Source organism: Amycolatopsis bullii (assembly GCF_014654205.1).
GTDB lineage: Bacteria > Actinomycetota > Actinomycetes > Mycobacteriales > Pseudonocardiaceae > Amycolatopsis > Amycolatopsis plumensis.
Genome location: NZ_BNAW01000003.1, coordinates 279639 through 383931 on the forward strand (window position 1 = coordinate 279639; position 104293 = coordinate 383931).

The window sequence follows — 104293 nt, forward strand, 5'->3', positions numbered from 1 at the left end:
GTGGCCAGCCCGGCCATCGCCCCGTCGCCGTGGCTGGCGCCGGCCATCACCTTGCCGCGGATCGCGGCGAGCCGGAGCACCTGCGCCTCGTCCATCGCCCCGCCCCAGTGCAGCGCGCTCAGCTCGCCGAGGCTGTGCCCGGCCGCGATGGCCGCCTCGATACCGAGCTCGCCGAGCACCCGCAACGCCGCGAGCGAGCCGGTGACGATGCGGGGCTGGGCCACCTCGGTCGCCACCTGGTCGCCGCCCTCGGGCAGGTTCGCGATCCGGAAGATGTCGTCGGCCGAGAGGAACCGGCGCCGCAGCGCGCCGGCGGCACCCCGGCCAGAGCCCTGCCCGGGGAACAGGTACGCGATGCGCGGGGCACTCGTCCTGGCCGCGGCGAAGACGCCCTCACCGGCGGCGAAAACACTGGTCGCCCCTCCTTCGAGCGTGCTGAGCAAGCGGGTCAGCTTGCGCTCGGCCTCGTCCGGCGTGCTCGCCACGACCGCGGCCCGCGCGGCCCCGCCGGTCAGCGTGCCCGCCAGCGCCCCGGCCAGGTCGGTCAGCTCGGCCATCGCCAGCTTGCCGACGAACCCCGCCACCTTTTCGATCCGCTCGCGCAGCTCGGCGAGGTCGCCCGCGTCGAGCAGGAGCAGCTCCGCGTCCTGCCTTCCAGTGACCAGGTTCCTCGTGGTGTCGTCCAGTTCCACGCGCCGCGGCACGCCGGGGGCCTGCTCGACGGCGATATGCGAGTTGATCCCGCCGAAGCCCATCGCGGAGACCCCGGCCCGGACCGGCCGCTCGGCGGGCCACAGCCCCGCCTCGCGCGGCACGTACATCGCCGCCGACTCCGCCAGCAGCTGCGGGTGCGGGTCGACGTGGCCGGTGGCCGGTGGGATCACCTGGTGGTATACGGCGAGGGCCGCCTTGATCAACCCGGCGACCCCCGCAGCTGCCTTGGTGTGCCCGAGGTTTCCCTTGATGGTGCTGAGCGCGGCCGGTTCGGCGCTCGCGTCCGCGTCCCGGCGGGCCGACGAGAGCGCCTCGATCTCGGTGGCGTCGCCGACCGCGGTCCCGGTGCCGTGTCCCTCGAAATAGGACACCGTTTCCACGCCGTAGCCCGCGCGGCCGTAGGCGCGCGCCAGCGCGAGCCGGTGGCCGCCGACCTCCGGCCGTGTGATGCCGCCCTTGCCGTCCGAGGAGATTCCCCAGCCGGTGATCGAGGCGTAGATCCGCGCGCCCCTGGCGAGCGCGTCGCTCTCCCGCATCAGCACCAGCATCCCGGAACCCTCGCCAGGCCAGAAGCCGTTCGAGCCCCGGTCGTAGACCTTCATCTCGCCGGTGGCCAGCGCGCCGGTCTTGGCGAAGCCGATCACCTCGAACGGGTCGATCGAAAGGTCGACGCCACCGGCGAGCGCTACGTCCAGCTCACCGTCGGCCAGCGCGTTCGCCGCCGTCGCGACGGACAGCAGCGACGACGAGCACGCGCCGTCGACGGTGAACCCGCCGCCCTTGAAGTCGAAGTGGTTGCAGATCCGGCCCGCGATCGTGTTGGCGAGCCCACCGGCGAGCGTGTCCTCGTCGATCCCGGGGAACGGCGCCTTGTACCGCTGCTCCAGCTCGCCGAGGAACGTCGCCGTCTCGTCCTCACCCCAGCCCTTCTCGACCAGCGCGGCGGCCACGGTCCGCCGGACGTAGGGCCAGCGCAGCCGCATGAGGTTGGCCCTGGAGAACTCGCCGGTAAGGCTGTTGCCCAGCACGACACCGGTCGACTCCCTCGGCAGTCCTTCGCCGCCGGGCAGTCCGGCGTCGGCCAGCGCCCTCGACGCCACCTCGAGCGCCAGCCAGTGGGTCAGGTCGGTGGAGCGGTACGTGCTTCCCGCGACCTTGTACCGCAGCCGGTCGAACTCGAAGTCGCGCAGCACGGCTGCCTGCTGCGAGTAGAATCGGTCCGGGGCTTCGGGATCGGGTGAATAGTAGTCCTGGCTGTTCATCCGTTCGTCCGGCAACCGCCGGAAAGCCCGGCGCCCCGCCAGCACGTTCTCCCACAGCTCACCCGGCGAGTCGGCGTCCGGATAGCACAGACCGACACCGACGATCGCGACCCGCTCGACACCCATCAGGACCACCACATTCCCGCCGTTCGCGCATCACGTCCGCCACGACACACGGCCACCGTCCTGGCGTTCGCAAGAATGCGCGAAACGTCAAAGCTGCTCATGGACTACCTTCCATATCGTTCGAAACGCACGGCCTGTTGGCGACGCACGATTCGTGGCAGCTGGAACCTCGAGCGCGACGCTTTGCGATGACTCGCTGTTGACAGCATGCCCAGTAAGCGTAAGAAACGTCTTCTTTGATAGTGCCCCGGCCGTGGCCGCGCAGAATCGTGCGAGAATCGCTGTTGTCGCGGGCAGCAATCGAGAAGACGCGGTCGCCGAGGCGTTCGGGAACGCTCACCGCGATGGACCGCTGGTCGGCGACCAGGTCGGATGCTCTCGACGACTCGTCGCCGGTCAGTGGCCCATTCATGTGGTCAAGCGTCACAGCACGGTTCTCACCAGGGCGTCTCCGACCGTGCGCTTCTCGTGCCGATCGCCCTGCCGGAAGCAGCCAGGGAGACGCACCGGTTCCGTGGGTGCTGCGAACGTGGTGCCACATGGGCCATTCATCGACGAGGGGACGCGGGGCATGACAGACCTGGTGTCCGTTCTGGTGAGGGAGCTCGCCCGGGACGGCGTCCGGCAGGCGTCCGGCGTCGTCGGTGCGGGCAATTTCCTCGCCGTCGCCGGCCTGATCCGGCACGGCGTCGACTACGTGGCCGCCCGGCACGAAGGCGGGGCGATGGCGATGGCCGACGCCTACTACCGGGCCACCGGCGAGACCGCGGTCTGCGCCACCACGCATGGAGCCGGTCTTTCCAACAGCGCCACGGCGTTGAGCGAGGCGGTGAAACATCGCAGCTCCGTGGCCGTCATCTGCGGCGACGCGCCGACCGGCGGCCCACGTCCTTTCGACATGAACACGGCCGGATTCGCCGACGCGATCGGTGCCCGCGCGGTCCGCGTGACGGCAGGCGAGCCGGTGCGGCGGACGGCGCCACGGGCGCTGGCGCTCGCCCGCGACGGGGACGGCCCGGTGATGGTGTGCCTGGCCTCCGCCGCATGTTCCGGCGAAGGGGAACCGGCGGTGGTGAGCGAGCCGGTCCGCCGGCCCGCATGCCAGCCGGCGGAAGTGGACGCCGTCCTGCACCGGCTCGCCACGGCGCGCAGGCCGCTGGTGCTCGCCGGGCTCGGTGCGTGGCGGTCGGGTGCGGCCAAGGTGCTGCAGGACCTCGCGGCGCGGGTCGGCGGGCTGCTGACGACGACGGCGATGGCGACCGGCCTGTTCGGCGACTCCCGGTGGTCCATCGGCGTGTGCGGCGGTTTCGCGTCCCCGGTGGCCGCGGACCTGATCGGGCAGGCCGACCTGGAGATCGAGGCCGACGCCACAGACGCCGCGATCGCGCTGCTCGACGCCATCGACGCGGCCGAACTGGTGCGCACCGACTGGCGCGACGTGGCGGAGCCGATGCTGGCCGGAGTGGGGTGGGCACAGGAGCCGTACACGGACGTGAGCACGACCGAACGGATCGACCCGCGCACGCTGAGCTTGGAGCTCGCTGGAATCCTTCCCGCGGAACGGACGGTCGTGCTCGACGGAGGCCACTTCATCGCATGGCCCTTCATGTACTGGTCGATGCCGGATCCCGCGGCGACGATCTTCATCGGTTCGGCCTTCCAGACGATCGGTCTCGGGTTCGCCGGGGCGGTCGGGGCGGCCGCCGGCAGGGCCGACCGGCTGACCGTGGTCGCCCTTGGCGACGGCGGCGCGTTGATGGGGCTTGCCGACCCTGGAGACGCTGATCCGTTCCCGTCGTTCGGTCCTTGCCGTTGTCTACGACGATGCCGCCTACGGATTCGAGGTGCACCGTTACGGCCGCGCCGGGGCCGATCCCCGGACGATCGAGTTCCCCGACACGGATTTCGCCGGGGTGGCCGCCGCGTTCGGGGCCCAGGTCGCCACGGTACGCACCGTCGGCGACCTTTCGGTGCTGCGCGAATGGTGCGCGGCAGGCATGCCGGGCACGCTGGTACTCGACTGCAAGATCGTTCGCGAGGTGGTCGCGCCATTCCTGGCGGAGCCTGCGGGCGGACGCGGATCGGCAAGCGAGGAGACGGCCGGGCCCGTGACCGGCAACCATAATCGACAGGCCATTACTGGAAGTGCCTGTCCTGATTTCGAGAGGACGTTCAATGACCGCGATTCATGAGGCCGAGGCGACCAGCGACGCCCTGGACGCTTACTACGGCGAGTTCACCGGCGAGAAGCAGAAGGAAGCCCTTGGCGTGCCGCTGCGGCTGGTCGAGGCGTGGTCGCGCAACGACGCGACCGACGTCGCGAAGGTGTTCACCGAAGAGGGTGTGATGCTGCTTCCCGGCGATGTCTACAAGCGCGGCCGCGAAGAGATCCAGGCTTTCATGGCGGCCGCTTATTCCGGTCCGTTCAAGGGGACGGGCGTAACGGGACGACCGGTCGACTTTCGGTTCGTCACCGACGACGTCGCCGTGTTCCGGACGCACGGCGGAATTCTCGCGCCCGGGGAGACCGAGATCGCGCCGGAACTGGCGGTGCTGTCGAGCTGGGTCGTCGTGAAGCGGGACGGCCAGTGGCAGCTCGCCGCCTACCAGAACAGCCCGCGTGGGGGCGGCGCGACCCTGCGCTGGTAATCCGCCGCGATCAGCAAACACCTGACAAGACTCGCTTGGAGGACGAACCAATGAGCAGCAACGCCGAAGCCCTCGTCGAGGGTGCGAAGAAGTGGGCGTCACACTACGGCCCCTACCCCAACGGGGTCGAGGGTGCCGTGGTGACCGCGCAGCTGCGCGTACGGGCGGGGTGGGACGCGAACGACGCCGACGCCATCGCCGACCTGTTCGTCGACAACGGCAGCATGCTCGTGGGCGATGCCCAGCTGAGCAGCCGTGAGGAGATCCGCGCGTACCTGGCCGATGCCTTCGCCGGTGGTTTCCAGGGAACCCGGCTGACCGACGAGCCGAAGGAGGTCCGCCTGCTGACCGACTCGGTAGCGATCGCGGTCACCGAGGGAGGTGTCGTCAAGAAGGGCCAAGACGGCATCGAACCGGAAGAGCTGGCCCGCTCGCTGTGGGTGCTCGTCAAGAAGGACGGCGACTGGCGGGTCGTGTCGAGGCAGACGAGCCCGGTCAACAGTTAGGAGCGGGTGTCTCCTCGACCTCGATCGAGATTGAGGAGACATTCCCACGAAAGTGGCGGTCGGTGGCGTCACGTGGCGTCACCGCGAGCAAAGCGGCCCAGCCGTGGTGTCGGCCAGGACCGCGCCGCCATGTCTGGCCGGAACCGAGACCGCACGTCAGAACCAATCAGGCACAGGAGATGCGATGTCAGCCGATTCCATTCGGGACCTGTTCTCCGCTCAGGTCGAGCGGACGTTCGCCGGGTCGGACGAGCGGATGTACCGCACGGGCGACTTGGCTCGGGTCGGCAGGGACGGCGGCGAGTCCCTCCATGCGGCGCGACTCTCCACGGTCGCCGGTCCCGCGGCACTTGTCGACGCCACGCAGAGCACCGCGGCCTGAGAGACAAAGAGAACGCGATGACCGAACAGACCCGGCCGCTGACCGGCGCCGAATATCTTGAAAGTCTCCGCGACGGCCGCGAGATCTACCTCTATGGCGACCGAGTCAAGGACGTCACCGAACATCCGGCGTTCCGCAACCCGGCGCGCATGACGGCCCGGCTCTACGACGCACTGCACGACCCGGAGCATCGGGACGTGCTGACCACCGAAACCGACGCCGGCGGCCCCGGCGGCTACACGCACCGGTTTTTCACCACGCCGCACAGCGCGGCCGATCTGATCGCTGACCAACAGGCCATCGCCGCGTGGTCACGGCTGAGCTACGGCTGGATGGGCCGTGGTCCGGACTACAAGGCGTCGTTCCTCGGCACGCTCGGCGCGAACGCCGAGTTCTACAACCCGTTCGCCGACAATGCGAAGCGCTGGTACCGGGAGTCACAGGAGAAGGTCCTGTACTGGAACCACGCCTTCGTACATCCGCCGGTGGACCGGCACCGGCCGCCGGACGAGGTCGCCGATGTGTTCGTGCACGTCGAGCGGGAGACCGACAGCGGTCTGGTGGTGAGCGGAGCGAAGGTCGTCGCGACGAACTCCGCGCTCACGCATTACAACTTCATCGCCCACACCGGGTTGCCCATCAAAGACCGCAAGTTCGCCATTGTCGCCACCGTGCCGATGAACGCCCCTGGCCAAAAACTGATCTGCCGCCAGTCGTACGCCGCCTCGGCCGCGCTGACCGGCAGCCCGTTCGACTACCCGCTGTCCTCGCGGCTGGACGAGAACGACAGCGTGCTGGTGCTGGACAAGGTGCTGATCCCGTGGGAAAACGTGTTCATCTATGGCGATACTGCCAAGGTCGGCATGTTTACCGGGTATTCCGGGTTCAACGAGCGCGCCATGTTTCACGGTTGTACGCGGCTCGCGGTGAAACTGGAGTTCATCGCCGGTCTGCTGGCCAAGGCGCTGGACATCACCGGGGTCTCCGATTTCCGCGGGGTACAGACGCGACTAGGGGAAGTGCTCGCTTGGCGCAATCTGTTCTGGGGGCTGTCCGACGCCGCAGCGCGGAACCCGGTGCCGTGGCGGGGTGGCGCTGTCCTGCCCAACCCGGACTACGTCATGGCTTACCGCTGGTTCTCCCAGATCGGCTACGCGAGGATCAGGGAGATCGTGTTGCAAGATGTCGCGAGCGGACTGATCTACCTCAACTCCAGCGCGCAGGACTTCCACAACGATGACATCCGGCCGTACCTTGACAAGTACCTGCGCGGATCGAACGGGGTCGACGCCGTCGAGCGGGTAAAGGTGATGAAACTGCTCTGGGACACGGTCGGCACCGAATTCGGCGGCAGGCACGAACTCTACGAACGCAACTATTCCGGCAACCACGAAAACACCAGGACCGAATTACTTCGTGGGCAACTCGGCGATGGCAAGCTCGACGGCTATCGTGCGTTCGTCGACCGCTGTCTTGCCGAATATGACCTGAACGGCTGGCAGGTGCCGGACCTCGCATCGTTCCCCGACATCGGCGCGGCAGCCCGCGCCCTCCTTGGCTGACGTGATCATGTTTCGATGAAAGGACGGTCAGCACATGACTGCCGCCATGGATACCTCGGCGAACGACTATCCGCTTCCACCAGAGCCGGGCCTGACCGAGCAAGAAGTCTTGGCCCGCGCCGAACGGATCGCCAAGACGCTCGTCGACCGCCAGCAAGAGACGGAGGCCCGCGGGTTCTATGCGCTCGACACGCATGAACTGCTGCTCAAATCCGGCTTCTACCGGCTATTGGTGCCACGGCGATACGGCGGTTACGAATTCGGTATCGACACTCACATGCAGGTGGTTGCAAGGCTCGCGCGGGGGTGCGCGTCGACGGCGTGGATGTACACCTTTGGGGCGTCCCACGCCCATCTGATTGCTACCGTTTATGGCGAACAAGCGCAGGATGAGCTATTCGCGGGCGGTGACTTCATCTGCCCGGGAGTCATCGCGCCGGCCGGGTTCGCCGAGCCTGCCGAAGACGGCGGCTGGATCGTGGACGGCGTGTTCCGCTATGCCTCCGGCTCGCCCTACGCCACTCATTTCGTCGGCCAGACCTTCGTCGCGGGAGCGGAAGGAGAACCGCCCGAGCAGCTGATGTTCATCGTGCCGAGGGACCAGTGGCGGCGGCTGGACGACTGGGGTTCCCAGCTTGGCCTGAAAGGCAGTGGCTCGTACAGCGTCAAAGTCGAGAAGGCGCATATCCCGGCGCACTACGCGCTGCCTGGTACGCATATGGGAATGATCTCCGTCGTTGGGGGAACGCCGGGGCTTCGGTTGCATCGCACCACCTTGTACGGCGGAAGCGTGGTGGCCCCGTTTACCTTCCAGCTCGGCGCGCTGGCCGTGGGCATGGCCACCGCGGCGCTGGATGTCTACGCCGAGCTGACGCGGGAACGTCCGGTCACGTATCCGCCGTTCGGACCGCGTGCTGAGGACCCGGATTTTCAGCTCCGTTACGGCGAAGCGGCTGGACGCATCGCGACGGCACGGGCGGCGATGACGGACATGCTAAGGCAATGGCATGAGACGGCCGAGCAGGGGAATGTCACACGTGAGGTGGAGCTCCGGATGTCGATCATCAGCCGCGAGGTCGTACGGCAAGCGTGGAACGCGGTATCCGACATTCTGTTTCCCACCGCCGGGACCAGCGCCGTACGTGCGGGCGAACGGCTCGAGCGGATCTGGCGGGATATGTCGACCCTGCATACGCATGCCGGAGTGCACATCTATCTGGCCACCATCGCCCCCCGCGAACTCGCTCAATTGGAACTGGGCATCGCGAGCTGAATTCACCACACGTTATCGCCGAGATCAGGAGGAACCGGGTGCTCCGCAATTTGGTGCTGGACCACCGAATCCAGAAGTATGTGCGGGATGTTTCCCTTCGCGAAGACGACATCGCGCGTGAGCTGCGGGCGGCCACCGTGCGGCTCTCGTTCGAGCACGGCATGTTGACTCCACCAGAGGAGGCGCAGTTGCTTGGCTTCCTCGTCCGGCTGACGGGGGCCACCACCGTCGTCGAGGTCGGGACGTTCACCGGGTATGGCACGCTGGCCATGGCCCGCGCCGTCCCCGCACATGGGCGCGTCATCACGTGCGACGTCAACGCGCAGTGGCCCGAGATCGGCCGCCCTTTCTGGGAACGGGCCGGGGTCGCCGACCGTATCCAGGTGGAAATCCGTCCCGCCGTCGAGACCTTGGACGCACTGCTTGCCGACGGTGCCGCCGGCACTGTGGACTTCGCGTTCATCGACTGTAATAAGGAAAGCTATTCCGACTACTTCGAACGATGCCTTGAATTACTCCGGCCGGGCGGATTGCTTGTGCTGGACAACGTGCTCTGGTCAGGCAAGGTGGCGCGCCCCGACATCAGTGATGAAGAGACAGACTCACTCCGCGCGCTGAACGCCGCACTATGCGATGACGACCGGGTTGACCTGAGCATGCTGCCGGTCTTCGATGGTGTGACCCTAGCGTATAAGCGAGCCAACTATTCGCGCGCCGCAGCGTAGTCCACAGTAGTAGTCAAATTTGGTCAGGCACACCCCACGGCCCGCGCCGGATTTGTCGCCGACGGAACCCGGCCCGGACTGACTCGGGAGGAGGCGGCGAGCTGCGCGAAGTCAAGAAGCGTAACCGGTTGCTGGAGCAGGAGAAGGTGATCCTGCAGCGCGCGGCGGCGTATCTGGCGCAGGGTAACCTGCCGGGAAAATGGTCTTCCCGCTCGTCCGTGAGCTGGTGACGTGCGGGGTCCTTTGTTTCTGTGAGGGTCCCCCCGGACAGTGGACAGGTGATCAAGCAGCTTTCGCTGCGCCTGTCAGGGACTGCTCGGAGCAAACAGGGCTGAGCATCCCGATAGCGGAGTGACGCCGATTATTGTTGTATCGATCGATCCAATTGTCAACCGCGGCAACGAGTTCCGCCTTGGTGATGCGCCCCGGGTTCTGTGCAGGCTCTGATCTCAGGGAGGATGCAGAGCATGCCGGAACCGAAGAAGTTCAGCGACGAGCTGCGTGAGCGGGCGACCCGGATGGCGTTGGACGCGATCGCGGCCGAGGGTCAGCGGATGGCGGCGATCCGCCGGGTCGCGGGCCAGCTGGACGTGCACCCGGAGGCGCTGCGGACGTGGGTCGAGCGGGCCGAGATCGACGCCGGCACGGCACCCGGCCGCACCAGCGATGATGCGGCACGGATCGCCGAGCTGGAACGCGAGGTGCGTGAGTTGCGGCGGCCAAATGAGGTCCTGAAGACGGCCTCGGCGTTTTTCGCCGCCGCGGAGCTCGACCGCAGGATCAAGTAGCGTCTGACGATTCCACGCCTAGGCGGGTTGTCGAGGGGAAGAAGGTCGGGGTCGAGTCGATCTGCGCAGTCTTGAACGATGCGGATGTGCGGATCGCCCCGAGAACCTTCTGGGCGGCCAAGAAGCGCACGCCGTCGAAACGTGCCGTGCGGGACGCCGAACTGCTCGCTGAGATCGAGCGTGTGTTCCGCGAGAAATACGGTGTTTACGCAGCGCGGAAAGTGCATGCGCAACTCAACCGTGAGGGAATCCGCGTGGCTGGCTGCACGGTCGAGCGGCTGATGCGCCAGAAGGGCCTCCAGGGACTACGGCGAGGCAGGCGGCCCAGGACCACCATCGCTGCCGCCTCGCCTTCGCCGGCGGACCTGGTCGACCGCCGCTTCACTGCCGACCAGCCGAACCAGCTCTGGGTAGCGGACATGGGCCCGGCAACGAGCCGGACAAGACGTGACCGGACTTGTCCATCATTCCGACCGCGGAGTTCAATATCGAGCCATTCGTTATACCGAGCGTTTGGTGGAAGCGGCAGTGGTCGCCTCGGTCGGTTCGCGCGGAGATTCCTGCGATAACGCGATGGCTGAGGAATTCAATTCGCTGTTCACGCACTCCAGCCCAGGTCGAAGCCGGCCACCAAGCGTCACGTTACGATCAACCCTTCGAGCCTGCCTTGGCTCGGTGACAGACAACGAGACCTGCACCAGACCCGGGGCGCATCTGTCCGGTTCCCAGGCGAGCTCGTGGGTGAGAGTCTCCTCGTGGACGGCACCCTGCTCGTCGGCCCAGCGGCGGCAGGCCATGATCCCCCTCGGTGTTACTTACCAGACGGTAACTTATCTTCGGTGTATCCAAAAGCGCATACGTGCCGGCAACGCCGTCTTCCCTTGACTGGTCGGCATGAGCGAACCAGCACTCGGGATGACGATCTATGGGTGTGCACCCGATGAGGCCCTGCTGTTCCGGGAGATGGCGCCGCGCTTCGGGGTGACGCCGACCATTACGGACGCCGCCCTGTGCGAGGCCAACGTCGGGCTCGCCGCCGGCTGCCGATGTGTCAGCGTCGGCCACAAGACTCCGGTCGACGACCGGACTCTTCTGGCGCTCAGCCGGATCGGCGTCCGCTACCTCTCCACGAGGAGCGTCGGCTACGACCACGTCGATGTCGGCTACGCGCGCAGCGTCGGCATTTCCGTGGGGAACGTCGCCTATTCCCCGGACAGCGTGGCCGACTACACGCTCATGCTCATGTTGATGCTGTCGCGGGACGCCCAGTCCGTCATCCGGCGGGCCGACGAGCACGACTACCGGTTGAACGACATGCGGGGAAAAGAACTGCGCGATCTGACCGTCGGCGTGATCGGTACCGGACGGATCGGCTCCGCCGTCGTCCGGCGGCTGCGCGGGTTCGGGTCCCGGGTGGTGGCGTACGACAGCCGGCCGCACGCGGACGTCGACTACCTGCCGCTCGAAGAACTGCTGCGGTCGAGCGACATCGTCACCCTCCACACGCCACTCGACGCCGGAACGCGTCACCTCCTGGACCGGGAGCGGCTCGAGCTGATGAAGCCCAGTGCGTTCGTCGTCAACACCGGGCGAGGGCCGCTTCTCGATACCGGAGCCCTGGTCGAGGCGCTGGAAACCGGTCGGCTGGGCGGGGCCGCACTCGATGTCCTCGAAGGAGAAGAAGGCGTCTTCTACGCCGACTGGCGGGGGCGGCCCGTCGAAAGCGAACTGCTGGTGCGGCTGCAGAAACTGCCGAACGTGCTCGTCAGTCCGCACACCGCCTACTACACGGACCGCGCGCTGCGCGACACCGTCGAAAACTCCATCGTCAACTGCCTGAAATTCGAAAGCGGGGAACGGCATGGCCAAGGTTAGGCTCGGGATCATCTTCGGGGGCGGTTCCGAAGAACACCCCGTCTCGGTCAAGTCCGCGCAAGAGGTCGCGAAACACCTCGACACCGGGAAGTACGCACCGATCTGGGTCGGGATCACGAAGACCGGGGCCTGGAAGCTCTGTGACGGACCGGAAACGGGCTGGGAAGACGGGCGGACCGTCGTTCTGTCGCCGGACCGGAGCGTTCCCGGGCTGCTCGTCCTGGACGACGGGAAGTACGACACCATCGGCCTCGACCTGGTGCTGCCCGTGCTGCACGGCAAGCTCGGCGAGGACGGGGCGATTCAGGGCCTGCTCGAACTTTCCGGGATTCCCTACGCCGGCTGTGACGTCCAGAGTTCCGCCCTGTGCATGGACAAATCGCTCGCTTACGTCGTCGCCGCGAGCGCGGGGATCGCCACGCCGAAGTTCCGGACCGTCCGGCCCGGCGAGGACGTCGACGGGCTCGGCTACCCCGTCTTCGTAAAACCGGCCCGTTCCGGTTCGTCGTTCGGCGTCAGCAAGGTGACCGAGGAAGAAGAGCTGGCCGCGGCCATCGCGACCGCGGCGCAGTACGACTCGAAGGTGCTGATCGAGGAGGCCGTGGCCGGCAGCGAAGTCGGCTGCGCGATCCTGGGCAGCGGAGCAGACCTGTTCGCCGGTGAGGTGGACCGGGTCGCCCTCTCGCACGGCTTCTTCCGGATCCACCAGGAAGAATCGCCCGAAAGCGGCTCCGAGAACTCGACGTTCATCGTGCCCGCCGACATCCCAGTCGAAACCCGCGCACGCGTGCAGGAGACGGCGAAGACCATCTACCGCGCGCTGGGGTGCGGGGGACTGGCCCGGGTGGACATGTTCCTCACCGACGACGGCACGGTGGTCCTCAACGAGGTCAACACCCTGCCCGGCCTGACGTCGTACAGCCGCTACCCGCGGATGATGGCGGCCGCCGGCGTGCCGCTCTCGGAGCTGATCGACCGGATCGTCGCCGGGACGGCCCGGTGAACGACGACTTCGCCTTCGTGGACGAGCTGGTGCCCGGCATCCGCTGGGACGCCAAGTACGCCACCTGGGACAACTTCACCGGCAAGCCCGTGGACGGGTACCTCGCCAATCGCATCGTCGGCACGAAGACCTTGTGCGCCGCACTGGCGGAGGCGCAGGAGAAGGCCGCGTCCCTCGGCTTCGGCCTGCTGCTGTGGGACGGCTACCGGCCGCAACGCGCCGTGGACTGCTTCCTGCGCTGGGTGGACCAGCCGGAGGATGGCCGGACGAAGCTGTGGCACTACCCGAACATGGACCGGGCCGCGATGTTCGCCAAGGGGTACGTCGCGGCCAAGTCCGGGCACACCCGGGGAAGCACCGTCGATCTCACCCTCTACCACCTGGTCACCGGCGAACTGGCGGCCATGGGCGGTGGCCATGACCTGATGGATCCGATCTCGCACCACGACGCACGGGGGATTTCGCCTCTCGAAGCCGGGAACCGCCGCTGCCTCCGGTCCATCATGGAGGACTGCGGGTTCGCCGCGTACGAGCGCGAATGGTGGCACTACGGCTTGAAGGACGAGCCCTACCCGGACACGTACTTCGACTTCCCCATCGCGTGACCGGGCAGGCGGACGGTCACGCGGAGGCCGCCCGCCTGCCGCGGGGCGAGGGTGAGCGTCCCGTCGTGGGCGTGGGTGATGCTCTTGACGATGGCCAGGCCGAGACCGACCCCGGCCTGGTCGCTGCGGAGGCGCTCGGTGCCGCGCTGGAACGGCTCGGCGAGGGTGGCGACCAAGGACGGCGCGAGCTGTTCGCCGGTGTTCTCGACGGTGAGCACCACGGCTCCCGGCTCGACACCGGTCGTCACCCGGACCGCGCCTCCCTCGGGCAGGTTGTGGACGATCGCGTTGTGCACCAGATTCGTCGTCAGCTGCAGCAGGAGCGCCGGTGAGCCGAGGGCGATCGCGGCCTCGCCGGACGTCTCGACGGTGACTCCCCGCTTCTCGGCGAGAAGCAGGAGCGTTTCGGCGGCTTCCTCCGCGACCAGGGACAGGTCGACGCGGTCGCGGCTGAAGGCCCGCTGCTCGGCGCGGCTGAGCAGCAGCAGGGCTTCGGTGAGCTCGATCGCGCGGGTGTTGACGACGCGGAGGCGTTCGTCTAGCTCGTCGGTGGTGCGCTCGGGATCGTTGCGGGCGACGTCGAGGAGGCTCTGCGTGATCGCGAGCGGGGTGCGCAGCTCGTGCGACGCGTTGGCGGCGAACCTCCGCTGCTCGGTGACGTGCGCTTCGAGCCGCGCGAGCATGGTGTCGAAGGCGTCGGCGAGTTCGCGGAACTCGTCGGTGCGGCCCGGCAGGCGGATGCGGTGGGAGAGCGAGCCGGTCGCGGCCACGCGCGTGGCGTCGGTGATGCGCGTCAGCGGGGCGAGCATCCGGCCGGCCAGGACCCAGCCGCCCAGCAGGCCGAACACCAGCAGGAAGACGATCACGACAACCATGAACGGGACGAACGCGCGCACCAGGCGCGAGCGGTTGATCCAGAAGTTGCCTTCGGTGATGATCCAGCCGTCGGGCAGGAAGTACAGGTAGAACGCCAGCACGGCGCCCATCAGCAGCAGGCCCGCGAGCATGACGAACCCGGCGTAGCTGAGGGTCAGCTTGAGCCGGGCGCTCAGCCCGGGTTCCCTATCCACGGCCGGCTTCCCCGGTGTCGATGCGGTAGCCGACACCGGGCACGGTCTCGATGATCCCGGGTTCGCCGAGCCGCTTGCGCAGCACCGAAACCGTGATGCGCACGGCGTTGGTGAACGGGTCCGCGTTCTCGTCCCAGGCCCGTTCCAGCAGCTCCTCGGCGCTGATCACGCCGCCGCCTGCCGCGACGAGGACTTCGAGCACGGCGAACTGCTTCCGGGTCAGGGCCACGTACCGGCCGTCGCGGTAGACCTCGCGGCGGAACGGGTCCAGGCGCAGGCCGGCGATTTCGTGCACCGGCGGCCGGTTGTACGCGCGCCGCCGGTCGAGGGCCCGGAGCCGGAGCACGAGTTCCCGGAGTTCGAACGGCTTCGTGAGGTAGTCGTCCGCGCCGAGCCCGAAGCCGGTGGCCTTGTCGTCGAGCCGGTCGGCGGCGGTGAGCATGAGGATCGGCATCCCGCTGCCGGAGGCGACGATGTGCCGGGCGATCTCGTCCCCGGACGGGCCGGGGATGTCGCGGTCGAGGACGGCGATGTCGTAGGTGTTGACGCTCAGCAGTTCCAGCGCGGTGTCGCCGTCGCCGGCGGTGTCCGCGGCGATGGCCTCCAGCCGGAGGCCGTCGCGGATGGCGTCGGCCAGGTAGGGCTCGTCCTCGACGATCAAGACACGCACTCCGCCGATGCTACGAGCGGGCGCCTATCGGCCGCATATCGGAAAGCGCGTACGCGACGGCAACACCGCGCCGCCTTGACTCGGGCGGCATGACCTCCAGTCAACGCACGCCCCTCGGCCGGGGACACGGCGCCGTGCCGGACGGCCTGCCGGTCTTCGACGACGAGTCCCCCGCCGTGGCCAACCTCGATCCCGACCTGCTCGACGCCCTGCGCCGGGCCGCGGCGGACGCCGCGGCCGACGGGGTGGCGTTCGTCGTCAACGGGGGCTGGCGCTCGTGGGCCTACCAGGAACAGTTGCGGCGTCAGGGGATCGCGAAGCACGGCTCGGAAGCGGCCGCGGCCCGCTGGGTGACGACGGCGGACAAGTCCGCCCACGTGCGCGGCCAGGCCGTCGACATCGGGCCGCCCGCGGCCCGGAAGTGGCTCGCCGAACACGGGGCCCGATACGGGCTGTGCCAGATCTACCGCAACGAACCGTGGCACTACGAACTGCGCTCGGAGGCCGTCGAGTGCGGGTGCCCGCCGATGTACGCCGATCCGTCGCAGGACCCGAGGATGCGGTGATCACGCGAAGTCCGCCGCGTGATCACGCGCCCATTGCGCGAGGGTGCGGGCGGGCCGGCCGGTCACCTCCTGCACCGTCGGGCGCACCACGTCGGGCGCTTCCACCGTGTCCGACCAATAGTCCAGGAGCATCGCGACGATGTCGTCGCCGACGCCGTAGGAGCGCATTTCGGCGCGGAACTCGTCGGGCGTGGTCTCGGTGAAGCGCAGCTCGCGGCCGATGGCCGCGCCGATCGCGTCGAGCTGCTCGACGCGGGTCAGCGCCTGCGGGCCGGTCAGGGCGTACACCTTGCCCGCGTGGCCGGGTTCGGTCAGCGCCACGGCGGCGACGGCGGCGATGTCGGCCTCGTGGATCGGGGCCTGCGCGGACGTCGGGTACGGCCCGCGGACGCCGCCGGTGTAGCGGATCGGCTGGGCCCAGGACAGCAGGTTGCCGGCGAAGGTGCCGGGTCGCAGGATCGTCCAGCTCGCGCCGCTGTCGCGGACGGCGTCTTCGATCGCGGAGTGGTGCACCTGGCTGGCCGACCCGCGGTCACGCTCGTGTTCGAGGGCGGCGGCGAGCGAGGAGAGCAGCACCAGGTGCGCGTCGGCTGCCTTGACGAAGCTAGCCACGTCCGCGGCCGGGAAGACGAACGCGCTGTCGACGCCGTCGAACAGGCCCTCCGGCGGCGGCGCGGCCAGGTCGCCGGCGACCAGCTCCACCTCCGCGGGCAGGTTGGCCGTTTCCGGCGAGCGGGTCAGCGCCCGGACCCGGTGCCCGCCGGCGAGCAGCTCGCGGACGAGGTGGCGGCCGACGGTGCCGGTGGCGCCGGTGACGAGGACGGTCTTGGGTGTGGTCATGCCGTCGAGGATGGCGGGTATTGCGGCAAGATCCTTGCCGCGATTCCGGGCAGGATGGCCCATGCCGAATCCGTCGTCCCGCCTGCTGGCGCTGTTGGCCCTGATGCAGACCCGCCCGTCGTGGACCGGCGCGGACCTGGCCGAGCGGCTCGGGGTCAGCCCGCGGACCGTGCGCTACGACATCGGGAAGCTGCGTGAGCTCGGCTATCCCGTCGAAGCGATCCCCGGGGTGGCCGGCGGGTACCGGCTGCGGGCCGGGACGTCCCTGCCGCCGCTGCAGCTCGACGACGACGAGGCCGTGGCCGTCCTCATCGCGTTGCGGACGGCCACCGAGCTCGGTGAAGCCGCCGGGACCGCCCTGGTGAAGCTCGAGCAGGTGCTGCCGCGGCGGCTGCGGGGGCGGGCCGCGGCGATGCGCCGGTACACCGACGCCGTGCCGAAGCCCGGCGGTGTCGACCCCGACCTGCTGGTCTTTCTCGTCGGTGCGTGCCGGGACCACCGCCGCGTCCGGTTCGATTACCAGAGCGCTCGCCGCGAGGTGGAGCCGCACCGCGTCGTCCAGGTGGGGCGGCGGTGGTACCTCGTCGCCTTCGACCCCGCTCGCGACGGCTGGCGGCACTTCCGGCTCGACCGGATGACGGTGAAACGGCCGGAAGGCGCGAGGTTCGTCCCGCGGGAGGCGCCTTCCGCGGCCGACGTGGTCCACGGCATCGACGCCGTCTTCGCCCGCCACCGCGCCGTCGTCCTGGTCGACGCACCGGCCGCGGAGATCATCGCCAGGGTGCCCTCGGCCGTGCCCGTCGAATGGGTGGACGAGGAACGCTGCCGGGTGCACGCGACCGGGGAGTCGCCCGGGGCGCTGGCGCTCAACCTGCTGATGCTGGACGCGGACTTCGTGCTCGAGGAGTCGTCGGCCGAGCTCGATGCCGCACTCGCCACCCTGCGGCGGCGACTCGGCTGAGCCGTGGTTTGTACGTCCTCTGTACGCCTTCGCCGGATCATCCGCCGCATGTTGAGAACGGGTCTCTTCACCCTGATCGCCGCCCTGTGCGCAGTGCTGCTCCCGGCGACGGCGGACGCGGCACCCGCGCCGGGAGTGCGCGCGAGCTACGCGAACCCCGTGCGGACCGACGGCCACGTCGACGCCGCCGCCACGATCGACCGGCTGCGGGCGATGAACGCCGACACCTACGCCTTCCTCGTCCAGAACGAGACCGACTGGCACGAGCTCGAGGCGTTCCTCCCCGAGGCGCAGACGGCCGGGCTGACCGTGTGGACCTACCTCGTGCCGCCGACCGAGTGCCCCGGCGGGACGAGCTGCGCGGAGTACCTGCCCTACAAAAAGGACTACACCGGCTGGGCCAAGGCCATCGGTGCGCTGTCCCAGCGCTATCCGGTGCTCAAGGCGTGGGCCATCGACGACTTCAACCACAACCTGCCGTTCTTCACGGCGGCCTACACCAAGCAGATCCGCGACGCCGGCCGCGCCGTGCAGCCGGGCCTGGAGTTCTACCCGGTGGTCTATTCGGACGCCGTCACAACATCCTTTGTGGACAGTTACGGCGGAACCATCGACAGCCTGATCGTGCCGTTCCGGGACGACCCGCACCGCAACACGCTGTGGACCGGCAGCCTGAACGCTCAGCTGGACGTCCTCACCACCCGGCTGGCCGCGAAGAACCGCAAGCTGATCCTGATGGTGTACGCATCGACCCTGTCGGCCACCACGGTCGCTCCGGACGTCGCTTACGTGCGGGCGGTGACCGCCGTCGGAATGCAGTACACCGCCGCGGGCAAGATCGCCGGGGTCATCCAGTACGCACTGCCGCTCACGCCCGGCCGCCCGCAGAAGTCGGACGAGTCGTTCGCGCACACCGGCAACGGCGGTCTCGTCTTCACGGTGCACCCGGACACGGCCACGAAGGCGGGCGACTTCGCCGCGGCGAGCACGACCGTCCGGCTGGACGAAGGCTCGGCTTCCTGCCGGATGGTGCTGTGGCACAGCGACGACCGGGCCGGCAGCAGCCCGGCCGGGTACCACTTCAAGCAGGCCCAGGTCGGCGGAACGCAGGTCTGGCAGCGCGATGTCGCCACCGAGGGCACGGACTGGTACACCTCGGCTCCGATCGATCTGACCCCCCGGCTGACCGGCGGATCGGCGACCTTGACGTTGCGGCTGTACGAGGCGAAGGCCGTGGCCGACTACGAGGTCGTGGCGCGCTTCGACGACGTTTCGCTGACCGGTTGCCACGTGGCCAATCCCGATTTCGAAGCCACGGGCGGGTGGACGTTCAGCCGCGGCAACGGTGCGGTGAACGCCGGGCAGCACGTCTACGACCCGGTGTATTCGACGTCCGTGCTGGCCGCGGTCGGGGCGCTGTACGCGGCCTGACCACCGATCAGCGGGGCACCACCGTCATCGGCAGGCTCTCCGGGTACGCGGCGGAGGTGAACTTGACGCGGACCGGCTTGCCCGGCACCGGGACCAGCCGCCAGCGCGCGGCCACCGTGGCCAGCGTGATGACGATTTCGTTCTGGGCGAAGCGGTTGCCGATGCACTGGCGGGTGCCCGCGCCGAACGGCACGAACGCGCCCTTCGGGATCGCGGCCGCCCGTTCCGGGGCCCAGCGGTCCGGGTCGAAGCGGTCCGGGTCGGCGAACGACGTGGGGTCGTGGTGGAGCGCGTGCGGGCTGACGATCACCTCCGCGCCCTCGGGAAGGCGGACGCCGCCGAGGTCGACTTCGGTGAGCGTGCGGCGCATCAGCATCCACAGCGGGTACTGCCGCAGCACCTCGTCGACGACCTGCCGGACGTAGGTCAGCCGGGGCAGGGTGTCCACCGTGACCGGGGCGCCGCCCAGCACCTCGTCGAGTTCGGCGTGCACCCGTGCCTCGACGTCCGGGTGCCTGCCGAGCTCGTGGAACGTCCAGGCCAGCGCCAGCGCCGTCGTCTCGATGCCGGCGGTGAGCAGGGTGAGCACCTCGTCGCGCGCCTGCTCGTCGGTCATGCCGGCCAGCAGCAACGTCGAAAGCAGGTCGCCGCGGTCGGTGCCGTCGCGCCGCCAGTCGCGGATCACCTCGATGACGATTCCCTGCATCCGGGCGATCGCCTGGTCGAACCGCCGGTTGCCGGGCACCGGGAGCTTTTCGACGAACTTGGGCGACAACGCGCGAATCATCCCCTGCTGGATGATCACGTAAATCGACCGGCGGGCCTCGGCGATCGCCGCTTTTCCCAGCTCGGTGGAAAACAGCGCTTCGCCGACGATCGTCACCGCGAGGCTTTGCATGTCGTCGTCGATCGGGCGCACCTCGCCGGCCCGCCACGAGCCGCTCAGGTCCGCCGCCGCGCGCCGCATGATCTCCGCGTACGCGGCCAGGCGGTCGCGGTGGAACGCCGGTTGCATCAGCCGGCGCTGCCGCAGGTGAAAGTCGCCGTTCGAAAGCACCAAGCCATTTCCGACGAACGGCCGAAACTTGTCGAACATCGCACCCTTGCGGAACTTCGGTCCCTCGTTGACCAGCACTTCGTGTGCCAATCGCGGACTTGCGACGAAGTAGACGGGCGCCGGGCCGAGATGGAGTTTGACGATCTCGCCGTGCGCGGGCAATGTGTCGGTGAATGCGAAGCGTTGCCGCAGGAGTGCCGGAGTGTGCCCGAGAAATGGCCACCGGCCCGGGGCGACCGGGACGCTCATGCGTACTCCTCGTTGCGCCGTCGTGGTTACGCTATTCTGCGGATTTCGCAAGGAGACGGCTCACGGTAAGCCTGCCCGGATGAACCGGACAGTGCCCGATCGGGTGGTGTGGGCTCACGCGGATGGCCCAGTAGCCGAACCGCGGGGAATCGCTAAGCTCTTTCCGGTCCGATCAGACTGAGAAGGTGTTCTCCGTGACACGATCACCGGAATGGTATCCACCGGGTGTCGATATCTCCCTGCCGGGCAACGTACGGGCGCACGGCTTCTGCGTCGCGGTTTCCGCGCTTTCCGCCGGAATCGGCCGCGAGATCTGATGCGGACGTCTCCCATGCCGATGATCGAACCCCAGCCGGACCAGCCCGCCGCACCCGGCGCCGACCGCGGGCGGACCCGGCTCGCCCGGAAATGGGCGTACCTGCTCAGCGGCGTCACCGTCGTGTCGCTGAGCCGGGAGGAGCTCGACGTCGAGCTCCTCGGCCTGCTGGGCACGCTCTGCGACGCCCTGCGCAGCGCCTCCCCGGACCCGGCGCCTGCCGAGCGGATCGGGGCGCGGCTGGTCGCGCTCGGCTACGTCGGCGAGCCCGGGCTGCGGTGCACGCTCGACGTGCTCGGGAAGGGCCTGCCCGCGCTGCCCGAGCTCCAGGCGGTGGACGGCGCCGCCGACCGGGTCGTGGCGGCGCTGGGCGCGCTGTCGTGCGGCTTCCTGCTCGCGCACGAGCGCAGCGTCCTCGATCAGCAGGAGATCATGCACCTGTCACTGCTCAAAGCGGTGCGGGACGCCCAGTGGAACCTCCGGCAGAGCGAAGCCCGCTTCGAAGAGGTGGTGACGTCGTCGGCGAGCGGCATCGCCGTCGTCGCGCTCGACGGCCGGATCGTGCGGGCGAACGCCGCGCTGGCCGAGATGCTGGGGCACCCGGCGGGCGAGCTGGCCGGCTCGGTGCTGTACGACGTCGTCCACCCCGAGTCCGTCGAGGTCCTCCGCGACGCGATGACGGGCCTGCTGGACGGCGGCAAGGAGCGGATCCGGCAGTCGGAGCGGCTGCTGCGCCGGGACGGCGACGTCGTCCGCATCTCGCTCACCGCCTCGCTGCTGCGCGACGCCGAAGACCGGCCCTCCCACTTCGTCGTCGTGATCGAGGACGGCACCGAGCTGATGCTGCTGCAGGGCGAGCTGAGCCGCCAGGCGCTGCACGACGTCCTCACCGGGCTGCCGAACCGCCAGTACTTCGGCACCCACCTGGAGACGGCGCTGCGGCGCGCGGATCCGGCGTACGGCGTCACCCTGTTCCACGTCGACCTCGACGCCTTCGGGATGGTCTGCAACAGCCTCGGCCGCCGGGTCGGCGAGCAGCTGCTGGTGCACTTCGCGCAGCGGCTCAAGGCGGTGATGGCCCGCGAGAACGCCATGATCGCGCGGTTCCACAGCGACGAGTTCGGCATCCTGGTCGAGAACACGGAATCGACGCCCGACATCGACACCATCGTGCGCGCGATCAACGACGAGCTCGCCGAGCCGTTCTTCGTCGACGGCCACGGGCTCGCGCTGTCGGCCAGTGCCGGGGTCGTGCACCGGCCGGCGAAGGGCATCGATCCGCTGGAGCTGCTGCGCCAGGCGGACCAGACGCTGCGGCGCGCCAAGGAGCGGCGGCGCGGCCAGTGGAAGATGTTCGACCGCGAGGCCGACGCCCACGACCGGCGGACGCAGGCGGTGGCCGTCGGCATGGCCGGCGCCTGGGAACACGGCGAGATCGGCGTGCGGTACCGGCCGATGGCGCGGCTGGCGGACGGCGAAGCCGCCGGCGTCGAAGCCCGCCTGCACTGGAACCGGCCGGACGACACGGCCCTTTCGCACGAGTGCTGCGTGGAGCTCGCCGAGTCGACCGGGCTCATCCTGCCGCTCGGCGACTGGCTGGTGCGCGCGGCCGGCCGCCAGGGCGAGTGGTGGCGGCAGCGCGCGGGCTTCGGCCTCCCGATGCTCGCCGGGCTGACCGGGCACCAGGTGTCGGACGACGCGCTCGGCACCCGCGTGACGCGGCTGCTGCGGGACACCGGCCTGCCGCCCGCGCAGCTGATGCTCGGCGTTCCGGCCGGGGCGCTCCCGGTGGCCGGCGTCATCGAGAACGTCACCGCGCTGGCCGACCTCGGCGTGCGCGTCATGCTCGACGAGTTCGGGCTGGGGCCTGACGACCTGCGGGCGATCGAGGACCTGCCGGTGGACATCGTGCGCGTCGACCGGCGGCTCGCGGAGTGGCAGGCCTGGTCGGATTCGACGTTCCTCAGCGCCCTGGTGCCGCTGGTCCGGCAGGTCGGCGCGACGCTCGTCGTCGACGGGGTCCACACCGAGGACCAGGCGAAGTGGTGGCGCGCGGCCGGTGCGGAGCTGGCGACCGGCGACTACTTCGGCGTGGCCAGGCCGCCGGCCGAGCTGGCCGGGCAGTTCGCCGGCACCTGAGGCTGCCACCGGGTCAGGCCGACGGCGACCAGCACGACCGCCATGCCGCCGACCACCCGCGGGGTCAGCGGTTCGCCGAGGAACAGCGCCCCGAGCGCGACCGACACCACGGGCAGCAGGTAGCCGACCGTCGCCGCGGCGGTCGGGCCTTCGTCCGCGATGAGCCGGTAGTTGAGGTAGAAGGTGATCCCGGTCCCGAAGACGCCCAGGATCGTCACGGCGACGACGGCGGTGAGCGTCAGGTGCGGTGCCGCGGACGAGACCGGCAGCGCGAGCGCGGTCAGCGCGGTGGCGGTCATCAGCTGCGCGGCCGAGAGGGCGAGGGGAGCGCCGTCCGGCGGTAGTTTCCGGGCCATGTAAGCGAACGCGATCGCGTAGCTGAGGCCGGCGCCGAGCAGGGCCAGCGCGCCGGTGCTCAGCAGCCCCGACTGGTGCCACGGCGCGAAGATCACCACGATGCCGGCGAATCCGAGGCCCAGCCCGAGCAGCCGCGCGGGGTTGAGCCGCCGTTCCGTCCCGAGCGCGACGCCGATCAGCAGCGACCACAGCGGGGTGGTGGCGTTCATGACACCGGCGACGCCGGAATCGACGGTCCGTTCCCCGATGCCGAACAGCGCGAAGGGCAAGGCGTTGCAGAAGAACGCGGCGACGATCAGGCGCGCCCAGGTCCGGCCGTCCCGCGGCAGCCGCTGCCGGGCCGCGAACGCCATGGCCAGCAGCGTCAGCGCGCCGAGGGCACAGCGGACGAGGGTGAGGTGGACGGGGCTCAACCCGGTCAGCGCCAGCTTGATCCAGAGGAAGCCCGAGCCCCACAGCAGGGCCAAGACCGCTATGCGCACCGAGGCGCCCCGTCCACCGTTCATGAGAGCAACGGTGCCGAAGAAGATTCGTCAGGACAAGTGAAGAGTTCTGGACGAACCTTTAAGGCTTTCTACAGCTTGACCGCGCCACAGCCGGTCGCCGAACAAGGCGAGCGCGGCGGGCAGGAGCACGCCCCGGACGATCGTCGCGTCGAGGAGGACGGCGAACGCCATGCCGAGGCCGAGCATCTTGTACTCGATCGCGGCCAGGCTCAGGAAGACGCTGAACACCCCGGTCATGATCAGCGCGGCGCTCGTCACCACCCCGGAACTGGTCGCCGTGCCCTCGACGATCGCCTGCCGCGCCGGGGCGCCGGAGAGCCGTCGCTCGCGGATCCGGCTGAGGATGAACACGTGGTAGTCGGTGCTCAGCCCGAACAGCAGCACGAAGAGGAACATCGGCAGCCAGCCGAGCACACCGCCGTAGGGCGTGAAACCCAGGAGTGGCGCGAGAAAGCCGCCTTGGAACACGAGGGTGAGCACGCCGTAGGCCCCGCCGGCCGACAGCAGGTTGAGCACGATCGACACGACCGGCACCGCCACCGACCGGAAGACCACGAGCAGCAGCACGAACGCGAGCAGCAGGATGAACCCGAAGACGTACGGTGCCCGGTCGAGCACCTGCGTGGTGAAGTCGTGCGCTTCGGCGGTCCGGCCCGCGACCGCGTAGCCGATCCCGTCGATCCGCCCGACCGTTTGCGGCAGCAGGGTTTCCCGCAACGTCGTGAGCGTGCGGCTCGCCGCTTCGTCGTTGCCGGTGCCACCCAGCGGGATCCGGACGACGAGCGCCTGGTCCACCGGGACGACCACGGCCGGTCGCGGCACTTCCGCGGTCAGCTCGTCGATCGCCCGGCGCAGCGCGGGCGTGTCGACCGGGCCGCCGCGGGTGTTCCAGAGGACGACGTGCGCCGGCATCGTGACGCCGGGAAACGCTTCCTGGACGCGCACGGCCGCGTCGATCACCGGGATGCTGCGCGGCAGGCTCTCGGTCGGCGCCGGGTCCTGCAGCCGCATGCCCAGCGCGGGCAAGGTGAGCAGCACGAGCATTGCGGTCGCGACGCCGCTCCAGACCGCGGGCCGCCGGGTGACGACGTCGGCCATGGCGGCCCAGAACCGGGAGCGCGCCGGACGGTGGCCCAGCCACGGGATGCGGCCGCGGTCGATGCGGGCACCGAGCAGGGAAACCGTTGCGGGCAGCACGGTCACGGCGGCCAGCACGGCCAGACCGACGACGAGGATCGTGCCGACGGTCAGGCCCTGGAGGTTGTCGAGGCCGGTGAACAGCAGACCGGTCACGCACAGCACGACGGTCAGCCCCGACACGACGATCACGTGCCCCGACGTCCGCGCCGCGATGCGGATCGACTCGTCGACGCCGTGTTCGCGTTCCTCCCGGACCCGGCGCAGGAAGAACAGCGAGTAGTCGACGCCGACGGCCATCCCGATCAGCAAGATGATCGCCGAAGTCGCGCTGTTGACCGGGATCCAGTTGTCCACAGCGGACAGAAAGCCGAACGCCGCGAGCACCGTGGTCCCCGCCAGCAGGGCCGGGATCGCGGCCGCGACCAGCGAGCCGAACACGACGAGCAGGATCAGCACGGTGATCGGGAGCGAGCGGGCCTCCGACCGCCCGATGTCCTCCTTGATGCTCTTGTCGACCGCGCCGGACACGCTGAGGTCGCCGGCCTGGGCCAGCCGGACGTCCGTGTGCCGGGCGGCGACGCTGTCCACGACCGCGGTCGCCGTCGCCAGGTGGGCCCGGATTTCGGTGCCACTGCCGGTGATCCGGAAGGTGACCAGTTCCGACCGGCCGTCGGCGGAGACCTCGGAGCGGATGTCGGCGGCCGCGCCCGACGTCGTCAACGCGGTCACGAGGTCGGCCTCGGCCGCGGGGGACCGGGGCTGGACGAGGACGTTCTCCCAGAAGGGTTCGCGGATGGGCTGGCGGTCGAGGACGGCTTGGCCGGTGCCGGCGTCGCCGGCCGGGCTCGACCGCGCGTCGGTGCCGGGGACGAACGTGCCGACGGCCCAGGCCAGCGCGACGAGCGCCAGCCAGCCCAGGATCGCGGCGGCGCGGTGCCGCAGCGACCAGTTCGTGACGGTTTCGACCACCGGTCTCCGCCGGTGAGCCGGGGTGCCTGCAGGCAGCATGAACTAAGGTCCTTGTCTTGAAGGAGTGATCCGATGAGAGCTCGCCCTCGGGCGAGTGGGTGCTTCTTCCTCCTGGGTCGCCGAGTTGCCGCTCGGCGGCCCAGGGCCTCAGGTCAATCGGCTCAGTCGACCTCCTTGAGCACGCGTTCGATGGACCGCAGCCGGTCCTGGACGTCCCGCAGCTGCCGCTCGGTCTCTTCCTGCGTCCGGACGGCTTTCTCGGCCAGCGAGCGGTATTCCTGCTCGCGCGCCAGCTTCGCCTTGGCGCGCCAGGTCGAGGCCAGCTGCACGATCGCGATCGAGAGCAGGGCGAAGACCCCGGTCACGCCGATGATTTCCTGCCACTGGTGCCAGTTCATGTCCGTCCCTCCTCGCCGTCCCCCTGGACGGACTCCGGTGTGGTGAGCGTCGGCACGGCGGCCGCGATCGCCGCGGGCGTCAGCACGGCGGAGAACGGCGTGACCTGGTATACCCGCAGCGTCTTGCCGTCTTCGCCGACCTCGGAGCTGGCGGTGACCAGGCCCGCGGCTTCGAGCTTGCGCAGGTGGACCTGCAGCAGCGCGCGGCTGATCCGCAGGTCGCGGGCCAGCTTGCTGACGTAGGTGCGTTCGGCGTGCAGGGCCGCGACGATCCGCAGCCGGTGTGGGTTGCCGAGGGCGCCCAGCTGCCGCAGGAGCTCGTCGCCGGTCGTCCACATGCAAACAAAAGTTAGCAGGTGATGCCGCGCGACGCCATGGGGGTGATCCCGGAGGTCATCTCGGGGGTCCGGCCGACGAACAGCCCGGGGACAGCGGCAGCCGGGCGGCTCAGCGCAGGGCTTTGCGGCGCCGCGTCAGGGTGGCCGGGTCGAGGTTGGCCTTGGTGCCGGCGTCGTGGCCGTCGAGGTAGCCGCTGCCGGACAGCCGCCGGGGCGAGGCGGCGCGCAGGTCGCCGTACTCGGTGTCGAACGCGTGCTGGACCATCTGCGCGCGGTCGCGGACCACCAGTTCCGCCGACCGCTCACCCGGCACCGCCGTGCGGACGGCTTCCTGCTCGGCGCGGGAAAGCCGTTCGTGGACCGCGCGGGCGAAGCCGTGCAGCCAGGTGCGCCGGTACGCGGCCAGGGATTCGCCGGGGAAGAACCCGCCCGGCCGGACCCGGTTCAGCTGCGTGCTCGCCTGCAGCAGCAGGCTGGTGAACAGCAGTTCCACCCGGCCGAGGTCGGAACGGAACCCGAACACCGTGACGCTCTCGACCTTCTGGCCGAGGCGGTGCAGCAGCGTCCGGCACCGCAGCGGGTACGCGACCGACGTCAGCAGGCTCGCCTTGTCGCGGCTGTACGGGTCGTCCATCGGGATCTTCAAGGTGCCGATCTCGTCGGTGCCCGCCCCGGACGCGGCGAGCATCGCCTGGTCGATGCCGTACCGCGCGACGAGTTCGGCGGCCTTCTGGTTGTACGCCTCGGCTTCCGCCTCGGTGACCGCCGGGTCTTCGGCCTTGGCCAGCAGCTTGCGGATGCGCTCGAGCTGCGGGTCTGACTCGGTCATGCGCAGAGGGTATTCGATCAGGTGTTCGGGCGCGTGGACCGGGTCGGCGTGTCGAGGTACGCGTCGAGCGTGACGGCCAGCGCCGCTTCGGGTGACGGCGCGAAACTCGCCCCGGCCAGGCCGCCCCACAGCCACAGCTGGGCGAGGCCGTGCAGGGCGGCCCACAGCGACGCGGCGACCAGCCGCAGGTCGGCGCCGGACCGCGCGACCCGCGTCGGCACCGCCGCCACCAGCACGGCGAAGGTGTCGAACACCGCGCTCGCCGCGGCCGTGAGGGCCGGGTCGTCCGGGTCGACCAGATCGCGGCGGAACATCAGCTCGAACATCGCCGGGTTGGTCAGCGCGAAGTCGAGGTAGCTGTGGCAGGCCGCGGTGAGCCGCTCCCGCGGGGAGGTTTCCGGCAGCGTCTCCCGGCGGGCGAGCAGGTCTTCGTACCCGCGGGTCGCGACGGCGGACAGCAGCGCGGCGCGGCCCGAGAAGTGCCGCAAGGGCGCGCCGTGCGAAACCCCGGCCGCCTTGGCGATCCCGCGCAGGGTGACCGCGCCGACACCTTCGTCCGCGAGCAGCTCCGACGCCGTCGCGATCAGGCGTTGCCGGGTGCCCATGCCTCGTCCAGGGGCATCGGGAGCAGGTCCGGGCGCTTCGGGAAGAAGCCGTCACCGGGCTGACGTCCGATCAGGCGGTTGCGCGTGCGCGTCACGGCGACCGGCAGGACCTCCCGCAGCAGCCACTGCAGGTCGGCACGCCGGCTGCCGGGGGCCGCGGTGCCGGGCAGCGGCGCGAGCCAGGCCGGGTCGTGGCCGAGTCCGAGCCGCGCGAGGACGTAGGCGGCGAGCCGGCGGTGGCCGTGGGCGGACAGGTGCAGCCGGTCGGCGCCGAAGTAGCGCGAATCGGTGACGGCCTGGTCCGGCCACAGGTCGATCAGCCGGGCCCCGTAGCTGACGGCGGCTTCGCGGATGGCCTCGTTCAACGCGATGATCCGCGGCCGCATCCGGCTGCCCAGCGGCATCCGGCGGGAGACGTCGCTGAGCGTGAAAGTGACGACGACGGGCGAGATTTCGGTGCAGGCGCGGATGGCGGCGTCGACGCGGCGGGCGACCGTGCGCGCGTCCCAGCCGCGGCTCATGACGTCGTTGCCGCCGCCGAAGAGCGCGATCAGGTCGGGTTCGAGGCGGGCCGCGGCCGGGACCTGCTCGGGCACGATCTGGTCGAGCCGGCGCCCGCGGACGGCGAGGTTGGCGTACCGGAAGCCGGGCTCGTCCTCCGCCAGGCGCGCGGCGACGAAGTCGGCCCAGCCGCGGTAGCAGCGCTGATCGGGGTACGGGTCGTCGAGGCCTTCGGCGCAGCTGTCGCCGACGACGACGAAACGGTGGTAGCTCATCCCGATCTCCGTAACCCGTGGTTCACCTGGTGGACACTGTCTATCAAACTTGTGTAGACGGTGTCTACATCGGGTCGGCGTGGCGAAAATCGAGTGTGGAGCGCGCGGCCGCGGGCGTAGCGTCGGCGACCGTGATCGGTTCGGCGAACGCGGAAGACGACCCGGCGGACGGCTGGTTCCCCGAGAGCGTGGCCGCGGGCTACGACGCCCCGGGTGGTGAGAACGCGCCCGAGGTCGTGACACGCGCGGTGGACGTCCTCGAAGACCTGGCCGACGGGCCGGTGCTCGAGTTCGCGGTCGGGACGGGGCGGATCGCCGCGCCGCTGGCCGCGCGCGGGGTGCCGGTGCACGGCATCGAGCTGAGCCGGGCGATGGCGGCGCGGATCGCGGGCAAGCCGGGCGGCGACGCGGTCGAAGTGGTGATCGGCGACATGGCGACGACCCGGGTGGCCGGCCGGTTTTCCCTGGTGTACCTGGTGTTCAACACGATCAGCAACGTCACCACGCAGGACGGGCAGGTCGACGTCTTCCGCAACGCGGCCGCGCACCTGCGCCCGGGCGGGTTGTTCCTCGTCGAGGTGGGCGTGCCGGACCTGCGCCGTCTCCCGCCCGGGCAGGACACCGTCCCGTTCACGGTGGCACCCGGAGCCGACGGCGGCGGCTACGTCGGGTTCGACCGGTACGACGTGGTCACCCAGCGGTTCACCTCGAACCACGTCACCGTGTCACCGGACGGACAGGGGCGGTTCCGCGGGATTCCCTTCCGGTACGCCTGGCCGGCCGAGCTGGACCTCATGGCGCGCATCGCCGGGATGAGGCTGAAACACCGCTGGGCCGACTGGGATCGCTCGGAGTTCACCGCCGGAAGCACCAAGCACGTGTCGGTCTGGGAGACCGCCCCGAGCGCCTGATCGGGCCAGGGTTCACCCGAGCCAGGGACCGAGCTTGTCGGGGTTCCGGACGGCCCAGACGTGCGTGATCCGGTCGTCCGCGAAAGCGAACGCGTACACGGCGGCGAGCTCGTCGCCGCGGCGGAGCACCAGCCCCGGGAGGCCGTTGACCGCGCGTTCCTCGATGGTCAGCTCGCCGAGGGCAGCGAGTTCGGCGAGGTACCGGGCGACGAGCTCGCCGCCTTCGATCGGGGCGATCGCGGCGCGGACCCGGCCGCCGCCGTCCGCGGTCAAGGTCGCCGCCGGATCCAGCAGTCCGATCAGCGCGCCGATGTCCCCGGCGGCCCAGGCCTCCTTGAAGTCCCGCACCAGCCCGGCCTGCCGGGCCGCCGGGGCGGCTGGCCGCGCGGCCCGGATCCGGCGGCGGGCCGCGGAGGCCAGCTCCCGGCACGCGGCCGGCGTCCGGCCGGTGATTTCGGCGACTTCGGCGAAGGCGTACCCGAAGACGTCGTGCAGGACGAGGGCCACGCGCTGCGCCGGGGTCATCGCCTCGAGCGCGACGAGGAAGGCCATGCTCACCGACTCGTCCAGGGTGATGCGGTCGGCCGGGTCGGGCTGGTCGGGCAGCGGCTCGGGCAGCCACTCGCCCACGTACCGCTCGCGCCGCACCCGCGCCGAGCCGAGGACGTCCAGGCAGAGGCGGCCGGCCACCGTCGTCAGCCAGGCGCCGGGCGAGGAGATCGCGGCCCGCTGCGCCGGTGTCAGCGCGTACCAGCGGGCGTAGGTCTCCTGGACGGCGTCCTCGGCTTCGGTCAGCGAGCCGAGCAGCCGGTAGGCGAGGTTGACCAGGTGCCGCCGTTCGGCGACGACCGGGTCCGATGGCGTGGTCATGACTCCTCCGACGACACAGCCTGCCGGAACGTCAGGGCCTGACGTTCCCGCGGGCTGCGTCGTCGTACCGGTCGGACCACCGACCGAACAGGGGAGAACGATGATCAAGATCGGGATCGTGCTGGGCAGCACCCGTCCGGGCCGCCTGGGGGACCAGGTCGCCCGCTGGGTGCACGAGCGCGCCGCGCGCCGGAGTGACGCGGAGTTCGCCGTGCTCGACCTGCGGGACCACCCGCTGCCCCACCTCGAGGAGCCGCCGGGGTTTTCGGGGCAGTACCGGGACGACCGCACCCGGGCCTTCGCCGCCGCCGTGGCGTCGTGCGACGGGTTCGTCTTCGTCACGCCGGAGTACAACCACTCCGTGCCCGGCGTGCTCAAGAACGCCCTGGACCACGTCTCCGTGGAGTGGAACAGCAAGGCGGCCGGGTTCGTCTCGTACGGCGGTGTCGGCGGCGCCCGGTCGGTCGAGCAGCTGCGGCTGGTCTGCGGGGCGTTGCAGCTGGCCGACGTGGCCCCGCAGGTCACCCTGCCGCTGGCGACGGAGTTCGCGGACCACGCCGTCTTCGCGCCGGGTGACCACCAGCTGACCGCGCTCGACACCCTGCTCGACCACGTCGTCGCCTGGAGCACCGCACTGGCACCGCTGCGGGGCGGGGACGCGGAAGCCGCGATCAGGCGACGGCTCGACGAGGTCATCGAAGCGTTGCGCGCCAAGGATCTCGACGCGCTGCGCCGGGTCTACGCACCGGACGTCGTGTCTTTCGACGTCGAGCCGCCGCTGCAGCACGCCGGGGTCGACGCGAAGCTGAAGAACTGGGCGAAGGTGTTCACCGCCTTCGAAAAGGTGGACTACGAGCTGCGCGACCTGGAGATCACCGTGGGCGCCGGCCTGGCCGTCGGGCACGGCTTCGGCCGGGTCAGCGGGACGCTGGAGAACGGGGTGGTGACGGACGGCATGTGGGTCCGGGCCACGTTCGTCTTCCGGAGGACCGGCGACGACTGGGTGATCGTCCACGACCAGGCGTCCGTGCCGCTCGACCTGGCGACCGGGCAGGGCTGCACCGGCCTCGAACCGGAAAAGTAAACGAACGATCGTGCTACCTTCGGCCCATGAACATCGACGGCGTGTTTGTGGGGGAACCGAGCGTCCTGGGTCACCGGCGGGACCGGCCGGTGCTGAGCGCGATCACGAAGGCGCGGGTCACGGCGCCGGAGCTGAACCTGACCGAGCTGAACCTCGACGGCGACCGCCAAGCCGACCTCACCGTGCACGGCGGGGTCGACAAAGCGGTCTACGTCTACCCGGCCGAGCACTACCCGGCCTGGGCGGCCGACGGCCTCGACGCCGAGCCGGGCGGCTTCGGCGAGAACGTTTCGCTGACCGGCGCCACCGAGGACGACGTCCGGATCGGGGACGTCTGGGCCTGGGGTGACGCGCTGGTCCAGGTCTCCCAGCCGCGGCAGCCGTGCTTCAAGCTGGCCATGAAGACCGGGCGCAAGGACGTCACGCCGCTGATGATCGACAGCGGGCGCTGCGGCTGGTACCTGCGCGTTCTGCGGCCCGGCACGGTGCCGACGTCCGGCGGGATCGAGCTCGCCGAGCGCGCGGACGGGCCGACGATCACCGAGGTGTACCTGGTCTCCTTCGCCAATTACGGGCAGCTGCCGAAGGACAAGGTCGAAGCGGCGCTGGACCTCGCCGACCGCGTGCTGGCCACGCCCGCGCTCTCGGCGTCCTACCGCGGCGGCGTCCAGTCCACTGTGGACCGGTGGCGGGCGCGGCGTGCCGGGTGACGGCCGGATCGCCCGCGGGGACGCGACCCGGCGCCTGGTGCTGCGCCGGGCCGTCGACGTCGCGTCGGTCGACGGCCTCGAGGGGCTGTCCCTCGGCCGGCTGGCCACCGAACTGGAGCTGAGCAAGAGCGGGGTGTTCGCGCTGTTCGGCTCCAAGGAAGAGCTCCAACTCGCCACGATCGACGCCGCGCTGGAGATCTTCCGCGCGCACGTCGTGACCCCGGCGCGGGCGGTGGCGCCCGGGCTGCCGCGGCTGCGTGCGGTCTGCGAGAAGTGGCTGGACTACTCGCAGCAGCGGATCTTCCCGGGCGGCTGCTTCTTCTTCAACGTCGGCGCGGAGTTCGACGCGCGCCCGGGCCGGGTGCACGACGCGGTGGCGGCGGCGAGCGGTGCGTTCGCCGCCTTCCTCCGGGAAACGGCGGACGAGGCGGTCGCGCTCGGGCACGTCGGCGCGGACGCCGAGGCGCTGGCGTTCGAACTCCACGCGCTGGGCCGCGCGGCCAACGCGGACGCCGTCTTGAACGGCGGAACCCGGGCCTACGAACTGGCCCGGCGGGCGATCCGGGCACGGCTGTCGTGAGTGGTAAGTCGGGTTGGAACCCGCCTTACCACTCACGAGCCGGTGCTCACTTCCAGTCGACCTGCGGGGAGCGGTAGAAGTCGATGCCCTGCGCCACCCAGCGCGGCGCCTGCTTCGCCAGCCGGAGCCGGTAAGCGTCCCAGTTGTGGGTGCTCCGCGGGGACCAGCCGATCTCCGCGATCCCCGGCAGCCGCGGGAACGCCATGTACTCGATGTCGTCGCTGGTGCGGATCGTCTCGGTCCACAGCGGCGCTTCGACCCCCGCCACCTGGTTCTCGCCGACGCCGTCGACCAGGGACGCCGGATCCCAGTCGTAGCCGTCCTTCACCTCGATCAGCGCGGCCCAGTCCTGGCCGAGCGGGGTTTGCGGGTTGTACTTCATGTCGAGGTAGGCGTGGTTCGCCGGCGACATGAGGATCTTGTTGCCGCGCGCCGCGGCCGCCGCGACGTCGGGGTTCGCGCCGCCGAAGTCCCAGTACTGCGGGACCGCCGACACCGGCGGGACGGACTTGGCGATCTCGTGCCAGCCGGTGACCTTCTTGCCGTACTCGGCGACGATCGGCTGCACCTTCCGCTCGAACGCCAGGTAGTCCGCGGGCGGCGTCGAGTGGGCCTCGTCGCCGCCGATGTGCAGGTACTCCCCGGGCGTGAGGGCCGCCAGCTCGCGCACGACGTCCTCGACGAACCGGTAGGTGATCGGCGAGGAGATGCACAGCGAGCTGTAGCCGACGTCGGTGTCCGTGCGCGGCGGGACGGCCTTCCCGTCGCAGTTCAGCTCCGCGTACGTCGACTGCGCCGCGTTCGTGTGGCCGGGCATGTCGATCTCCGGGATGACCGTGATGTGCCGCGAAGCCGCGTACGCGACGATGTCCCGGTACTGCGCCTGCGTGTAGTAGCCGCCCGGGTCGCCGTCGACGGCAGTCTTGCCGCCGACCGTCGCCAGCTTCGGCCAGCTCTTGATCTCGATCCGCCAGCCCTGGTCGTCGGCCAGGTGCAGGTGCAGCGTGTTGACCTTGTACTGGGCGATCTGGTCGATGTACCGCTTCACCTGGTCCGGCTTGAAGAAGTGCCGGGCGACGTCGAGCATCGCGCCGCGCTCGGCGAAGCGCGGGTAGTCGAGGATCGTGCCGCCGGCGACGGTCCACGTCCGGTGCTGCACGCGCTGGGCGTCGATCGCCGACGGCAGCAGCTGCCGCAGCGACTGCACGCCTTCGAAGAGCCCGTCCGCGGTGTTGGCCTTCAGCGTGACGCCGTCGCGGGCGACCTTCAGCTCGTAACCCTCGGTGCCGATCCGCGGGTCGTGGCCCAGCTTCAGCGCGATCGCGGGCAGCCCGGCGGTGTGCGGCACGACCGGCAGCGGGTAGCCGGTGGCCGGGCGGAGCAGGCCACGCAGGTAGTCCGCGACCTGGCCGGCGCCGCGGTCGGCGCTGATGACGGTGAGCGGCGTGAGGCGGAATCCGCCGTGGGGGTCGGCCTTCGCCGAGACGGGCGCCGGGACGACGTCGGTAACGCTGCGTTCGGGGGCGGCCGGGGCGGCCGTGGCGGAAGCGGGGAGGCCGACGGCCGTGAGACTCACGACGGCCGCGGTCAGGACGGCTCTGGACAAGCGCATCGAAGCACCTCCGGTCGGGGGACTCCCTGCAAAGGTACAGACCAACCGGAGTATTTGGAACAGTTCTTAACGAAGGGCGGCCCGGATGGCCTCCAGGACGCTCGGGTCCTCGATCGTGGAGGGCACCGCCTCGTCGCGGCCGTCGGCGATCGCGCGCATCGTCTTGCGGAGGATCTTCCCCGACCGCGTCTTCGGCAGCGCGTCCACAATGGACACGTCACGGAACGCGGCGACCGGGCCGATGTCCCGGCGCACCATCGCCACCAGTTCGTCGCGCAGCTGGTCCGCGGGGACGTCGGAGCCCGCCTTCAGCACCACGAACCCGCGTGGCAGCTGGCCCTTGAGCTGGTCGGCGACGCCGATCACGGCGCACTCGGCGACCGCCGGGTGCGAGGCCAGCACGGCCTCCATCGACCCGGTGGACAGCCGGTGGCCGGCGACGTTGATGACGTCGTCGGTGCGGCCCATGACGAACAGGTAGCCGTCCTCGTCGAAGTAGCCGGAGTCGCCGGTCAGGTAGTGGCCTTCGTAGCGCGAGAGGTAGGCCTCGCGGTACCGCTCGTCGTCGCCCCACAGCGTCGGCAGCGAGCCCGGCGGGAGGGGCAGCTTGACGGTGATGGCGCCTTCGCGACCGGCCGGCAGTTCCTCGCCGGCCTGGTCGAGGATGCGGACGTCCCAGCCGGGGACCGGCTTGGTCGCGGACCCGGCCTTGACTTCCAGGGGCTCCAGGCCGCGCGGGTTGGCCGCGATCGGCCAGCCGGTCTCGGTCTGCCACCAGTGGTCGACGACCGGGACGCCGAGCTTCTCGTGCGCCCAGTGGTAGGTCTCCGGGTCGAGCCGTTCGCCGGCCAGGAACAGCGTCCGGAACTGCTTCAGCTCGTACTTCTCCAGCTCACGGGCATCCGGATCGACCTTCTTGACGGCCCGCAGCGCGGTCGGCGCGGTGAACAGCGCCTGGACGCCGTGCTCGGCGATGACCCGCCAGAACGCGCCCGCGTCGGGCGTGCCCACCGGCTTGCCCTCGTACATGACCGTGGTGGCTCCGACGAGGAGCGGCGCGTACACGATGTAGGAGTGCCCGACGACCCAGCCGACGTCGGACGCGGTCCACCAGACGTCGCCGGCGTGGACGTCGTAGACGGCGTCCATCGAATAGGCGAGCGCGACGGCGTGGCCGCCGGTGTCGCGCACGACGCCCTTCGGCTTCCCGGTCGTCCCGGACGTGTAGAGGATGTACAGCGGATCGGTGGCCGCGACCGGCACCGGGTCGGCCGGGTCGGCGCCCGCCGCCAGCTCGCGCCAGTCGAAGTGGCGGCCCGCCGTGGCCGGTGCCTGCTCGCGCTGCAGCATGACGATGTGGTCGGGCTGGTGTTCGGTCATGCCCAGCGCGGCTTCGATGATCGGCTGGTACTCGACCACCCGCGTCGGCTCGATGCCGCAGGACGCGGCCAGGACGACCTTCGGTTTCGCGTCCTCGATCCGCGCGGCCAGCTCCTTCGGCGCGAACCCGCCGAAGACCACCGAGTGCACCGCCCCGATCCGCGCGCAGGCCAGCATGGCGATCGCGGCCTCCGGGACCATCGGCAGGTAGACGATCACCCGGTCACCCTTCGTGACCCCCAGCGAGCTGAGCGCCCCGGCGAAGCGCGCGACTGTGTCCCGCAGCTCCTCGTACGTGTAAGTCCGTTGCCGTCCGGTCACGGGAGAGTCCCAGATCAGCGCCGCCTGGCCGCCGCGGCCGGCCTCGACGTGCCGGTCCAAAGCGTTGTACGAGGTGTTCAGCTCGGCGTCGGGGAACCACCGGTAGAAGGGCGGGCGGGTGTCGTCCAGGGCCCGCTCCGGCGCTCTGGTCCAGCTGATCGACTGAGCCGCCGCCAGCCAGAACGCGTCCCGCTCGGCCAGGCTGCGCCGGTAGGCTTCGGAGTACGCGCCCATGCTCCGCTCCTTCGCGTCGGACGTTCCGCCGTCCCCATCATGGCGCGGGAGGGCCGGCCGTGCCGGATTCGTCCCGTGGAAAGACCCGGCAACCTCGGGGAGCCCGGGAGCGTCCTAAGCTGGACCGCGGGAAAACGCCGCGTGACGGCCACGAAGTGAACACGGACAGTGAGGGGAGCCCGGCGGTGAACGGACTCGCGAGCGCGTTGCTCTCGCTAGCCCATTCCTTGTTCGGCCCGGGCTTCTGCCCCGGCGACTGGGTCTGGGCCACGAGTGCGGCCGGCGCGCTCGTCGCGCTGATCCCCCCGGCCGGCGCGGTCGCCGTGTCGATCATCCGGAAGGGCACCGGCAACCGCTACGACGCCACGACGCTGGGTGTCTTCGGAGCGATCGGCGTGGTCAGCGCCCTGGTGCTGCCGTGGCTGCTGGCCATCGGCGTTTCGGGCGTCTTCCAGGCGGCGTACGGCAACAAGACGACCGGGTTGTCCACCACCGAGCTCAGCTCGCTGAACAACGCCGGTGGCTGCTGGGTGGCCAACCAGAAGGAGTACCTGGGCGGCGGCCAGACCGTCTTCGACGTGCTGTCTTCGCAGAACGGCAAGGACATGCCGTTCATCGTCTACCTGATCGCCTTCGCGGTGCTCGGGGCCGGCTCGCTGTTCTTCGTGATGCTGCAGGGCCGCACGGCCTTCCGCCGGGGCCCGAAGTGGCCGTCGCGGTTCTTCTGGATCCCGTTCGCCGCGATGCTCGTGTTCAGCGTCGGCATGGAGGCGAACACCGCGCTGCACTTCTGGCTCGGGTTCCTGCCGCTCAGCGTGCTGGGCCTGATCCCGGTCGCGATGGTCGGCCCGCCGCCGTGGTCGGTGATCAACCGGTCGGACCGGTCGGACGAGCCACCGCCGCGCCGCCCGGAGCCCCAGGGGCCGCCGCCGTCGCAGATCCAGCCGCGCCCGACCCCGCCGCCTCCGCCGCCGCCCCCGGTCAACCGCCCGTACCCGAAGACGGCGCTGGCGTCGGCGCCCGAGCCGCCGTCCCCGCCGGGAGGCATGCTGGCCGCGGCGCCGGGCCCGATCCCGCCGCCGCCCGGCTCCCGCAACGCCGGCGGCAGCCGCTACCGCCGCGTCAAGCAGCTCGGCGCGGGTGGCTTCGGCACGGTCTGGCAGGCCGTCGACACCCAGCTGAACCGCACGGTCGCGCTGAAGATCGCGCACGCGCCGGACCGCGACACCGCCGAGCGCATGCAGCGCGAGGCCCGCGCGCTCGCCGTGGTCAGCCACCCGAACTGCGTCAAGGTGTACGACCTGGCCGAGGAACCGGACGGCCTGGCGCTGGTGATGGAGTACCTCGAAGGCCGTCCGCTGGCCGAGCTGGTCGACGGCCAGGGCCCGCTCGACGACGTCGCCGCGGGCCGCCTGTGGGCGACGATGGCGGGCGCGCTGGCGGCGGCGCACGAGAAGGGCGTGCTGCACCGCGACATCAAGCCGTCGAACATCGTCCTGGACCCGAGCGGCCTGGCCCACCTGATCGACTTCGGCATCGCCCGCAGCCAGGGCGACTCGAAGATGACGGCCACCGGGATGATGATCGGCACGCCGGACTTCGTCGCCCCGGAACAGGCGATGGGCTCCCCGGCCTCCCCGGCGTCGGACGCGTGGCAGCTGGCCGCGACGATCAGCTACGCGCTGTCCGGCCAGCCCCCGCGCGGCACCCGGGAGACGCCGATGGCGGCGTTGATGGCCGCGGCCCGGGCGGAGCCGGTGTCGCGGCTGCCTCAGCGCAGCGCCCACGCGCGGCTGCTGGCGGCTTCGCTGGACCCGGAGCCGCGTCGCCGTCCGACGTTGAACGCGGTGCGCCGCGAGGTCGAGGGCTGGCTGTCGCGGGCGGGCAAGTCGCCCGACGGCCCGGTGACGCGGGTGGTGCCCCGCCAGCCGGGCGGCCAGCTGCCCCGCCGCTGACCCCTCGTGAGTGGTAAGGCGGGTTCTAACCCGCCTTACCACTCACGAGCTTGGTTGCCGAGAAGATCACCAGCTGCTTCGGCTCCACCTGCACGTCGACCTGCTCGAATCCGGCCTTCTCGAGTCGCGCCGGGAAGGTCGCCGGGTCGATGACGTTCATCGTGTCGCCGATGTGCAGCAGGCGGAACCTGAGGTTGAGCTGCCCGTCGCTGCCGCAGAACTTCCCGCCCGGCCGCAGCACCCGCGCCGCCTCGGCGAAGATCGCGTCCTGCAACGCCGTCGTCGGGACGTGGTGCAGCATGGTGAAGCACACCACGGCCGAGAAGCGGCCGCTCTCGAACGGCATCTCCGCGCCGCTGCCCTCGACCACGTCCGCGCGAGTGCCGAACTTCTCCCGCAGGAGCGCCGTCGAAGCCGGGTCGATCTCCAGGACCGTCAGCTTCGGGACCGCCTTGAGCAGGACCTTCGTGGTGGCGCCGAATCCGGGCCCGATCTCGAGCACGTCATCGCCGAGGTCGTGGCGGGCCAGCCAGGGTGTCAGGCGCTCTTCGACCGTCGCGGCCCACTTCTCCGAGCTGCAGATCCTGCGGTGGATGAGGTTCATCGGCATGCCGTCGACGCTAGGGACGCGCGCGAGTGACCGGTAGCCGATACGCTGCCAACCGATGTCGCCAACCGGCCAAGCCATGGTCCTCGGTGCGTTCGACCTGCCCGCGGGCACCTGGTTTCCCACGCACGAGCACCCGGCGCACCAGCTCGTGTGGTCGGCCCGTGGCGTGGTCGCGGTCAAGGCGGGCGACGCGGGCTGGGTCCTCCCGCCGACACGGGCCCTCTGGATGCCCGCCGGCGTCCGGCACCGGACCGGCGCGCTCGGGCGGGCCGCGCTGCGGGGCATCTACGCCGACCCCGCGCGCTCGCCGGTCTCCTGGCCGGAGCCGCGGATGGTCGTCGTGCGGCCGCTGCTGCGGGAACTGCTCGAGTACCTGACCGGCGACGGCGTCGCGCCCGGCGCCCGGCTGCGCGCCGAAGCCGTGGCCTTCGACCTGCTGGAACCCCTGGACGTGGTGCCGATCGTCGTGCCGTCACCCGAGGACCCGCGGGCCCGTGACGTCGAGCGGGCGGTGCTGGCGAACCCGGCGGACTCCCGCACCCTCGCCGAGTTCGGCCGGGACGTCGGCGCCGCGGAACGCACCCTGGCCCGGATCTTCGTCCGCGAGTGCCGGATGCCGTTCGGGACCTGGCGTACGCAGGCGCGGCTGCGTGCGGCGCTGCCGTTGCTGGCGCAGGGGACACCGCTGGAGACGGTGGCGTTCCGCGTCGGGTACAGCTCGGCGAGCGCGTTCGTGGCGGCGTTCCGGCGGGCCGTCGGCGTCACACCGGGGGCCTACTTCGCGGGCTGACCTACCGCCAGGAAGGCAGCCAGCGCTCGGCTTCCCACTGGCCGTTCGTGATCGCGATGCCGTTGAGGATCGGCCACAGCCAGGCGAAGTTCGCCACCACCAGCCCGACGTACAGCGACACGACGAGCAGGCCGGTCCCGCGTCTCTCGAAGCCCCGCCGCGCGCTGCCCAGGATCTGGCCCAGGCACAGCGTCAGCCCGAGCACCAGGAACGCCGCCAGCGGGGTCGCGTAGAAGAAGTACATCTGGCGGTCGATGTTGGTGAACCAGAAGACGTACCCGCCCAGGTACCCGACCAGCACGGCCGCGTAGCGCCAGTCCGCGCGGAAGATCGAGCGCCACGCCGCCCAGCCGAGCACCGGGATCGCCAGCCACCACATCGCCGGCGTGCCGATCAGCATCGTCGCGCTGATGCAGCGGGCCTCGCCGCAGCCGGTGACCTCGCCGTTGTAGCTGTAGAGCATCGGGCGCAGGCCCATCGGCCACGTCCACGGCTTCGACTCCCACGGGTGCGGGTTGTCCTTGGGCGTGACCAGCGTTTCGTGGAAGTGCAGGACGTTCGCCGTGTAGTCGCCGAGCGAGCGCAGGGCCGGCGGCACCCACGACCAGAAGCCCGGCGCGATGTCCTTGATCTCGGTGTAGTGCCGGTCGGTGGCCGTTTCGCTGGCGAACCAGGCCCAGTACGCGGCGAAGTACATCAGGAACGGGATGACCAGGATGGCCCACAGCGCGGGCAGCACGTCCCGGCGGATCGTGCCCAGCCAGGGCCGTTCGACGCCGGCCGCGCGCCGGGCCGCGACGTCGAACCCGACGCAGAGCAGCCCGAACGCGACGATGTAGTACAGCGCCGACCACTTGACGCCGAAGGTGAGCCCGATCATCAGCCCGGTCGCGAACCGCCACCAGCGGAACCCGAGCTTGGGGCCCCAGACGGACTCGTTGACCCAGCCTTCGCGGACCGCCGTCGCGAGCCGCTCGCGCACCTGGTCGCGGTCGACGAGCAGGCAGGCGAACGCCGCGAAGACGAACAGCGCGATGAAGATGTCGAGCATGCCCATCCGCGACTGCAGGTGCAGGACGCCGTCGCTGATCACCAGGATGCCGGCGATGCCGCCGAGCAGCGTGGAGCGCGTCAGGCGGCGGGCGACGCGGATGACCAGCAGCACCAGCAGGGTGCCTGCCAGCGCCGGCATGATCCGCCAGCCCCACCCGTTGTAGCCGAACAGCCATTCGCCGATCGCGATCAGCTGCTTCGCCAGCGGCGGGTGGACGACCAGCTCGTAGCCGTAGTTGTCCTCGTAGCCGCCGTTGCGCAGCATCTGCCACGCCTGGGGCACGTAGTGCTTCTCGTCGAAGACCGGACTGCCCTTGTCGGTGGGCTCCCCGAGGTTCTGCAGGCGGACGATGCCGCCGATCAGCGTCAGCACCAGGGTGACGACCCAGCCGCGCAGCCGGTCGGTGGGCATGCCCCGGCCGAGCAGGGTCAGCTCGCGGTCGGTGGGCGGCCGGAGCGCCTCGACCGGGTCCGGCCGGACGCTTTCGTCGTCGGGACGGGTCAGCACGGCGGTCACGGGGCGATCCTACGGGCGAGGCAGGGCGTCCGTCGTCCGGATCCGCTGATCAGCCTAGGCTGGCGTGGTGAACTCCCCGGTTCCTCCTGGCCGTCTGATCCTCGCCGCCACCCCGCTCGGCGACGTCCGCGACGCTTCCCCGCGCCTGGCATCGGCGCTGGCGGAAGCCGACGTCATCGCGGCCGAGGACACCCGGCGGCTGCGATCGCTGGCTTCCGCGCTGGAGGTGACCCCGCGCGGCCGGGTGGTGAGCTTCTACGAAGACGTCGAGGCGGCGCGCCTGCCCAAGCTGCTGGAAGCGCTGCACGCGGGCGAGTCGGTGGTCCTGGTGACGGACGCCGGCATGCCGAGCGTGTCCGACCCGGGCTTCCGCCTGGTCGCGGCGTGCGTGGCGGACGATCTGCCGGTGACGTGCCTGCCCGGCCCGTCCGCGGTGACGACGGCGCTCGCGTTGTCCGGTTTGCCGTGTGACCGGTTCTGCTTCGAGGGGTTCGCCCCGCGCAAGCCGGGCGAGCGGACGAAGTGGCTGACGGCGTTGCGCGACGAGCCCCGCACGGCGGTGTTCTTCGAGTCCCCGCACCGGCTGGCGTCCCTGCTGTCCGACGCGGTGGCGGTCCTGGGCCCCGGCCGGCAGGCCGCGGTGTGCCGCGAGCTGACCAAGACGTACGAAGAGGTGAAGCGGGGAACGCTCGCGGAGCTGGCCGCGTGGGCCTCGGAGGGTGTGCGCGGCGAGATCACGGTGGTGCTGTCCGGCGCCGCGCCGAAGGCGGTCTCGGTGGCGGACCTGGTGGACGAGGTCTCGGCCCGGGTGGCGGCCGGGGAGCGCCTGAAGTCGGCGGCGGCGGAGGTCGCCGAGGCGGCCGGGGTGTCCAAAAAGGAGCTGTACGACGCCGTGCTGGCCGCGCGGGTCAGGTGAGCAACGCGGTCACCGCCGCGTGCGCCTTCCCGGCGTCGGGCGCGTCCCCGGTGATCACGTCCGTGTACACGAACGACTCGCCGATCCGCACCAGCAGGTAGGCCAGGTCCGGCACCGGCACCGGCGGCACCAGCCGCCCGGCCGCCACCTCGTCCTTCAGCAGGGCGGCCAGCTTCTCCATGGTCCGCTGCTGGCAAACGCTGGCGCGGGTCGTCAGCAGCCGCAGCGCGCGCTCCGGCTCGCGGCGCAGGAAGTCGCGGAACGGCGGTGAGTCGTTCGCGAACCGGACATATCCGCTCACGAAGTCCGCCACCCCGGCCGCGCCGCGGCCGACGCACGACGGCCACAGCCGGGCGATCGTGACCTCCGAAAGCGACCACAGGATCTCGCCGAGGAGCCGGTCGCGGCTGCCGATGCGGCGGTGCAGCGTCGCCCGGCTGATCGCCAGCTCCTGCGCCAGTTCGCCCATGTCCAGCCGGCGGCCGGACAGGAACCACTCACGGGCCACCTCGAACTCCTGAGACATATGCCAGAATGTCTCACAACCATGACGGAGAGGGAACGCGACATGCGCGCAGTGCAGGTGACCGAGTTCGGCGGCCCCGAGGTGCTCACCCCCGTCGAGCTGCCCGACCCGGTGGCCGGCCCCGGCGAGGTGCTCGTCGACGTCGAGCGCATCGGCGTCAACTACGCCGACACCCACCAGGCCGAGAACTCCTACCTGGCGCCGAGCAAGCTGCCGCTCGTGCCCGGTGGTGAGGTGGTCGGCCGCGCGAACGGCAAGCGGGTCGTCGCCCTGCTCAACGGCGGTGGCGGATACGCCGAGAAGGCCGTCGCGCCCCAGGCCACGACCTTCCCCGTCCCGGACGGCATCGACGACCTCACCGCGCTGTCCATGCTGGTCCAGGGCACCACCGCGTGGATCCTGCTCCGCAAGAACGCCCACCTCGAGCCGGGTGAATCGGTCGTCGTGCACGCCGCCGCCGGCGGGGTGGGGACGGTCGCCGTGCAGCTCGCCAAGGCGTGGGGCGCCGGCCGGGTCATCGCCACCGCCAGCAGCGACGAGAAGCGCGCGCTCGCCCTCGAGCTCGGTGCGGACGTCGCCATCGACTCCCGCGCCGGGGACATGACCGCCGCGCTGATCGAGGCGAACAACGGCCGCCGCGTCGACGTCGTGCTCGACATGGTCGGCGGGACGACAACCGACCAGAGCATCGCCGCGCTCGCGCCGTTCGGGCGGCTGGCCTTCTACGGCATGGCGGGCCGCGAGAACCCGAAGCCGGTCGAACTGCGCAATCTCCTCGGCCACAGCACCACGATCAGCGGCATGTGGCTGCCGCACGTCTTCCGGCTGCCGGGCAACGTCTTCGGCACCGCGCTCACCGAGCTGTTCAAGCTCGTCGAAGACGGCCGGCTCAAGGCGGTCCCGGGCGGCGAGTATGCGCTGTCGGACGCCCGCGGCGCGCACGAGGCCCTGCGTTCCCGCAAGACCGTCGGCAAGCTATTGCTCGACCCCAGCAAGTAGGAGGTGCTCCAGGGGTGCCGCCTTGTGGAGGCACTCCTGCCACTCCGCCTCCGGGTCCGAATCCGCGGTGATGCCGCCGCCGACGCCCAGGGAGATCGTGCCGGAAGCGATCTCGAACGTCCGGATCGCCACGTTCAGCTCCAGCCCCGCCACCGGGGACACCAGGCCCATCGCGCCCGTGTACACCCCGCGGGCGCACGGTTCCAGTGACGCGATCAGGTCCAGCGCGCGGATCTTCGGCGCGCCCGTCACCGAACCCGGCGGGAACGTCGCCGCCAGCAGCGAAGCGTCGGACACCGAGGGGCGCAGCACCCCGGTCACCGTCGAATCGAGGTGCCACACCCCGGGTGCCGGGCGGACCTCCAGCAGCGACGGCACCGTCACCGAGCCCACCTCGCAGACCCGGCCGAGGTCGTTGCGCACCAGGTCGGTGATCATCACGTTCTCCGCGACGTCCTTTTCGGACTGCCGCAGCAACGCGGCGTTCCCGTCGTCGGCCGGCCCGCGCCGGGGGAGCGTCCCCTTGATCGGCGTCGACCGCACCGAACGTCCGTGGCGCGCGAGGAACAGCTCCGGCGAGAAGGACACCACCGACCCCCACGGGCCGGACAGGAAGGCCGCACGGCGGGGGGACAGCGCGCGGACGCCGGCCGCGAACAACGCGGTCGGCGAGCCGGTGAACGGGCCCGTGAACCGCGAGCAGATGTTGGCCTGGAACAGTTCGCCCGCTTCGATCGCGTGCACGCACGCCTTCACCGCGTCCCGGTGCTCCGACGGCAGCGGCCGCCGCAGCGGCCCCGCCGTCCACGAACCGGCCGGAACCTCGGCGGCCAGCAGTGACTCCATTGTGGACACCGACGGGCCGCCGCCGTCCAAGGACTCCAGGTAACAGGTTCCCGAAGCGGACCAGCGCAGCACGTGGTCCGCCCAGCCCCACGCGGACGCGGGCAGCGCGCCGGTCCGGCCCGACGGGTCCGCCGAGTCGTAGGCCAGGTAGCCGAACCAGCCCCCGCCGATCACGCCGGGCCCGGCGTCGGCCTCCGGCGGGAAGGGAGGCAGCGCGGACGGGGACACGGCCAGGGACGGCGCGATCACCGCCCGTGCGGAAAACCAGTCACCTGAAAGCATCGCCGGCGGCGGCAGGCCGCGCGCAGCGTTGTGGTGGGCCAGCGCCGAAAACGCGCGCGACGGCGTCAAGTCCGTCCGGAGTGGCTTGCTCGTCACGCGCATGGCGACATACCACCACACGTCAGAGCAGCAAATCACCCAATGTGAACGGGTACACGACGGCGTTCTGCTCCACCGGTGCCGCGATGCCGGGCACGTCCGGGGCGTACGCGTGCTGGTGCACCCCGAGCCGTGAGTGGAACCAGCCCGCCCGCCCGGGGATGCCGTTGTGCCGGACCAGCCACAGCACGACCTCACTGTCGGCCCAGCGGTCCGGGTGCAGGCGGTGCTGCCAGCAGTCGTAGTCGGCGTAGACCAGCACCCGCTCGATGCGCGCCGCGTGCCGGACGTGCTTGATCCACGCCTTGACGAACCGGTCGTCGACGCTCGGCGCCGCGACCTCCAGCGCCGGGGCGAGCGACCCGGTGGCGAACGCGCCGAGCCGGCTCGCCGTCCGCACGAAGAACTCCGCCTGGTCGTGCACCGCGCCGGGCCGGGCGTAGTGGCGGCCGCCGGCGTGCAGCCCGGCTTCCTGGGCGCCGGCCAGGTTGCGCTCCGCGGCGGGGTTGCTCCAGTTGACGTTCTCGCTGATCGTCACCGACACGAACCGGGTCTGCGCGCTGCGCACGGCCTGCCAGTCGGACACGCGCTCGCGGTGCGACAGCGAGATGCCGAGCTCACTCTCCGGCTCTGTCACGGTCCGCCCCCGGCACGTCGGTGGAGAGCACACCATACGTCGCCGGAGGCGGCCCCGCAGCGGCACGCGCCCGTGTTGATCAGGCCTTTTGGTCAGGCACTGTCCTTCTGGAAGGTCCGGGTGCCCCACCAGAGGGACAACGCCGCCGTCACCAGCACCACGACACTGCCCGTGAACAGGGCGTCCATCGTGAAGTCCCCGCTGAAGCCCGACCGCTCGACGTCGACGACGTGCCGGAACGGGTTGAGCCGCGAGACCGTGTAGAGCCAGTCCGGCGCCCGCCCCGCGGTGATCGGCAGCAGGATCCCGGAGAGCAGCAGCAGCGGGATGAGCACCGCGTTGAGCAAGGCGGGGAAGGTCTCTTCGCTCTTCAGCGTCAACGCCAGCGCGTAGGAGCACGACGCCAGCGACACCGCCAGCAGGAACACGATCACCAGGCTCAGCAGCACGCCGCCCACCGGGGCGTCGAGCGGGAACGCCAGCGCGGCCAGCACGATGATCAGCACGGCCTGCACCACCGCCTGCAGTGGGCTGGCCAGCACCTTGCCCAGCAGCAGCGCGACCCGGCTGACCGGCGTCACCCGGTTACGCACCGCCGTCAGCATCTCGTGGCGGAACATCAGCCAGGTGTCACGCAGCATGGCCGGCCTCCTCCGCTTTCCGCAGCGATCGCCCGGTCAGGGTCAGGAAAACGTCGTCGAGCGTCGGCCGGTGCACCTGGACCGACCGCATCGCGATGCCGTCGGCGTCCAGGGCGCGCAGCAGTTCCGGCAGCGCGACGTCGCCGCGCGGCACCCGGAACCGGACCTGCCCGCCCTCCACGGACAGCTCCCGGGCCCCCGGCAGCCGTTCGGCGATCCCGGCGGCGTCCGTGGCCTGCCCGGGATCGACACCGACTTCGACGCGGTCGCCGTTGACCCGCGCCTTCAGCGCGTCCGGCGTCCCCTCGGCGACGATCCTGCCGCCGTCGATGACGATCAGCCGGTCCGACAGCGCGTCGGCCTCGTCGAGGTAGTGGGTCGTGAGGAAGACGGTGATCCCCTGGCCGGCGCGCAGCCGGCGGATGTGGTCCCACAGGTTGGCGCGGCTCTGCGGGTCGAGACCGGTCGACGGCTCGTCGAGGAACACCAGGCCGGGTGAGTGGATCAGCCCGAGCGCGATGTCGAGCCGCCGCCGCTGGCCGCCCGACAACGTCTTGACCGGCCGTTGCTCCAGCCCGGCCAGGTCGAGCTGCCCGGCGAGCTCGACGCCGCGCGCGACCGCGTCGGCCCGGCTCATCCGGTAGAGCTGCCCCTGCAGCACGAGTTCGTCGGCGACCTTGCGCTCCGGCGCGGTGCCGCCGCCCTGGGCGACGTACCCGATGCGCCGGCGCACGCCCAGCGGGTCGGAAAGCAGGTCGCAGCCGCCGACGGTCGCGGTGCCCGCGGTCGGCTTCAGCAGCGTGGTCAGCATGCGCAGGGTGGTCGTCTTCCCGGCACCGTTGGGCCCCAGGAAGCCGACCAGCTCGCCCGCTGCGACGTCGAGGTCGACGCCCCTTACCGCGTGGACTTCGCCCCCAGTGCGGCCCTTGCGGCGGAACCGCCGCTCGAGACCGCGTGCCGTGATCATGAGATCCCCTCTCGCAGTAGTCAATTTTGACTAGTTGAGTCGCACACTGTGCCTCAGAAGAGCGCTGTCAAATTTGATTACCGGCGGCGGTGAACCTTTCCGCCCGGAACCCCGACTGTCTTGGCGACGCGCACGACGTGAGGCAGGGAGACGCGGTGAGCGAGGAACGGCGCAACGAGTTGCTGGTGGTGCGCTGCCAGCTCGGGGAGCGGGCGGCGTTCCACGACCTGGTGCGGCGCTGGCACGGCCCGCTGTGGCGCTACGTGCGGGGCATGGTGGGCTCGCCGCACGTCGCGGACGACCTCGCCCAGGAGGCGTGGGTCGCCGTGGTGCGCGGGCTGCCGCGCCTGCACGAGCCGGCCCGGTTCGCCCCGTGGCTGTTCACCATCGCCCGGCGCACGGTGACCGACCACCTGCGCCGGGCGTACGGGGCACCGCGGACCGCCGAGGCCGAGACGGACGAGGTCACCGCCGACGACGGCCTCGGTGACGTCCTGACCGCGCTGGAGGTCGAAGCGGGCCTGAGCGGGCTGCCACCGCTGGAACGCGAGGTGCTGATCCTGTTCCACCTGGAGGATCTGCCGCTGGTCGGCTGCGCCGAGGTGCTCGGCGTACCGCCGGGCACGGTCAAGAGCAGGCTGCACCGCGCGCGTCGCATGTTGCGGGACGTCCTGGTGGAGAAGGGGTACGAGGCATGAGTGAGCACGACGACGCGGTGGCCCGGGCCGTCCCGGAGGAACTGGAGCGCGCGCTGGCGGCGGAGGTTTCGCTGCGCTCCCGGATGCGGCACGTGGCCGTGGGGCTCGCGGGCGGGTGCGGTGCGGCGCTGCTCACCGTGCTGTGGGTGACCGAGCCGCACCCGCTGCCCGCTCGCACCCAGGCCGCCTTCGCCGGGCTGATCGCGGTCGGCCTGGCCTGGGCGGCCTTCGCCGGGTGGGTGCTGAGCCGCCGTCGGCCGCTGTTCGCCCGGGACCGGGTGCTGGGTGCCCGGCTCGCGCTCGCGGCCAGCGCGGTCACCGGCGCCGCCGGCACGGCCGTGGCCGCGGCCCGCGGCACCACGGCCGAGCTGCTGGCCACCGCCCTGACCGGCGGCGTCCTCGTCGCGGCGGCCGGACTGCTGCTGGCACGGGCACACGCTCGACGCCGCGCCCTGCTGCGCCTGCGGGACACCCTCGGCTGATCACCGGGGCGGCGGTTCGCCGGCCCTCACGTAGTGGGCGCCCGGGGCGCGGCACGACGGCGAAGCTCCCGGCCGCGCCTGCCCTGGCCGATCAGCGGGGCGGTTCGCCGAACGGCTTGCCGGCCACGCCGTCCATCACGTATTCGCCCGCTTCGAGCCGGGCGATCAGGCCCTTGAGCCAGCCGAGGCTCGCGTTCGTGATCCCGCCCCACAGCCGGTACAGCTCGCCCACGTGCTCCGGCGTGCCCAGCCCCATGTTGACCTTCAGCTCTTCGAGCATCAGCCCGGCCTGCTGCTCCTCGGTCTCCAGGTGAACCAGCCGGTGCCGCAGCAGGTTGATCACCCGGGCCCGGGGCAGGTGGTCATCAGCGAGATCGCGGCCGACAGGTCCGGGTGGTGAGCTGGGGATCGGACAGCGCCTTCGAGAGCAGCACCTGGTACTCCTGCGCACCCTCGCCGGTCAGCCGGTAGGCGGTGCGGTCCGGGCCGCCCTCGCCCGGCTCGACGTCGACCTGCTCGAGCAGGTCCTCGGCGGTGATCTTCTTGAGCGCGTGGTAGATCGACCCCGGCTGGACGTTGGCCCACTCGTCGGCCGACCAGGTCAGCAGCTCGCGCCGCACCTGGTAGCCGTGCGCGCGGCCGTACATCCGCACCACCCCGAGCACGAGCAGCCGTGTCGCCGACAACCGGGGCCTCCCTCCCGAAAACGTGCGTGACGCCCTCCGTAGGCTAATAAGGTATGAGCACCCCTGTGTTGACCGCGGTGGCCTGGCCCTACGCCAACGGCCCCCGCCACATCGGCCACGTGTCCGGATTCGGCGTCCCGTCCGACGTCTTCTCCCGCTACCAGCGAATGGCCGGCAACCGGGTGCTCATGGTGTCCGGCACCGACGAACACGGCACCCCGATCACCGTCCAGGCGGACAACGAGAACTCGACGCCGCAGGAGACCGCGGACAAGTACACCCGCCAGATCGGCAACGACCTGCAGGGCCTCGGCCTGTCCTACGACCTGTTCACGCGGACCTCCACCGGCAACCACGCCGAGGTGACGCAGCAGATCTTCCTGGCGCTGCACCGCAACGGCTACGTCGTGCCCAAGACGACCCGGGGCGCGATCAGCCCGTCCACCGGCCGCACGCTGCCCGACCGCTACGTCGAGGGCACCTGCCCGATCTGCGGCTTCGACGGCGCGCGCGGCGACCAGTGCGACAACTGCGGCAACCAGCTCGACGCCGCGGAGCTGATCAACCCGAAGTCGCGGATCAACGGCGAGACGCCGAAGTTCGTCGAGACCGAGCACTACTTCCTCGACCTGCCGGCGTTCACCAAGACCCTCGGCGACTGGCTGAGCACCAAGACCGACTGGCGCCCGAACGTCCTCAACTTCACCAAGAACCTGATCGACGACATGCGGCCGCGGCCGATCACCCGCGACCTCGACTGGGGCGTCAAGATCCCCCTGGAAGGCTGGCGCGACCAGCCGCTGAAGCGGTTCTACGTCTGGTTCGACGCGGTGATCGGGTACTTCTCGGCCAGCGTCGAGTGGGCGCGGCGCTCCGGCAACCCGGACGCGTGGCAGGAGTGGTGGAACAACGCCGACGCGCGCTCCTACTACTTCATGGGCAAGGACAACATCACCTTCCACGCCCAGATCTGGCCGGCGCTTCTGTTCGGGCACAACGGCGAGGGTGACAAGGGCGGCGAGCCGGGCAAGTACGGCCGCCTGCACCTGCCCGACGAAATCGTCTCCAGCGAGTTCCTCACCATGAGCGGCTCGAAGTTCTCGACCTCGCGCGGGCGCGTGATCTACGTCGAGGACTTCCTGCGCGACTTCGGCCCGGACACGCTGCGGTACTTCATCTCGGTCGCCGGCCCGGAGACCCAGGACACCGACTTCACCTGGGACGAGTTCGTCCGCCGGACGAACTTCGAGCTGGCCAACGAGTGGGGCAACCTGGTCAACCGGTCCATCTCGATGGCGCACAAGAACGTCGGCGCCATCCCGCGGCCGGAGGCCCCGACGGCGGCCGACGAAGAGCTGAAGGCGTTGTCGCGCAAGGCGTTCGACACCGCGGGCGCACACCTGGCCCGGTCCCGGTTCAAGCTGGCCGCGGCCGAGGCGATGAAGGTCGTCACCGCGGCGAACAAGTACATCTCCGACCAGGAGCCGTGGAAGCTCAAGGACGACCCCACGCGGCGCGACACCGTGCTGCACACCGCGTTGCAGGTCGTCTCGGACGCCAACACGCTGCTGACGCCGTTCCTGCCGCACTCGGCCCAGAAGGTGCACGAGGCCCTCGGCGGCACCGGCGTCTGGGCCGCCCAGCCGGAGCTCAAGGAGGTCGACGACCTCGACATCGACGGCCGGGTCAACCCGATCCTCACCGGCGACTACGCGGCCGAGCAGGCCAAGTGGGCGTCGACGCCGATCGAGGTCGGCAAGCCGCTGCAGAAGCCGTCGCCGCTGTTCACCAAGCTCGACCCGGCGCTCGGCGAGACCGGTCCGGAGTGGGCGCCGATCATCAAGGAGTAAGAAGTACGCATGGGTGATCAGAAGCGCGAGCTGCCGCCGGTCCCGGACCGGCTCCCGGTGTCGGTGGTGGACGCGCACACCCATCTCGACGCGTGCGGCGCGGTCACCGCGGCCGATGTCACGGCCATGGTCGACCGCGCCGAGCGCGCCGGCGTCGCCCGCGTCGTCACGGTCGCGGACGACCTCGCCTCGGCCCGCTGGGCCGCGGAGGCCGCGACCTGGGACCGCCGGGTCTGGGCGGCGGTGGCCGTCCACCCGACCCGGACCAAGGAGTTCGGCGAGGCCGAGCGGGCCGAGGTGGAGCGCCTGGCGGCGCACGACCGCGTGGTCGCCGTTGGCGAGACCGGTCTCGACTACTACTGGGACTACTCGCCGCACGACGCCCAGCAGGAGGCGTTCCGCTGGCACATCGACCTCGCGAAGCGGCTCGGCAAGCCGCTGATGATCCACGACCGCGAGGCCCACGACGACGTGCTGCGCATCCTGGCCGAAGAGGGTGCGCCGAATGCCGTAATTTTCCATTGTTTCTCCGGGGACGCGGAAATGGCCCGCAAGTGCGTCGACGCGGGCTTTGTCCTTTCCTTCGCGGGCACGGTGACGTTCAAGAACGCGAAGGAGCTCCACGAGGCGGCCCGGCTGTGCCCGGCGGGGCAGTACCTCGTCGAGACCGACGCGCCGTTTCTGACCCCCCACCCGTTCCGTGGGCGGCCGAACGAGCCGTTCGGCGCCGCTTACACCGTCCGTCACCTCGCGGCGCTCAGAGGCGAAGCTGTCCACGAAGTCGCCGAAGCGGTCCGGACCACCGCCGAGCGGGTCTACCGACTCCCCAGCGTCACATCGGGTTGAACGCATTGCGACAACAGGGTTTCCGGCTCGCCCACCTGATGGAGTGACCCAGATCACGACACTCCGGGCGGTGTTTGCGCAACCCGCCCGGACCCGTTACTGTCCCGTGATCGTGCCGGTCGGACCTGCGCTCAGCAGTTGCCGATCGTCACGCCCAGTCGTAGAGACGGCGCCCCCGACCGTCGTCTCGTGAAAGGGAACGATCCCCGGTGACAGGTAGCAGACAGGCTGGAGCGCGCTCCGCCGTCCTCGAACGCAGTCATTTCGAGGACACGGCTTACGGCCAGCTCGACTTCTCCGACGACCCGAACATCACGCAGCAGGACATCCTCGCCGCGCTCGGCCCCGATGCCGACGCGATGATGGCCGAGATCGACGTCGACGTCGACGAACTGATCCGCCTCATCAACGCCGAGACGACGTACCTGCCGCCGATCGTCATCCCGGACGGCCTCGAGGAGGACCGCACCGCTTCCCCCGAAGCGCGTCGTGCGGCTCTGGACGAAGGCCTCCGCCAGACCACCAAGGTCTGGAAGCGCCGGTTCCTCAAGGGAGCCGTGCTCAGCGTCATGATCAGCGTCGCCGGCGGCGGCGCGGCCGCGCTGGCGATGAACAAGAGCATCACCGTCGACGTCGACGGCCACCAGCAGACCGTGCACTCCTTCGGCGACACCGTCGGCGAGGTGCTCGAGGACGCGGGCCTGTCCGTCGGTGCACACGACTCGCTCTCCCCGTCCCCGCAGGCGGAGGTCGGCGACGGCGGCGTCATCAAGCTCGAGCGCGGCCGCCAGCTGAAGATGATCGTCGACGGCGCGGAGCACACCTCCTGGGTCCGCGCGACCCACCTCGGCGACGCGCTGGGCCAGCTCGGCATGACCGAGCTCGACAAGCCCGGCACGTGGATGTCGATGCCGAAGAGCGGCGAGCTGCCCCTGGAGGGCGCCACCGTCGAGATCAAGACCCTGAAGAACATCACCCTGTACGACGGCGGCAACGCGCCGAAGCAGGTGAAGACGACCGCGGTCACGACGAAGGAGTTCCTGGGCGAGTACAAGCTCACCCTGGGCCCGGAGGACCAGGCCGAGGGCGGCCTGGACGTCAAGCTGACCGACGGCGCCGAGGTGCACATCAGCCGCACCGGCGTCTCGACGGTCGTCCAGAAGGAGAGCATCGACCCGCCCGAGCAGCGCGTCGACGACCCGGACCTGGCCAAGGGCAAGACGCAGGTCGAGGACCCCGGCACGCCCGGTGAGAAGGAAGTGACCTACAAGGTCACGCAGAAGAACGGCAAAGAGGTCGGCCGGGAGAGCATCTCCGAGAAGGTCCTCACCCAGCCGAAGCCGAAGATCGTCCACGTCGGTACCAAGCAGGCTCCCAACCCGGAAATCGGCGACGGCTCCGCGTGGGACCGCATCGCGCAGTGCGAGTCGGGTGGCAACTGGGCCATCAACACCGGCAACGGCTACTACGGCGGCCTCCAGTTCGACAAGCGCACGTGGGACGCCTACGGCGGCGACGAGTACGCCGCGCTGCCGAACCAGGCCACCCGCGAGCAGCAGATCGCGGTCGCGGAGAAGGTCAAGGCCGGCCGCGGCGGCAGCTACAGCGCCTGGCCGGTCTGCGGCAAGAAGGCCTGACAGCGCTTTCGAACGGCCCCCGTCCCTCGTGGATGGGGGCCGTTTCGCATTCCCGGCATCCGACCCTCCGGGTACGCGAACCGACCGTCCAGGTACGCGAACCGACCCCCTGGGTAAGCTCCTCCGGTGGTTGAACTGCTGGGACCTGCCGAAATCCGCGCCCTGGCGGCCGAACTCGACGTGCGGCCGACCAAGAAGCTCGGGCAGAACTTCGTGCACGATCCCAACACCGTCCGCCGGATCGTCGAACTCGCCGGGATCACCCCGGACGACGTCGTCCTCGAGGTCGGGCCCGGGCTCGGGTCGCTGACGCTCGGGCTGCTCGCCACCGGGGCGCGGGTCGTCGCCGTCGAGATCGATCCCAAGCTCGCCGGGCGGCTGCCCCGGACCGTCGCCGAACGGGGCCCCGAAGCTGCGGGAAACCTCACCGTCGTCGGGGCCGACGCCCTGCGCGTCACCCGGGACGAACTAGGCGAGCCGACCGCTCTGGTCGCCAACCTGCCCTACAACGTCGCCGTGCCGGTCGTGCTGCACCTGCTGGCCGAGGTGCCCTCGCTGAAGACCGGGCTCGTCATGGTGCAGACCGAGGTCGCCGACCGGATGGCCGCCGCCCCCGGCAGCCGGATCTACGGCGTGCCGAGCGTCAAGCTCGCCTGGTACGGCCCCGCACGCAAGGTCGCCGCCGTGCCACGCTCGGTGTTCTGGCCGGTGCCGAACGTCGATTCCGCGCTCGTCGCCTTCGAACGTGCCGGCTCGACGGCGTCCGAAGACCGGGACGTCCTCTTCGGCCTGGTGGACGCCGCCTTCTCACAACGCAGGAAGACGCTCCGGGCCGCGCTCGCGGGCTGGGCGGGCTCGGCCGAGCGCGCCGGCGAGCTCCTGACGGCCGCCGGGATCGACCCCCGGACCCGCGGCGAGCAGCTGGACGTGCACGACTTCGCCCGGATCGCCGCCGCGCGTCAGCAATCCACTGTGGAAGCGTGAAAATACGCCCTTGCCGCCCATGATCCCGTCATCCGGACACCGCCACTCGTGTGATCTGGGCCAACGGGCTTGCGTTCGCTCCTCGGGATCGGTTTTACTCAGTACGTCCATCCCGAGCGACTGAGAGACCTGGCTCGCCGAAGTCGCAGCAACCACCCTCCGCAGGGCAGGTGCTACCGCCAGGACCGATGGAGGCCGTTTTCGATGAAGAGGGTAGCCCGCCCCCTGCTCCTGACCAGGCGTCGCGTTGTCGACGAAGGCCGCCGCTCCGTGACCGCATGTCGACGCTCCCACTGAGCTTGTCGTAGCCGGTCCACCTCTTCTTCATGCACCGTCCTAACCGGACGGATTTCGCTTGCGGCCGGGCGCCCCCGCGCGGGTGCGCCCCGTTTTCTGGAGCCTTCGTGATCACCGTCGAAAACCTGTCCAAAACCTTTGCCACCAACGGAAATTCGGTCGTCGCCCTGCGGGACGTGAGCGTCGACGTCCAGGCCGGCTCGCTGTTCGGCGTGGTCGGTCCCGCCGGGTCCGGCAAGTCCGTCCTCGCCCGGTGCATCGCGTTGCAGGAGCGCCCCGACCGCGGTGTCGTCCGCCTCGACGGCCTCAACACCGGCACCCTCGACGGCCGCCGCCTCCGCGAAATCCGCCGTCAGCTCGGCGTCGTTTCGACGAAGCCGGAGCTGATCGCCGAGCGCACCATCGCCGGCAACATCGCTTCCCCGCTCGAGCAGCTCGGCGTCGACGGCCCGCAGCGCCGCAGCCGGGTCGGCTCGCTGCTCGACCTCGTCGGCCTGACCCCGCGCGCCGCGCAGCGTCCCGGCGAGCTCTCCGCCGGTCAGCTCCGCCGTGTCGCGGTCGCGAAGGCCCTGGCGGCGGCCCCGGCCGTGCTGCTCGCCGACGACCCGACCGCCGGCGTCGACCCGGAGGAGGCCGGCGCGGTGCTCGCCGTCCTCGACCGGGCGCGCTCCGAGCTGGGCACCACGGTCGTCGTCACGACGCCGGACGCGGGCGTGGTCCGCCGGGTCTGCGACGACGTCGCGGTGCTGGAGGACGGCACGGTCGTCGAGCGCGGCACGGTGCTCGACCTGATCTCGAACCCGGCCAGCCGCACCGCGCAGGCGCTGCTGCCGGCCATCGAGACCACTCGCGCCCAGGTGGCGCGCTACGACCGCTCGGCCGACGTCGTGCTGGTCGGCTTCGCGTCGGTGGGCGCGCTGCTCCCGGAGGCCGCGGGCCGCTTCGACGTCGAGTTCGCCACCATCGGCGGCGGCCTGACCCGCATCGGCGACACCCCGGTGGGCCGGTTCCGCCTCGGTGTCCGCGGCGAGCGGGCGGACGCGGCGCTGGCGTGGGTCGCCGAGCGCGGCGGGCACGTCACGCACACCGCGCGCGGCCCGCAGGGTGTCGCCGCTGCTTGATCCGACTCGAGAAACGCCCCGATGCGCAGGTCGCATCGGGGCGTTTCCGCGGGCACGTAGGCTGGTCGGGTGCTCGCCGTAGTTCCGCCCCCAGTCACCGTCCGGGTCCCGGCCAAGGTCAACCTGCACCTTTCGGTCGACGACCTGCGCGAAGACGGTTACCACGAGCTGGTCACCGTGTTCCAGGCGCTGTCGCTGACCGACGAGGTGACCGTCGCGGTCACCGAAGAGCCCGGCATCGAGGTCTACGGCGAGGGCGAGGGCTCGGTCCCGACCGGCCCCGAAAACCTGGCCTGGCGGGCCGTCGAAGCGCTGGCCGCGCACGTCGGGCGCACCGGCGAGCCGAAGGTCCGGGTGGTGCTGCGCAAGGGCATTCCGGTCGCCGGCGGCATGGCGGGCGGCAGCGCCGACGCGGCGGCGACGCTGGTCGGGCTGGCGAGCCTGTGGAACCTCGACGTCACCCGCGACGAGCTGGCCGAAGTCGCCGCCGGTCTGGGCAGCGACGTCCCGTTCGCGATCTACGGCGGCACCGCGCTGGGCACCGGCCGCGGTGAGCAGCTGGTTCCGGTCCTCTCCCGGCACACGTTCCACTGGGTGCTGGCCTTCGCCGCCGAGGGGCTGTCGACGCCGAAGGTGTTCGGCGAGCTGGACCGCCTGCGCGCGGCGGGCAACCCGCCCCGGATCGGCTCGCACACGCCGGTGGTCGAGGCGCTGGCCTCCGGCGACCCGCGTCAGCTGGCCCTCCTGCTGGGCAACGACCTGCAGGCGGCGGCGGTCTCGCTGCGGCCCGACCTGCGCCGCACGCTCCGGGCGGGCGTCAACGCGGGCGCGCTCGCGGGCACGGTGTCCGGCTCCGGGCCGACGTGCGCGTTCCTCTGCGAAAACGCGCAGTCGGCGGTGGAGGTCGCGGCCGAGCTGTCCGGCGCCGGCGTGTGCCGGACGGTCCGCGTGGCCCACGGCCCGGTCCCCGGCGCCCGCGTGGTCGGCGGCGACGACGCGAACCGGCCGACGCCGCCGCGGGTGCACGCATGAGGCACGCGGAGTTCGCGTTCCCGGGCCCGTTGCGGGACAAGCTGGTCGCGGCGATCCTGCGCGGGGAGAAGACCTCGACCACCGGCCTGGTCGCCGAATACGAGAAGTATGGCGAAGAGCTGCCCGTCGTCGGCGAGCGCGAGCTGATGATCGACTCAGCGGGTGAAGGGGTCGCCGTCCTCGAAACCACCGAGGTGCGGGTCATCCCGCTGTCCGAAGTGGACTTGCAACACGCGCTCGACGAAGGCGAAGGATTCACCAGCGTCGCCGAATGGCGCGCCGACCACACGGACTACTGGCAGAGCGCGGAGATGCGCGCGGCCATGGAAGATCCGGAATTCACCGTGGACGACACGACGCTGGTCGTGGCGACCCGGTTCAAGATCGTGGAAAGGATCGGCTGAGCGGATGGCCAACCTGGTCAACCTGGAGGCGGTGAGCAAGTCCTACGGGGTGAAGCCGCTGCTGGACGGCGTTTCCCTCGGCATCGCGGCCGGGCAGCGCATCGGCGTCGTCGGCCTCAACGGGGGCGGCAAGACCACGCTGCTGGAAGTCCTTTCCGGACTGTCCGAACCGGACTCCGGGCGGGTGAGCCACGTTCGCGACCTGCGGATGGCCGTGGTCACCCAGCGCACGGAGCTCCCGGACGGCAGCACGGTCGGCGACGTCGTGCTCGAACGCTACGGCGCCGAGCACGAGTGGGCCGCCGACGCCCGCGTCCGATCCATTGTGGACGGACTGGGCATCACGGCGATCGGCCTGGACACGCCGACGGCGAACCTGTCCGGTGGCGAGCGGCGCCGGGTCTCCCTCGCCGCCGCGCTGACCGGCGAACTCGACCTGATCGTGCTCGACGAGCCGACCAACCACCTGGACGTCGAAGGTGTCCGCTGGCTGGCCGACCACCTGCTGGCCCGGAAGGTCGCCGTCGTGGTCGTCACGCACGACCGGTGGTTCCTCGACACGGTCGCGACGCTGACGTGGGAAGTCGCGAACGGCCGCGTCGAGCAGTACGAAGGTGGTTACGCCGACTGGATCTTCGCGCGTGCCGAGCGCGCGCGACTGGCCGCGACGGCCGAAGAGAAGCGGCAGAACCTGGCCCGCAAGGAGCTGGCGTGGCTGCGCCGCGGCCCGCAGGCCCGCTCGTCGAAGCCGCGTTACCGCGTGGAAGCGGCCGAAGCGCTGATTGCCGACGTGCCGCCGCCGCGGGATTCCGTCGAGCTGCAGGCGTTCGCGAAGCGGCGGCTCGGCAAGACCGTGCTGGAGCTGGAAGACACGACCTACCAGGTGGGCGAGCGGACGCTGCTCGACCACGTCACCTGGCGGATCGGCCCGGGCGACCGGATCGGTCTCGTCGGCGTCAACGGCTCGGGCAAGACGTCGCTGCTGAAGCTGCTCGGCGGCGACGTCGAAGGCTCGACCGGCCGCCGGATCGAGGGCAAGACGGTGGCGCTCGCGCACCTGCGCCAGGAACTCGACGACCTGCCCGGCGACCTGCGCGTGCTGCAGGCGATCGAGCAGGTGGCCGGGCGCGTGGTGTTCGGCAAGCAGGAGATGACGGCGTCGCAGCTGGGCGAGAAGCTCGGCTTCCCGGCGGCCCGCCAGTGGACCCCGGTCGGGGACCTCTCCGGCGGCGAGCGGCGGCGTCTGCAGCTGTGCCGGCTGCTGATGGCCGAGCCGAACGTCCTGCTCCTCGACGAGCCGACGAACGACCTGGACATCGACACGCTGCAGCAGCTGGAGGACCTCCTCGACGGCTGGCCGGGCACGATGGTCGTGGTGTCCCACGACCGCTACCTGGTGGAGCGGGTCTGCGACACGATCGTCGCGCTGTTCGGCGACGGCCGCATCACCCACCTGCCGGGCGGCATCGAGGAGTACCTGAACCGCCGCGCTCTCGCCAAGGAACCGGCGGCCGCGACCGCTCCGACGGCGGCCAAGGCCGAGGCGAAGAAGTCGGCGGCGGACCTGCGCGCGGCGCAGAAGGAACTGGGCCGGCTGGAGCGCAAGCTCGACCAGCTGCACGCGAAGGAGGAGAAGCTGCACGCCTCCCTGCTGGCGGCGGCGACGGACCCGGCGAAGCTGATGGAGCTCAACGCCGAGCTGAAGGGCGTCCAGGGCGAGATCGAGGACGTCGAAGGCCGCTGGCTGGAGACCTCCGAGCTGCTGGAGTGACGCCGGTTTTCCGTTTGGTCGGCGGATGTTGACGTCGAGACAGTAATGTTCCGGCTATGAGCAGGTTCGTGGACACGCTCGTCGCCACCGCGACGAAGCGGGGGCAGCAGCGCGGCATGGTCACCGGCGAGCCGAAGGAACCGGTCCGGCGGACCTGGGCCGAGGTGCACGCCGAGGCCCGGCGGATCGCCGGGGGACTGGTGGCCGGGGGGTTCGAGCGCGGGGGTGCCGTGGCCGTGCTGGCCGCCGCGCCGGTGCTGATCGCGCCGACCGTGCAGGCCGTGTGGCTGGCCGGTGGCAGCGTCACCATGCTGCACCAGCCGACCCCGCGCACCGATCTCGCCGAATGGGCCGAGGACACCGTGCGGGTGCTCGGGATGATCGGCTCCGACCTCGTGTTGCTGGGCGAGCCGTTCGACCAGCTCGCGCCGGTGCTCGAGCAGAAGGGCATCGGGTTCAAGCTCATCACCGAGCTCGCCGGCGCCGAGCCGCTCGCCGACGTCGTGACCACCGGCGAGGGCGACACCGCGCTCCTGCAGCTCACCAGCGGCTCCACCGCCGACCCGAAGGCCGTGCGGATCACCTACGGCAACCTGTACTCCAACGTCAAGGCCATGGTCGACCGCGCGGAGTTCGACTTCGACGTCGACGTGATGGTCTCCTGGCTGCCGACCTTCCACGACATGGGGATGGTCGGCTTCCTGACCGTGCCGATGACCTTCGGCGTCGAGCTGATCAAGATCACGCCGGTCGAGTTCCTCTCCGGGCCGTTGATCTGGCCGGAGCTCATCACCAAGTACCACGGCACCACCACCGCGGCGCCGAACTTCGCGTACGCCATCGTCGGGCGCCGGATGGCCCGCGTCGACGAAGACGACGCGTACGACCTGTCGACGCTGCGCATCGCGCTGAACGGCGCCGAGCCCATCGACGAGACCGCCGTCCAGACCTTCGTGGACGCCGGCGCGCGGTTCAAGATGCCCGCCGAGTGCGTCTTCCCGGCCTACGGCATGGCCGAAGCGACCCTCGCCGTCTCGTTCGCGCCGCTGTTCACCGGCCTCACCCTCGACGTCGTCGAAGCGGACGCGCTGGAGGCGGAGAACCGCGCGGTGCCGGTGCCCGAGGGCGACCCGCGGCGCGGCACCGACAGCGTCCGGTCGTTCGCGCTGCTCGGCCGTCCCCTCGACGGGCTGGAAGCGGAGATCGTCGACGAGGCGGGTTCGCCGGTGGGCGAGCGCCAGGTCGGCGAGATCCGGCTGCGCGGCGAGGCCGTGACGCCCGGCTACCTGACCATGGACGGCCCGCTCGCGACGCAGGACGAGGACGGCTGGCTCAACACCGGCGACCTCGGGTACCTGGTGGACGGCCAGATCGTCATCTGCGGCCGCCGCAAGGACGTCATCATCATGGGCGGCCGCAACCTGTACCCGACGGACATCGAGCGCGCGGCGACGTCGGTCGAGGGCGTGCGCGCGGGCAACGCGGTGGCGGTCCGGCTGGACGCGGGCAGCCGCCGCGAGCGGTTCGCGGTGGTCGTGGAGTCGAAGCTGGCGGGTGACGCCGAGGCCGAGAAGAACCTGATGAAGCAGGTCTCGGCGCGGGTCCGCGACGCGGTCGACATGCGGCCGTACGCGGTGGTGGTGCTCCCGGCGGGGAGCCTGCCGAAGACGCCGTCCGGCAAGGTCAAGCGCGCGGCCACGGCCCAGCAGTTCGCGGACAGGATCAAAAAGAACGCGGACGCCTGAGCGGTGCAGTGAATGACTCATTCATGACGTCGGAAGCCATGAATGAGTCATTCACTGCGGGCGGGGTCAGCGCTGCTGGACGCGGACCGCCCGGATCGTCGGCGGGGCGGCTCGCTCGGTGGTGGCTTCCGGTGCCGTGCGGGCGCCCGGGAGGTCCGGGGCCTGGCCGGTGCGGGCGGCGAGCTGGTCCTCCACCGCGTCGAGGAACTCGTCGACTTCGCGCTCGTCGTAGCCGCGCTTGCCGATCAGCGGCTTCGCGAACATCACGTGGTGCACTTCGGCGGCGGTCAGGTCGTCCTCGTCGGCGAGCGTCTTGGCGATCCGCCGGACGAACGCGTCGACCTCGTCCTTCGCGTAACCACGGCGGCCGATCGGGGCGTTACCGAAGGTGACCTCGGCGAGGTCTTCGGCGGTGAACGACATGGAACTCTCCGATTCCGGGGTTGGGCGCGGGCGAAACTCCCGTACACCGTCCTAACCCGTGAACAGGCGCCCCGAAAGGGGCGAACCCGAACCTCACCCCCACGGGCGGCTGCGCGCCGCCTTCGGGTGAGTTCGCGCTACTCAGCGCTGTGTGTCGGGGTTCACAGCGTGGTCAACCGCGCCCGAACCACTTCCGGGTCCCCTGCGGCCGCTGCGGCTCCTCGACGACCTCCGGCCGCGGGTTGCGCAGCTCCACCAGCGCCGCCTCGGCCTCGTCGAGGAACAGGTCGACCTGGGCCTGGTCGTAGCTGCGCATGCCGACCGGCATGATCGTGAACTCGACGTAGTGGATGTCGTCCGGGGTCAGGATGTTCCGCCCGGCCAGCGCCTCGGCGATGAGGTCGAGGAACGCGTCGACTTCGTCCTCGTTGTAGCCGCGACGGCCGAACCGGGGTTTGCCGAAAGCGATCGCCCGGACTTCGTCGGGGGTCATGGCTTCACCTTGCCACCCATGTCAGCCCGCGTGGAAGGAGTTCTGCGCGGCCGCGAGGCCGGTCCCGATCAACGCTTCGGTCGCGTCCGCGCACCGGTCCACCTCCAGCGGGAGTTCCTTGCGCTCGACCGTCGAAAAGTCCTTGAGCACGAAGTCCGCGGGGTCCTGACGGCCGGGCGGGCGGCCGATGCCGAACCGCACCCGGTAGTAGTCGCGGGTGCCCAGCGACTTCGTGATCGAGCGGAGTCCGTTGTGGCCGTTGTCGCCGCCGCCGAACTTGAGCTTCAGCGCACCGAAGTCGACGTCGAGCTCGTCGTGCACCACGACCACGCCGGACGGCGGCACCTTGTAGAACTTCGCCGCGCCGACCACCGGGCCACCGGAGAGGTTCATGTACGAGCGCGGCTTCACCAGCACCACGCGGCGGCCGGCCAGCCGGCCTTCGAGGACTTCGCCGCCGGTCTTGTGGGCCTTGAACTTGCCGCCGACGCGGGCGGCGAGCTCGTCCAGCACCATGAACCCGACGTTGTGCCGGTTTCCGGCGTACTGAGGTCCCGGATTGCCGAGGCCGGCGAGCAGAATAAGCTCGCCGGCCCCGGGCAGGTCTTCGGTCATGCAGAGAAAATAACAGCGGAGCGAAGCTCCTCCGTTGAGGGTGGTGGCGGGGAGGAAGGCGGAGGCTATTCGGCGGCTTCGGCCGACTCTTCGCCAGCTTCGGCCTCGTCGTCGGCCTCTTCACGCTGCGGCTCGTTGACCGCCACGACCAGCGACTCCGGGTCGGTGACCAGGGTCGCGCCCTGGGGCAGCTGGACCTGGCCGGCCAGGATCTGGGTGCCGACCTCGAGGCCCTCGATCGAGACCTCGACCTGCTCGGGGATGTGCAGCGCCTCGACCTCGACCTGCAGGGTGTCGACGTCCTGGTTGACCAGGCCGCCCGGGCCGGGGGTGCCGGTCACGACGACGGGGACGTCGACGGTGACCTTCTCGCCGCGCTTGACGACCAGCAGGTCGACGTGCTCGATGTAGTTCTTCAGCGGGTGCACCACGATGGTCTTGGTCAGGGCCAGCTCGCTGGAGCCCTCCAGGTCCAGGGTGATGACGGCGTTCGAGCCGTTCTCGCGCACGACGCGGGCGAACTCGATCGCCGGCAGCGCGAAGTGCCGCGGGTCCGACCCGTGGCCGTAGAGGACGGCGGGGATCTTGCCGGCGCGACGCGTGCGGCGCGCGGCGCCCTTGCCGAACTCGGTGCGCGGCTCGACGGACAGACGTACCTCGGACACGGTGTTGCACTCCTTCAAATCAAGACAGCATGCTGCGGCGGGGAGAAGCCGATATGTTCTGTTCAAGGAAGTTTCGGCGGCGAGTTTCCGGGCGTGCACGACGACGGGGGCTACTCGAGCCGCCGCGTCGATCACGCCGGGCTCCCCAGAAGGGCCCCGCCTCGCCGAGACAACCTCAAGAGTGTAAACCAACCTCATCACGGTGGGTTGCGGCGGGTGCCCGGCCCAGGCTAGAACCCTCCTGGAACCCCGGTACGTGACGACACAAATCCGGTGGCGGGACAACGCCGGCCGAGGTGTGCTCGGTAGCGGGAGAGCAGGGGGCGAAATGCGGGCTCGGTGGAGCAGGGTGGCGGCGGTGCTGCTGCTGGGCGGGGTGCTGGCCGGCTGCCAGGTGGCGGTCGCCGGGACCGCCGGGGTCTCCGCGGCCGACCAGGCGACGGCGGACCGGCGCGCCGAGCAGCGCGCGGCGGTCGACGCGGCCCTCACGGCGCTGGGCCAGGCACCCGCGGTCGCGCTGAAATCCACGGTGCAGGGCAGCGAGCAGCAGTTCCGGATCACCCGCGGCGGCTACGCCTTCGGCGCGCTGCCGCTGGACGGCCGCTTCGTCCGGGTGACGGCCGCCGCGAGCCAGTTCTACCTGCAGGCCGACGCCGACTACTGGAAGGCGCACGCGATCGACGAGGGCACGCAGTTCGGCACGAGCTGGGTGCGCTCGCTCGGCTCCGAGCTGCCCTTCGACCCGGCGGCCCGGTTCGCGCCGCCGGCGCTCGCCGAAGGCCTGCGCAAGGCGCTGGCCGGGCTCGACCGGGTGGGCGAGCCGGTCAAGGCCAAGCTGCCGGACGGCACCGAGGTCTACCAGCTCGGCGCCGCGCCGAGCGTCCTGCGTGTCACGGCGGCCAAGCCGAACCGCGTCGTCAGCTTCGCCCCGGTCCTGCTCGACCCGCAGAACGGCCCGAAGTACGGCGCCGAATTCGGGGTCACCCCGCTCACCGGGGACGCGGTCAAGACGTTCCACACCGACCTCGACGCCGCCGTCGCCGGCCTGGGGCAGCCGTTCGAGGGCTTGGTCCAGGCGAGCGCGGTCGTCACCAACGACAAGCTCGACTGCAAGGACTTCGTCGGCTCCTGCACGACGACGATCGACGTCTCCAACAGCGTCGTCGGCACGCCGGCGTCGGGGGAGAAGAGCGTCGTCCACATCACCCTCTCGGTCGAAGTCAGCGCCGAGTCGCTCGGCGCGCAGACGTGCACGGCGGCCGGGGACGCGGAGCCGTACAAGACGATCTCGCTGTCCTGTGACGTGAAGTTCAAGCTGCCCAACCGCACGGCCAGCTACCAGGTGCTCTCGAAGCCGACCGCGACGGCGGAGGTGCGCGCGGGGCTGGACGTCGACGCCGTCAAGGGCAAGATCGCCGCGGAGTTCGCCGGTCTGGGCGGCTGACCTGGACACCTACCCCCGGGTGTGTTGCTTCCGTTGAAGTAGGTGATCTTCCGTTCTTAGCATCGGCTGCGGACAGCCGAAACGAACGGAGAAACAGCCATGGCCAAGCTGGTCATTTTCGGGGGAACCGGGTACGCCGGGGGCAGGATCGGCGCGGAGGCGCTGCGGCGCGGGCACGAGGTCGTCGGGGTCGCGCGGCACGCGGGCTCGGCGCCCGAGGGTGTCGACGAGCGGCAGGGTTCGCTGCACGACGAGGAGTTCGTGGCGGGCTTGGCGAAGGACGCGGACGTCTTCGTGGTCGCCACCCCGGCGCGGGAGATCGACGGCAAGAAGCTGATCGACGCGGTCCCGGCCCTGGCCCGGATCGCGAGCGAGAACGGCGTCCGGCTGTCGTTCGTCGGCGGCGCGGCGAGCCTGCACGTGGCCGAGGGCGGCCCGCGGCTGTTCGACACCCCGGAGTTCCCGGCCGAGTACAAGGAGGAGGCGGGCAACCACGCCGAGGTCCTCGGCCTGCTGCGCGAGCAGCCGGAGAGCCTCGACTGGTTCTACGTCAGCCCCGCCGCCGAGTTCGGCGCGTGGACGCCGGGCGAGCGCACGGGCGAGTTCCGCATCGGCGGCGACGTCCTGCTGACCGACGAGAACGGCAAGTCCCACATCGGCGGCGACGACTTCGCGATCGCCTACGTCGACGAGATCGAGCAGCCGAAGCACCGCCGCGCCCGCTTCACCGTCGCTTACTGACGTTCCCGTGCAGTGAAAAGCCCGCCCTCCGTTCGCGGAGGGCGGGCTTTCGTGAACCTCAGGCGTTGCCGTCGAAGAGGGACGTCACCGAGCCGTCTTCGAAGACCTGCTGGATGGCCTCCGCCAGCATCGGGGCGATCGACAGGACCGTCAGCCCCGGGAACCGCTTCTCCTCCGGGATCGGCAGCGAGTTCGTGACGATGACCTCGCGCGCCTTGCACGACGAGAGCCGCTGGGTGGCCGGGTCGGACAGGATGCCGTGCGTCGTCGCGATGACGACGTCGGCGGCGCCCTCGTCGATCAGGGCCTCCGTCGCCTTCACGATCGTGCCGCCCGTGTCGATCATGTCGTCGATCAGGACGCAGAGCTTGCCCTCGACCTTGCCGACCACGCGGTTGGCGACCGCCTGGTTGGGCTTGTCCGGGTCGCGCGTCTTGTGGATGAACGCGATCGGCCGGTCACCGAGCTGGGCGGCCCACTTCTCGGCCAGCCGCACGCGGCCGGAGTCCGGGGACACGACCGTGATGTCCGCGTTGCCGTAGGTGGCCTTGATGTGGTCGGCCAGCACGGTCTGCGCCATCAGGTGGTCGACCGGGCCGTCGAAGAAGCCCTGGATCTGCGCGGTGTGCAGGTCGACGGTCATGATCCGGTCGGCGCCCGCGGTCTTGAACAGGTCCGCGATCAGCCGGGCCGAGATCGGCTCGCGGCCCTTGTGCTTCTTGTCCTGGCGCGCGTACGGGTAGAACGGCATCACCACGGTGATCCGCTTCGCGCTCGCCCGCTTGAGCGCGTCCACCATGATCAGCTGCTCCATCACGTACTCGTTGATGGGCGTGGTGTGCGCCTGGATGACGAAGGCGTCGGTGCCGCGCACGGACTCCTCGAACCGGACGAACAGCTCGCCGTTGGCGAACGTGTGCGCCGTCTGCGGGGTGATCGTCACGTTGAGGTGCTGGGCGACCTCTTCGGCGAGTTCCCGGTGGGCCCCACCGGAGAAGAGCATCAAGTTCTTCTTCGGCGTGCCTTGCTTCGGACTCATGCTGGCGACTCCCCGTCGGTTCCTGCTGCTGACTCGGCGTCGAGGGCGGCCTGGGCCGCCTCCGCCGCGGGTGTTCCCGGCCGGCGCCGGATCGCCCAGCCTTCGATGTTGCGCTGCGGCGGCGCCGACACCGCGAGTGTGCCCGGCGGGACGTCTTCGCGGATTACGGCACCTGCCCCACTGTAAGCGCCGTCACCGATGTTCACCGGGGCGACGAAGGTGTTGTCCGCTCCCAACCGGACATACGACCCGATAACGGTCCGGTGCTTGTGCACGCCGTCGTAGTTCACGAACACGCTGGAGCATCCGATGTTGCTGTGCTCACCGATCGTGGCGTCGCCCACGTAGGTCAGGTGGGGCACCTTCGTGCCGGCGCCGATGTCCGCGGCCTTCGTTTCGACGAACGCGCCCAGCTTCGCCTTGACGCCCAGCTTCGTGCCCGGCCGCAGGTAGGTGAACGGGCCGACGGTGACGCCGTCGCCGAGCTCCGAGTCCGAGCCGTGGACCCGCACGACGCTCGCGCCGGCGCCGATCGTGACGTTGGTCAGCGTGCTGTCCGGCCCGACCGTGCTGCCCTCGCCGACCGAGGTCGTGCCCTTGAGCTGCACGCCGGGCTCGATGACGACGTCACGGGAGAGGGTGACGCCGGCGTCGATCCAGGTCGTGGCCGGGTCGGTGATCGTGACGCCCTCGCGCTGCCAGCGCTGCACGATCCGGCGGTTGAGCTCGGCGCCGAGCGCCGACAGTTGCACGCGGTCGTTGACGCCTTCGGTAAGCCACGGGTCGTCGACGACCAGGGCGCCGACTCCCACGCCGTCACCGTTCGCGATGCCCAGGACGTCGGTGAGGTAGAGCTCGCCCTGGGCGTTGTCGGTCGAGAGGCGCGAAAGGCCGTCGCGCAGCACCGCCGCGTCGAAGGCGTAGACGCCCGAGTTGATCTCGGTGATCTCCGCCTGCGCCGGGGTGGCGTCCTTGTGCTCGACGATCCCGGTGACCTTGCCCGCGCTGTCGCGCACGATCCGCCCGTAGCCGGCCGGGTCGGCGACCACCGAGGTGAGCACGGTGACCGCGTTCTTCGCCTCGGTGTGCTCGTCGAGCAGCGCGCCCAGGGTGGCGGTGTCGAGCAGCGGGACGTCGCCGTAGCTGACGAGCACGGTGCCGGTGAGGTCGGCGGGCAGCGTCGAGAGCGCGCAGGACACGGCGTGGCCGGTGCCGTTCTGCTGGTCCTGCACCGCGGTGCCGACCGGGCGGCCGAGTGCGGCGCCGACCTGCTCGAGGTGCGCGCCGACCTGCTCGCGGCCGTGCCCGACGACCACGACGAGGTGTTCGGGGTTCAGCCCGGCGGCGGCCCGGACGGCGTGCTCGACGAGGGGCCGCCCGGCGATCGGGTGCAGCACCTTCGGCGTCGAGGAACGCATGCGGGTGCCCTCACCCGCGGCGAGGATCAACGTGCTCAGCGGGCCGGTCAACGGCGCTCCCAACGGTTACCAAAAGTTGGCTTCTGTCGGGCACCGATCCTAACTGTGGTCGTCGGCGTCCCACGCGGGGTCGGTGGGAGGGGCCTCGCTCGCCCACGCCGCGGCCGGGTCCGCGGCCATCGAGTTCGCCGAGGCCACCTGGTTGCCGCCGCCGCGTTTCGCCTGGTACATCGCCGCGTCCGCGCGGGCGAGGACCTGCTCGCCGCGTTCCTGCGGCCGCAGCGACACGAGCCCGATCGACAGCGTCACGCCGTGCGAAAGGTGGTGCGGCAGGTTGGAGACGGACTTCACGGCGCGCCCGAGCGCCATCTTCGCCGCGGAGGCCGGCGTGCCCGGGAGCAGCACGATGAACTCGTCGCCGCCGTAGCGCGCCACCAGGTCGTCGCCGCGCAGGGCGTCACGAAGGGTGCTGGCCACGACACGCAGCACGTTGTCGCCTTCGGCGTGCGACTGCTTGTCGTTGACGCCCTTGAAGCCGTCGAGGTCGACCAGCGCGACCGCCAGCGGTTGCGCGTCCGCCGACGAGGCGAGCTGGCGCAGCTTCTCGTCGAGCGCGCGCCGGTTCGGGAGGCCGGTGAGCGGGTCCTGCAGGGCCTGCTGGGTGATCGCGCCGTGCTCGGCGGAGAGGCGTTCGTGCTCGCGGCGGGCGTTGAGCGTGGCGATCTGCGACTCGCGCAGGCTCCACATCTCCGACTCCAGGCGCCGCGCGTAGTCGATCAACGATTCGCTGGCGCCGGAGGCGTAGTCCGGACTCGTGTCGAGCCGGGCCAGCTCGCGGGCGATGTTCAGCCGCATCGACGGCTGCGAGGTGTCGTCCGAGATGGACTGGCGGGTCTCGCGCAGGACCGTGAGGGCCTCTTCGCGACGGCCCTCCTTGTCCAGGCAGCGGGCCAGCGCGATCGCGACGATCTCCCGGTCGTGCCCGAACGCGCGCTCGACGTAGAGCTTCTCCAGCCGGTCGATGTGCTCGGCGCCCGGCTGGTTCAGCGCCGGCGCCGCGGCCAGGACGCCGACCTGGTCGATCGCCGCGACGTTCGCCTTGCGCGGGAACAGCGACTCGGCGAACGGGCCTTCGGCGGCCGCCCCCATCGACGCCGCGGTGCGGAACTTCTCGGCGCTCTCGTCGTACTCGTCGATGCGCTCCAGCCGCAGGCCCCAGCCGAGCAGCATCTTGATGCGGTTGATCAGCTGGAGGGCGATGTCGTGCGGGCTCGCGCTCTCGCGGATCGCCGAAGCCGCGCGGCCGATGACCTCCTCGGCGGCCTCGTAGACGCCGAGCTGGTTGAGCACCAGCCAGCAGTCGATCAGCGTCGAGGAGAGCAGCCGGTTCCAGTTGCGCAGCCCGACCTGCCGGTCCGGGATGGTCGAGTCGTCGAGGATGGCCAGCGCCCGGGCGATCTCGGTGAGCGCGGCGTCCTCCTGCGCGGCGATCACGAGCCGGCGCCCGCGCAGCGCGTGCGCGTCGGCGCGCAGCAGGGCGATGCCGTGGCGCCGGGTGTGCGCGAGCATCTCGTCGAGCCGGGGTTCGGCCTCCGCGGCCAGGCCCTTCGTGGCCAGCCGGGCCAGCGCCGACGAGCGCAGCAGCTGGGCCACGAGCAGCGGCTCGCCGCGCCGCTGGGTCTCGTCGAGCAGCTCGTCCATCATCGCGACGATCTCGAGCTGCTGGGTGTAGTCGTGCCGCTGGACCGCGGCGTTCAGCTCGCGCGCGCGCCCGACGATCCAGGCGTCGGACATCTCGGCCAGCGCGGGCCGCCTGGCCGTCACCGGGTCGGTCGCCTCCTCGGTCAGCGCCAACCTCCCGGTGTCGTGGGGTCCCGATCCTTCTGCTGCTCCGCCGCCAGGATTCGAACCTGAACTGTCAGAACCAAAATCTGAAGTGCTGCCGATTACACTACGGCGGATCGATCCTGGTCAGGATAGCGACGATCGGGTGTCGTCCGCGCGGGGGATGCGTTTGACACCCGCGAGCCGGGTACCCACTCCCCGGGACGGGTGTGAGTTCGGGCTCTCCCCAGCCGCCCGAACCTCCTGTACCGTAACTTACGGCATCGTAGGTTAGGGCGCCCTTGGTAGAAGTGTGCCCGTGTAGGAAGAAGTGAAGCGTATGACGGCCACGCTCGACCGTTCCCAGCCCGCCGGGGAGCCGCAGGCCCCCAAGGGGCCCAAACCTGTCATCGAAGGCACGCGCGGCATCGGCGTGCAACTCTCGGTCTACTTCGGTGTGATCGCCCCGCTCGTGGCCCTCCTGGTCGCGGTGCCGTTCGCGTGGGGCTGGGGACTGAGCTGGGTCGACGTCGGCATCTTCGTGCTGTTCTACGCGATCAGCGGGCTCGGCATCACGGTGTCGTACCACCGCTACTTCACGCACGGTTCGTTCAAGGCCAAGCAGTGGCTGCGCGTGTTCATGGCCATCGCGGGCAGCATCGCCCTGCAGGGCCCGGTGATCACCTGGGTCGCCGACCACCGCCGCCACCACGCGTTTTCCGACCGCGACGGCGACCCGCACTCGCCGTGGGCGTTCGGCACCTCGCCGTGGGCCATCGCCAAGGGCTTCTGGCACGCGCACATGGGCTGGCTGTTCGAGCGCGACCAGACCAACGCCGAGCGCTTCGCGCCGGACCTGGTGAAGGACCCGGCCATCAAGAAGGTCGACGACCTGTTCTGGCTGTGGGCGCTGGTCAGCCTGGTGCTGCCCGCGATCCTCGGCGGGCTCATCTCGTGGTCGCTCTGGGGCGCGGTGACGGCGTTCTTCTGGGCCGGGCTGGTCCGCATCTGCGTGCTGCACCACGTGACCTGGTCGGTCAACTCGATCTGCCACATGATCGGCGAGCGCCCGTTCGCCGCCCGCGACAAGTCCGCGAACTTCTGGCCGCTGGCGATCTTCTCCTTCGGCGAGTCGTGGCACAACCTGCACCACGCCGACCCGACGTCGGCCCGCCACGGCGTCAAGCGCGGCCAGATCGACATCTCCGCGCGGCTGATCTGGATCTTCGAGAAGTTCGGCTGGGTGCACGACGTGCGCTGGCCGACGCCGCAGCGGCTGGCCCGCATCGCGACGGAAAAGGGCTAGTCAGGCCTTCACTGTAGGCTGCCCCGATGGCGGGGAGACGACGTTCGAAGCGTGAGCAGCAGGTCACCGGGGCCCGTCCGGCCGCCCCGGTGACCCGCGTCCGGATGACCGGCACCGAGCGGCGGCAGCAGCTGCTGAACGTGGCGCGGGCGCTGTTCGCCGAGAAGGGCTTCGACGGTACGTCGATCGAGGAGATCGCGCACCGCGCCAACGTGTCGAAACCGGTGGTGTACGAGCACTTCGGCGGCAAAGAAGGCATCTACGCGGTGGTCGTCGACCGCGAAACGCAGCTGCTGCTCGACCGGATGATCTCCACGCTCCACGGCGGCCACCCGCGGGCGATGCTGGAGCAGGCGGCGACGGCGCTCCTGTCCTACGTCGAGGACTCCCACGACGGCTTCCGCATCCTGGTCCGCGATTCCCCGGTGGCGAGCTCCACGGGCACGTTTTCCACCGTGCTGAACGACATCGCGAGCCAGGTCGAGCACATCCTGGCCCAGCAGTTCGCGGCCCGCGGCTACGACGAGAAGCTGGCCGCGCTGTACGCGCAGGCCCTGGTGGGCATGGTGGCGTTGACCGGCCAGTGGTGGCTGGACGCGCGCAAACCGAAGCGCGACGAGGTGGCGGCGCACCTGGTCAACCTGGCGTGGAACGGCTTGTCGCACCTGGAGCACAAGCCGAAGCTGCGGCTGGGTTAGCCATGGCGTTGTCCGTCGAAGACCTGAAGCTCATGCAGGGCCTCGCGCAGCGGATCACCGCCACCCACCCGCGGCTGGTCAACAGCGACGCGTCGTACGGCGAACTGGCCTGGAACTGGGGCCGCACCGGCGGCGAGGGCGAGCACCGGCTGTGGTTCTCCGGCGGCGAGCTCGTCGCGTGGGGCCGGGCCGAGCTGCCGCGCCGGGTCCGGCGCAACGACGGCTCGGTCAAGGACATCACCGCCGCGTACCTGGCCTACCAGGTGGCTCCGGGGCACGCGGAACTCGTCGACGAGGTGATCGGCTGGTACGCCACGACAGCGCCCGGCGTCGAGCGTTCCGTGCTGCCGGCGGCGGACGACGCGCACGCCTTGGGGCGCTGGGCCGCGCACGGCTACGAACCCGACGCGCCTGATGCGTGGTCGCAGCTCAACGAGCGCGAGCTGACCGAGGTCGAGGAGCCGTCGCTGCCGGCCGGGTTTTCCTTCCGCACGGCCGCGGAGGTCACGCCGGAAGCCGTGGTGCAGGCGCAGGTGGACGCGTGGGCGCCGACGTCGTACACGGCTTCGTCGTACCTCGGTGTCCGGCGGGCGCCGGGCTACCGCGCCGATCTGCACGTGCTGGTGGAAGCCCCGGACGGCACGATGGCGTGCTCGGCGATCATGTGGCTCGACGAGGTGAACGCGACGGTCGAGTTCGAGCCGGTCGGCACGCACCCGGGCCACCGGCGCCAGGGGCTGGCCCGGGCGATGGTGCTGCACGGCCTGCGCCTGGCCGCCGCGGCGGGCGCCCGCCACGCGACGGTCGCCTGCATGGGCGAGTCCGTTCCGGCGCGGGAGCTGTACTACAGCGCCGGGTTCCGGGCGTTCTCGCGGGACGCGCCGCTCGTCAAGCGCCGGTGAGCGCTCGTCACCGCAGCTGCCCGGCCTCGTGCAGGTGGTCGAAGATGAGCTGGTCCACTGCGGAAACCCGGCCGCGGTCGGCGTAGCCGAGCCACGCGACCTCTTCGATTTCGCTGCTCGCTTTGAGCGTTCCGCGGAATTCGGCCGTGTAGCAGGTCATGCGCACCAGCGTGCCCTCGGCGTGGCCGTCCGCCTGCGCTTCGAACGTCCCCGCCGCGGCGATGGAATCCGGCGTGATCGCCACGTCGAGTTCTTCGCGGATTTCGCGGATGAGGGTGTCGCGGTCGATTTCGCCGGGCTCGCGCTTGCCGCCGGGGAGGTAGTAGACCTGCTTGCCCCGCGAACGCGTGCTGAGGATGCGGCCGTCCACGAGGTGGAGCCACGCGATCTTGTCGATCACGGCAGTTGCCCGGCCTCGTGCAGGTGGTCGAAAACCAGCTGCGCCACCAGGGAAACCCGTGGCCGGTCCGCGTAGGTGAGCCAGGCGATCTCCTCGATCTCCGCGCAGGCCCGCGGTGTTCCGCGGTACTCCGCCGAGTAGGCCGTCGTGCGGACGACCGTGCCCTCCGCGTGCCCGTGCGCCTGGCCTTCGAACGTGCCCGCCGGGGTGATCGACCCGGCCACGACCTCGACGCCGAGCTCTTCGCGGATCTCCCGGACCAGCGTCTCGGCGTCGGTCTCGCCCGGCTCGCGTTTGCCGCCGGGCAGGTAGAACTTGTCCTTGCCGCGCGAGCGGGCCGCCAGGACGCGGCCGTCCACCACGTGGAGCCAGGCGATCTTGTCGATCACGCCAGCGCCGCCACTGCCTCGTCGGTCGTCACGACCGTGCCCAGGCGCGGGAAGATCTTCGTGATGGCGTTTTCGTGCGAGATGTCGGAAAGCGCGGTCATCGCGTCGGACACCGCCACCGTGTCGTAGCCGTGGTCCGAGGCCGCGCGCAGGGTGGACTCGACGCCGAACTCCGTGGCGATGCCGCCGAAGACGACCGTGCGGACACCCGCGCCGCGCAGGAACTCGTCGAGGTCCGTGCCCGCGAAGCCGCCGATGGTGTACTTGGTGACGATCTTGTCGTCGCCGGCGTCGAAGGCCAGCTCGCTGCCCGGCGGGTTGTCCGGCCGTGACACCTTGACGATCACCACCGGCGCACCGGCCTCGTGGAACGCCTCCCGCAGCCGCAGCGCGTTCGCGACGACTTCTTCGCCGCGGTACGGGGTGGTGGGCAGCGCCACGATCCGTTCCTGCAGGTCGATCAGCACGAGCGCGGACGTGGCCGGGTCGATCTTGCTCATGCCCCGATCCTAGGCACTAGGGTCGGGTTCATGGCGAACAACAGGGAAATCGTGGTGACGGGCGGCGGCACGGGCATCGGCTACGCCGTGGCGGCCGCCTTCGCCCAGGCCGGCGAGCGCGTCACGATCACCGGGCGCCGGGAGAAGGTGCTCACCGAAGCCGCGACGCTCATCGGCGCGCGGCCCGTCGTGTTCGACGCCGCCGATCCGGCCGCCGTCGAGGCCGCACTCGAAGAGTTGCCGGATCGCGTCGACGTCCTCGTCAACAACGCCGGGGGCAACACGGACTTCCTCGACGGCGGCGAAGGCGAATCGGGGCTGGCCGGCTTCGCGGCCGCGTTCGAGCGGAACCTGCGGTCCAATGTGGTCAGTGCCGCGCTGGTGACGCACGCCCTGCGCGACCGCCTCGCCGAGGGCGCGCGGATCGTCACCATCGGCTCGATCGCCGCGCACACCGGCGCCGGGTCCTACGGCGCCGCGAAGGCCGCGGTCGAGGCGTGGACCGTGAGTGTGGCGAGGGAGCTCGGGCCGCGCGGAATCACCGCGAACGTCGTCGCGCCGGGGCTGATCGGGGAGACCGAGTTCTTCCACGGGCAGCTGAGCGACCGGCGCCGCGAGTGGCTGATCGGCAACACGATGAACAAGCGCCCGGGAACGCCGGACGACGTCGCCGCCGTGGTGACGTTCTTGGCGAGCCCCGCCGCCGGGCACGTCACCGGCCAGGTCGTGCACGTCAACGGCGGTGCCCACCTGGGCAAATAGCGGCCTGAACCCGGCCGGGGTGGATGCCGGTCCCCGGGTCGCCAGGTCGGCGATGGCGCCCGGGGACCGGCGCGGTGCTGCCGCGGGAACGCTCTCTTCGGACCGCGTCCAACACGCGTCGCGAAACTTTTGGTACCCACCATGTTCCGCGATCCGCGAGCCCGGCGTAAGTGTCCACGACACCCGATGGCCGTGCTTTTCCCATGATCAGGCGGGCGTGACCTTCAGCAGCTTGTCGTCGGTCCCGTCCGAGGTGGTCACGTACAGGGCGCCGTCCGGGCCGCTGCGGACCGCGCGCAGGCGGCCGAACTTGTCGTCGAACTCCGGGGGCAGCGTGACGTCGAGGACCTTGCCCGCCGGGTCGAGGTGGAACAGCAGCAGTTTCTGGCCCTTGAGCGCGACCACGACCAGTGCGCCGTCGTTCGCGCCCCACTGCGCGCCGGTCAGGAAGGCGTCGCCGCTGATCGCCTCGGTGGTCCGGCCGGAGGTCCACAGTGGACTGACCGCGTCCGGGAAGCGCTGGAGGTCGGTCATCGGCACGCTTTCGTCGTAGTCCGACTCCGTGCCGCCCTTCGACGGGTCCCAGCCGTAGTTCGCGCCCGGCTTCAGCAGGTTGACCTCGTCGTCGAACGTCGGCCCGTGCTCGGCCGTGATCACCTGGCCGCTGCCCGGCCGGATCGCCACGCCCTGGACGTTGCGGTGGCCGTAGGTGTAGATCAGCCGTTCCCGCGGGTCGCTCGAGTTGGCGAACGGGTTGTCCGGCAACGGGTTCCCGGTCTTCGCGTCCAGCCGCAGCACCTTGCCGCCGAGGGAGTGGCGGTCCTGCGCGATCGACGCGCGCGCGGTGTCGCCGGTGCCGACGAGCAGTGCGCCGTCCGGGGCGAAGGTCGGACGGCAGCCGGAGTGCCGTCCGCTCGGGTTCACCGGCAGCCCGGTGAGCAGGTCCTTGACCTTCGAGGCGCTCGCGCCGTCACCGGCCAGCTTCCAGGTGACCAGCCGGATGTCGACGGCCTTGCCGTCTTCCTGGTGGTCCTGGCAGGTGATGAACTCGCGGCTGGTGGCGAAGTCCGGGCTGACGGCCAGGCCGAGCAGGCCGCCTTCGCCCTTGGCCATGACGTCGGAGAAGTCGGCGCGCACCTCGGCCGCCCGCCCGTTCCGGACCAGGGCGAGCTTGCCGGGCCGCTGCGGGACGAGCATGCCGCCGTCGGGCAGGAACCCGACGTCCCAGCCGTGCTCGAGCCCGGCGGTCACGACCTCGACGTCGAACTTCCCGCTCGCGGCGGCCGGCGTGGCCGCGGGCGGGACGCTCTGCACCGGCTCGCTCGCCGCCCCCGAACAGCCCAGGACCAGCAGGGACACCACACCGATGAGGACCAGCGAACGCCGCATAGGGCTCATCCTGCCATCAACCGGTGAAATCGCCGTTCGACGCGCTCCCGGACGCCGTCTTGTCGTCAGTTGGAGTGAGGGCACGGGCCGTACTGGCCGAGCGCGGTGCGGGCCGCCTCCGTGTCTTGGCGGTACATCGGTTCGACGGCGGATCCGGGGGTTCCGCCGGGTGCGAGGTGTGCTTTCGCTTCGGCGGTGGCCTCGAGAACGGTGTCGACGTCGGCCTTCACCGCCGTCGGGGCGGTCTTCGCCAGCTCGGCGCCCGCGCCGGCGATCACGTCCGCTTGCCGGGCGAGTTCGGCGGCGCCGGGTCTTTCCCGGCCGCCGCCGTCATCGGGCAGTACCGTCCTGGCGAGGTCGGCGCTGAAGTGGAGCAGCAGGGTGGAGAACACCTGCAACCGGCCGCACAAGGCCTGCTGGGCCAGGTCGAGGGTCGGTGAGGTGCTCGCGGCGGGTGGTGCGCTGCTCGTCGGCGGCGGTGGTGACGTATTTGCGCAGCCGGCGAGCGCGGTGGCCAGGGCCAGTGCCACTGCCGATCTGCCGAGCGTGTGCACGACATGACTCCTCGGTCGTCGGTCCGGTCCGGCGAACGTAACGAAGGAACCCGGGGAGGGGTCCCGGACCGGCGATCAGGAGCCCGGCCGCACCAGCCCCGACTCGTAGGCGAAGACCACCGCGTGCACCCGGTCGCGCAGCCGCAGCTTGCCGAGGATCCGCCCGACGTGCGTCTTCACCGTCGTCTCGCCGATGTACAGCTTCGCGGCGATCTCGCCGTTCGACAGCCCGCGCGCGATGAGGCCCAGCACGTCCTTCTCGCGTTCGGTCAGCGTCCCGAGCTTCGCGGCGTCCACCGGGTCGCGGTCGTCGGCGAGGTACCGGTCGAGCAGTCGCCGGGTGACCGACGGCGAGACCATCGAGTCGCCCCGCAGCACGCCGCGGATCGCGACGAGCATCTCCTCCGAGGGGGCGTCCTTCACCAGGAACCCGCTGGCCCCGCCCCGCAACGCGGCATACGCGTACTCGTCGAGGTCGAACGTGGTGATGATCAGGACGCGGACCTCCGGCCGTTCGGCGCAGATCCGCGCGGTCGCGGCGACGCCGTCGAGCACCGGCATCCGGACGTCCATCAGTACCAGGTCGGGCCGCAGCTCCCGGGCCAGGGTGACGGCCTCCTCGCCGTTGGCCGCCTCGCCGACGACGACCAGGTCGTCCTGGCTCTCGACGATCATCCGCAGGCCGACGCGCACGAGCTGCTGGTCGTCGCAGAGCAGGACGCGGGTCGTCACGAGCCCACCACCAGGCTGGCGGCCACCCGGTACCCACCGTCGGGAAGCGGGCCCGTCGCCAGCTCGCCGTGGTACATCTCGACGCGCTGGCGCATCCCGGCCAGCCCCCGTCCCGAGGACGGCAGTGCCGGTGCCGGCGGTGCGTGGCCGCCCGTGTTCGTCACCTCGATGCGGACCTCGGGCGGCTCGAAGGCGACGGCGACGCGGCCGGTCGCGTCGGCCGGGGCGTGCTTGATCATGTTGGTCAGTGCCTCCTGGACGATCCGGTACGCCTGCAGCGCGGCGCTCGCGGGCAGCACGCCCGGGTCTCCGGTGACGTCGAGCGTGACGTCCCGGCCGGACTGTTCGACGAGCCCGCGCAGTTCGGCGAGCGTCGGCTGGGGACTGCGGGCTGCCTGGCCGGCGTGCAGGACTTCGAGCAGCCGCCGCAGCTCGGCCAGCGCGTCCCGGCCGGTGTGGACGATCGTGTCGAGCGTGCGGTCGACGGCCGCCGGGTCGCGGTGGCGGGCGAGCTTCGCGCCCTCGGCGTTGAGCACGATCACGCTCATGCTGTGCGCCAGGACGTCGTGCAGCTCCCGCGCGATCCGCGTGCGTTCTTCCGCGACGGCCGCGCGGGTCTGGGCGTCGCCGAGTTTCTCCTCCTCGGCGGTGAGCTGTTCCTTGGTGCGGAAGAACTCCCCGAGCGCCCACGCGGCGATGTGCAGGGGCAGCATGCTGAGCATCGTGAAAGTCGGGTCGGCGGCTTCCGGGGCGTAGAGGGCGGCCCACTGGACGTCGAGCACGACGACCGCCGCGGCGATCACCGCGGCGAACCACCGGTCCCGCCGCTTCACGAGGGCGAACAGCACGACCGCCATCGCCAGCTCGGTGCGGCCCCGGTCGTAAGCCCACATCTCGTTGAAGTACACCACCGCCGCCCCGGCGATGATCAGCACCGCGACCGTGCGCGGGAACCGGCGGCGCACCAGCAGCGGGAGCAGGAACAGCATCGGGATCAGCCGGACCTCGTACGGCGCCGAACCGGCCAGGTTGGGTCCGAGGAGCAGGAACACGGCGTACAGCGGCAGGTCCACCGTCCACCGGTGCCGGCGCACCCACTTCACGAGTCGTTCCACGCCCCGAACGTAATGCCGGGACCCCGGCCGGGGCGTCCTTCCCCGGGACCGGCCGTGTCCTCCTCGGGGAGGATCAGGCCGGCCGCGCCGGCCGATTCGCGGCCACCCCCGCCGTTCCTAGCGTCGGGGCCATGTCGATCACCAGGGAATTCCTCCGCCACCCCGTGCTGACCGGCGCGATCGCGCCGAGCTCGCCGCGGCTGGCCGAAGAGATGACGGCGGGCCTGGGCCTGGAACGCGCGGCCCGCGTCGCCGAGCTCGGGCCGGGCACCGGCGTGTTCACCGAAGCGGTCCTGGGGCTGCTTCGTCCCGAAGCGCGCTTCACGGCCGTCGAGATCAACCCGCGTTTCGCCTCTGCGCTGCGGGAGCGCTTTCCGCAGGTCGACGTCGTCACCGGCTCGGCGGAACACCTCGCCCTGGCCGACGTCGACGTCGTCGTCTCCGGTCTGCCGTGGACGGCCATGACCGCGGCACGGCAGCAGCGCATCCTCGACGCGGTCACCGCCGGACTCGCCCCGAACGGCCGCTTCACGACCTTCGCGTACGCCCACGCGGCCTGGACGCCACCCGCACGCCGCTTCGCCGCGTCGCTGCGAAGCCGGTTCGCTGTCGTCGAGCGCACCCAGATCGTCTGGGGCAACCTGCCGCCCGCGTTCGTCTACCGCGCGGCACTGCCGGTGACGGTGGGGAGGGCCCGGCGTGGACAGCCTGCTGCGGCCCCTGCTTGACGCGCCCCCGCTCGTCGTCTACCTCGTCTGCGCCCTGGTCATCACGGCGGAAACCGCGCTGCTGCCGGGAATCGTGCTGCCGACGTTGTCGGCGCTGCTGCTGATGGGCTTCCTCGCCGAGCGGGGCACGCTCCACCTCGGGCTCGCTTGGGTGGTCGCCGTCGCCGCGGCCGTCCTCGGCGACCAGCTCGCCTACCTCGAAGGACGCCGCTGGGGACCGCGGCTGTCCCACCGGGACCGGTGGCAGCGCGTGGAACGGGCGGTCGCCCGCTACGGCGTCCCGGCGGTGATCGCCGGCCGCTGCCTGGCCGGCGTCCGGACGCTGGTGCCGCGCGTCGCGGGCTCCGCGGCGATGCCGTACCGCCGGTTCGCGGCGGGCAGCGTGTGCGCGGCGGTGCTGTGGGCGAGCGTGGAGCTGCTGGTGGGTCACACGACGGCGCTGGTGCTGTGAAGGCGTTCCGCGGTCTCGGCGTCCGCGGGCAGGAACGTCTCCAGTTTCAGCTCCGACACGGTGACGTCCGCCGCCGTCGCGAACGTCGTGATCGCGGTGATCAGCCGGAGTTCGCCGAGCGAGGTGGCCAGCCGGACCGGCACCGCGAATCCCAGGTGCTCCGGGCCCGGCGACGGCGGCGGGGGCAGGTACCCCTCCAGCTCGGCAAGCTGGGCGGCCAGCCGGTCGTCGGGCGTGCGGGCGAGGTCGTTGCGGATGCGCTCGAGGATGTGCCGCGCCCAGTCGTCGAGGTTGCGCACGCGCGGGGCCATCCCGCGCGGGTGCAGCGCGAGCCGGAGCGTGTCCACCGGCTCGCGCAGGAGCTCCGCCGAGACCCCCTCGGTGAGCAGCCGGAACCCGTCGTTGGCGGCGACCAGCACGCCGTAGCGGTCGACGACGATCGCGGGGTAGGGCCGGTGGCCGTCGAGCAGCCGCCGCAGCCCGTCGAGCACCGGCCGGATCGCCGGGTCGTCGAGCCGGGTTTCGGGGTACGTCGGCGCGTAGCCGGCGGCGTGCAACAGGCCGTTGCGCTCGCGCAGGGGCAGTTCGAGCGACTCGGCGACGCGCAGGACCATGCCGCGGCCGGGCACCGAACGCCCGCTTTCCATGAAGCTCACGTGCCGCTGGGTCGTGCCCGCGCGCAGCGCGAGGTCGAGCTGGCTGATCCGCCGCCGGGTGCGCCAGTCCTTGAGCGCCGTTCCGAAGTCCACGGGTCCATCCTGCTCGGCCGGTCCATTCCCCGGGGGGAATTGAAGGCATACCCCGTTCCGGCGACGCTTCGGCCATGACGAACTACGGCCTGGTCATCCCGACCTACCAGCCCATCCTCGACGCCGGGCGTACCGCGCCCGAGCTGGTCGCCACCGCCGTCGCCGCCGAAGAACTCGGCCTCGACTCGGTCTGGGTCGGCGACACCCTCGCGAAGGCTCCGCTCGACGCGCTCGCCGTCCTGGCCGCCTTCGCCGCCCGGACTTCGCGAGTCACCCTGGGCACGGCCGCGTTGCTCCCGGCCCTGCGGAACCCGATTCTGACGGCCAACCAGCTGCTGTCGCTGGACCTGCTCAGCGAGGGACGGCTCACCGTGGCCGTCGGGGCCGGGTTCGCCGGGCGCAGCGAGCCGGAGTTCGCGCTCGCGGGCGTCCCGTGGGAGCGCCGCCGGGCCCGCCTGGACGACATCGTGGCGCTCTGGCGCGCGGCCTGGAGCGGCGCTTCGTCGTTCCACGGCTCGGTGCTGCACCACGACTCCCTGCCGGTGTTCCCGGCGCCGGCTCGGGTGGGTGGCCCGCCGGTGTGGCTGGCGGCGTACACCCCGGGCGCGCTGGAGCGGGTCGGCCGGCTGTACGACGGCTGGCTGCCGTACCCGCCGGATCCCGCGGACTACGGCTCCGGCCTGGCCCGCATCCGCTCGACGGCGTCGCGCCCGGTCACCCCGGCGTTGTTCGCGACGGTCCTGGTGGAGGACGATCCGGCGCGCGGGCGTGAGCTGCTGGAGGAGTACTGCCGGCAGAACTACGGGCGCCCGGCGGCGTTCGTCCAGGGGATCCAGATGCAGGTGACCGGCAGCGCCGCGGAAGTGGCCGCGCAGCTGCGGGAGTACGAAGGCGTGGAGCACTTCCTCCTGCGGATCGCGAGCACCGACCCGAAGGTGTTCGACGAGCAGCTGCCCCGCCTGGCCGAGGTGGTGGGAATCCTCCGGAGCTGAGCCTGCCGCGGCTCTCGTGAGTGAGAAACAGTGTTCCAACCCTGTTTCTCACTCACGACCAGCGGTGATCGGGAAGTTGTCGGGGGTGGCACGTAGGCTGGGACCGTGACCGACGCTCCACTGTCCGGACTCCTCACCGCCATCCTTCCCGACCCGGCCCTGCGCGGCGTGGTCGAGCGCGCCGGCGCGCCGCTGCTCGAGCTCCAGGGCCCGATCGCCGCCCGGCAGCTCGTCGCGGCCGCCGTCGCCGCCGATGAAGGCGCGGCCAAGCCCGTCCTCGCCGTCACCGCCACCGGTCGCGAGGCCGACGAGCTGACCGCGTCCCTCGGCGCGCTGCTCGGCCGCGGCAAGGTGGCCGACTTCCCGAGCTGGGAGACCCTCCCGCACGAACGCCTCTCCCCGCGCGCGGACACCGTCGGCCGCCGCCTCGAGGTGCTGCACCGGCTGAAGACCGGCGAAGACGACCTGCGCGTGGTCGTCGCCACCGTCCGCAGCCTGATCCAGCCCATGGCGCCCGGGCTCGGCTCGCTGAAGCCGATCGACCTGGTCGTCGGCGAGGAAACCCCGTTCGAGGAGCTCCTGGAACGGCTGGTCGAGCTGGCGTACACCCGCGTCGACATGGTCGAGAAGCGCGGCGAGTTCGCCGTCCGCGGCGGCATCCTCGACCTGTTCGGGCCCACCGCCCAGCACCCCGTCCGGGTGGAGTTCTGGGGCGACGAGGTCAGCGAGATCCGTGCGTTCGCCGTCTCCGACCAGCGGTCCCTGCCCGGCGAGATCCCGCGGGTCACCGCGCCGCCGTGCCGCGAGCTGCTGCTCACCCAGCCGGTCAAGGAGAAGGCCGCGGAGCTGGCGAAGACGTACGAAGCCGACGCGCACCTGGCCGAAATGCTCGCCAAGCTCGCCGACGGCATCCCGGTCGAGGGCATGGAGGCGCTCATCCCGGTCCTCTGCGAAGGCGAGCTGGAGCTGCTCACCGACGCGATGCCGGCGGGCACCCACGTGCTGCTCACCGATCCGGAGAAGATCCGCGCCCGCGCCGCCGACCTGGTCCGCACCGGCCAGGAGTTCCTCGAAGCGTCCTGGACGACGGCTGCGGCGGGCGGCCAGGCCCCGATCGACCTCGGCGCTTCGGCGTACCGCGGGCTCGACGAGATCGCCTCCCACGCGCAGGACACCAAGCGTGCCTGGTGGACGATCACTCAGCTGACCAGCGAAGACCCGGACGTCTACCGCGTTTCGGTCGAGGCCGCTCCGGCCTACCGCGGCGAGCTCGAGCGAGCGACGGCCGACCTGCGCGCCCACACGGCGTCGGGCGGCACGGCGGTGCTCGTCGTCGCCGGCCAGGGCACCGCGGCGCGCGCGGTCGAGCAGCTCACCAGCGCCGACGTCCCGGCGGTCCAGGCCGGCGACGGCCTGGCCAAGCCGCCGGCCGCGGGCGTGGTCACGGTCACCTGCGGCGGCCTCACCGACGGGTTCATCTCGCCGGAGCGCGCCCTGGTCGTGCTCAGCGAAGCGGACCTCACCGGCCGCGGGGCGGGCGCTGGAACGTCCACAAAGGACCTCAACACGAAGATGCCGTCCCGGCGGCGCAACGCGGTCGACCCGCTGGCCCTCAAGGCCGGCGACTACGTGGTGCACGACCAGCACGGCATCGGCCGGTTCGTCGAGATGGTCCAGCGGACGGTCGCCGGCGCCACCCGCGAGTACCTCCTGCTGGAGTACGCCTCGTCCAAGCGCGGCCACCCGGGCGACAGGCTGTTCGTGCCCACCGACCAGCTCGACGAGGTCTCCCGGTACGTCGGCGGCGAGCTGCCCACGCTCAACAAGCTCGGCGGCTCCGACTGGAAGAACACCAAGGCCAAGGCCAAGAAGGCGGTCAAGGAGATCGCCGCGGAGCTGGTGCAGCTGTACGCGGCGCGCCAGGCCGCGCCCGGGCACGCGTTCGGCCCGGACACGCCGTGGCAGCACGAGCTGGAAGACGCCTTCCCGTTCACGGAGACGAACGACCAGCTGGCCGCGATCGACGAGGTCAAGGCGGACATGGAGCGCGGCGTCCCGATGGACCGCGTCATCTGCGGCGACGTCGGCTACGGCAAGACGGAGATCGCGGTCCGCGCCGCGTTCAAGGCGGTCCAGGACGGCAAGCAGGTCGCGGTGCTGGTGCCGACGACGCTGCTCGCCCAGCAGCACCTGAACACGTTCACCGAGCGCATGCGGTCGTTCCCGGTGACGATCAAGGGCCTGTCCCGCTTCACGAACAAGGCCGAGTCCGACCTGATCCTCGAGCAGCTCGCCGCGGGCGAGGTCGACATCGTCATCGGCACGCACCGGCTCCTGCAGACGGGCATCCGCTACAAGGACCTCGGCCTCGTGATCGTCGACGAGGAGCAGCGCTTCGGCGTCGAGCACAAGGAGCACATCAAGGCGCTGCGCACGCACGTCGACGTGCTGACCATGTCGGCGACACCGATCCCGCGCACCCTGGAGATGTCGCTGGCGGGCATCCGCGAGATGTCGACGATCCTGACCCCGCCGGAAGACCGCCACCCGATCCTCACGTACGTCGGCGCGTACGACGACAAGCAGGTCGGCGCGGCGATCCGGCGTGAGCTGCTGCGCGACGGCCAGGTGTTCTACGTCCACAACCGCGTGTCGTCGATCGAGAAGGCGGCGCGGCGGATCCGCGAGCTGGTGCCGGAGGCTCGGGTCGTCACCGCGCACGGCCAGATGAACGAGGAAAAGCTCGAAAAGATCATCCAGGGCTTCTGGGAGAACGAGTACGACGTGCTCGTCTGCACCACGATCGTCGAAACTGGGCTCGACATCTCGAACGCCAACACGCTGCTGGTCGAGCGCGGCGACCTGCTGGGGCTGGCGCAGCTGCACCAGCTGCGCGGCCGGGTCGGGCGTGGCCGCGAGCGCGGGTACGCGTACTTCCTGTACCCGCCGGAGGTGCCGCTGACGGAGACCGCCCACGACAGGCTGGCCACGATCGCCCAGAACACCGAGCTCGGCGCGGGCATGGCGGTCGCGATGAAGGACCTCGAGATCCGCGGCGCGGGCAACATCCTGGGGGCGGAGCAGTCGGGCCACATCGCGGGCGTCGGCTTCGACCTGTATGTGCGGCTGGTCGGCGAAGCGGTCGACGCGTTCCGGCGGCACGCGGGCGCGGAGACTTCCGAGGAGGAGGAGTTGGCGGAAGTCCGCGTCGACCTCCCGATCGACGCCCACATCCCGCACGACTACGTGCCAGGGGAAAGGTTGCGCCTGGAGGCGTACCGCAAGATCGCGGCAGCGCCGGACACGGAGGGCTTGGACGCGGTCCGCGAGGAGCTCATCGACCGGTATGGCCAGCCGCCGGCGCCGGTCAACCGGTTGCTGGCGGTGGCTCGCTTCCGGCACACCTGCCGTGAGGCGGGCGTGACGGAAGTGGCGGTCCAGGGCAACACGATCCGTTTCGCGCCGCTGCCACTGCTGGACTCGCAGATGGTGCGCTTGAAGCGCCTGTACCCGAAGGCGGTGTACAAGGCGGTGACGAACACGGTCTCGGTCCCGAAGCCGACGGAAGGTCCGGCCGGCGGGCGGATCGGCGCCCCGACATTGCGGGACGAAGAGCTGCTGGACTGGTGCACGAAACTGCTGCTCCAGCTGACGAAGAAGCCGGCGGCCGTGTAAGGCAGGGTGGACACCGGCGCCATTTCGGGGGACTTTCCGTTGTGGCGCCTCGGTTTCCCTTGCCGGCGGCTCTACGTTCGGCCCATGGCGGAATATCGCGAGCCGAACATCCGGGCCCGGCAGCTCGGCGACCGGCTGCTCCAGCGCATGGCGGAGAAGGGCTGGGGCGTCCGGGAAATGTCCCGGCGCCTGGAGATGAGCGCGCAGTGGGTCTCGGCGGTGACCCGCGGCCGAGCCCGCCCGGACCCGGTGAACTTGGCCCGGTTTCTCACGGTGCTGGGGGTCAGAGGTGCGGAATACCACGAGTTGATGGCCCTCGGTGACGAAATGCGCAAGCCGGGCCTGCTCGAAAATCCCGGGAACCTCCGCACCTTGATCGCGCACGAGCAGCAGGCCACCGCCATTTCGTCTTTCCACGGCGTGGTCATCCCGGGTTTGCTCCAGACCGCCGACTACGCCCGGGCCCTCGCGAACGAAATGGGCCATCCGTGCGACCCCGACCAGGTGGATGAGCACGTGTTCACCCGGTTGTCCCGCCAGGCCATCCTCACTCGTCCCCGCGCGCGGTTCAGCTTCTACCTCCACGAATTCGCCCTGCGCCTGCCGGTCGGTCCCACGCCCGCGGTCATGCGCGCCCAGCTCCACAACCTGGCGAAAGTCCGCGACAACGCGGCCATCCGGGTGATTCCCGCAACCGGCGGTCATGCCGGGCTCGCCGGGGACTTCCAGCTGGTGGAGTCGGATTCGTTCCGGCCGGTGATCTACTTGGAGAGCGAAGTTTCCGCCCTCTACTTGGAGGAACCCCGCGAAATTTCGGCCTACCGCCGCATTCTTCGAGCACTCGCGAAGACCGCTCTCGATGAGGCAGAATCACGCATGCTCATCACTCGACTCGCGCGAGAGCTCCCGGGAGTGGACATGCCGGAAAAGTGGCGGAAGAGCACGCACAGCAGTCAAGCCGACTGTGTCGAGGTTGCCCTCGACCGGCCTGTCCTGATCCGGGACACCAAAGACCGTGAAGGCGGCATCCTCACCGCCTCCACCGCAACCTGGCGCGAACTCCTTACCCGACTTCGCTGAACATCGGCGGCAAAGGCTCCGCCAACCCCATCCGCACCGACTCCACCGGCACCGGAACCGCCCCGGCACCCGCCATCGGCAGTGGCCGGGGGTGCCGCGGCATCCGCGACCCCGCACCTCCGCCCCGCCCCGGGTACACCAGCAGCCCGCGCGCCGGGTCCGGGACCGCGTCCAGTGCCGCCGTCACGACCGGCAGCCCCCTGAACGCGTCGCGCCTCTCCTCCGTCGAAAACTCGATCTCCAGCACCACGCCCCAGCGGTGCTCGTGCCAAACCCACTGCTCAGCGCCGTTCGTCAGCGCCGCTTCGGTGAGTGCGTCCCCTCGTTCCAGGCGCCACAGCGAAGCCGATTGCTCCCCGTCGAACACTTCGATGGTCAGCCAATGGTCCATAAGTCGACATTACCGCCGCCGGGACCCCATGGGTGTTGCGTTTCGGGGGCGATGGTGTGAGAGGGTATGGCCTGTGATGCGGATCATGGGGCGCCCTCGCGCGCTGGTCGCGGTCGTTGCCGGTGCTTTTCTCCTCGCCGGGTGCGGCTCGGGCCCCAGCCAGGTCGGTGCCGCCGCCGTCATCGGCGACCACGCCGTCTCCATCGACCAGGTGCAGAACCTGATCGACAAGGCCGTCCGCGAGCAGCCGTACGCGCAGAAGCTCGCCGGTGAGCACAAGCTCGAAGAGGTCGGCCGGGCGGCCGTCACCCAGCTCGTCCTCCACGAGCTGCTCCTCCAGGCCGCCGAAAAGCAGGGCATCAAGCCCAACTACGGGCAAATCGACGCCCAGCTGGCCAAAGACCCGCTCAACGGTCCGGTCCCCGCCGACGCGAGCAACGAGGCCCAGGCCGTCAGCCAGGTCGTCGCCCGCTCGCGTGACCACCGCGAGTCGCTGACCGACACCTACCTCGCCCAGGCGCTGGCGGAGAAGGCGATCCCGAACCTGGCGGTCACCTTCGACTTCACGACCATCGGCACCTTGCCCGACCCGAACACCGGCTCCACGCTCCAGGGACCCGAAGCGAAGAAGGCGGCCCTCGACCTCGCCCGGCAGTTCGCCGCCAACCCCGCGGCCGCGACCCAGCGCATCGGCGCCGACGTCCAGTACGAGGCCCAGGCGCGGCAGCAGGCGAAGGCGGCGGGCAACAACGTCGACAGCATCCCGCCGCTCACCGGCCTCGGCGAAGCGGTGCCCGCCGCGCAGGCCGGTGCCCTCGCCTCCACGCCGATCTTCGGCTCGCCCGCCGGGACCGTCACGGCCGTCCCCGACCCGCGCGAGCAGCTGCAGGGCACCTGGCTCGTCGCGGTGGTCCGGCAGCGCACGGACGACCGGACCGTCGCCACCGAGCAGGTGCCGGAGCTCGACGCCGCGACCAAGACCGCGATCGGCATGCGGCAGCTGCAGCCGCTGTTCGACAAGCTCGGCGTGCGGGTCAACAAGCGGTACGGCGTCTGGGACGTCGTGGGCATGAACGTCGTGCCGAACCAGGATTCCGTCGAGGGCCTCGTGCTGCCCCCGGGTGGGTCCGGCAGCGCCAAGCAGTGAGCACGGGTGTCGTCGTAGTCGTCCGCGGGACGACGCTGCCCGGTGCGGCGCTCAAGATCCTGCGTGAGTCACCCGCCGTCTACGCGGCCACGGACGTCGATCCGGCCGCGTTCGGTGTCCCGGCCATCACCGAGGCGCCTTCGCTGAAGGACGTCGTGCTGCTCGCCGGGTCCCGGGACGAGCCCGCGGCGTCGCTGCTCATCGCGACCGGCGCGGAGGTCATCGAGACGCCGGTGCCGCCGCTGGTCGAGGCCGCCGAGGTGATGGACCGGCTGCGCTCGCCGGGCGGCTGCCCGTGGGACGCGGTGCAGACGCACGATTCGCTGCGGCAGTACCTGGTCGAGGAGACCTACGAGCTGCTCGACGCCATCGAGGAAGGCGACCGCGAGGCGCTGCGCGAAGAGCTCGGCGACGTCCTGCTGCAGGTGCTCTTCCACGCGCGGGTCGCGGCCGAGGACGCGGACGACCCGTTCGGCATCGACGACGTCGCCGCGGCGCTCGTCGCGAAGCTGGTCGGCCGGCACCCGCACGTCTTCACCGACGCCGACGAGGTGCACACCGTCGAGCACCAGAACCTCAAGTGGGAAGAGCTGAAGCAGCAGGAGAAGCAGCGCCGGTCCATTGTGGACGGCGTAGCGCTCGGCCAGCCCGCCGTCGCGCTGGCGGGCAAGCTGGGGCAGCGCTCCGGGCGCGCGGGCATCCCGCTCGACCTGTTCCCCGAGGGGACGGGGGCGGCCGCCCAGCTGTTCCGCATCGCGGCCACCGCGCGCCGGGCGGGCGTCGACGCCGAGGGCGAGCTGAGGGCGTTGGCGAAGCAGTTCGCGAAGGACATCCAGGCCGCCGAGCAGGCCGCCCGTGACGCCGGGCTGGAGCCGACGACCCTGGAAGCCGACGGCTGGCGGAAGTTCTGGCCCCCGCGTCCGATGTGACGTAGCACACATTCGGGTGAGAACCGGTTCGGCTCGCCCGGCGTCTTGCCTGGTGTGAGCGCATGGGAGAACGCCGACGAGGAACACCTCGTCCGGCGCACGGCCCAGGGCGACCGCGCGGCGTTCGAGGAGTTCTACCGCCGCACGGCGCCCTGGCTCGCCGTGCGCCTGCGCCGCCGGTGCGCCGACGAGCAGATCGTCGCCGAGGTCATGCAGGAGACGTTCCTGGCCGTCTGGCGGGCGGCGGCGTCCTTCGCGGGGACCGCGGCCGGTGGCAGCGCGGTCGGCTGGGTGTGGACGATCGCCGCGCGCCGGCTGGTCGACGCGTTCCGGCGCCGCGCGCACCACGCCCAGCTGCCCCCGGAGGTGGCCCTCGACGCCGCCCCGGTGGCCGCGGCCGAAGACGAGCTGCTGGCGGCGACGATCGGCGACGAGGTCGGCACCGCGCTGCGCGACCTCGCGCCGGAGCTGCGTGCGGTGCTGCAGGCGATGGTGCTCGACGGCCTGACCGTCCGGGAGACGGCCGTCTTGCTGGGGTTGCCGGAGGGCACGGTCAAGACCCGCGCGCGCCGGGCGCGGATCGCACTGCGGGAGGCACTGTCATGAACCACGCGCCGGAGCGGCTCATCGCCGCCTATGTGGCGGGCGAAGACCTCCCGGGTGATCAGCTGTGGGGCCTCGAAGCCCATCTCGAGGCGTGCCCGGTGTGCCGGGCGCGGCTCGCCGAGGTGGCGCCGGTGCAGCCGGTGGTGGACATGGTGTGGAACCGGCTTTCGGTCGAGGTCCTGCTGCCGGCGGGCCCGTTCCACGCGCCTGCCACCCCCCGGCGGCGCAGGCGCCGGGCCCGGTGGCTCGACACGTGGGTCACGCCCGCGATGGCGCCGTGGCTGGCGATGATCGTGGCCGTCACCCTGGTCGCCGTCCTCCTCGACGGCGTCTGGCACGCGGTGCTCGACGTGGCGGCCGTTCAGCTCTTCGCTCCGGTGCTGCCGGTGCTCGGGGTCGCCGCGTCGTGGGCGCGGGGGCTCGATCCGGCCTACGAGGTCGTCACCGCGACGCCGCGGGCCGGGCTCTACCTGGTCGTCCGGCGGACGGTGGCGGTGCTCGCCGTCGTCCTGCCGGTGCTGGCGGTCGCCGGGTGGCTGACCGGCACCGCGCCGGCGCTCTGGCTGCTGCCGAGCCTGGCCTTCACCACCGGCACGCTCGCGCTCGGCGGCCTGGTCGGGGTCAGCCGGGCGGCGTACGCGCTGATCGCGGTGTGGGTGGCGGTCGTCGTGTTGCCCACGCTTGTCGAGCGGGGCGAGACGTTTGCGCTCACCACCGGCGCGCTGCCGGTGTGGGCGGGGATCTTCGCGTTGACGACGGTGGTCGTGGTCCTGCACAAGGGCGCGTTCACCCGGCTCGGCGCGCGCAACTAGGGAGGAAGAACATGCGTGCTGTCGGAGCCGCCGAGGTCGCGCCAACGGCCTACGCCTGGGAGATCCGGGCCGAGGGGCTGAAGGTGCGGGTGGGGCGGCGGAAGCTGGCCGTGGACGGACTCGATCTGTCGCTCGGCAAGGGGGTGCACGGCTTGCTCGGGCCCAATGGCGCGGGCAAGACGACGCTGATCCGGGCACTGGCGACGGTGCTCCGGCCGGCGGAGGGCAGGTTGTCGTTGCTCGGTGCGCCGGTCGGGGGGCACACCGGGCAGCGCGGCCTGCGCCGGCGGATCGGCTACCTGCCGCAGAACTTCGGGTTCTACAAGCGGTTCACCGTCCGTGAGTTCGTCGAGTACATCGCCTGGCTCAAGGAGATGTCCAAAGAGGACATCCCCGGCGCGGTGCAGCGCGCGGTCGAGCGGGTGGGGCTCGCCGACCGCGCGGACGACCGGATGAAGACCCTGTCGGGCGGCATGGTGCGGCGGGTCGGGATCGCGCAGGCGATCGTCAACGACCCGGACATCCTGCTGCTGGACGAGCCGACCGCCGGGCTCGACCCGGCGCAGCGCGTGCGGTTCCGCGAGCTGGTGCAGGAGGTGGGCCGGGACTCGTGCGTGCTGATCTCGACGCACCTCGTCGAAGACGTGGCGACGGCGTGCTCCGACGTCGTCCTGTTCGCCGAGGGCAAGCTGGTGTTCCAGGGAACGCCGGACGAACTGGCGGCCGCGGGCACCTCGGAGCACACGGGTGACAGCCCGATCGAGCGCGGCTATTCCGCGCTGCTCAACCACGAGCAGGGCAAGGGGGCGTGGTGATGGTCCTGCGCACCGAACTGCGGCGCTCGATCGCGCCCTGGGCCGGGCTGGCGCTGGTCGCGGTCTCGCTCGGCTTCCTGTTCCTGCTGCCCGGGCCGTGGTGGAAGGTGCCGGCGCCGTGGACCGGGCAGACCACGACCACCGCGCTGTGGCTGCGGTTCCTGCTCGTGTTCGGGTGGCCGATCACGACGGGCGCCGGAGCGATCCAGGGCATGCGCGACAGCCGGTCCGGCATGGTCGAGCTGCTGGCCACGACGTCCCGCCCGGCCTGGCACCGGGCCGCGAAACTGGCCGGTGCCGTCGGCGCGTTGAGCGCGCTCGGGTACCTGGTGGTGTTCGGCGTCGGCTTCGTCGAGGTGCTCGGCCACGGCGGGTTCGTCTCCGCGGCCTTCGTGCCGGTGGTGCTCGTCGGCCTGCTCGCCGTGGTGGCGGGCACCTGGCTCGGCCTGGGGATCGGGCGGCTGCTGCCGCACCCGCTGACCGCGCCCGCGCTGGCGGTGGTGACACTCGCCGGTTCGATCACGGCCTGGACGTCGCTCGAAGGGGATCTGGGGCCCTACAGCCGGTTCGGGTTGCTGGTACCGGCGTTGGGGGAGCCACGGGGTGCGCTGGTGACGACGGCCGCTTCGGTGGACGTCGGGCAGGTGGTGTGGTTCGCGGGCCTCGCCGCCACCGGATTCCTGTTGCTGGCGGCGAAGTCCGCGCGGGCGCGGCTCCTCGGTCTGCTCCCGGTGGTGGCCGGGGCCGCGATCGCCGTGCCGGTCTTCCCGGCGTCCGCCGACGGGCTCCTGGTCCCCGACAGCGTCGCCGCCCGGAAGATCTGCGACGGGCCGATCTGCGTCAGCCGGGCACACGAGGACAGGCTGGCCGCACTGGCCGGGCCGGCCCGCGAAGCGCTGGCCATGCTGGCGAAGGTGCCCGGCGCCCCGACCCGGGTCGAGGAGCAGATCGCGCCGAACTCGTTCACCGCGCCCGTTCCCCGCGATCCCGGTGTCGTCTACCTGGACTTCCAGCGCAACGACGTCCTGCTCAGGGCGGGTGCCGACGACCTGAAGCTCGCGGTGCTGTCCGGCGCCGGGCTGCCCTCGTGCGACCGCCCGACCGGCGGCAGCCTGACCGACTGGGGCGCCCGGATGATCGGCGCGGCGTACTTCACCGGTGAGCTGAAGCCGTTGCCCGAGTTCGGTGCGCGGTGGGTCGTCGTCCAGGACGGCCCGGTCGAGCAGGCGTGGGCGAAGTTCCGCGCCTTGCCGCCGGAGGTCCAGCTCGCCCGGATCGTCGAGCTGCGCCGGGTGCTTTCGACCTGCCGGAGCGACCCGATGGAGGCGCTGGTCCCGGGAGCCATGCGATGAGGTGGGCGGCCCTCTACGCGCGGTCGCGCCAGGTCCCGGCGGCGTTCACGGCCCTGCTCGTGGCGACGGCCGGCCTGTGGTTCCTGGCGCGCGACTCGTGGTCGACGCTGCCACTCACGCTGACGCTGACCGCGGGCGTCGCGGTGGCGGCGATCGGGCTCAGCGGCCAGGACCCCGACCTCGACCGGGCGGCGGCGCTGCCCTGGCCGATCCGCCGGTTCGCCCACCTGGCGCTGATCGGCCTCGCGGCCGGCGGAGCGGTGCTGGCGGTCCAGCAGCTGGGTACGTCAACGGTGACGTGGTCGATCATCGCCCGCGACGCGGCGGGCCTCCTGGGCTTGGCGGGCCTCGCGGCCACGATCGGCGGCGGCCAGTTCGGCTGGACGCTCCCGCTGCTCTGGTGCGCGATCAGCCCGTTCGTCCCGCACGAAGACACCACGGCGAACCGAATCGTGGCATGGCTCCTGCAACCCCCGGAGACCCCCGCGGCCACCTGGACGGCCGTGGTCCTGGCCGTGGCCGGAGCGGCGGCCTACACCTTCCGCGGCGGCCGCCGCTAGGGCGTGTCTGACAATGCCTTGGTCCAGGTGAACACCGCGTGCAGGGCGACCGCTGATCGGGAGACGATGGCGAGCTTGTCGTAGCGAGTTGCCAGGCCATGCCACTGTTTGAGCAGGTTGAACTGTCGTTCGACGACGTTGCGGCCGCGGTAATCGACCGCATCGAAGGCCGGTGGTCGACCACCGCGGCAACCGCGGCGTTTGCGATGCCCCGCCTGATCGGCCGGCTCCGGAATCACCGCAGTGACGCCGCGGGCGCGCAACTGCCCGCGAATCGCCCGCGAGGAATATGCCTCGTCACCGCGGACCCGGTCAGGCCGGGTACGGGCCCGGCCACGTCCCGCACGGCGGATGCGCAGATGCCGCATGAGATGCGGCAACATCGGTGCGTCCCCGGCCTGCCCGGGACCGACCAGAGCCACCAGCGGCCGGCCGTTGCCGTCGACGAGATGGTGCACCTTGGTGCTCCACCCGCCGCGGGAACGGCCGATCGCGTGGTCAGGCGGCTCGCTCAGCAGATCCGTGTAGTTCCACCCAGCCTCCTGTGGAGCGGGTGATGTTGGTGGCGTGCGGATGCGCCCGCGCGCGCACGTTTATCAGACACGCTCTAGGGCTGTTCCGCGGCCCAGACAGTCGCATGTGGACATACCTGATCGAGTGATGACATGTGTTCGAATCTCGGTAATCTTGAGTTATGTCCGACAAAGCGACTTGCTGTTCCTCCGAGGCGGTGGCTCTTGCCGACCGCATCGGTGAGTTCGTCGCGTGCATGCGGTCGGCTGAAGCGGGGCTTGGGGCGTTGCTGGTGGAGATCGAGCAGCGCGGAGTGATGGAGGTGTTCGGGTATCGCTCTGTTGCCCGGCTGCTGGAACACCTCGCCGATATCCCCAAGGCTGCTGCTGAACGGTTGGTGAAACGCGCCCGTCTGTTGAATCCGGGCTGCAACCTTGATGGCAGCCCGATCCCCGCATTGGCGCCCGCCACCGGTGCTGCTGCTCTCGCTGGGCAGTTGAGCACTCCGATGATCGATGTGATCACGGGTGTGCTCGCCGAGGTTCCTGTGGAGCACCGGGAGAGCGCCGAGACCCACCTTGTTTCTTTCGCTGCCGAGGCCGGGCACAAGCAGGTCGCTGCGCTGGGGGCTCGGATCCTGGCCCACCTGAACCCCGACGGTCAGGAGCCTGTCGACACCGAACCCGTCGCTCCGACGCGGGAGTTGTTCCTGCGCCGCAAGCGATCCGGGTTCTGGGAGCTGAGCGGCCGGTTCGATGACGAGACCGGTACCCGCGCCAGTGCGTTGTTGGATGCTCTGGCCGAGCGCCGGACCGGTGATGAGGGTCCCGACCTGCGAACCCTGCCCCAGCGCTACGGGGATGCCTTCTCCGACGCGGTCGACCTGGCTTTGAACTCTCCGGATTTGCCGATGCGGACCGGGGAACGAGCCCACGTCATGGTCGCGGTCTCCCTCGATGACCTGAAGACCGGCGTCGGCACGGCAACCCTCGGCGACACCGGCACGATCTCGGCTGCCGAGGCGCGGGTGCATGCCTGCGACGCCATGATCATCCCCGCGGTCCTCGGCGCGAAGAGCGAACCCCTCAACCTCGGCCGCCTCCGCCGCCTGATCTCCGCGGGCCTGCGCCGCGCCCTGTTTCTCCGCGACCGAGGTTGCGCGTTCCCGGGCTGCCATCGGCCACCCCGGCACTGCCAGGGGCACCACATCCGCCACTGGGCAGATGGCGGACCGACTGACTTGGGCAATCTGGTGTTGATGTGCGCTCACCACCACCGACTCCTGCACCGATCGGGCTGGGAAGTCCGCATCGCCGCCGACGGCCTACCGGAGTTCCTCCCACCAGAGTTCATCGACCGCCGCCGAAAACCCCGACGCAACAACCTGCACGAACCGCTGCCCTTCGCAGCGTGAACACGGGAAAGGCCCGCAGCCACCCGGCTACGGGTCCACACCCGCGCCTTCAGACGTTGCGGATGTTCGTCTCCAGCTCCAGCGGCTCCCGGTCCCAGTCCTCGACACCGAAGGCCAGGATCCGCTCCGGGTGGATGCGGATCACCGCGTCGTCGAAGTGGTTGTCCGGCAGGTTCACCCCCACCAGGGCCTCGGCCCGGCCCCGGATCTCCAGGCACCGCACGCGCCACGGGTTTGTCGACGGCAGGTCGTCGACGACGAACGCCACGCGGTCGTGCGTCGCGATGTTGCGGAACTTCTTGCTGTTGCGGAGGTTGTGCCCGGTGACGTCAATGGTCTGCTCGTCCGGGTTGTAGCGGAAGCCGACCGGGTTGGCCTGGAGGGTTCCGTCGGGCTGCTGGGTCGCCAGCCGGCCGAGGGGCTGGGCGGCGAGGTAGGCGAGTTCTGCTTCGGTGAACATGCGCCCCAGCGTCCAACTTCAAGCTCCCTTGAAGTCAAGCACCAGCGAGGCGAACCGCGCCCCGATCCGGCGGTGGGCCGCCGGGCTCGGGTGGAGGTCGTCCGGCAGCGGTAACTCCGCGAAGTCCTCCGGGCCGTAGAGCGACCGGCCGTCGAGGTAGCTCAAGTGCGGGTCCGACGCTTGCCGCTGCGCAGTGATCCGGGCCAGCTCGTCGCGGATGATCTCCAGCGTCAGCTTGCCCGGACCCGGCCGGCCGGTCGCGACGAACCGCACTTCGCCGCGGGCCAGCGCCTCGTGGTCGAAGTCGCCCGGCCCCGGTGTCTGCTCGTGGATCGGGCAGTACAGCGGCGAGACGACCACGAGCGGGGTGTCCGGGTGCCCGTCGCGGATCGTGTCGAGGAACCCGTGCACCGCGGGCCCGAACGCGCGCAGGCGCATCAGGTCCGCGTTGACCACGTTGATCCCCAGCTTGACGCTGATCAGGTCGGCGGGCGTGTCCCGCAGCGCCCGCGCGGTGAACGGGTCGAGCAGTGCTTGGCCGCTGAAGCCGAGGTTCACCAGGTCGACGCTGGCCGCAGTGGCGGCGAGCGCGGGCCACGTCGTCGCGGGGCTCGCCGCGTTCGAGCCGTGGCTGATCGAGCTGCCGTGGTGCAGCCACACCCGGCCGGCGGGCACCGCCTCGACCGGCGCGTCGGTGCGCAGGGCGACGAGCTCGGTGAGTTCGTTGTGCGGCAACCAGATCTGGACGTCCTTGGGCTGCCCGCCGAGCCCCGCGAACCGGACGACCCCGGGGGAACCCGCGGTGAGCGACGACGCCCCGGTCACCATGTCGACGTCCAGGGTGTTGCCACCGGACACGCTCGCCTGTGCGGTCAGCGAACCGTCGACGAGCAGGTCGTACACGCCGTCCGGCCGCGGCGGGGCGCCGGCGTACACCTGCTTGGTCCGCAGCGTCTCCAGCTCGACGACGTCGGCCCGGGTCCGGAACCGCAGCCGGACGCCCGCGGGCTGCGCCTCGGCCATGGCGAGCCGCGGGTCGCTGTTCTGCTCCCGGGCGCGAGCCGGGAGCCGGTGGGCCACCAGGCCGCGCTCGGTGCGTTCGAGTTCGAGGGCGCCGCGGACGAGCTCCGCGGTCAGGGGGATGTCGATCACGATCGGGGCCAATCACGCAGAAGGCAATCGAGAGCGGCGAGGATGCGCACCCAGCTCTCGGGCGCGGCGGGCGAGCTGTGGTCGAACCCGCCCTGGTTTTCGAGGCTGACGAACCCGTGGAAGACGCTGCCCAGCAACCGCACGGCGTGGGTCTCGTCCGGCCCGGTCAGGTCGTAGCCGCGCAGGATCGCGCGCATCATCTCGGCGTGCCGGGGACCGGCGCTCGCGGCGGCGGTCTCCGGGTCGAGCCGCAGCTGCGCGGCGGCGTACCGGCCGGGGTGCTCGCGGGCGTAGTCGCGGTAGACGTCGGCGAAGGCGACGAGCGCGTCCCGCCCGGCCCGGCCCGCCAGTGCGGCGGCGGCCCGGTCGGCGAGCTCGTCCAGCGCCAGCAGCGCGACCTTCGTCCGCAGGTCGTGGGCGTTCTTGACGTGCGAATACAGGCTGGCGACCTGGACGCCGAGCCGCCGCGCCAGCTCCGACGGGGTCAGGTGGTCGAAGCCGGCCTCGTCGGCCAGCTCCGCACCGGCCCGCACCACGCGTTCCGTCGTCAATCCCGCCCGAACCATCAGCCTTCTCCAGCTCGCCTAAAGCCAGGCTAGATCAACCTAAAGACTTTAGGCAAGTCAGGAGAACAGCGCGTCCGCCCAGCTGGACTCGCGGGTCACGCCCGGCGGGATCGCGAAGTGCGCGGAACCGGTGTGCTGGACGTACTCCATCATCGCGTCCTTCGACGACAGCGCCTGCTGCATCGGCACGTACTGCTTCCGGGTGTCGCGGTTGAACGCCAGGAAGAACAGCCCCGCCTCCAAGTGCCCGACGCCGTCGGAACCGTCGACGAAGTTGTACCCCCGCCGTAGGATCCGGATGCCGTTCAACGCCTGGTGCGAGGCGAGCCGGACGTGCGCGTCCTCCGGGATCAGCTTCTCGCCGCCCTCGCCGCCGACGTCGAGGTCCAGCTCGTCGAACTCCGCGGTCTGGCCCAGCGGGGCGCCGGTGCCCTTCGTGCGGCCGATGATCTTCTCCTGGCCGTCGAGGGTCTCCCGGTCCCACGTCTCGATGTGCATCCGGATCCGGCGCGCCACCAGGTACGAGCCACCGGCCATCCAGGCCTGCCCGTCGCCCGGCTCGGCCCAGACCTGATCGCGCAGGACGTCGGGTTCCTCGGCCTTGATGTTGTTCGTGCCGTCCTTGAACCCGAACAGGTTCCGCGGCGTTTGCTGCTCCCGCGACGTCGACGAGCTGCGCCCGAAGCCGAGCTGCGACCAGCGGACCTCGGTGACGCCGAAGCCGAGCCGGACCAGGTTGCGGACCGCGTGCACGGCGACCTGCGGGTCGTCCGCGCACGCCTGGATGCACAGGTCGCCGCCGCTGCGGGCCGGGTCGAGCTTGTCCTTCGGGAACAGCGGCAGGTCGATCAGCTGCGGCGGGCGCTTGCCGGCCAGGCCGAACCGGTCGTCGAACAGCGACGGCCCGAACCCGATGGTCAGCGTCAGGTTCGACGGCGGCAGGTCGAGCGCCTCGCCGGTGTCGCCGGGCGGGGCGTACGCGCCGCTGCCCACCGCGCCGTTCGCGACGACCTCCTGGCCCGCCGTCATCCGGCGGGCCGCGTCGGTCCACGTCTTGAGCAGGGCCCGCAGCTTCTCGCGGTCCTTCGTCGTGACGTCGAGGGCCGCGAAGTGCAGGTTGGCCTGCGCGGGGGTGACGATCCCGGCCTGGTGCTCGCCGTGGAAGTCGACGGTGTTCGTCGACGCCTCGGCGTTGCCGCTCGTCGCCTTGTCGATCCCGATGCCGGCGGCGGCCCCGGCCCCGGCGAGCGCGACACCCGCGCCCGCCAGGCCGAAGAGCTTCCGCCGCGAGACGCGCGTGCCCCCGGTGGACGTCACTTCGACACGACCTCCGCAACCTTGCTCAGCGGTTCGCTCAGCGCGTCGACGGCCGAGGCGAACTCCTTGACCTGGTCCTGGGAAAGCTCGGTGTACAGCTTGAAGCCGTCGCCGGCGCGCTGCTTGTCGAGCAGGCCCTGGACGTTCGCGAACTCCTTGTCCAGCGTGGCCACCAGCGCGGGGTCCTTGGCCTGCAGGACCGGCCGCAGCGACGTGATCGCGCCCTTCGAACCGTCCACATTGGCCTGGAAGTCCCAGAGGTCGGTGTGCGAGAAGGCCTCTTCCTCGCCGGTGATCTTGCCGGTCGCGACCTCGTCGAGCAGGCCCTTGGCGCCGTTCGCGAGGTCCAAGGCGGACAGTTCCAGCGTCTTGGTCTTGGCGACCAGGTCCTTGACGTCGGTCACGAGCTTGTCGGCGATCTGGGCGCTGTCGGGCTGCAGGCCGGTCTGGAACAGGTCCTTCTCGAGCCGGTGGAAGCCGGTGAACTGCTGGTTGGGCTCGAGGTCGGCCTCGCGGACGTCGATCGCCGGGTCGAGGTCGCCGAACTTCTCGGCGACCGGCTCGATGCGCTCGTAGTAGACGCGGGTGCGCGCGTACGCGGCCTTCGCCTCGTCGACCTTTCCGGCCTTCACGAGGTCGGCGAACTTCGCCGTCTCGTCCTGCAGCGCGGAAGTGTTGTTGGCGATGTAGTCCGCGTAGCTCTTGGTCGCCTGCGCCTTCTGCGCGTTGGTGTCGTTCTGCTTCGCGACGCCGCCGGTGACGGTGAAGTCGCCGCGGATGCCGTTGCCGGCCATGCCGGGCTTGCACGCGGTCTGGTACTTGCCGGCGTCGGCGACCTCGACGATCAGCCGCCGGTTCAGCCCGGGCGCGATGTTCTCGACCTCGCCCATGATCCGGTCGCCCTCGGCGTAGAGGTAGAACTCGGTGACCTTCGTGCCCTTGTTGGTGATCTCGAAGGTCACGTTGCCCGCGTTGGCCGTGGTCGCGGAGACCTCGCACGCGGTGTCCGACGCCGAGACCTTGATCGGCCCGCCGTCGGCCGCGGCACCCGCGGAGTCGCTCTTGCTGTCGCACGCGGTCAGCGTCACCAGCATGGCGGCACCGGCCAGTACGGCCAGCGAGGGGGTCTTGCGCACGGTCACTCCTTCGAGGCGGCCGCGGCGGCGGGCGCCGGCGCGGTCTTCTTGCTGGGCTTGAGGAAGAGGGGCAGCACGACGGCGACGTAGGCGACCCAGGCGATGGCCTGCAGCACGGTCGTCTGCTGCGAGTAGTTGAAGATGCCCTTCAGCAGCGCGCCGTACCAGGACGTCTCGGGCAGCGTGGCCGAGGCGTCGAAGGCGAGCGTGTCGATGCCGGGGAGGAAGGCGGCTTCCTGCAGGTCGTGGAGGCCGTAGCCGAGCACTCCCGCGGCGACGAAGACCAGCAGGACGCCGGTGATCGTGAAGAACTTCGTCAGGTTGAACCGCACCGCGCCCCGGTAGAGCAGCCAGGCGAGCACGACGGCGGCGGCGATGCCGATGGCGAAGCCGATCAGCGGCTGCACGGTGTTCGACTGCGCGGCCTGGACGGTCGAGTAGAAGAACACCGCGGTCTCGAGCCCTTCGCGCCCGACCGCGAGGAACGACAGCAGCAGCACGGCCGCCGGGCCGACGTTCAGCGCGTCGTCCATCTTCCCGCGCAGTTCGGCCGCGATGCTCTTGGCGGCCTTGCGCATCCAGAAGATCATCGCGGTGACGAACACGACGGCGACGATCGACAGGCTGCCGCCGAGCAGCTCCTGGTGTTCGAAGGACAGCTGGGCGGTCGTGTAGGTGAGGATCGCGCCGACCGCGACCGACAGCAGCACCGCGGCGCCGACGCCCGGCCAGACCCAGCGCAGCGCGTGCCGCCGCTCGGTCTTGACGAGGAAGGCCACCAGGATGCTGACGACCAGCGCGGCTTCCAGGCCTTCGCGCAGCCCGATCAGCGCGCTCGAGAACAACACCGGTCCGCCTCCCTGAGTTCTGCTTCCGTGATGGTTTTAGGTAAGGCTCACCTGTAAGTCCAGCGCACGGCCGCCCGCTCGAAACGATGCAACCGGACAAATGGGACGCAGACTGGAAGTTAGGTTAGGGTAACCGCAGGTCAGGGGCTTGCGCGTCGACTCCATAACGAATTCTGTGATTTCGCAGGCAGTGGGCCCGGCTTTACTGTCCTCTTGCCTGGTCAGTCGTCCGAGGGACCCTCTTGAGTGCGTCCGTAACCTGTTCGAGTGGCCGATACCGCTCAGCCGACCGTCACGCCTCCGTCGCCGCCCCCGGGCGGGCCGCCCAGGCGGTACGTCGGCCGGATCGCCCTCGCGCTGGGGCTCGTGCTCACCGGCGTGATCCTCGTCGTCACCATCGGTGTCGAAAACCCGGACGCGCCGACCGCGTCCCCGCCGGTCCAGCCGGCGCTGGCCATCCCCGAACAGCGCCCGCAGCCCGGCGCCGAAGCGCCGCGGGCCGGGCTCGCCGCGCCGGTCGACCGGCCGCAGGTGTCCGACCAGGCCGAGCTGGACGCGTGGGCGACCCGCGTCGCGGGCAAGACGCACGTCCCGGCGCGCGTGCTGGCGGCGTACGGGCGGGCGGAGATGTGGATGCAGCGCCAGAAACCGACGTGCCACCTCTCGTGGGCGACGCTCGCGGGCATCGGCCGCGTCGAGAACGAGCGCGGCGAGTTCGACCTCGCGGCGATCGGCGCGGACGGCCGGGTGGTGAAGCCGGTGGTCGGCCCGCCGCTGGACGGCTCACCGGGCGTCCCGGCGGTGCACGATTCCGACGGCGGCAAGCTCGACGGCGACAAGTCGTGGGACCACCTGATCGGCCCGCTGCAGTTCCTGCCGTCGACGTGGAAGAAGTACCAGGAGCGCGCGAACGGCGACGGCGGCGCTCCGGACCCGCAGAACATCGACGACGCGGCCTTCACGGCGGCCCGCTTCCTGTGCTCGGGCGGCGACGACCTGGGCACCCCGGCGGGCTGGTGGCGGGCGATCCTGTTCTACAACCAGGCCCTGGCGTACGGCCAGGACGTCTTCAGCGCGGCGGACGCCTACGCGGAAGCGAGCGTCAGCCCTTGAGGGTGAGGACGTCGTAGCGGTCGGGCCCGGCGCCCTCGACGAGTTCGCCAACCCGCCGCACGGTCGCGGCGATCGCCGCGTTTTCCCGCGTGGCCGCGCCAAGCGCCGCTTCACCGGTCCAGCGCATCTGGTTGATCACGCGCGTGCCGTCGTGGCTGTGCAGCAGGTGCATCGAGAGGAGACCGGGCAGGCCGGCCGGATCGCCGGCTCTGCGCGGCCGCACGGGTGCTGGCCGAAGACCCGCGCGCGACGATCCAGCGCATCGCCGACGAAGCCGGTGTCGTCCGGCTGACCGTCTACCGGCGATACCCCGGACGCGACGCGCTGCGCCGGGCGATCTTCGACGTCGCCGCGGTGGAAGCGCGCGAGGCCATCCCGGCGAACCCGGTGGACGATCCGGTCGCCGGCCTGCGCGTGCTGATCGTCGAGATGGCTGCGATCGCGCGGCGGTACCCGCTGCTCGTCGCCGAACACGACGTCCGGCCGCTCGCGTCGCCGGAGGGGCGGGCGCTGCAGCGGACGGTCCTCGGGTTGGTCCGGCGCGGTCAGGACCTCGGTGTCCTGCGGGCGGATCTCCCGGCCCAGCTGCTTCCGCAGGCCATCGTCGGCACGCTGCGCACCCCCGGCCTGGCCGGCGAGCAGGTCGCGGATCTGCTGCTCGACGGGGTCACAGTTCGCGGTCGGCGATCAGCGGCGTGACGGCCATCAGCACGAGCAGCAGCAGCCCGGCGTACGCGCCCAGCGTGGCGAAGATCGACATCGTGGTTCCTCCCGGTTTCGGTCTGGAACCAGCATCGCCGGGCAAGGGGGTGCGGGACATCGGTCGAGGGGCCCCGCTCGGTCGGCCGAACGGCTGAGGTCACCCGGGCCGTTCGGCCCTGGTCCGCTCAGGGCTCGCGCAACGCGATGTGCGCCTTGACCTCGCTGATCGCCTCGAGGTACTCCGGCACCGGGTTCATCGCCGAGGCCATCCGCATCTGCGCCAGCGCTTCGACGAACCGGCCGAGGCGCTGCAGCGTGCGGCCCAGGATGAACCGCGCGTAGTGGTCCGTCGGGTCCAGCTCCAGCACCCGGGTGAACGCCTCTTCGGCGCGCCGCAACTGGGCGGAGTGGAAGTACGCGCGCCCGGCCAGCAGGTGCACCGACGGTTTGTCCGTTTCGGATTCGAGCAGGGGCTGCAGCGCCTTCAGCGCGTCGAGCGGACGACGGCGGCCGACCAGGTCTTCGGCCTGGCGGAAGGCATGGAACCGCGACTCCTCGGGAGGCTGCGAAGCAGCTGCGGCGTCCGTCATGGTCGCTCCCACGTTACCCGTGGAGAGGGGGATGCACACGCCTCCGAACGGGACGTGATGGACTGTGCCGCCATGAGCAGCGGGTACCGGGGCCTGGCGCCCTACCTCTACTACTCCGACGCCACGGCGGCGCTCGCCTGGCTGACCAGGGTCTTCGGCTTCACCGAGGAGGTCCGGTTCTGCGACGGCGCCGGCGAGGTGTTCCAGGCGACGCTGCGCGCGGGCGAGGCGCGGATCCAGCTCGCGGGCGTCGGCCCGGACTACTGGCAGGCCAAGGGCGTCGACGGGCCGGTCGGCCAGCTCAACATCGTCTACGTCGACGACGTGGACGAAACGTACGCGCGAGTCGAGGCCGCCCTGGGTGACGAGTGCGAGCTGGAGCCGCCGCAGGACCAGCCCTACGGTGCCCGAGTGTTCACCGTCGCCGATCTCGGCGGCAACAGCTGGACGTTCTGGCAGCAGACGTCGGAGGTCGTCGAGCTGCCGCCGGGCTGGCAGGAGGTCCGCGCGGGCGGTGAGTCCTCCAACGGGTGAACTCCCGAGACGGCTAGGCTGGGCACGAAACCGCAGGCAGGCACGATTCACCGAGGAGCATGGCGTGGCTCTCATCGAGCAGGTAGGCGCGCGCGAGATTCTGGACTCGCGCGGCAACCCGACCGTCGAGGTGGAGGTGGCTCTCGACGACGGCACCCTGGCGCGGGCCGCGGTCCCGTCGGGGGCGTCGACCGGTGAGCACGAAGCGGTCGAGCTGCGTGACGGCGACACCGGCCGCTACAACGGCAAGGGCGTCGAGCGCGCGGTCGCCGCGGTGCTCGACGAGATCGGGCCGGAGATGGTCGGCATCGAGGCCGTCGACCAGCGGATCGTCGACCAGAAGCTGGTCGACCTCGACGGCACGCCGGCGAAGTCCCGCCTCGGCGCGAACGCCATCCTCGGCGTCTCGCTGGCCGTCGCGAAGGCCGCCGCCGAGTCGGCCGAGCTGGAGCTGTTCCGCTACCTGGGCGGGCCGAACGCGCACGTGCTGCCGGTGCCGATGCTGAACATCCTCAACGGCGGTTCGCACGCGGACAGCAACGTCGACGTGCAGGAGTTCATGATCGCGCCGATCGGCGCGGAGACCTTCCGCGAGGCCCTGCGCTGGGGCACCGAGGTCTACCACTCGCTGAAGTCGGTGCTGAAGGGCCGCGGCCTGGCCACCGGCCTCGGCGACGAGGGCGGCTTCGCGCCGAACCTCGGCAACAACCGCGAGGCGCTCGACCTGATCGTCCAGGCCATCGAGAAGGCCGGGTACACCCCGGGCCGCGACGTCGCGCTGGCGCTCGACGTCGCCGCGACGGAGTTCTTCGCCGACGGCGCGTACACCTTCGAAGGCGCGAAGAAGAGCGCCGAGCAGATGTCGGCCTACTACGCCGAGCTGCTGGCGAACTACCCGCTGGTGTCGATCGAGGACCCGCTGAGCGAGGACGACTGGGACGGCTGGGTCACCCTGACCGCCGACGTCGGCGACAAGGTCCAGATCGTCGGCGACGACCTGTTCGTCACCAACCCGGACCGCCTGGAGGAGGGCATCACCCGCCGCGCCGCCAACGCGCTGCTGGTGAAGGTCAACCAGATCGGCACCCTGTCCGAGACGCTCGACGCGATCTCGCTGGCCACGTCGTTCGGCTACAAGTCGATGATGAGCCACCGCTCGGGCGAGACCGAGGACACGTTCATCGCGGACCTGGCGGTCGCCACCGGCGTCGGCCAGATCAAGACCGGTGCCCCGGCCCGCGGCGAGCGGATCGCCAAGTACAACCAGCTGCTGCGCATCGAGGAGACCCTCGGTGACGCCGCCCGGTACGCCGGCGAGCTGGCCTTCCCGCGGTTCACCGCCGAGGCCTGACGCCGATGGCGGACCGGGGGAGGACACGCGGCCGCCGCGGCGGTGGCGGCGGTTCGGCGCGGGTCGGTGGCCCCGCGCGGACCCGCCGCCCCGACGCGGGCCGCGCGGGGAGCCCGGGATC

General features: G+C 70.9%; 105 protein-coding genes, 1 tRNA gene, 3 pseudogenes and 1 riboswitch (1 of these 110 running past the window's edge). Of the genes and pseudogenes, 59 read left to right on the forward strand and 50 right to left on the reverse strand.

Features of this window, described 5'->3' with window-relative positions:
- A protein-coding gene (locus IE317_RS06140; protein ID WP_191307074.1) for a type I polyketide synthase crosses the window boundary here: on the reverse strand, nucleotides 1-2102 show its 5' end (the start). It extends 3724 nt beyond the left edge of the window; 2102 of the gene's 5826 nt are visible here — the first part of the coding sequence; its start codon is at nucleotides 2100-2102; its stop codon lies beyond the left edge, outside the window.
- Nucleotides 2103-2673: 571 nt separating this feature from the next.
- Between IE317_RS06140 and IE317_RS44340 the strand changes: the two are divergent.
- From IE317_RS44340 to IE317_RS06175, 8 genes and pseudogenes are all read left to right on the forward strand, one after another.
- Nucleotides 2674-3393: pseudogene (locus IE317_RS44340) on the forward strand (thiamine pyrophosphate-binding protein); the annotation flags it as partial.
- A gap of 472 nt (nucleotides 3394-3865) precedes the next feature.
- The gene (locus tag IE317_RS44345; RefSeq protein WP_229902513.1) at nucleotides 3866-4294 is read left to right on the forward strand and encodes a thiamine pyrophosphate-dependent enzyme; all 429 of its coding nucleotides are present in this window, start codon (nucleotides 3866-3868) and stop codon (nucleotides 4292-4294) included.
- Nucleotides 4278-4751 carry an SgcJ/EcaC family oxidoreductase gene (locus IE317_RS06150; RefSeq protein ID WP_191307076.1) on the forward strand — a complete coding sequence of 158 codons (474 nt, stop codon included), beginning with the start codon at nucleotides 4278-4280 and terminating at the stop codon, nucleotides 4749-4751. Before IE317_RS44345 ends, IE317_RS06150 begins: the two co-directional genes overlap by 17 nt.
- Before the next feature lie 50 nt (nucleotides 4752-4801).
- On the forward strand, nucleotides 4802-5257 hold the full coding sequence (locus IE317_RS06155) for an SgcJ/EcaC family oxidoreductase (protein WP_191307078.1): 456 nt from the start codon (nucleotides 4802-4804) through the stop codon (nucleotides 5255-5257).
- Nucleotides 5258-5441: 184 nt separating this feature from the next.
- On the forward strand, nucleotides 5442-5639 hold the full coding sequence (locus IE317_RS06160) for a hypothetical protein (RefSeq protein WP_191307080.1): 198 nt from the start codon (nucleotides 5442-5444) through the stop codon (nucleotides 5637-5639).
- Between the two features lie 17 nt (nucleotides 5640-5656).
- Nucleotides 5657-7201 carry a 4-hydroxyphenylacetate 3-hydroxylase family protein gene (locus IE317_RS06165; RefSeq protein WP_191307083.1) on the forward strand — a complete coding sequence of 515 codons (1545 nt, stop codon included), beginning with the start codon at nucleotides 5657-5659 and terminating at the stop codon, nucleotides 7199-7201.
- Nucleotides 7202-7235: 34 nt separating this feature from the next.
- Entirely contained in the window at nucleotides 7236-8474 is a 1239-nt protein-coding gene (locus IE317_RS06170) for an acyl-CoA dehydrogenase family protein (protein WP_191307085.1), read from the forward strand.
- 38 nt (nucleotides 8475-8512) lie between these two features.
- Entirely contained in the window at nucleotides 8513-9199 is a 687-nt protein-coding gene (locus tag IE317_RS06175; protein ID WP_191307087.1) for an O-methyltransferase, read from the forward strand.
- 282 nt (nucleotides 9200-9481) lie between these two features.
- On the opposite strand, the gene IE317_RS45395 is transcribed toward IE317_RS06175, so the two are convergent.
- A complete protein-coding gene (locus IE317_RS45395; RefSeq protein ID WP_191307321.1) occupies nucleotides 9482-9652 on the reverse strand; it encodes an integrase core domain-containing protein in 171 nt (56 codons plus the stop codon).
- A gap of 14 nt (nucleotides 9653-9666) precedes the next feature.
- On the opposite strand from IE317_RS45395, the gene IE317_RS06185 reads away from it, so the two are divergent.
- From IE317_RS06185 to vanX, 5 genes and pseudogenes are all read left to right on the forward strand, one after another.
- Entirely contained in the window at nucleotides 9667-9987 is a 321-nt protein-coding gene (locus IE317_RS06185; protein ID WP_191307089.1) for a transposase, read from the forward strand.
- A gap of 203 nt (nucleotides 9988-10190) precedes the next feature.
- Nucleotides 10191-10587: pseudogene (locus tag IE317_RS45400) on the forward strand (IS3 family transposase); the annotation flags it as partial.
- Nucleotides 10588-10881: 294 nt separating this feature from the next.
- Nucleotides 10882-11862, forward strand: coding sequence for a D-isomer specific 2-hydroxyacid dehydrogenase family protein (locus IE317_RS06195; RefSeq protein ID WP_229902504.1), 981 nt, complete (start codon nucleotides 10882-10884; stop codon nucleotides 11860-11862).
- Nucleotides 11849-12865, forward strand: coding sequence for a D-alanine--(R)-lactate ligase (vanA, locus tag IE317_RS06200; RefSeq protein ID WP_191307093.1), 1017 nt, complete (start codon nucleotides 11849-11851; stop codon nucleotides 12863-12865). Before IE317_RS06195 ends, vanA begins: the two co-directional genes overlap by 14 nt.
- Nucleotides 12862-13470, forward strand: a complete 609-nt coding sequence (vanX, locus tag IE317_RS06205) for a D-Ala-D-Ala dipeptidase VanX (protein WP_191307096.1) — start codon at nucleotides 12862-12864, stop codon at nucleotides 13468-13470. The genes vanA and vanX overlap by 4 nt, the downstream gene beginning before the upstream one ends.
- On the opposite strand, the gene IE317_RS06210 is transcribed toward vanX, so the two are convergent.
- Nucleotides 13434-14540, reverse strand: coding sequence for a sensor histidine kinase (locus IE317_RS06210; protein WP_191307098.1), 1107 nt, complete (start codon nucleotides 14538-14540; stop codon nucleotides 13434-13436). The two genes, vanX and IE317_RS06210, sit on opposite strands and share 37 nt — an antisense overlap.
- Nucleotides 14533-15210: a response regulator transcription factor gene (locus tag IE317_RS06215; RefSeq protein ID WP_191307100.1), complete on the reverse strand. Its 678-nt coding sequence runs from the start codon at nucleotides 15208-15210 to the stop codon at nucleotides 14533-14535. Before IE317_RS06215 ends, IE317_RS06210 begins: the two co-directional genes overlap by 8 nt.
- Nucleotides 15211-15299: 89 nt before the next feature.
- Between IE317_RS06215 and IE317_RS06220 the strand changes: the two genes are divergently transcribed.
- Nucleotides 15300-15776, forward strand: a complete 477-nt coding sequence (locus IE317_RS06220) for a D-alanyl-D-alanine carboxypeptidase family protein (RefSeq protein WP_229902505.1) — start codon at nucleotides 15300-15302, stop codon at nucleotides 15774-15776.
- Here the strand turns inward: IE317_RS06220 and IE317_RS06225 are convergent, their stop codons facing one another.
- Nucleotides 15777-16616, reverse strand: a complete 840-nt coding sequence (locus IE317_RS06225; RefSeq protein WP_191307103.1) for an NmrA family NAD(P)-binding protein — start codon at nucleotides 16614-16616, stop codon at nucleotides 15777-15779.
- 61 nt (nucleotides 16617-16677) lie between these two features.
- Between IE317_RS06225 and IE317_RS06230 the strand changes: the two genes are divergently transcribed.
- Both IE317_RS06230 and IE317_RS06235 read left to right on the forward strand, forming a co-directional pair.
- Nucleotides 16678-17577: a helix-turn-helix transcriptional regulator gene (locus tag IE317_RS06230; RefSeq protein WP_191307105.1), complete on the forward strand. Its 900-nt coding sequence runs from the start codon at nucleotides 16678-16680 to the stop codon at nucleotides 17575-17577.
- Nucleotides 17578-17625: 48 nt separating this feature from the next.
- Nucleotides 17626-19008 (forward strand): hypothetical protein, encoded by a 1383-nt coding sequence (locus IE317_RS06235; RefSeq protein ID WP_191307107.1) that lies wholly within the window; start codon nucleotides 17626-17628, stop codon nucleotides 19006-19008.
- Nucleotides 19009-19015: 7 nt separating this feature from the next.
- On the opposite strand, the gene IE317_RS06240 is transcribed toward IE317_RS06235, so the two are convergent.
- Entirely contained in the window at nucleotides 19016-20314 is a 1299-nt protein-coding gene (locus IE317_RS06240; protein ID WP_191307110.1) for a cytochrome P450, read from the reverse strand.
- A gap of 331 nt (nucleotides 20315-20645) precedes the next feature.
- Here IE317_RS06240 and IE317_RS06245 point away from each other — a divergent pair, with 331 nt between their 5' ends.
- Nucleotides 20646-22769 (forward strand): putative bifunctional diguanylate cyclase/phosphodiesterase, encoded by a 2124-nt coding sequence (locus IE317_RS06245; protein WP_229902506.1) that lies wholly within the window; start codon nucleotides 20646-20648, stop codon nucleotides 22767-22769.
- Here the strand turns inward: IE317_RS06245 and IE317_RS06250 are convergent.
- The 7 genes from IE317_RS06250 to IE317_RS06280 all read right to left on the reverse strand — a co-directional run bounded on the left by IE317_RS06250 (nucleotide 22712) and on the right by IE317_RS06280 (nucleotide 28687).
- Nucleotides 22712-23632 carry a DMT family transporter gene (locus tag IE317_RS06250; RefSeq protein WP_191307114.1) on the reverse strand — a complete coding sequence of 307 codons (921 nt, stop codon included), beginning with the start codon at nucleotides 23630-23632 and terminating at the stop codon, nucleotides 22712-22714. The genes IE317_RS06245 and IE317_RS06250 overlap by 58 nt on opposite strands.
- A gap of 27 nt (nucleotides 23633-23659) precedes the next feature.
- Nucleotides 23660-25741, reverse strand: coding sequence for an MMPL family transporter (locus tag IE317_RS06255; protein WP_229902507.1), 2082 nt, complete (start codon nucleotides 25739-25741; stop codon nucleotides 23660-23662).
- A 161-nt stretch (nucleotides 25742-25902) separates the two neighbouring features.
- Nucleotides 25903-26139, reverse strand: a complete 237-nt coding sequence (locus IE317_RS06260; protein WP_191307118.1) for a hypothetical protein — start codon at nucleotides 26137-26139, stop codon at nucleotides 25903-25905.
- A complete protein-coding gene (locus IE317_RS06265) occupies nucleotides 26136-26477 on the reverse strand; it encodes an ArsR/SmtB family transcription factor (protein ID WP_191307120.1) in 342 nt (113 codons plus the stop codon). Before IE317_RS06265 ends, IE317_RS06260 begins: the two co-directional genes overlap by 4 nt.
- A 109-nt stretch (nucleotides 26478-26586) precedes the next feature.
- Nucleotides 26587-27306, reverse strand: a complete 720-nt coding sequence (locus IE317_RS06270; RefSeq protein ID WP_191307122.1) for a DUF2786 domain-containing protein — start codon at nucleotides 27304-27306, stop codon at nucleotides 26587-26589.
- Between the two features lie 17 nt (nucleotides 27307-27323).
- Nucleotides 27324-27911, reverse strand: a complete 588-nt coding sequence (locus tag IE317_RS06275; protein WP_191307124.1) for a TetR/AcrR family transcriptional regulator — start codon at nucleotides 27909-27911, stop codon at nucleotides 27324-27326.
- Nucleotides 27890-28687 carry an SGNH/GDSL hydrolase family protein gene (locus IE317_RS06280; RefSeq protein ID WP_191307126.1) on the reverse strand — a complete coding sequence of 266 codons (798 nt, stop codon included), beginning with the start codon at nucleotides 28685-28687 and terminating at the stop codon, nucleotides 27890-27892. Before IE317_RS06280 ends, IE317_RS06275 begins: the two co-directional genes overlap by 22 nt.
- Nucleotides 28688-28818: 131 nt before the next feature.
- Between IE317_RS06280 and IE317_RS06285 the strand changes: the two genes are divergently transcribed.
- Complete coding sequence (locus tag IE317_RS06285) at nucleotides 28819-29598, forward strand: methyltransferase domain-containing protein (RefSeq protein ID WP_191307128.1); 780 nt, start codon at nucleotides 28819-28821, stop codon at nucleotides 29596-29598.
- Nucleotides 29599-29610: 12 nt separating this feature from the next.
- On the opposite strand, the gene sigJ is transcribed toward IE317_RS06285, so the two are convergent.
- A complete protein-coding gene (sigJ, locus tag IE317_RS06290) occupies nucleotides 29611-30468 on the reverse strand; it encodes an RNA polymerase sigma factor SigJ (protein WP_191307131.1) in 858 nt (285 codons plus the stop codon).
- A 100-nt stretch (nucleotides 30469-30568) separates the two neighbouring features.
- On the opposite strand from sigJ, the gene IE317_RS06295 reads away from it, so the two are divergent.
- From IE317_RS06295 to IE317_RS06305, 3 genes are read left to right on the forward strand one after another with little or no spacing between them, the layout of a single operon-like run.
- On the forward strand, nucleotides 30569-31552 hold the full coding sequence (locus tag IE317_RS06295; protein WP_191307133.1) for an NAD(P)H-dependent oxidoreductase: 984 nt from the start codon (nucleotides 30569-30571) through the stop codon (nucleotides 31550-31552).
- Nucleotides 31553-31578: 26 nt separating this feature from the next.
- On the forward strand, nucleotides 31579-32262 hold the full coding sequence (locus IE317_RS06300) for an MOSC domain-containing protein (RefSeq protein WP_191307135.1): 684 nt from the start codon (nucleotides 31579-31581) through the stop codon (nucleotides 32260-32262).
- Nucleotides 32252-32842: a TetR/AcrR family transcriptional regulator gene (locus IE317_RS06305; protein ID WP_191307137.1), complete on the forward strand. Its 591-nt coding sequence runs from the start codon at nucleotides 32252-32254 to the stop codon at nucleotides 32840-32842. Before IE317_RS06300 ends, IE317_RS06305 begins: the two co-directional genes overlap by 11 nt.
- A gap of 46 nt (nucleotides 32843-32888) precedes the next feature.
- Here the strand turns inward: IE317_RS06305 and IE317_RS06310 are convergent, their stop codons facing one another.
- Both IE317_RS06310 and IE317_RS06315 read right to left on the reverse strand, forming a co-directional pair.
- On the reverse strand, nucleotides 32889-34454 hold the full coding sequence (locus IE317_RS06310; RefSeq protein WP_191307139.1) for a beta-N-acetylhexosaminidase: 1566 nt from the start codon (nucleotides 34452-34454) through the stop codon (nucleotides 32889-32891).
- 66 nt (nucleotides 34455-34520) lie between these two features.
- Nucleotides 34521-36389 carry a propionyl-CoA synthetase gene (locus tag IE317_RS06315; RefSeq protein ID WP_191307141.1) on the reverse strand — a complete coding sequence of 623 codons (1869 nt, stop codon included), beginning with the start codon at nucleotides 36387-36389 and terminating at the stop codon, nucleotides 34521-34523.
- Between the two features lie 185 nt (nucleotides 36390-36574).
- Here IE317_RS06315 and IE317_RS06320 point away from each other — a divergent pair, with 185 nt between their 5' ends.
- Nucleotides 36575-38344, forward strand: coding sequence for a serine/threonine-protein kinase (locus tag IE317_RS06320; RefSeq protein ID WP_191307143.1), 1770 nt, complete (start codon nucleotides 36575-36577; stop codon nucleotides 38342-38344).
- Between the two features lie 25 nt (nucleotides 38345-38369).
- On the opposite strand, the gene IE317_RS06325 is transcribed toward IE317_RS06320, so the two are convergent.
- A complete protein-coding gene (locus tag IE317_RS06325; protein ID WP_191307145.1) occupies nucleotides 38370-38954 on the reverse strand; it encodes a class I SAM-dependent methyltransferase in 585 nt (194 codons plus the stop codon).
- A gap of 76 nt (nucleotides 38955-39030) precedes the next feature.
- On the opposite strand from IE317_RS06325, the gene IE317_RS06330 reads away from it, so the two are divergent.
- Complete coding sequence (locus IE317_RS06330; protein WP_191307327.1) at nucleotides 39031-39744, forward strand: AraC family transcriptional regulator; 714 nt, start codon at nucleotides 39031-39033, stop codon at nucleotides 39742-39744.
- A gap of 1 nt (nucleotide 39745) precedes the next feature.
- Here IE317_RS06330 and IE317_RS06335 read toward each other — a convergent pair whose 3' ends face one another.
- The gene (locus IE317_RS06335) at nucleotides 39746-41314 is read right to left on the reverse strand and encodes a dolichyl-phosphate-mannose--protein mannosyltransferase (RefSeq protein ID WP_191307147.1); all 1569 of its coding nucleotides are present in this window, start codon (nucleotides 41312-41314) and stop codon (nucleotides 39746-39748) included.
- 67 nt (nucleotides 41315-41381) lie between these two features.
- On the opposite strand from IE317_RS06335, the gene rsmI reads away from it, so the two are divergent.
- A complete protein-coding gene (gene rsmI / locus IE317_RS06340) occupies nucleotides 41382-42230 on the forward strand; it encodes a 16S rRNA (cytidine(1402)-2'-O)-methyltransferase (protein ID WP_191307149.1) in 849 nt (282 codons plus the stop codon).
- Here rsmI and IE317_RS06345 read toward each other — a convergent pair.
- Nucleotides 42223-42756, reverse strand: a complete 534-nt coding sequence (locus IE317_RS06345; protein ID WP_191307151.1) for a QsdR family transcriptional regulator — start codon at nucleotides 42754-42756, stop codon at nucleotides 42223-42225. The two genes, rsmI and IE317_RS06345, sit on opposite strands and share 8 nt — an antisense overlap.
- 42 nt (nucleotides 42757-42798) lie before the next feature.
- Here IE317_RS06345 and IE317_RS06350 point away from each other — a divergent pair, with 42 nt between their 5' ends.
- Nucleotides 42799-43755: a quinone oxidoreductase family protein gene (locus IE317_RS06350; RefSeq protein WP_191307153.1), complete on the forward strand. Its 957-nt coding sequence runs from the start codon at nucleotides 42799-42801 to the stop codon at nucleotides 43753-43755.
- On the opposite strand, the gene IE317_RS06355 is transcribed toward IE317_RS06350, so the two are convergent.
- The 4 genes from IE317_RS06355 to IE317_RS06370 all read right to left on the reverse strand — a co-directional run bounded on the left by IE317_RS06355 (nucleotide 43732) and on the right by IE317_RS06370 (nucleotide 47227).
- Entirely contained in the window at nucleotides 43732-44985 is a 1254-nt protein-coding gene (locus tag IE317_RS06355) for an aminodeoxychorismate synthase component I (RefSeq protein ID WP_191307155.1), read from the reverse strand. The genes IE317_RS06350 and IE317_RS06355 overlap by 24 nt on opposite strands.
- A gap of 19 nt (nucleotides 44986-45004) precedes the next feature.
- Entirely contained in the window at nucleotides 45005-45619 is a 615-nt protein-coding gene (locus tag IE317_RS06360) for a glycoside hydrolase family 25 protein (protein WP_191307157.1), read from the reverse strand.
- 92 nt (nucleotides 45620-45711) lie between these two features.
- Entirely contained in the window at nucleotides 45712-46260 is a 549-nt protein-coding gene (locus IE317_RS06365; protein WP_191307159.1) for an ABC transporter permease, read from the reverse strand.
- Nucleotides 46250-47227: an ATP-binding cassette domain-containing protein gene (locus IE317_RS06370; RefSeq protein WP_191307161.1), complete on the reverse strand. Its 978-nt coding sequence runs from the start codon at nucleotides 47225-47227 to the stop codon at nucleotides 46250-46252. The genes IE317_RS06365 and IE317_RS06370 overlap by 11 nt, the downstream gene beginning before the upstream one ends.
- 155 nt (nucleotides 47228-47382) lie before the next feature.
- Here IE317_RS06370 and IE317_RS06375 point away from each other — a divergent pair, with 155 nt between their 5' ends.
- Together IE317_RS06375 and IE317_RS06380 are read left to right on the forward strand one after the other, a co-directional pair.
- Nucleotides 47383-47925 carry an RNA polymerase sigma factor gene (locus IE317_RS06375; protein WP_191307163.1) on the forward strand — a complete coding sequence of 181 codons (543 nt, stop codon included), beginning with the start codon at nucleotides 47383-47385 and terminating at the stop codon, nucleotides 47923-47925.
- Entirely contained in the window at nucleotides 47922-48407 is a 486-nt protein-coding gene (locus IE317_RS06380; protein WP_191307165.1) for a transmembrane transport protein, read from the forward strand. The genes IE317_RS06375 and IE317_RS06380 overlap by 4 nt, the downstream gene beginning before the upstream one ends.
- A gap of 91 nt (nucleotides 48408-48498) precedes the next feature.
- Here IE317_RS06380 and IE317_RS06385 read toward each other — a convergent pair.
- Nucleotides 48499-49093: pseudogene (locus IE317_RS06385) on the reverse strand (PadR family transcriptional regulator).
- Nucleotides 49094-49146: 53 nt separating this feature from the next.
- On the opposite strand from IE317_RS06385, the gene metG reads away from it, so the two are divergent.
- From metG to IE317_RS06430, 9 genes are all read left to right on the forward strand, one after another.
- Nucleotides 49147-50943, forward strand: a complete 1797-nt coding sequence (metG, locus tag IE317_RS06390; RefSeq protein WP_191307167.1) for a methionine--tRNA ligase — start codon at nucleotides 49147-49149, stop codon at nucleotides 50941-50943.
- 9 nt (nucleotides 50944-50952) lie between these two features.
- On the forward strand, nucleotides 50953-51789 hold the full coding sequence (locus tag IE317_RS06395) for a TatD family hydrolase (protein ID WP_191307169.1): 837 nt from the start codon (nucleotides 50953-50955) through the stop codon (nucleotides 51787-51789).
- A 209-nt stretch (nucleotides 51790-51998) separates the two neighbouring features.
- Nucleotides 51999-53426, forward strand: coding sequence for a resuscitation-promoting factor (locus tag IE317_RS06400; protein ID WP_191307171.1), 1428 nt, complete (start codon nucleotides 51999-52001; stop codon nucleotides 53424-53426).
- A 126-nt stretch (nucleotides 53427-53552) separates the two neighbouring features.
- Nucleotides 53553-54410, forward strand: a complete 858-nt coding sequence (gene rsmA / locus IE317_RS06405; protein ID WP_191307173.1) for a 16S rRNA (adenine(1518)-N(6)/adenine(1519)-N(6))-dimethyltransferase RsmA — start codon at nucleotides 53553-53555, stop codon at nucleotides 54408-54410.
- A 104-nt stretch (nucleotides 54411-54514) separates the two neighbouring features.
- Nucleotides 54515-54605, forward strand: a riboswitch (SAM riboswitch).
- A 209-nt stretch (nucleotides 54606-54814) separates the two neighbouring features.
- Complete coding sequence (locus IE317_RS06410) at nucleotides 54815-55828, forward strand: methionine ABC transporter ATP-binding protein (RefSeq protein WP_191307175.1); 1014 nt, start codon at nucleotides 54815-54817, stop codon at nucleotides 55826-55828.
- 69 nt (nucleotides 55829-55897) lie between these two features.
- Nucleotides 55898-56860: a 4-(cytidine 5'-diphospho)-2-C-methyl-D-erythritol kinase gene (locus IE317_RS06415; protein WP_191307177.1), complete on the forward strand. Its 963-nt coding sequence runs from the start codon at nucleotides 55898-55900 to the stop codon at nucleotides 56858-56860.
- Nucleotides 56857-57264: an ASCH domain-containing protein gene (locus IE317_RS06420; protein WP_191307179.1), complete on the forward strand. Its 408-nt coding sequence runs from the start codon at nucleotides 56857-56859 to the stop codon at nucleotides 57262-57264. Before IE317_RS06415 ends, IE317_RS06420 begins: the two co-directional genes overlap by 4 nt.
- 4 nt (nucleotides 57265-57268) lie before the next feature.
- Nucleotides 57269-59035, forward strand: a complete 1767-nt coding sequence (locus IE317_RS06425; protein ID WP_191307182.1) for an ABC-F family ATP-binding cassette domain-containing protein — start codon at nucleotides 57269-57271, stop codon at nucleotides 59033-59035.
- 56 nt (nucleotides 59036-59091) lie between these two features.
- Complete coding sequence (locus IE317_RS06430) at nucleotides 59092-60780, forward strand: fatty acyl-AMP ligase (RefSeq protein WP_191307184.1); 1689 nt, start codon at nucleotides 59092-59094, stop codon at nucleotides 60778-60780.
- A 66-nt stretch (nucleotides 60781-60846) separates the two neighbouring features.
- On the opposite strand, the gene IE317_RS06435 is transcribed toward IE317_RS06430, so the two are convergent.
- The 4 genes from IE317_RS06435 to IE317_RS06450 form a co-directional block, all read right to left on the reverse strand.
- Entirely contained in the window at nucleotides 60847-61203 is a 357-nt protein-coding gene (locus tag IE317_RS06435) for a DivIVA domain-containing protein (RefSeq protein WP_191307185.1), read from the reverse strand.
- A gap of 172 nt (nucleotides 61204-61375) precedes the next feature.
- Nucleotides 61376-61696 (reverse strand): DivIVA domain-containing protein, encoded by a 321-nt coding sequence (locus tag IE317_RS45270; protein ID WP_191307187.1) that lies wholly within the window; start codon nucleotides 61694-61696, stop codon nucleotides 61376-61378.
- A 21-nt stretch (nucleotides 61697-61717) separates the two neighbouring features.
- Nucleotides 61718-62311, reverse strand: a complete 594-nt coding sequence (pth, locus tag IE317_RS06445) for an aminoacyl-tRNA hydrolase (protein WP_191307189.1) — start codon at nucleotides 62309-62311, stop codon at nucleotides 61718-61720.
- A gap of 65 nt (nucleotides 62312-62376) precedes the next feature.
- On the reverse strand, nucleotides 62377-62976 hold the full coding sequence (locus tag IE317_RS06450; RefSeq protein WP_191307191.1) for a 50S ribosomal protein L25/general stress protein Ctc: 600 nt from the start codon (nucleotides 62974-62976) through the stop codon (nucleotides 62377-62379).
- A gap of 349 nt (nucleotides 62977-63325) precedes the next feature.
- Between IE317_RS06450 and IE317_RS06455 the strand changes: the two genes are divergently transcribed.
- Nucleotides 63326-64420, forward strand: coding sequence for a hypothetical protein (locus IE317_RS06455; protein ID WP_191307329.1), 1095 nt, complete (start codon nucleotides 63326-63328; stop codon nucleotides 64418-64420).
- Nucleotides 64421-64519: 99 nt separating this feature from the next.
- Nucleotides 64520-65161: an NAD(P)-dependent oxidoreductase gene (locus IE317_RS06460; RefSeq protein ID WP_191307193.1), complete on the forward strand. Its 642-nt coding sequence runs from the start codon at nucleotides 64520-64522 to the stop codon at nucleotides 65159-65161.
- A gap of 58 nt (nucleotides 65162-65219) precedes the next feature.
- Here the strand turns inward: IE317_RS06460 and IE317_RS06465 are convergent, their stop codons facing one another.
- The 4 genes from IE317_RS06465 to IE317_RS06480 form a co-directional block, all read right to left on the reverse strand.
- Complete coding sequence (locus tag IE317_RS06465) at nucleotides 65220-66200, reverse strand: ribose-phosphate diphosphokinase (protein ID WP_191307195.1); 981 nt, start codon at nucleotides 66198-66200, stop codon at nucleotides 65220-65222.
- Nucleotides 66197-67669, reverse strand: coding sequence for a bifunctional UDP-N-acetylglucosamine diphosphorylase/glucosamine-1-phosphate N-acetyltransferase GlmU (gene glmU / locus IE317_RS06470; protein WP_191307197.1), 1473 nt, complete (start codon nucleotides 67667-67669; stop codon nucleotides 66197-66199). The genes IE317_RS06465 and glmU overlap by 4 nt, the downstream gene beginning before the upstream one ends.
- A gap of 48 nt (nucleotides 67670-67717) precedes the next feature.
- Nucleotides 67718-69472, reverse strand: a complete 1755-nt coding sequence (locus IE317_RS06475; protein ID WP_191307199.1) for a GGDEF domain-containing protein — start codon at nucleotides 69470-69472, stop codon at nucleotides 67718-67720.
- 35 nt (nucleotides 69473-69507) lie between these two features.
- Nucleotides 69508-69579: transfer RNA gene (locus IE317_RS06480), tRNA-Gln, on the reverse strand.
- A gap of 203 nt (nucleotides 69580-69782) precedes the next feature.
- On the opposite strand from IE317_RS06480, the gene IE317_RS06485 reads away from it, so the two are divergent.
- From IE317_RS06485 to IE317_RS06495, 3 genes are all read left to right on the forward strand, one after another.
- Nucleotides 69783-70748 carry an acyl-CoA desaturase gene (locus IE317_RS06485; protein ID WP_191307201.1) on the forward strand — a complete coding sequence of 322 codons (966 nt, stop codon included), beginning with the start codon at nucleotides 69783-69785 and terminating at the stop codon, nucleotides 70746-70748.
- A gap of 104 nt (nucleotides 70749-70852) precedes the next feature.
- Nucleotides 70853-71446 carry a TetR/AcrR family transcriptional regulator gene (locus IE317_RS06490; RefSeq protein WP_191307331.1) on the forward strand — a complete coding sequence of 198 codons (594 nt, stop codon included), beginning with the start codon at nucleotides 70853-70855 and terminating at the stop codon, nucleotides 71444-71446.
- A gap of 2 nt (nucleotides 71447-71448) precedes the next feature.
- On the forward strand, nucleotides 71449-72348 hold the full coding sequence (locus IE317_RS06495) for a GNAT family N-acetyltransferase (protein WP_191307203.1): 900 nt from the start codon (nucleotides 71449-71451) through the stop codon (nucleotides 72346-72348).
- Between the two features lie 7 nt (nucleotides 72349-72355).
- Here the strand turns inward: IE317_RS06495 and IE317_RS06500 are convergent, their stop codons facing one another.
- From IE317_RS06500 to IE317_RS06510, 3 genes are read right to left on the reverse strand one after another with little or no spacing between them, the layout of a single operon-like run.
- On the reverse strand, nucleotides 72356-72748 hold the full coding sequence (locus IE317_RS06500; RefSeq protein WP_191307205.1) for an NUDIX hydrolase: 393 nt from the start codon (nucleotides 72746-72748) through the stop codon (nucleotides 72356-72358).
- Nucleotides 72745-73137 (reverse strand): NUDIX hydrolase, encoded by a 393-nt coding sequence (locus tag IE317_RS06505; protein ID WP_191307207.1) that lies wholly within the window; start codon nucleotides 73135-73137, stop codon nucleotides 72745-72747. Before IE317_RS06505 ends, IE317_RS06500 begins: the two co-directional genes overlap by 4 nt.
- Nucleotides 73134-73637 carry an isochorismatase family protein gene (locus IE317_RS06510; RefSeq protein WP_191307209.1) on the reverse strand — a complete coding sequence of 168 codons (504 nt, stop codon included), beginning with the start codon at nucleotides 73635-73637 and terminating at the stop codon, nucleotides 73134-73136. The genes IE317_RS06505 and IE317_RS06510 overlap by 4 nt, the downstream gene beginning before the upstream one ends.
- Nucleotides 73638-73667: 30 nt before the next feature.
- Here IE317_RS06510 and IE317_RS06515 point away from each other — a divergent pair, with 30 nt between their 5' ends.
- The gene (locus IE317_RS06515) at nucleotides 73668-74399 is read left to right on the forward strand and encodes an SDR family NAD(P)-dependent oxidoreductase (protein WP_191307212.1); all 732 of its coding nucleotides are present in this window, start codon (nucleotides 73668-73670) and stop codon (nucleotides 74397-74399) included.
- Between the two features lie 207 nt (nucleotides 74400-74606).
- Here IE317_RS06515 and IE317_RS06520 read toward each other — a convergent pair whose 3' ends face one another.
- The 4 genes from IE317_RS06520 to IE317_RS06535 all read right to left on the reverse strand — a co-directional run bounded on the left by IE317_RS06520 (nucleotide 74607) and on the right by IE317_RS06535 (nucleotide 78189).
- Nucleotides 74607-75788 carry a PQQ-dependent sugar dehydrogenase gene (locus IE317_RS06520; protein ID WP_191307214.1) on the reverse strand — a complete coding sequence of 394 codons (1182 nt, stop codon included), beginning with the start codon at nucleotides 75786-75788 and terminating at the stop codon, nucleotides 74607-74609.
- A gap of 65 nt (nucleotides 75789-75853) precedes the next feature.
- On the reverse strand, nucleotides 75854-76342 hold the full coding sequence (locus IE317_RS06525; RefSeq protein WP_191307216.1) for a hypothetical protein: 489 nt from the start codon (nucleotides 76340-76342) through the stop codon (nucleotides 75854-75856).
- A gap of 75 nt (nucleotides 76343-76417) precedes the next feature.
- A complete protein-coding gene (locus IE317_RS06530) occupies nucleotides 76418-77074 on the reverse strand; it encodes a response regulator (protein ID WP_191307218.1) in 657 nt (218 codons plus the stop codon).
- Entirely contained in the window at nucleotides 77071-78189 is a 1119-nt protein-coding gene (locus tag IE317_RS06535; protein ID WP_229902508.1) for a sensor histidine kinase, read from the reverse strand. The genes IE317_RS06530 and IE317_RS06535 overlap by 4 nt, the downstream gene beginning before the upstream one ends.
- Nucleotides 78190-78320: 131 nt before the next feature.
- On the opposite strand from IE317_RS06535, the gene IE317_RS06540 reads away from it, so the two are divergent.
- A complete protein-coding gene (locus IE317_RS06540) occupies nucleotides 78321-78917 on the forward strand; it encodes a class I SAM-dependent methyltransferase (protein ID WP_191307220.1) in 597 nt (198 codons plus the stop codon).
- Complete coding sequence (locus IE317_RS06545; RefSeq protein WP_191307222.1) at nucleotides 78889-79368, forward strand: DedA family protein; 480 nt, start codon at nucleotides 78889-78891, stop codon at nucleotides 79366-79368. Before IE317_RS06540 ends, IE317_RS06545 begins: the two co-directional genes overlap by 29 nt.
- Here the strand turns inward: IE317_RS06545 and IE317_RS06550 are convergent.
- Nucleotides 79344-80117: a helix-turn-helix transcriptional regulator gene (locus tag IE317_RS06550; RefSeq protein ID WP_191307224.1), complete on the reverse strand. Its 774-nt coding sequence runs from the start codon at nucleotides 80115-80117 to the stop codon at nucleotides 79344-79346. The two genes, IE317_RS06545 and IE317_RS06550, sit on opposite strands and share 25 nt — an antisense overlap.
- A 74-nt stretch (nucleotides 80118-80191) precedes the next feature.
- Between IE317_RS06550 and IE317_RS06555 the strand changes: the two genes are divergently transcribed.
- From IE317_RS06555 to IE317_RS06565, 3 genes are all read left to right on the forward strand, one after another.
- A complete protein-coding gene (locus IE317_RS06555) occupies nucleotides 80192-81109 on the forward strand; it encodes an LLM class flavin-dependent oxidoreductase (RefSeq protein ID WP_191307226.1) in 918 nt (305 codons plus the stop codon).
- 120 nt (nucleotides 81110-81229) lie between these two features.
- Entirely contained in the window at nucleotides 81230-84784 is a 3555-nt protein-coding gene (gene mfd, locus IE317_RS06560; RefSeq protein WP_191307335.1) for a transcription-repair coupling factor, read from the forward strand.
- 84 nt (nucleotides 84785-84868) lie between these two features.
- On the forward strand, nucleotides 84869-85864 hold the full coding sequence (locus tag IE317_RS06565; RefSeq protein WP_191307228.1) for a Scr1 family TA system antitoxin-like transcriptional regulator: 996 nt from the start codon (nucleotides 84869-84871) through the stop codon (nucleotides 85862-85864).
- Here the strand turns inward: IE317_RS06565 and IE317_RS06570 are convergent.
- Entirely contained in the window at nucleotides 85848-86255 is a 408-nt protein-coding gene (locus IE317_RS06570; protein ID WP_191307230.1) for a hypothetical protein, read from the reverse strand. The two genes, IE317_RS06565 and IE317_RS06570, sit on opposite strands and share 17 nt — an antisense overlap.
- A gap of 85 nt (nucleotides 86256-86340) precedes the next feature.
- On the opposite strand from IE317_RS06570, the gene IE317_RS06575 reads away from it, so the two are divergent.
- From IE317_RS06575 to IE317_RS06605, 7 genes are read left to right on the forward strand one after another with little or no spacing between them, the layout of a single operon-like run.
- Nucleotides 86341-87402, forward strand: coding sequence for a SurA N-terminal domain-containing protein (locus IE317_RS06575; protein WP_229902509.1), 1062 nt, complete (start codon nucleotides 86341-86343; stop codon nucleotides 87400-87402).
- The gene (locus tag IE317_RS06580; RefSeq protein WP_191307234.1) at nucleotides 87399-88331 is read left to right on the forward strand and encodes a MazG family protein; all 933 of its coding nucleotides are present in this window, start codon (nucleotides 87399-87401) and stop codon (nucleotides 88329-88331) included. Before IE317_RS06575 ends, IE317_RS06580 begins: the two co-directional genes overlap by 4 nt.
- Nucleotides 88332-88385: 54 nt before the next feature.
- Nucleotides 88386-88937 carry an RNA polymerase sigma factor gene (locus IE317_RS06585; protein WP_191307236.1) on the forward strand — a complete coding sequence of 184 codons (552 nt, stop codon included), beginning with the start codon at nucleotides 88386-88388 and terminating at the stop codon, nucleotides 88935-88937.
- The gene (locus IE317_RS06590; RefSeq protein WP_191307238.1) at nucleotides 88934-89749 is read left to right on the forward strand and encodes a zf-HC2 domain-containing protein; all 816 of its coding nucleotides are present in this window, start codon (nucleotides 88934-88936) and stop codon (nucleotides 89747-89749) included. Before IE317_RS06585 ends, IE317_RS06590 begins: the two co-directional genes overlap by 4 nt.
- A gap of 11 nt (nucleotides 89750-89760) precedes the next feature.
- Nucleotides 89761-90564, forward strand: a complete 804-nt coding sequence (locus tag IE317_RS06595; RefSeq protein ID WP_191307240.1) for an ABC transporter ATP-binding protein — start codon at nucleotides 89761-89763, stop codon at nucleotides 90562-90564.
- Nucleotides 90564-91916, forward strand: a complete 1353-nt coding sequence (locus IE317_RS06600) for a hypothetical protein (protein ID WP_229902510.1) — start codon at nucleotides 90564-90566, stop codon at nucleotides 91914-91916. The genes IE317_RS06595 and IE317_RS06600 overlap by 1 nt, the downstream gene beginning before the upstream one ends.
- Nucleotides 91913-92476 (forward strand): hypothetical protein, encoded by a 564-nt coding sequence (locus tag IE317_RS06605; protein WP_191307244.1) that lies wholly within the window; start codon nucleotides 91913-91915, stop codon nucleotides 92474-92476. The genes IE317_RS06600 and IE317_RS06605 overlap by 4 nt, the downstream gene beginning before the upstream one ends.
- Here the strand turns inward: IE317_RS06605 and IE317_RS06610 are convergent.
- The gene (locus tag IE317_RS06610) at nucleotides 92473-93051 is read right to left on the reverse strand and encodes an IS5 family transposase (RefSeq protein WP_191307337.1); all 579 of its coding nucleotides are present in this window, start codon (nucleotides 93049-93051) and stop codon (nucleotides 92473-92475) included. The two genes, IE317_RS06605 and IE317_RS06610, sit on opposite strands and share 4 nt — an antisense overlap.
- A gap of 119 nt (nucleotides 93052-93170) precedes the next feature.
- Here IE317_RS06610 and IE317_RS06615 point away from each other — a divergent pair, with 119 nt between their 5' ends.
- The gene (locus tag IE317_RS06615) at nucleotides 93171-94403 is read left to right on the forward strand and encodes an HNH endonuclease signature motif containing protein (protein WP_191307246.1); all 1233 of its coding nucleotides are present in this window, start codon (nucleotides 93171-93173) and stop codon (nucleotides 94401-94403) included.
- Between the two features lie 49 nt (nucleotides 94404-94452).
- On the opposite strand, the gene IE317_RS06620 is transcribed toward IE317_RS06615, so the two are convergent.
- From IE317_RS06620 to efeU, 6 genes are read right to left on the reverse strand one after another with little or no spacing between them, the layout of a single operon-like run.
- A complete protein-coding gene (locus IE317_RS06620) occupies nucleotides 94453-94863 on the reverse strand; it encodes a PPOX class F420-dependent oxidoreductase (RefSeq protein WP_191307248.1) in 411 nt (136 codons plus the stop codon).
- A gap of 18 nt (nucleotides 94864-94881) precedes the next feature.
- Entirely contained in the window at nucleotides 94882-96015 is a 1134-nt protein-coding gene (locus tag IE317_RS06625) for a GDSL-type esterase/lipase family protein (RefSeq protein WP_191307250.1), read from the reverse strand.
- Nucleotides 96012-96581 carry a TetR/AcrR family transcriptional regulator gene (locus IE317_RS06630; protein ID WP_191307252.1) on the reverse strand — a complete coding sequence of 190 codons (570 nt, stop codon included), beginning with the start codon at nucleotides 96579-96581 and terminating at the stop codon, nucleotides 96012-96014. Before IE317_RS06630 ends, IE317_RS06625 begins: the two co-directional genes overlap by 4 nt.
- 57 nt (nucleotides 96582-96638) lie before the next feature.
- Nucleotides 96639-97898, reverse strand: coding sequence for an iron uptake transporter deferrochelatase/peroxidase subunit (gene efeB / locus IE317_RS06635; RefSeq protein ID WP_191307254.1), 1260 nt, complete (start codon nucleotides 97896-97898; stop codon nucleotides 96639-96641).
- Nucleotides 97895-99040: an iron uptake system protein EfeO gene (gene efeO / locus IE317_RS06640; protein ID WP_191307256.1), complete on the reverse strand. Its 1146-nt coding sequence runs from the start codon at nucleotides 99038-99040 to the stop codon at nucleotides 97895-97897. Before efeO ends, efeB begins: the two co-directional genes overlap by 4 nt.
- Entirely contained in the window at nucleotides 99037-99882 is an 846-nt protein-coding gene (gene efeU / locus IE317_RS06645; RefSeq protein WP_191307258.1) for an iron uptake transporter permease EfeU, read from the reverse strand. Before efeU ends, efeO begins: the two co-directional genes overlap by 4 nt.
- 366 nt (nucleotides 99883-100248) lie before the next feature.
- Here efeU and IE317_RS06650 point away from each other — a divergent pair, with 366 nt between their 5' ends.
- Nucleotides 100249-100995 carry a murein transglycosylase gene (locus IE317_RS06650; RefSeq protein ID WP_191307339.1) on the forward strand — a complete coding sequence of 249 codons (747 nt, stop codon included), beginning with the start codon at nucleotides 100249-100251 and terminating at the stop codon, nucleotides 100993-100995.
- On the opposite strand, the gene IE317_RS06655 is transcribed toward IE317_RS06650, so the two are convergent.
- Nucleotides 100985-101218 carry a hypothetical protein gene (locus IE317_RS06655; protein WP_191307260.1) on the reverse strand — a complete coding sequence of 78 codons (234 nt, stop codon included), beginning with the start codon at nucleotides 101216-101218 and terminating at the stop codon, nucleotides 100985-100987. The two genes, IE317_RS06650 and IE317_RS06655, sit on opposite strands and share 11 nt — an antisense overlap.
- Nucleotides 101219-101220: 2 nt before the next feature.
- Here IE317_RS06655 and IE317_RS06660 point away from each other — a divergent pair, with 2 nt between their 5' ends.
- On the forward strand, nucleotides 101221-101694 hold the full coding sequence (locus IE317_RS06660) for a TetR/AcrR family transcriptional regulator (protein WP_191307262.1): 474 nt from the start codon (nucleotides 101221-101223) through the stop codon (nucleotides 101692-101694).
- A gap of 188 nt (nucleotides 101695-101882) precedes the next feature.
- Here IE317_RS06660 and IE317_RS06665 read toward each other — a convergent pair whose 3' ends face one another.
- Nucleotides 101883-102287 (reverse strand): tetratricopeptide repeat protein, encoded by a 405-nt coding sequence (locus tag IE317_RS06665; RefSeq protein ID WP_091318052.1) that lies wholly within the window; start codon nucleotides 102285-102287, stop codon nucleotides 101883-101885.
- Between the two features lie 72 nt (nucleotides 102288-102359).
- Between IE317_RS06665 and IE317_RS06670 the strand changes: the two genes are divergently transcribed.
- Together IE317_RS06670 and eno are read left to right on the forward strand one after the other, a co-directional pair.
- The gene (locus tag IE317_RS06670) at nucleotides 102360-102821 is read left to right on the forward strand and encodes a VOC family protein (RefSeq protein ID WP_191307265.1); all 462 of its coding nucleotides are present in this window, start codon (nucleotides 102360-102362) and stop codon (nucleotides 102819-102821) included.
- Nucleotides 102822-102885: 64 nt separating this feature from the next.
- Nucleotides 102886-104172, forward strand: coding sequence for a phosphopyruvate hydratase (eno, locus tag IE317_RS06675; protein WP_191307267.1), 1287 nt, complete (start codon nucleotides 102886-102888; stop codon nucleotides 104170-104172).
- The last annotated feature ends 121 nt before the right edge of the window (nucleotides 104173-104293 follow it).

Bases quoted from the DNA above. Each gene is read 5' to 3' on its own strand.
- IE317_RS06150 (WP_191307076.1), top strand. From the start codon at position 4,278: ATGACCGCGATTCATGAGGCCGAGGCGACCAGCGACGCCCTGGACGCT.
- IE317_RS06155 (WP_191307078.1), top strand. From the start codon at position 4,802: ATGAGCAGCAACGCCGAAGCCCTCGTCGAGGGTGCGAAGAAGTGGGCG.
- IE317_RS06160 (WP_191307080.1), top strand. From the start codon at position 5,442: ATGTCAGCCGATTCCATTCGGGACCTGTTCTCCGCTCAGGTCGAGCGG.
- IE317_RS06165 (WP_191307083.1), top strand. From the start codon at position 5,657: ATGACCGAACAGACCCGGCCGCTGACCGGCGCCGAATATCTTGAAAGT.
- IE317_RS06170 (WP_191307085.1), top strand. From the start codon at position 7,236: ATGACTGCCGCCATGGATACCTCGGCGAACGACTATCCGCTTCCACCA.
- IE317_RS06185 (WP_191307089.1), top strand. From the start codon at position 9,667: ATGCCGGAACCGAAGAAGTTCAGCGACGAGCTGCGTGAGCGGGCGACC.
- IE317_RS06195 (WP_229902504.1), top strand. From the start codon at position 10,882: ATGAGCGAACCAGCACTCGGGATGACGATCTATGGGTGTGCACCCGAT.
- vanA (WP_191307093.1), top strand. From the start codon at position 11,849: ATGGCCAAGGTTAGGCTCGGGATCATCTTCGGGGGCGGTTCCGAAGAA.
- IE317_RS06220 (WP_229902505.1), top strand. From the start codon at position 15,300: ATGACCTCCAGTCAACGCACGCCCCTCGGCCGGGGACACGGCGCCGTG.
- IE317_RS06225 (WP_191307103.1), bottom strand. From the start codon at position 16,616: ATGACCACACCCAAGACCGTCCTCGTCACCGGCGCCACCGGCACCGTC.
- IE317_RS06230 (WP_191307105.1), top strand. From the start codon at position 16,678: ATGCCGAATCCGTCGTCCCGCCTGCTGGCGCTGTTGGCCCTGATGCAG.
- IE317_RS06235 (WP_191307107.1), top strand. From the start codon at position 17,626: ATGTTGAGAACGGGTCTCTTCACCCTGATCGCCGCCCTGTGCGCAGTG.
- IE317_RS06240 (WP_191307110.1), bottom strand. From the start codon at position 20,314: ATGAGCGTCCCGGTCGCCCCGGGCCGGTGGCCATTTCTCGGGCACACT.
- IE317_RS06245 (WP_229902506.1), top strand. From the start codon at position 20,646: ATGCCGATGATCGAACCCCAGCCGGACCAGCCCGCCGCACCCGGCGCC.
- IE317_RS06250 (WP_191307114.1), bottom strand. From the start codon at position 23,632: ATGAACGGTGGACGGGGCGCCTCGGTGCGCATAGCGGTCTTGGCCCTG.
- IE317_RS06260 (WP_191307118.1), bottom strand. From the start codon at position 26,139: ATGAACTGGCACCAGTGGCAGGAAATCATCGGCGTGACCGGGGTCTTC.
- IE317_RS06265 (WP_191307120.1), bottom strand. From the start codon at position 26,477: ATGTGGACGACCGGCGACGAGCTCCTGCGGCAGCTGGGCGCCCTCGGC.
- IE317_RS06270 (WP_191307122.1), bottom strand. From the start codon at position 27,306: ATGACCGAGTCAGACCCGCAGCTCGAGCGCATCCGCAAGCTGCTGGCC.
- IE317_RS06275 (WP_191307124.1), bottom strand. From the start codon at position 27,911: ATGGGCACCCGGCAACGCCTGATCGCGACGGCGTCGGAGCTGCTCGCG.
- IE317_RS06280 (WP_191307126.1), bottom strand. From the start codon at position 28,687: ATGAGCTACCACCGTTTCGTCGTCGTCGGCGACAGCTGCGCCGAAGGC.
- sigJ (WP_191307131.1), bottom strand. From the start codon at position 30,468: ATGACCACGCCATCGGACCCGGTCGTCGCCGAACGGCGGCACCTGGTC.
- IE317_RS06295 (WP_191307133.1), top strand. From the start codon at position 30,569: ATGATCAAGATCGGGATCGTGCTGGGCAGCACCCGTCCGGGCCGCCTG.
- IE317_RS06300 (WP_191307135.1), top strand. From the start codon at position 31,579: ATGAACATCGACGGCGTGTTTGTGGGGGAACCGAGCGTCCTGGGTCAC.
- IE317_RS06310 (WP_191307139.1), bottom strand. From the start codon at position 34,454: ATGCGCTTGTCCAGAGCCGTCCTGACCGCGGCCGTCGTGAGTCTCACG.
- IE317_RS06315 (WP_191307141.1), bottom strand. From the start codon at position 36,389: ATGGGCGCGTACTCCGAAGCCTACCGGCGCAGCCTGGCCGAGCGGGAC.
- IE317_RS06325 (WP_191307145.1), bottom strand. From the start codon at position 38,954: ATGCCGATGAACCTCATCCACCGCAGGATCTGCAGCTCGGAGAAGTGG.
- IE317_RS06330 (WP_191307327.1), top strand. From the start codon at position 39,031: ATGGTCCTCGGTGCGTTCGACCTGCCCGCGGGCACCTGGTTTCCCACG.
- IE317_RS06345 (WP_191307151.1), bottom strand. From the start codon at position 42,756: ATGTCTCAGGAGTTCGAGGTGGCCCGTGAGTGGTTCCTGTCCGGCCGC.
- IE317_RS06350 (WP_191307153.1), top strand. From the start codon at position 42,799: ATGCGCGCAGTGCAGGTGACCGAGTTCGGCGGCCCCGAGGTGCTCACC.
- IE317_RS06355 (WP_191307155.1), bottom strand. From the start codon at position 44,985: ATGCGCGTGACGAGCAAGCCACTCCGGACGGACTTGACGCCGTCGCGC.
- IE317_RS06365 (WP_191307159.1), bottom strand. From the start codon at position 46,260: ATGCTGCGTGACACCTGGCTGATGTTCCGCCACGAGATGCTGACGGCG.
- IE317_RS06370 (WP_191307161.1), bottom strand. From the start codon at position 47,227: ATGATCACGGCACGCGGTCTCGAGCGGCGGTTCCGCCGCAAGGGCCGC.
- IE317_RS06380 (WP_191307165.1), top strand. From the start codon at position 47,922: ATGAGTGAGCACGACGACGCGGTGGCCCGGGCCGTCCCGGAGGAACTG.
- metG (WP_191307167.1), top strand. From the start codon at position 49,147: ATGAGCACCCCTGTGTTGACCGCGGTGGCCTGGCCCTACGCCAACGGC.
- IE317_RS06395 (WP_191307169.1), top strand. From the start codon at position 50,953: ATGGGTGATCAGAAGCGCGAGCTGCCGCCGGTCCCGGACCGGCTCCCG.
- IE317_RS06420 (WP_191307179.1), top strand. From the start codon at position 56,857: ATGAGGCACGCGGAGTTCGCGTTCCCGGGCCCGTTGCGGGACAAGCTG.
- IE317_RS06425 (WP_191307182.1), top strand. From the start codon at position 57,269: ATGGCCAACCTGGTCAACCTGGAGGCGGTGAGCAAGTCCTACGGGGTG.
- IE317_RS06430 (WP_191307184.1), top strand. From the start codon at position 59,092: ATGAGCAGGTTCGTGGACACGCTCGTCGCCACCGCGACGAAGCGGGGG.
- IE317_RS06435 (WP_191307185.1), bottom strand. From the start codon at position 61,203: ATGTCGTTCACCGCCGAAGACCTCGCCGAGGTCACCTTCGGTAACGCC.
- IE317_RS45270 (WP_191307187.1), bottom strand. From the start codon at position 61,696: ATGACCCCCGACGAAGTCCGGGCGATCGCTTTCGGCAAACCCCGGTTC.
- pth (WP_191307189.1), bottom strand. From the start codon at position 62,311: ATGACCGAAGACCTGCCCGGGGCCGGCGAGCTTATTCTGCTCGCCGGC.
- IE317_RS06460 (WP_191307193.1), top strand. From the start codon at position 64,520: ATGGCCAAGCTGGTCATTTTCGGGGGAACCGGGTACGCCGGGGGCAGG.
- IE317_RS06465 (WP_191307195.1), bottom strand. From the start codon at position 66,200: ATGAGTCCGAAGCAAGGCACGCCGAAGAAGAACTTGATGCTCTTCTCC.
- IE317_RS06485 (WP_191307201.1), top strand. From the start codon at position 69,783: ATGACGGCCACGCTCGACCGTTCCCAGCCCGCCGGGGAGCCGCAGGCC.
- IE317_RS06490 (WP_191307331.1), top strand. From the start codon at position 70,853: ATGACCGGCACCGAGCGGCGGCAGCAGCTGCTGAACGTGGCGCGGGCG.
- IE317_RS06495 (WP_191307203.1), top strand. From the start codon at position 71,449: ATGGCGTTGTCCGTCGAAGACCTGAAGCTCATGCAGGGCCTCGCGCAG.
- IE317_RS06510 (WP_191307209.1), bottom strand. From the start codon at position 73,637: ATGAGCAAGATCGACCCGGCCACGTCCGCGCTCGTGCTGATCGACCTG.
- IE317_RS06515 (WP_191307212.1), top strand. From the start codon at position 73,668: ATGGCGAACAACAGGGAAATCGTGGTGACGGGCGGCGGCACGGGCATC.
- IE317_RS06520 (WP_191307214.1), bottom strand. From the start codon at position 75,788: ATGCGGCGTTCGCTGGTCCTCATCGGTGTGGTGTCCCTGCTGGTCCTG.
- IE317_RS06540 (WP_191307220.1), top strand. From the start codon at position 78,321: ATGTCGATCACCAGGGAATTCCTCCGCCACCCCGTGCTGACCGGCGCG.
- IE317_RS06555 (WP_191307226.1), top strand. From the start codon at position 80,192: ATGACGAACTACGGCCTGGTCATCCCGACCTACCAGCCCATCCTCGAC.
- IE317_RS06565 (WP_191307228.1), top strand. From the start codon at position 84,869: ATGGCGGAATATCGCGAGCCGAACATCCGGGCCCGGCAGCTCGGCGAC.
- IE317_RS06570 (WP_191307230.1), bottom strand. From the start codon at position 86,255: ATGGACCATTGGCTGACCATCGAAGTGTTCGACGGGGAGCAATCGGCT.
- IE317_RS06575 (WP_229902509.1), top strand. From the start codon at position 86,341: ATGGGGCGCCCTCGCGCGCTGGTCGCGGTCGTTGCCGGTGCTTTTCTC.
- IE317_RS06590 (WP_191307238.1), top strand. From the start codon at position 88,934: ATGAACCACGCGCCGGAGCGGCTCATCGCCGCCTATGTGGCGGGCGAA.
- IE317_RS06595 (WP_191307240.1), top strand. From the start codon at position 89,761: ATGCGTGCTGTCGGAGCCGCCGAGGTCGCGCCAACGGCCTACGCCTGG.
- IE317_RS06600 (WP_229902510.1), top strand. From the start codon at position 90,564: ATGGTCCTGCGCACCGAACTGCGGCGCTCGATCGCGCCCTGGGCCGGG.
- IE317_RS06605 (WP_191307244.1), top strand. From the start codon at position 91,913: ATGAGGTGGGCGGCCCTCTACGCGCGGTCGCGCCAGGTCCCGGCGGCG.
- IE317_RS06615 (WP_191307246.1), top strand. From the start codon at position 93,171: ATGTCCGACAAAGCGACTTGCTGTTCCTCCGAGGCGGTGGCTCTTGCC.
- IE317_RS06620 (WP_191307248.1), bottom strand. From the start codon at position 94,863: ATGTTCACCGAAGCAGAACTCGCCTACCTCGCCGCCCAGCCCCTCGGC.
- IE317_RS06630 (WP_191307252.1), bottom strand. From the start codon at position 96,581: ATGGTTCGGGCGGGATTGACGACGGAACGCGTGGTGCGGGCCGGTGCG.
- IE317_RS06665 (WP_091318052.1), bottom strand. From the start codon at position 102,287: ATGACGGACGCCGCAGCTGCTTCGCAGCCTCCCGAGGAGTCGCGGTTC.
- IE317_RS06670 (WP_191307265.1), top strand. From the start codon at position 102,360: ATGAGCAGCGGGTACCGGGGCCTGGCGCCCTACCTCTACTACTCCGAC.